Below are 102,253 nucleotides of genomic sequence, written 5' to 3'. Positions count from 1 at the left end.
CGCCCCGCTTGGCGAGGAACTGCCCGCTTGCTGGCTCGCCACCGCCCTGCTGCGCGTCTTGCGTCGCAGCGGCAAACCGCTGGCACGGCAGTTGCGGGACTGGTTGAACCGCGAGCTGCTACCCGCGTTGGCGCAGTTGCCACCCGCAGCCCCACGTTGGGAGCAGGCTCTGGCACTGGCGACGGAGGCCGGGGTACAGGTGAGCCATGCGGTGTTGCAAGCAGTGCTGAACCAAGGCATGCGTTGGCAGCATTCGCACTGGTTGCTGACGCTGGATTACACGCCTGACCACCCCTTGCGCCATGCGCATGGACGTTTGTTGGGGCTGAACAGTTCCGCTACGCCCTTGCAGGCGCTGGCGCAGCAGATTGCCACTGCGCAGGGTATTGCCGCGGATAATGGTGAATTGCTGGTGCTGGCGTCAGCGTGTCATCAGCAACTGCGTGGCCGTTTGCAGCGGCAGGCCCGGCGAATGATGCGGACAGGTTGAGCAGGGACTGGGAATCCGCAGTGCGGATGATGATTTACCTGCCGCTTCCGCGCGGTAAACGGGAAAGAGGGCTTGCCTGGCCAAGCCCTCCTTCACCTCCAAGGCCACCCTAGCAAGCATGGCCTGCGGCTGCCCTCCTGGACCCGACCAGGGCGAGGCGGGCCTGAACTCGCGATTTGCTAGCGTCAAATCGCTCAGACATTGCAGGCGCTTAACACCTCGCCCCGGCCACCCGTCGGCATGCTTGACGGGGCCGGTGGCTGCGTTGGTACGGTGGTTCTCTTATCAGGAACACTTGTCGGAGCTGCCCCAATCCCGTCAGCGCGAGCCGACGCAGACGTGCCGCTCAGGGTCTTAAGCGGTCGGCTGTCCGCAGCGGCGCGACGGTAGCGCGCCGCAAGTTCCGGCCGCGCCCTGAGTGGTGCGGCTGGGGCGGGAATTCGATGCGCTGCGGGTCGCCTTTTCTTTGGGTACTTTCTTTTGGCGAAGCAAAAGTAAAGTACCTCGCCTGCGGGGCGAGACCCGCGAAGTTGTCTTTTCCTTTGATTTTAAAAGGGAAATATGTGAAGAAAATCCGCTCACGCGGATGATGTTTTGCATTGCCGCTTCCGCTAGGCCCACGGAAAAGTGATCTTTGCTTGGCCCCCAACAAAAAAGGCCCCTCCCGGAGCCGTTGCGCGCTGAACAATACCGGCGCTACTGCGTCTGGAACGGCAGGCTGTAAGCCTTGTCGCCCAGATGCAGGGTAGCAATCCAGTGACGGCTACCGGTCGCACACACCGGCAGGGTGATGTGCGCCTGCCAATTGGCGCCATCCGCGACAAAGCGGTAGCGGTTGAACCCCATGTCCATGTCTGCCATGGCAAATTCTACGCTGGGCTCGCTGGCAGTCACTCCCTCCAGCCGCATGACAAAAGGCTTGCCGTTTTGCGGGGGAGTGGCAAAACGCAGGCTGCCACCATCCGGCAGGCTGCATGGTCCCTGAGCCATATTGCAGACCAAGGGCTGCGTGGCAGCCGGCTGGTTCTTGTGCTGGAAATACCACCAGATCAGGCCACCCTTGAGCGCTGCCAGCAATATCAGGGCCACGCCGATCAACAGCAGTTTTTTCTGTTTGAGATTCATCGTCATTGCCATGCCCCTCGCATCAGCGCCACCCCGTGCGCACCATGCTGGCGGGCTCGTGGCAGCTCCTGCTGCTGCAAACCACCCAGCGCATACACCGGCAGCGGGATGCCATCTGCCAATACCGCCGTAAAGCCTTGCCAGCCCAGCGGGAGGACACCGGGGTGGCTGGCCGTGGGCTGGACGTGTCCAAGCAAGGCGTAATCCAGGCCGAGCGCTGCCGCCTGTTGTAATTCCTCAGCCGAATGCACTGAAGCCCCCACCCAGTCAAAATCCGGCCGCAGTGCCAGATGCCGCAGACGGGTGCCATTCAGATGCACACCATCCACCGGCCAGCCGGCCAGCCAGTCCGGCTCGGCATTCACCACCACCTTGCCGCCGCGCGCATGTACGATGGCAGCCACGTCGGAGACAAAGGCCTGCAACTGCTGCCGGTTCATGTCCGGTTCACGCACCTGTACCAGCCCGTATGCAGGGCCAGCGGCCAAGGCTTGCAACTGGGCGGCCACGCCAATTTCATGCGCGCATGTGATGGCATAGACGGCAGGCAATTGCAGGGATTTGAGGATAGGCCCGTTGGCTGGCAGCATGGGCTCGACACTGGTCTGGTCTGGCGCTTGCCAGGCAAACTGCTGGCCTTCCTGTGGCTGCGGCTCGCCCTGCCAGTCCCATACCCGGAAAAAGTGCAAGCGCACCGATGCATGTTCGTAGTGATGCACCCGGGTCAGCCAGGGCGTGGCATGGGTCACCGTGATGGCCATTTCTTCTTGCAGCTCGCGCACCAGCGCCTGCATGGCGTTTTCGCCCGGCTCCACCTTGCCGCCGGGGAACTCCCAGTAACCGGCATAGGGCTTGCCTTCCGGCCGGCTACCCAGCATGAAACTGCCATCCGGGCGCATCAGCGCACCAGCTACCACATCGATGATTTTCTTGTCGGAATGCATGATTGTTGTTTGTCTGCCTTAATGTTTCTCGCGGGCGACCACCACACCGCTGGCAATAATGAGCGCTCCGCCCAGCCAAGTGGTGATGCCGGGCATTTCACCAAAAAACAGATAGCCCAGCGCCGCTGCCCACAGCAGGATGCTGTATTCCAGCGGTGCCACCGCCGACAGTTGCACATAGTGCAGTGACAGGGCATTGACGAAATTGGCCAGCCCGCCGCTCAGGCCCAGTAACAGCAGTACCAGCCAGTCGCCCCAGCCGGGCAGCTGCCAGTCGCTACCGGCGGTCAGCGCACTGACACCCAGCATGATCAGCGTTCCCAGCATGGCAATGGTGGCTGGGCTGTCGGTGGCCGACAGCTGGCGCGTCAGCAGCGAGGCCAGGGCATAAGACAATGCAGAACCCACCGCCAGCAGGCTGTAGACATTGAATTGCAGGCCGGACCAGCCACACACCACCAGCACACCCAGCAGGCCCAGTACCACCGCCAGCCATTGCCGCCGCCCAACGCGCTCGCCCAGCCATACCAGGCTGAGCAAGAGCATGAACACCGGGTTGGACAGGGTGATCACCGTTACCGTGGCCAGGGGCAGATGGCGCAAGGCAATGAAGAAAGTGACGATGGTGACCAGCACCACCATGCCGCGTAGCAGATGCCGCCACGGATGGGCGGTGGCCAGCAGCCGGGCCGGTGCACTGCTGTGGCGCAAGCCCAGCACCAGCAGGATGGGCAGGGCAAACAGCGAGCGGAAGAAGATGATCTCCCCCACCGGATAGCCATGGGTCAGCCATTTGGCGCTGGCATCCATCACCGCCAGCAAAAAGATGGCCAGGCTGTACAGCAGGATGCCACGCGCCTTGTGCTGCGGCGGCATGCTGGCGACAGCCACGCTCACTTGCCCAGCTCCGCCTTGCGTTCCTTGGCGCTACGCCCGGCCCAGTCATTGGCAAACTGCCAGGCTACCCGGCCGGAACGGCTGGCACGCAGCTGGCTCCATTGCAGGGCGGCGCGTTCGGCCTCTTTGTCCATAGGCAGGGCAAAGTGTTCCAGCCAGGTTTTGACGGCAGCAAGGTAAGCGTCCTGATCAAACGGATAAAACGACAGCCACAGGCCGAAGCGGTCAGACAGCGAGACCTTCTCCTCGATGGCTTCGCCGGGATGGATTTCGCCATCGCTCACCCAGCCTTCGCGGTTCTCGCTGTGCTTTTCCGGCATCAGGTGACGGCGGTTGGAGGTGGCATACACCAGCATGTTTTCCGCCCGGCGCGCCAGGCCACCATCCAGTGCTGTTTTCAGTGCCTTGTAGGCGTCATCGCCATCCTCAAACGACAGGTCGTCACAGAACAGGATGTAACGCTCCTTGCGACCGGCCACCAGCGCCATGATCTGGGCCAGATCGGACAGATGCTCCTTGTCCACCTCGATGATGCGCAGGCCCTTGTCGGCAAATTCCGGCAGCAAGGCCTTCACCAGCGAGGATTTGCCGGTGCCGCGCGCACCGGTCAGCAGCACATTGTTGGCCGGTTTGCCTTTGACGAACTGGCGGGTGTTACGCACCAGCAGCTTGAGCTGGTTGTCGATATGGGTCAGCCGTGCCAGCGGCAGGGTGTGCGGCTCGTTAACACTCTCCAGCCAGCCGGCCATGCCCTGACGCCGCCAGCGGTAAGCCGCTGCACTCCAGTCCGGCTCGGGTCGGGCCGGTGGCAGCAAGGGTTCGAGACGGGCCAGCAGGGCTTCGGCGCGGGCCAGAAAGGCTTCAAGTTGCTGCATGTCGTTCTCCGGGCAAAAAAACAGGCTGGCACTGCGGCCAACCTGTACGGACTGGATGATGGCGGACTTAGCCGCGCAGGCTGATCACTGGCCAGCCCTGCTCCTTGGCATGCTGGCGCAGGGTGTCGTCCGGATCGACTGCCACCGGGTTGCTGACGATGGACAAGAGCGGCAGGTCGTTGTGCGAATCGCTGTAGAAGAAGCTGCGGCCATAGCTGGCCAGCGTCTGACCGCGTTCGGCCAGCCACATTTCCAGACGGGTGATCTTGCCGGCCTGGAAGCTGGGCACGCCGGTGTGCTTGCCGGTGTAACGGCCATCGGCGGTGCGTTCCAGGTCGATGGCGATCAGGTGTTCGTCATCCACGCCCAGTTCGGCCGCGATGGGGCCGGTGATGAAGCGGTTGGTGGCGGTGATGATGAGGATTTCATCGCCCTGCTGGCGGTGCAGGTTGAGCAGGTCGCGCGCGGCTTGCGGGATGATGGGGCGGATATGCTCGTCCATATAGGCAGCATGCAGCGCGGCCAATTCCGCATTGTCGTAACGGGTGAGCGGTTCCAGCGCAAATTCCAGATACTCGCCAATGTTCAGCGTGCCTGCTTTGTACTGTTCGTAGAAATGATTGTTGCGGTGGTCGTAATAGGCCTGGTCGACTATGCCGCGCTTGATCAGGAAGCGCGGCCATTCGAAATCGGAGTCACCGATCAGCAGGGTGTTATCCAGGTCAAACAGGGCCAGATTGCGTGCTTGGGTCATGTGTCGGAAGAACTCGCGGTTTGCAAAACGTTTTTCACCAAGGGCACGGTGATGGGGCGGCGCAGCGCCAGCGAATAGCGGTCCAGCATGTCCAGCATGCCGATCAGGCTGGACAGGTCGCGCCGCCAGTGGGTAAGCAGATAACGGAACACATCGTCGGCAATGGCCAGCTGGCGGTTGGCCGCATGGGTACGCAACGCGGCCAGCTTGTCGTCGTCGGACAGGGCTTTTACCTCCAGCACCAGTCCCCAGCCCAGGCGGGTACGCAGGTCGTCGCGCACCGCCGCGGCCATCGGCGGCTTGCGCCCGGCCATCAGCAGGCGGCCCTCGCCACTCTCCTTCAGGGAGTTATAAAAGGAGAACAGGGTGATCTGGTCGTCCGGTGCCAGGTCGTCGACATGGTCCACGGCAATGAAGCTGGCTTCGCGAGCAAAGTCCGGCAGATGTTCTTTCTGGCCATCCAGATAAATGGAAGCACGCCCCAGCCGCTCGGCATGGGCAATCCAGGCTTGCAACAGGTGCGTTTTGCCACTGCCGGGCTCGCCCCACAGATAGATGAAACGCTCGCCATCCTCCGCCGTGAGGGCGGTAATCACCTCGCGGTTGCGCTGGGCCAGGAAATTGTCGAAAGCCGGCAGCGGCGTGGGGGTCAGGTCTAGTACTAGCTGGTCCAAGAGTAAGGTCGTGTGGGCCGGTTGAAGTCAGGCTGCAATTTTACGCTGAGATGCCCGCTTGGCGAAACCGCTGCATGGCATTTGTTTAGTGCTTGTTGTTGTATAAAATCGCCAGTTTGCACAGCTCTGCCGTGCTTGTGTCCCCCGCCATCAGCCTGCCCACCACCTTGCCCGACGCACATCCGGGCAACACATTGCAAACTTAGCGCAGCTTTCCCAAGGAAATTCAGTTAAAATACAGTGCTTTCGCATCAGCGAAAGCTTGACGTGAAAATACTTCAAGTTAGCAGAAAGCGAGTTTACCTTGAGCACCCAGTCCCTCAGTTACCGTGATGCAGGCGTGGATATCGACGCCGGCGACGCGCTCGTCGAAAACATCAAGCCCTATGCCAAGCGCACCATGCGCCCGGAAGTTCTCGGTGGTATCGGCGGTTTCGGCGCACTGGTGGAAATTTCCAAAAAGTACAAAGAGCCCGTCCTGGTTTCCGGCACCGATGGCGTGGGCACCAAGCTGAAACTCGCCTTTGACTGGAACCGCCACGACACCGTCGGCATCGATCTGGTCGCCATGAGCGTGAACGACATCCTGGTACAGGGCGCCGAGCCGCTGTTCTTCCTGGATTACTTCGCCTGCGGCAAGCTGGACGTACCGCAAGCCACCGACGTGATCAAGGGTATTGCCGCCGGTTGCGAACAAGCCGGTTGTGCACTGATCGGCGGCGAAACCGCTGAAATGCCGGGCATGTACCCGGTGGGCGAATACGATCTGGCCGGCTTTGCCGTCGGCGTGGTGGAAAAAAGCCAGGTGATCACCGGCCGCACCATCGTACCGGGCGACGTTGTCCTGGGCCTAGGTTCCAACGGTGTGCATTCCAATGGCTACAGCCTGGTACGCAAGATCATCGACCGCGCCCAGCCGGACCTGGATGCAGCCTTTGATGGCGACAAGAGCCTGCGTGACGCCGTGATTGCGCCGACCCGCATTTACGTGAAACCGCTGCTCAAGCTGATGCAGACCCTGCCGGTCAAAGGCATGGCCCACATCACCGGCGGTGGCATCACCGAAAACACCCCGCGCGTGCTGCCGGACAATGTCGTTGCCCAACTGGATGCCAACAGCTGGGAGCTGCCCAAGCTGTTCCAGTGGCTGCAGAAGGAAGGCAATGTGGACAGCCAGGAAATGTACCGCACCTTCAATTGTGGCATCGGCATGGTGGTGATTGTGGCCGAAGAGCATGTGGCAGCCGCCACCGCCCTGCTGCAGCAGGAAGGCGAAACCGTACATCGCCTGGGCACGGTGCGCGCCCGCAACGGTGACGAACACCAGACCCAGATTTCCTGAGTCCGGCAGTGACACCGAACGGCGCCGCTAGCACTGCTGGCGGCGCTTGTTTTTTTACTGGCAAGCAGCATCGCACCTGCTGCAAAAATATGTATCCATGAAGAATATCGTCATCCTGATTTCCGGCCGCGGCTCCAATATGCAGGCCATTGTCGACGCCAATATCGCGGGCGCACGCATTGCCGCCGTGATATCCAATCGCCCTGATGCCGCTGGCCTCGCCTGGGCAGCCGAACGTGGCATTGCCACGGCCGTGGTGGACCACAAGGCCTATGCCAGCCGCGAGGACTTCGATGCTGCACTGGCCCAGGTCATTGATGGCTTCCAGCCGCAGCTGGTGGTGCTGGCCGGTTTCATGCGCATCCTGACCGCCGGTTTTACCCGTCGCTACGAAGGCCGCATGCTCAACATCCATCCGTCCTTGCTGCCCGCTTTCCCCGGCTTGCACACCCATGCACGGGCACTGGAAATGGGCTGCAAGGTAGCTGGTTGCACCGTGCACTTTGTCACGGCGGAACTGGATCACGGGCCCATCGTGTCGCAAGGGGTGGTCAGCCTGCTGGAAAATGACACACCGGACAGCGTGGCCGCGCGGGTATTGCAGCTGGAACACCAGCTCTACCCCGATGCTGTGCGCCGCTTTGTGGCTGATGAGCTGAACATTATTGATGGCCGGGTTGCCTCGCCAGACCAGCCGCCCGGCAGCCTGATGGCCCCGGCGCCGTAATTCCGGCATCAGCATGAAGACACCACTGCGGGTCTTTGCCCTTGCCCTGCTGGCTTCCGTGCTGCTGCACCTGGCCATGCTGGGTTCCGGCCTGCTGCCGGATGCCGTCATCGAACTGCCACCCGATCAGGCACTGCGCAAGATTGACGTCAAGATGCAGGCACTGGCGCTGGACACTCCGGCACCACCCGCAGTACCCACTGCCCGGCTGCTGCCTGTCGGCCCGGCGGTCGTCTCCGCCCCGTATCCGCCATCGGCCAGAAAGCACAAGCCCAAACACGATGCTTCCGCCGCGCGAGCCAAAGCAGACTCGGTAGCGGACAAGTCGGTGGAGCAAGCGACCGCGCAGGCAGATGCCAGTCAGCCCGCCGCAGAAAACAGCAAGACCGCCGACGCCAGCATGCCGGTGGCAGAACACCCGGCATCAAAGCCGGAAAAGCACGCCAAGGCGGAAGAAGCCAGTGCACCGGTAGACAGCAACAAGGACAGACCCGCCGGTTATCTGACCCCGGCCAGCCCCTTACACCGCTTTCCACGGCAAGCAAAACTGGGCTATCAGACCTTCTATAATGGTGCGATGGTGGGCAGCGGCGGTCTGGATTGGCAACACGATGGCCACACCTACAAGCTGGAGATTCGCTTCAACCCGGTTATCGGCGGGAACCGACGCTATCTTTCGCAAGGGCAGTTAAATCAGCACGGCCTGCTGCCTGACAGCCTGCAAGCCTGGGTAGGCCAGGAAGCCAAGGAGTCCGCCCGCTTTGACTGGTCTGCCGGCATGCTGCATTTTGGCGACCAGGCCGACAAGGAAGTCGCCTTGCGCAGCGGGGCGCAGGATGTATTCAGCCTGGCTTTCCAGCTCGGCCTGAAGGGTGGCCAGCTTGGCACGGCCCCGCTACAAATCACCACCGGGAAAAAGGTTTATGAATACCCGATGACCCCCAGTGGTGAAACCGATTACGACACCGGCTCCGGCAAGATCCGGGTGATTGTGTTCCGCGCCAAGGGCGAGGACGACATCACCGAATTCTGGCTGGCTCCGGATTTCTCCAACCTGCCGGTGCGCATCTCACGCATCGACAAAAGCAAGCGGGTGGAACTGCGCGCCGTGCTGATCAATGTTGACGGCACCGAGCAATGGCGCCTGCCCGCTCGCCCCATGACCCGGAATAACCGTTAATGAATATCAGCCATAGCCAACTGAAACATATCGAAACCGTCATCGGCCAGATGACCCGCTTTGACCGTCCGGCCGATGCCGTGCTGTCCGCCTACTTCCGCGAAAACGTGAAGCTGGGTTCCAACGACCGTCACCTGATTGCGGAAACCGCCTTTGGCTGCCTGCGCCGCCTGATCCAGTTCCGCGCCCTCATCGCCCCGGAAAAAGCCACGCCGCGCCGCCTTGCCATGGTGGCCCTGATGCGTCTGCAAAAGCTCAACATCAAGGAAATGGCTGACTGCACCAGCGCGGGCGAGCGCGAATGGTTGGGTAGCGTCAAGGGCAAGACACTGGACGACAGCTTGTCCGTGGCAGCCGAACTGCCGGAATGGGTGATCGAGCGCCTGGCGGAGAAAGACCCGAAAGACGTGCTGGCACTGGGCCTGAGCCTGATGGAACCCGCCCCGCTCGACCTGCGCGTCAACACCCTGAAAATGAAGCGCGATGAAGTGATGGACCGTTTGCGCGCCGATGGCATGCCGTGCGAACCCACGCCTTATTCTCCGGTCGGTATCCGTCTGCAAGGCAAGCCCTCGCTGAGCAAGTACGAGCTGTTCAAGTCCGGTGCCATCGAAGTACAGGACGAAGGCAGCCAGCTCTTGGGCCTGATTACCGGCGCGCGCCGTGGTGAAATGGTGGTGGACTTCTGTGCCGGTGCCGGTGGCAAAACCCTGCTGCTGGGTGCGCAAATGGCCTCCAGCGGCCGACTGTACGCCTTTGACGTGTCGGAAAAGCGTCTGGCCAACCTCAAGCCGCGCCTGGCCCGCTCCGGTCTGTCCAATGTTCACCCGCAGCTGCTGGCACACGAAAACGACAGCAAGGTGAAGCGTCTGGCCGGCAAGGCCGACCGCGTGCTGGTGGATGCGCCTTGTTCTGGCCTGGGCACGCTGCGCCGCAATCCGGACCTGAAATTCCGCCAAAGCCCGGAAAGCGTGGCCGAGCTGAACGTCAAGCAAACCGCCATCCTGGCCTCGGCAGCGCGTCTGGTCAAAGTGGGCGGCCGTCTGGTGTACGCCACCTGCAGCCTGCTGCCACAGGAAAACCGCGACATCGTGGAAGCCTTCCTGGCCGCGCACCCGGACTTCAGCCTGCTGCCGATGGATGCCGCGCTGGCCGAGCAGAAAATCCCGCTGCAAATTGGCGATTATCTGGAACTGAAACCACATTTACATAATTCTGACGGTTTCTTTGCCGCGGTTCTGGTCAGAAAAGCAGATTGACCTTATCATTAGAGTATTAGCAGAATCGAAAATACTGTTCAATCCAGAATGATTTGCGTTTCGGCTCTGCTACTCTCTTGATAAACCGATGGAGTTCCCACCCCCATGTCCGACTCCAGAGTCGCCCGGCGCCTGGGCCAGCACGGCCTGCGCGCCAGCCGCCGCCTGAGATATCTGTATTTGTCCGTGGCACTATGGCGACGCCGGGCACCTATCTGGATTGCCGCCATCCTCATCGGCCTGGTGGCCGCCGTATTTGCCAATGGCAGCCATCTGTCACACGCGCTGTTCTACCAGATTTACGACCAATCGCCGTTTTGGGCGCTGTTGATCACTCCGGCCGGCCTCGGGATGTCGGTCTGGCTGTTGCGCACCTGTTTTGAAGGGGCTGGCGGCGGCGGCATTCCACAAACCATCATTGCCATGCAGCCGGGCATGCATGCGCTGCGCGCGCGCATCCTGACCATGCGCGCTGCCGTGGGCAAAATGGTACTGACGCTGATCGGCGTGGGCTGTGGTTCCACCATGGGTTATGAAGGCCCCATCGTGCAGGTGGGTGCCGCCATCAAGTATTCCCTTAATCGCGAGGCCGCCTTGCGCCATGAGGGCGTGGCACGCAGCTTTATCCTGGCCGGTGCAGCCGCTGGCGTAGCGGCGGCCTTCAACACCCCGCTGGCCGGCATTGTGTTCGCCATCGAGGAAATGGGCCGCACCTTCGACCAGCGCGCCAGCTCCACCATCTTGCTGTCGGTGATTCTGGCCGGTATCACTGCCATTGCCGTATTGGGCGATTACAACTATTTCGGCGTGGTGTCCGTCGCGCTGGAACTGCGCTCGGGCTGGATGGCCATTCCGGTGTGCGGCCTTATCGGCGGCATCATCGGCGGGCTGACTTCACGCGCTATTCTGGCGCTGGCCGACCGCCTGCCTGGCCCCTTGCATGACTGGCGCAGCCACTACCCCATCCTGTTTGCCATTGCCTGTGGCTTGCTGCTGGCCTTGATCGGTATTGGCAGCGATGGCATCACTTTTGGCACCGGCTATTTTCGTGCCAAGGAAATCATTGAAGGTGGCGGCAGCAGCATGCAGGAATACGGCATTCTCAAGCTGCTGTCGCTGATCATCACCTATATCAGCGGCGCACCCGGCGGCATGTTTGCCCCCTCCTTGGCGGTGGGCGCAGGCTTTGGTCTGAACATATCATTGCTGCTGCCGTTTTTGCCCCAGGCTGCCATGGTGCTGTTGGGTATGGTGGCGTTTTTCTCCGGCATGACCCGCGCACCGATGACCGGCTTTGTCATAGTGATGGAAATGACTTCATCCTCGTCCACCATGATCATCCCGCTGATGGCCACAGCCCTGATGGCAGCCAATGTGTCGCGCTTCATGAACCGGCATGCCTTGTATGATGGCCAGGCGGAGATATTCCTGCGCCAGCTGCGCGCACGTCATCAGGCAAATTGACCGGGACGGCCCGCTTACGTACAATAACCCATTGATTCAGTCAAGTATTCAGGGTCAGCCCGGCGCCGGCCCTTTCACAGCAAGGAATTCCCCATGGATACCCAGGAAATCATCAAGCAGACCGTTACCGAAAACCCGGTTGTGTTGTTCATGAAAGGTTCGGCCCAGTTTCCGCAGTGCGGCTTTTCCTCGCGCGCAGTGCAAATCCTGAAAGCCTGTGGCGTAGAAACCATCAAGACCGTTGACGTGCTGCAAGACCCGGAAATCCGCCAGGGCATCAAGGAATTCTCCAACTGGCCGACCATTCCGCAGCTGTACGTGAAGGGTGAATTCATTGGCGGTTCGGACATCATGTACGAGATGTATCAGTCCGGCGAACTGCAACAAGTGCTCGAAGGCCTGTAAACCCGGTCACACGTATGCTCCAAAACCCGGCCATGCCGGGTTTTTTTGCGTCATTTTCAAGATGCACATATCCACCCGGAATTCCCTGTCTTACAATTCAGCCATAACAGACAGGCAAGGCAGCGCCCTTTTCGTAGCGGATACCTGACAGACATGACCTCCTCCCAAGCTGACGGCTTCTATGCCGCTCCGGACCAAAGTGCCAGCCCGTTGACTGCCAACGGTGGCACGGCCATGCCGATTGATGAAATCTGGAAAGCCCTGGTCAACGACCAGCTGGTACCGTATTTCCAGCCGATTGTGAACATCCAGACCCGCCGCGTGATCGGTGCCGAAGCGCTGGCGCGCTGGCGTCACCCGGCGCTGGGCGTGCTGTCCCCCATCACCTTTGTGCCGGTGATGGAAGAGCGTGGCATGATTCGCGAACTGACCGAACTGATTCTGGAAAAGTCCCTGTATGCCTGCCGCGACTGGCTGGATCAGGGTTTCGACCTGAATGTATCGATCAACCTCTCGGCCCAGTTGCTGGCCGACCCGCAACTGAGCTCCCACCTTACCCAGAAAACACGTCTGGCCGGATTGACCGCTGCCAACCTGACTCTGGAGTTTTCCGAGAGCACCTTACGCCAGCACTGGACGGTAGCCGACACCCAGCTGGCTACACTGCGCCAGGCCGGTTTTGGCGTGATGGTGGATGAGTTCGGCATTGGCGTGGGGCTGACCGACAAACTCAAGTCCAGTCACTTCAGCGGCCTGAAAACCGATCGTGCCTTTGTCCATGGCGCAGGGGATAACCAGCACTTGCGTGCCATCCTGCAAGAAGCCCTGGAGCTGGGGCAACGTGAAGGCCTGCAGACCATTGGCATGGGCGTGGAAGATGCCGGAGACCTCTCTGTCCTGACAGAACTGGGTTGCAATGCAGTACAAGGTTATATCTGCTCGGCGCCATTGCCTGCATCAGGGTTAATCCCGTGGATTTCCAGCTGGGAAAAGCGGTAGAATATCGCCCCATACCTCATTCAAAGACCGGCCGCGGCAACAAGGCCGGTTTCGCATATCTGAAACAAGCTGCCATTGCGGTTCACAAGACCGGCATCGGCAGCTTTTTCGCAAGGTTGGGAACAAAAACATGAATATCCACGTAGTCAACCATCCGCTGGTACAGCATAAACTTGGCCTGCTGCGCGAAGGCGATATCAGCACCATGAAATTCCGCCAGCTCACCCAGGAACTGGCACGTCTGCTGGCCTACGAAGCCACGCGTGACTTCGAACTGGAAGCCACCACCATCGACGGCTGGTGCGGCAAGATCGACGTGCAGCAAATCAAGGGCAAGAAAGTCACGGTCGTTCCCATCCTGCGCGCCGGTATCGGCATGCTGGACGGCGTGCTGGATCTGGTGCCTTCCGCCAAGATCAGCGTGGTGGGCCTGGCCCGCAACGAAGAAACGCTGGAGCCGGTGTCCTACTTCGAAAAATTCGTCGACAGCCTGGACGAGCGCATCGCCATCATCATCGACCCGATGCTGGCAACCGGCGGCTCCATGGTGGCCACCATCGAACTGCTCAAGCGCAAAGGCTGCAAGCAGATCAAGGCCGTGGTGATGGTAGCAGCCCCGGAAGGCGTGAAGGTGGTCAACGATGCCCATCCGGACGTGCAACTGTACGCGGCATCGCTGGACAGCCATCTGAATGAAAACGGCTACATCATTCCGGGCCTGGGTGATGCCGGTGACAAGATTTTCGGCACCAAGCACGTTTGAGTCCTGCCCATGCCAGCAACACGCCGCTCATCTTCAACCGAAGTAGCGGCGTTTTTTGCAGGCCATGCCGCCCCTGCCCCGTATACAAGGAAGGCCTACCGTGTTGAGTCCCCATCAGGCGATTGATCAGGATTTTCTGCTGCGCTTTCCCGACGGCTTGCAGGATGCCGCATGGCAGGCACTGGCCAAAAAACACCGCAGCGTGGACAGCGTCATCACGCTTTGTCAGCAAGGTTTGAGTGAGAAAACCATGCAGCAGGCGCTGAATGACGGCAATCTGGCCGCCATCAGCGAAACCTGCCGCCAGATCATAGGCCGCAGCACCACGGTAAGCACTTTCGAGAAGATGGCGTTTCGCAATTACCTGGGCTTTCGCGATGTGCACCTGCCGTTTGCCCAGGTCTTGTATCGCCTGTTACACCAGTTTGGCCCGGACAGTTTTTCTGACTTTGTCGAAGTGCTGCAGCTGTGCCGCAACGACGGCAATGCCAATCCGGCCAAGTGGCCGGTAGTGACCTGCTTTCTGGCCTACAGCCAGCCGGATGTGCATGTGTGCATCAAGCCCACCACCATCAAGAAGGTGGCGGCGCGGCTGGGCGTGGACATTGCCTATCGTCCCTTGCCCAACTTCGATACCTATTCACGGGTACAGGCCATGGTGCAGGACTTCCGGCAACACAGCGTGCTGGCCAGCGAGCAGAGCAACATCATTGCCCAGGCCATCATGTATTGCACGGTCTGAGTCAGCGTCAGACCAAGCCCATTTCAATTTCAACAAAAACAGGGAAATCCCATTATGTTCCAACACGTGAAGGTGGCCATCTCCGGCGCCCAGATCCTGTTCGTCGCTTTTGGCGCACTGGTTCTGGTTCCGCTGCTGACCGGCCTCAACCCGGCCATGGCCTTGCTCGGTGCCGGCATCGGCACCTTGCTGTTCCAGCTGTGTACCGGTCGTCAGGTACCCATTTTCCTGGGCAGCTCCTTTGCCTTTATCGGCCCCATCATCTACTCCATGCATACCTGGGGCCAGGGTGCCACCATGTTCGGCCTGTTTGCCGCAGGTTTCATGTACTTCGTGTTTGCCGCCATCGTGCGTTGGCGTGGCATGGCCATGGTCAACAAGCTGCTGCCGCCGGTGGTGATCGGCCCGGTCATCATGATCATCGGTCTGTCGGTCGCTACCGCAGCCTCCGGCATGGCCATGGGCCAGGCTGGCGGCAAGCAGATCATGCCGTATGAAACCTCCATGCTGCTGGCCGCGATTTCGCTGGCCACCACCATCATCGTGTCCATCTACGCCCGTGGCATGTTCAAGCTGGTGCCCATCCTGGCCGGCGTCACCGTGGGTTATATCGCCGCCGCCTTCCTGGGCGTGGTGGATTTTGCCAAGCTGGCCAATGCCCCGTGGTTTGCCGCACCGGTATTCCACAGCCCGGAGGTCAACTGGTCTGCCGCGCTGTTCATGCTGCCGGTGGCCATTGCCCCGTCCATTGAACATATCGGTGGTGTAATGGCCATTGGCGGCGTCACCGGCAAGGACTTCACCAAGACGCCGGGCCTGCATCGCACCCTGATGGGTGATGGCCTGGGTGTGTGCGTGGCCGGCCTGATCGGCGGTCCTCCGGTGACCACCTATGCCGAAGTGACCGGCGCGGTGATGATTACCCGCAACTTCAACCCGGTCACCATGACCTGGGCCGCCGTATTTGCCATCTGCATGGCCTTCTTCGGCAAGTTCAATGCCCTGCTGCAATCCATCCCCATGCCGGTGATGGGCGGCATCATGGTGCTGCTGTTCGGTACCATCGCCTCCATCGGCCTGAAAACGCTGATTGAAGCCAAGGTGGACCTGATGCAGCCGCGCAATCTGGTGATCATTTCGGTCGTGCTGACTGCCGGTATCGGTGGCCTGACGCTGAAACTGGGCGGGCTGGAACTGGCCGGCGTGGGTCTGTGCTCGATTCTGGCCATGGCGCTGAACCTGATTCTGCCCAAATCCTCCGCCAGCCATGACGGCATTGTCGAAGGGCAGGACATCTGAACACCTGAGCAGGCTGCAATACAGACAACCCCTTCTCGCTTTCTGAGAGGAAAGCGAGGCGCCCTTCTTCAATTAGCAAGGCAAGGGTGGGGGATAGGGAATAGATGGGAAGGCTGCGGAAGCAATAGCTTAATCGAAAGGCCCGGCTTTGCCGGGTCCAGTACAATCGCATCAAATAACTTTGTCAGCAGCCTGAAGCGCGGACTATCCGCGCTTTTTCTTTATATAAATCAGATACGTCGCAATATTACCGCTTCATGTCCGGATGATGAACGACAGCTTGCCGGGCAGATTGGATAATGTTGAAACTCTGTTGAAGTTTCTTCAGGGCTTGCTGTGCATCAGCAAGCCACTGCCGTCAGGGGCAGACAGCAAACTCCTTTATTGTGACATTGAAAACGCCATCTGTCGATGGCGTTATTTTTTTGTTCTGATTCTAGACCGGTCCATGCAAGGGTATGGGGCGTAGTCTGGCCATTTTCAACACATCTTCATAACGCCCATTACGCAGGGCATACGCGCGCAAACAGGCCTCTTCGACAAAGCCATGTTTGCGGTACAAGCCCAACGCAGCGGCATTGTCGGTGAATACCGTCAGTTCCACCCGGTGCAGGCCCAGCCAGTTATCGGCCAAGTCCAGCATGGCCTGCAGCAAGGCGGAACCCACCCCCTGCCCTTGCCATTCGCGCTGCACCGCCATGCCCAGGCTGGCGCCATGCGCGAGTCTTGGTGCACATTCCCGCCACAGTGAACCATGGGCAATCACCTGGCCTTCGGCCGTTTCCAGCAATAGCGCATGATGCAGCGGATCGCTAGCCGCCAGCCGCTGTTGCCACAGCTGGATGGAGGGATAAGGGAGCTGCAGGGTATTGCCGTAACAGAGCGGATCGCTCATCAGCGCGCGCAGTGCTGCGGCATCTGCCGGACCCGGTTTGCGAATGTGGTACGAGCTCATGCCTGTCCCCCTGCTGGCCAGTGCAGCCGTGCCATCACCACGCTGTCCACATAACGGCCATCTTGCAGGATGTCCTGCCGCACCACGCCCTCATGCTGGAAGCCAAAGCGCTCATACAGCGCAATGGCGCGCTGATTGTCCTGCTGGGCCATCAGTTGCAGCCGGATCAGCCCCAGCCAGTTATCGGACAGCTCCAGCAAGGCCTGCATCAGTGCGCGCCCCACACCCTTGCCCTGCCATTCATCACGGACCAGCAGGAACAGGTCGGCCACATGGCGGCAACGCGCCTGCGGCAGGATGGTGAGCCCGGCGCTGGCGATCACTTCGTCAGCAGCATCACAGGCCACCAGCCAGTGACAGGATGGAGACAGCTGTTGCAGCTTGTGCTGCCAGTCGGCGGCCGACTGGTAGGGCTGCTGTGAAGTATGGCGTACCACGCCGGGGGCGGATTGCAGCCGCGCCATGGCGGCGGCGTCTTCCGGCTCGATGCGGCGGATATGAAATGACATGCGGCAATGCTCCCGTAAGGCAGGTTCCAGCCAGATAGCATGACATCATTAGCAACAGAATGGCGAGTAAACAAGCGGTTTTAACAAGCAACAGCCCCGTTTCATTACTGAAAACGGGGCTGCATCGCTCAGCAAGTGAACCAGAGCGCTCAGCGGCTGCGGCAGGCCTTGTCCACCAGATACATCAGGTTCTGGTAGGGAATGCCGCCATTGGCCGACAGGCCGATCTCACAAGTCACGCTGTTGGAGAAGCCGCTGCCGCAGTCTTTCACCTGTGCTTTGAGGCCGGTGAGTGCACTGCTGTTGAGCTCAGGATGGCTAAAGCCCTTGTCTCCGGCAAAGCCGCAGCAGGTGATGCCCTGTGGTTCTACCACCGTGCTGGCGCAACGTTTGGCCAGCGCATTCAGCATGGCGGCCTGACCGGTCTTGCGCATGGAGCACACCACATGCAAGGCCACGCTTTCTTGCTGCGGGGTGAAGGCCAGATGTTCGGCAGCCACTTCCTGTACAAAGCGGGTGACGTCATACACTTGCAGACGCGTGTCCTGCAGCCCTTCGAGCATGCTGGCGGTACACACGCCATTGTCGACAATCACCGGCCAGCGGCCATTGTCACTGGCCTGCAGCAAGGCTGTTTCCAGTTCGGACAGCTTACTGGCGGCAGCATCGGCTGCGCCCTTGGACTTGAATGGTGTGCCGCAGCACAGGCCGTCCATCTGCTGCGGGTAGACAATCTCATAACCCGCCTTGCCCAGTACCGAGGCCACCACCTCGTTCAACGGGCGCAGGTCCGGCTGCGCCTTGGCCGGAGCAAAGGTGCGCGTGAGACAGGATGGCAGGTACACCACCTTGCGCTCACCCGGTTTGCCAGCATCCAGCCGCAACTTGCTGGCAGCACGCGGGAAGTATGGTGTCCAGTACGGAATACGCCGGCCCACCACGCGGCGCAAGCTACGCATCAGCACCCCGGTGGCGGCATTACCGGCCACACTTTGCACGGTTTGCAGTGCGCGCAAGCCAAGGCGTGCACCGGCGGTGGCGGTGCCATAGTGGCTGGCCAGGGTGTTGGCCAGCGCCCAGCCGGTATCGCTCAGATTCTGCTGGCGCAGCTGACTGGTGAGCGCGCCGGTGTTGATACCCACCGGACAGGCGGATTCGCACAGCCCACAGGTAGTACAGGTTTCATCACCGGCAAACTGGTAGCTTTCACGCAATGCCTCCAGCCGGGATGGGTCCTTGCCGCTTTGTTCCAGCGAGGCCATTTCGCGGTTGGCGACAATGCGCTGGCGCGGCGTCAGGGTAATGGCGCGGCTGGGGCACATCACTTCGCAGAAACCACACTCAATGCACTTGTCGATCAGCGTATTGGCCGAGGGAATCGGCTTCAGGTTGCGGATATGCAGCAGCTTATCGTGGGTGATGATCACGTCCGGATTCAGAATGCCATCCGGGTCGAACAGGGCTTTAAGCTCCTGCATGATGCGATACGCCGCCGGGCCCCATTCCATCTCGACAAACGGTGCCATATTGCGGCCGGTGCCGTGCTCGGCCTTGACTGCCCCTTCGTATTCCACTGCCACCAGCTTGCACACGTCCTCGATAAAGGCTTCGTAGCGCTTGATTTCGGCTTCGCCGGAGAAATTGGGCGTGAACACGAAGTGCAGGTTACCCTCCAGCGCATGGCCGAAGATGATGGCTTCGTCGTAATGGTACTGGCGGAACAAGGCCTGCAGCTTGAGCGTGCCTTCGGCCAGATGTTCGATGGGGAACACCACGTCTTCGATGATGACCGTAGTTTCCGCCGCACGCATGGCGCCTACACTGGGGAACATACCCTTGCGGATATTCCACAAGCGGGTGTATTCCTCGGCCACATCGGTAAAACGAATACCGGACAGATTGGGAATACCCGCAACATAAGCACAGATGGCCTCGATCTGCGCGCTGAGTGCGACTGCATCGCGGGCACGGGTTTCGATCAGGATGGCGGCAGCCTCGTCGCCCAGCGTCTTGAGCTCCGCCGGCACCCCGGCCTTGTTTTCCACCGAGCGCAAGCTGGCGCGGTCCAACAGTTCGGCCGAGGACACCACATCCTTGTGCTGTGCCAGCAACTGGATGGCGTCACAGGCATCCTTGATGGTGGGGTACAACACCAGCGCCGAGGCCTTATTGGGCAGCTCTTCCACCGTGTGGTAAGTCGCCTCGGACACAAACGCCAGCGTGCCTTCGCTGCCGACGATCAGGTGCAGCAGCATGTCCAGCGGATCGGCAAAATCCACCAGCGCATTCAGGCTGTAGCCGGTGGTGTTCTTCATCTTGTACTTGCGGCGGATACGCGCTTCCAGCTCGCCGTCGGCACGGATACGGCCTGCCAGTGCATCCAGCCCGGCCAGCAGGCCGGCATGGGATTGGCGGAAGGCTGCCACACTGGCAGCATCGCCGGTGTCCAGCACCGTGCCGTCGGCCAGCACCAGTCGCAGACTCTTGATGGTCTGGTAGGTGTTTTGCGCAGTACCGCAGCACATGCCGCTGGAGTTGTTGCTGACAATGCCGCCTATCATCGCCGAATTGATGGTGGCCGGGTCGGGGCCGATCTTGCGGCCAAACGGCAGCAAGGCGGCATTGGCCGCCGCGCCGATCACCCCCGGTTGCAGGCGGATGGCCCGCCCCTCATCCAGCACTTGCAGGTCTTTCCAACCGTGATTGGCCACCACCAGAATGGAATCACTCACCGCCTGGCCGGATAGCGAAGTCCCGGCGGCGCGGAAGGTGACCGGCAATTTCAATGCCGCGGCCTGGGCCAGCACCGCCTGCACTTCGGCCTCGGAATGGGTCTGGATGACAATTTTCGGCACCAGCCGGTAACAGGACGCATCCGTCCCGTAAGCCAGGGTGGACAGTGGATCGGTAAAGACCCGTTTGGCGTCGATCACATCGACAATGGCTTGATGAAACAGCCGGTAAGCACCTTGCAGCATGAACTCTCTCCGCGGCGCGGGCAGCTGTTCTGTGTCGGCTTGCCACGCCAGGTTGCGCACACCTCCCGCAGAACTACAGCAACGGGCAGATGGTCCCAAGAATGTTGAAGCGGCATAGTGCCACATCTGGCATTTCTGCCCATCAAGGGATTACCCTGTCAGCCTGAAGGATTACCGATGAAACAGCACAGAAAAGGACCGCGACATGCTGATGCAGATTGATCAAGCCACATTGCTGGTAGTGGATATCCAGGACAAGCTGTTACCGGCGGTGGACCAGGCCGACGCCATGCTGGCAGCCAGCCTGTGGCTGGTGGGCGTGGCCCACGATACCGGCTTGCCCATCGTGTTTTCCGAACAATATCCGCGTGGCCTGGGCCACACCGAAGCCAGCCTGCTGGCACTGGCTCCCCAAGCCAGCGTGGTGGAAAAACTGCACTTCTCCTGCGTGGCGGCCGACTGTCTGCCCGACAGCCTGCTGGCACGCAAACAGGTGATTGTCTGCGGCATGGAAACCCATGTCTGTGTCTTGCAGACGGTGCTGCAATTACTGGCACAGGGCAAGCAGGTGTTTGTGGTGGCCGATGCGGTGGCCAGCCGTCGTGACAGCGACAAGCAACTGGGCTTGCAACGCATGCAGGCGGCAGGGGCGGTATTGGTCAGTAGGGAAATGGTGCTGTTTGAAATGCTTGGCGTCGCTGGCAGTGAACTGTTCAAGGCCATGAGCAAGAAGTATCTGATGGGTGTGCAGCCGGACTGAACCAGATGGACAGCTGCCGGGATGGACGTCTGGCCGAAGAGTGGTCTCTTCGGCCAGACTGCCCGATGGCGGCTATGCCGCTCTGTTTTCTCCTTTGCAGACTGGCGCAGGACGGTGATTGCAAGGAGGAGGGAGCAATCACCCGTCGCCAGCTACTGCCCAAAATATAGCAAATGGCGTGCCAGAAACTCCAAGCATTTGATTTTATTGCTTATAAAAAATTTCAAGCCACGTCCGTCAGCCATTCCCCATCCTATACAAGCAGCGATGGCACCACGATGGTGCACTCACTTTTCCACACGCACCAGCCTGCGCCCGGCTCTCCCTGTAGCGCAGCGGACGGACTGTGCTAGCATCGGCACTCATTCCGACAACCACCACCCCATGCAGGACACACACTTCATGACCACCAGCTTCAAGGATATTCTGGAAACCTTGCCCGCCACCGATGGCATCGCCGCTATTGTGCTACTGGATGCCGCCGGTGAAACCCTCACCCGTCTGGAAAACAAGCCGGGCACCGCCGGTTCGGTACGGGTTTACCATGCCCTGATCAAGAAACACAGCCACATCAACCGCGCAGCAGCCCAGGAAGGCCTGCAGTTGTACGCGGAACATACTGCCGACGCGCGTCTGAATCCGGGTAAACATCCGAATATCGATCGCCTGCTGGCCATTGCCGAAGAAAATGCCCCCGGCCTGCGCGCCCGCATCGTACTGGAAAACGACTAAGAGCCGCTAACAAAAACCTGCTGCTGCGTTGCGCTTCCTTGCCGTACCCTTGTACTGTCGGCCTCGGCGCGCCTTGCCCCAGGGACGCTACGCTATTTTGTCAGCCGCGCTAAGCCACCAGCCTTCGCCTGACTGACCCGGCCTGTGCCAGGTCGGTCAAGGCTTACTTGCGCTAGCAGGTGCAGGCGTTTTAGCTTGTTACCAGCTCTCCGGCAGCACACCAAACAGCGATATCACCGCATACACCCCACTGAAGAAGAAGGTGGCGACAATCAGCCACTGCACACTGCGGTGGGCATACCAGCCACAAACGAACTCGCTACTCACATCGCCTCGTCGCCGTGCCGCATTCAGCAGCAGCACCGGAATGATGCCCATCAGCACACCACCAAATGTGCCGGCGAAGTACAGCGCATTGACGAAGCTGGCAATACCCGAATACGCCAGCAGGAATGGCGGCAGGGCAACCACAACCAGTACCAGCAGGCGTTTGCCTGTTTGCTGTTCGCTCCCCAGACGGAAGTGGTCGAAGATATTGGTGAACAGGCAGCCACCCAGGCCCCAGTAGGAAGTCAGCATGGCCAGCAAGGCGAAGATATTGGCGGTGTAGTAAGCCCATTGCCCCAGCTTAGTGTGGCTACCTGGGTCAGGTTGTCGCTGCCAACCAGGGCAATCACCGACGCCGGAATAAGCGCGACAAAGACAAAGGTCAGCGCCATGCCGGCCACAATGAGACCGGGCAGCTTGCGCGGTGCAGTCAGGTTGCCGCGCACCAGTTCCGGTACCAGAAACTGCGCGCCAAACACAAACACGGCCAGATTGAATACCGGCACCACATACTGCCAGTGACTGAGCCACAGATTACTCAGCCGCGCATCCTGACTGACGATGGAGGCCATAATCAATGCCAGGATGATGACAATCATGCTGATGCTGATCAGCTTGTTACCGGCACCCAGTACCTTCAGCCCCAGATACAACACCGCGACCGACGGCACGATGAACAGGATGCTACCCAGCTCCCTGCTCATGCCATAAGCACCGAGCAAGTCCAACATGATGCTGCCACTACCGGCCATGTAAGCCGTCAACGCGCCAAAGCTGTTGGCCGCCACCGCCAGAAACAGCAACCAGCCGCCCGCACCACCCAGATAGCGCCGTGCCAGACCGCTAAGCTGATGATTGCCACGGGTACGCAGTGCTACTTCCGTCAGGTAGAGCATGGTGATGGTGCACAACACACAGGTCAGTGCCAGACATAGCAACAGTGGGACATATCCGGTCTTGCGCGCTGCAAAAGCGATGCCCAGCACACCAGCCCCGATATTGGTGCCAAAAATGATGCCGATGGTTTCCAGCCTGCTGATGGGCTGCACCAGAAGGCCAGAGTCTGCATGGGACGGCTCAGCCGCCAGTTCACTTGAATGCATGAAAGCTCCGGGGATGTATGACATGCAGCCGGTCAGCGTGGAAACCACACCGACGCAGCCGGCAACAGGTTTCACTGCGTATGGGAGTACAGTTTGAAGGCGATACGCCAACGCCCCTGGCGCTTGCACAGCGAGACGTAATCGGTGAACACCTTCCCGGCCAATGGCGTTTGCAGCTCGGCCATGGCGGCATTGCCGCACAGGCGGATTTCACCGATCTGCAAGCCATAAGGCTCACCCTGTGCATGCGGCGAAACGCGTGTTTGCAGCAGATTGCGGTATTGGGTCTGGTCCAGCCGTGACTCGTTACCGTCAATGTCGCCAAGCAGCATGGCATCGGGACGGAAGGCCTCAGCCAGTTTTTCCGGGCGGCCGTAATACAGGGCCTGGTAATAGGCAGTGAGTGCCTGGCGGATCTGTTCGATATCAGACGAGCAAGACATGCGGTTCTCCAGTTCGGTCTAGCGGGAAGATGGCCCGGTATTCTTGGTTGGCGACAGGCCGGCAGGTGCCAGCTTGCTCAACAGCTGCATCAGCCAGGACGGCTGACGGTTTTCATCGGCGGCCAGATCGACCTGCCCCACCGCATGGCGCACCAGACGGCCACCGATATAGCGTATGGGTTCGGGAGGGAAGTCGCGCTGCAAGCCCTGCACCAGACCACAGCGCGCCCATTCGTTGTCTTGCCCGAGTGCCAGCGCCGCCAGGATACGGCCTCCCAGCATGGAGGGGCCGACGCCATTACCGGAATAGCCGATGGCGTAGAGCACATTCGGCTGCTGCGGCAGCGCACCGAAATGCGGCAAGCCGTTAAAAGTGCGGTCGATGGGGCCGGTCCAGTTGCTGACGACATCGGCGGCCTGCACGCCCGGATAGGCACGGCGCAAATGGACAGCCACCGTGTCTGCAATGTCTGATGGCCCATTCAGCTTTTCGGCCAGCCGGCCCCCATACACCAGCTGCTCACTGCCACCGCCTTTGCCAAATACGATGCAGCCATCCGGCGTGGTGCGGTAGTAATGCACCAGCATGCGGCTATCGGAGATGGTCATACCATTGACCCAGCCGATAGACTGCAGCAAGTCCGGCAAGGGGCGTGTCATCACCACATCACTGGATACCACGACAAAGGCCTTGCGGATGTCGGCAAACTGCGCGGCCCAGGCATTCATGGCCAGAATCACCTTGCTGGCACGCACGCTGCCCTGCGCACATTGCACCCGGGCCGGGAAGCCTGCTTCCAGCCGCTGCATCGGTGAAGACTCATACACCTTGACCCCAAGCTTGCGGGCATGACGCAACAGGCCACGTGCCAGCATGGCCGGCTGGATCGAGGCCGACACCGGCTCGAACACACCATCCAGATGCAGGCTGGAACCACCCAGTTGCGCCGCCTGTCCGGCAGCCAGACGCAGAAAAGGTGATTGACCCAGGCGCTCCAGTTGGCTGGCCGTGCTTTCCCAACTGCCTAGCTGGGCAGTAGTGGTGGCAGCCCACAGCCAGCCGTCCAGCCGCAGCTGGGCAGCAATGTCGTGCTGCTGGCAAAAGGTCTCCAGCTCGAAAATGGCCTGTGACGACAGCTGGCACAGGCGCAGGGCTTCGGCCTCGCCACACATCTTGGCCAATGACTGGTATTTGGCCCACAGACTGAGCACGAAACCGCCATTACGGCCACTGGCACCACTGCCACACAGACGGGCTTCGACCATCACGACTTCGGTATCCGGGCTGGCTTCCTTGATACGGATGGCACTCCACAGGCCGGTGAATCCACCACCGACAATGCAGACATCTGCATTGACATCCTGCATCAAAGGAACGGGGACTTCCGGGTTTTCCTGCGCTAGCACAGCACTCAGCCAAGGGCTGAACTGGCTGCAGCGGGTGATGAGAGATGACATGCGGCAATGCTCCTGACTGCGAATACCGGGCCGATGGTATGCCAGGCCCGGGGAAGGACAGCAGGGAGCTTATTTGAATTAGCCGGTCAAATTGATGGGAAAAAACTGAAACAGCAAATGGAAAACAGAAGGAAGCAAAGAGCATGCTTCTTGATCCTGCAAGTACACAACAGGCTTGGGGCCGGGTGGAAATTACCGTCAACCCATGAAAAAAGCCCGCATAAGCGGGCTTTTTTCTTGCAGCACAATTCCGGATAAGGGAATCAGGCCTGGCCGACCACAACAACCTTGATCGGAGCAACCACGTCGTGGTGCAGGGCGATTTCGATGTCGTACTCACCGATAGCCTTGAACGGGCCGTTCGGCAGACGAACTTCGAAACGCTTGATTTCCACGCCGAATGCGGTCACGGCTTCAGCCACGTCCACATTGGTCACGGAACCGAACAGACGGCCATCAACACCGGCTTTTTGCGCGATGGTGATAACAGCTTCAGCCAGCTTTTCAGCACGAACCTTGGCATCGGCCAGGATTTCAGCTTGCTTGGCTTCCAGTTCGGCGCGACGAGCTTCGAACTCTTTCAGGTTGTTTTCGGTAGCGCGCTTGGCTTTGCCTTGCGGGATCAGGAAGTTACGGGCGTAACCGTTCTTAACCTTGACCACGTCACCCAGTTGACCCAGGTTGGCAACTTTTTCGAGCAGAATGATTTGCATCTTAAGTCCTTTCCCGGCTTAGTGTTGATCGGTGTAAGGCAGGAAAGCCAGGAAGCGAGCACGCTTGATAGCAGTGGTCAGCTGACGCTGGTAGCGAGCCTTGGTACCGGTAATGCGAGCCGGGATGATTTTGCCGTTTTCGGCGATGAAGTCTTTCAGGAGATCAACGGATTTGTAGTCGATTTCCTTGATGCCTTCTGCCGTGAAGCGGCAGAACTTCTTGCGCTTGAAGAGTTGACGAGCCATTTTGACTAACCTTTTACAAATTCAACATATTCGATATTGAGTACCAACCGCGGATTCCTCAGACTGCGCTGGGACAGAAAGCCGGTAAGCGTTACCGTGTTTCCTGCCAGTTTGCCAGCATGTCGCCGGGCGTCTTCACCAATCAGCACGGCCTGGATTTCACAGGCCACATCCCGTTCGAACCCGCCGGCAGTCTGTCTAGACTGATGCCGGACCCACATTTCCACTACCGGAATTCCGGCAGGGGTGTAACGCAGGTCTTCTTCGCGTTCGACCGTCGCGGTCAATACCAGACGGTTCTGCAAGTCCTTCACTCCTGCCTATCAGGCAGCAGCTTCGGCCTCGGCTGCCGGCTGGGAATCCAGCAGGTTTTTAGCCTTTTCGTCCTTCATCATCGGGGACGCTTCGGTAATGGCGCGGTCCAGCTTGATGGTCAGGTGACGCAGAACAGCGTCGTTGAACTTGAAGGCGTGCTCGATCTCGGCCAGGGTTTCGGACTGGCACTCAACGTTCATCAGAACGTAGTGGGCTTTGTGCAGCTTCTGGATCGGGTAAGCCAGTTGACGACGGCCCCAGTCTTCCAGACGGTGGATCTTGCCTTCAGCGGCCAGAACCATGCCCTTGTAGCGCTCGATCATGGCCGGAACCTGTTCGCTCTGGTCCGGATGGACGATGAACACGATTTCGTAATGACGCATGTTAACTCCTTATGGCTATTTAGCTTTTTGCCATGCGGTTGCAAAAAGCAAGGTAGTGAAACCGCAGCATTCTACGCACTTACGCAGGCCGGGGCAAACTAAATCGTCCGTAAGTGCAAGCCCGATGGCCTGCCACGCAGTCAAACTGCAACAGCTACAGGCGCTTATTGCGTTGAATATCGCTGATGACGCCCTGATGCAGGGTAATCACCGTGGTGTAGGGCAGGTCGATGTCGCCCAGCCAGAACAACTGGCTATCGCCACTGCCGGCCGGGTCGGTGCGCACGTAATCCGGCTTGCCGGCCAGTTGTTGCAGTTCACTGGCAGGCATGCCACGGTGCAGGCGCATGAATTGTTCGAAGGGTAGAGGGTCGGCCAGTATGCAGGACGACAGCAGCAGGCCAGCCAGCGCTGGCAAAAGGGTTTTCATGGCGGTGGGTTTCCATGGGCCGGTGGGGAAACCCGAGTATTCCACAAGGCGGATCAATCGTTGATGAAGCCTGCGTTGATTGGGGCGCTCCGCGCCCTAGCGCACCTTTTTCACCACATCGATCAACTCGGTCACCATGCCGGTTGCATCACCTTGTTGCAATGCCCGGCTGACACAACCCTTCATGTGGTTTTCCAGCAACTGCATGGCCACGGCGTCCAGTGCCGACTTGACCGCCGCCACCTGGGTCAGCACGTCCACGCAGTAACGGTCGGACTCCACCATGCCGCTGATGCCGCGTACCTGCCCCTCAATTCTGGCCAGCCGCTTGAGCAGGGCCGCCTTGTTGGGCTGGGTCACACTCTTGCCACTGGATTCCGGCTGCCCATGGCAGCAGTCGTCGTTTTTGGGGGCAAGGCTCATGCAGACTCCGCATTCTGGATTGAAAACAGGGCTGCCAGTGTAACACCGGCAGCCCCGGGCTTGCGCAGGCTGCCGTTCAGGCTTTGACGTCCAGCATGGCCATCATGCCCGCGTCCTCGTGCTCCAGGATGTGACAGTGGAACATACGCAGGCCGGGCATGGTCTGCACAAAGCGCAGGCGCACGGTTTCGCCGGCAGGAATATTCACCACATCGCGCCAGGCCAGGAAGGGCTCGGTTTGCCACACGCCGTCATCGGTGCGGGCCATCACTTGGAACTGGGTGCCGTGGAGATGGAAGGGGTGGTCCATGTGCGCCTGACTGACGATGTCCCATTCTTCGATCTGCCCCACCTTGCCGGTGAAATCAGCCCGGTTCATATCGAATTTCTTGCCATTGATCAGGAACATCGCCGCCGGATTGGCCATGTTTTCGCTGAAGTTGACCACCCGTTTGACCGCAGGCTCGCCTAGCGCGGTGATGTCGCGCAGTGTGTCCGGCAGCGTGGCGGTGGCTTTGCTGCCTGCCTGCCTGATGGTGGCAAGGGTAAGGGTTTCCGCCTGTTCCGGGCTCATGGCTTTGCCACGGTTGTAAGGCAAAGACTGCAAGGCGGATGGCTGGCCTGCAGTAAAGCGTCCGGTCACGACAATTTCCGCCCGCTCACCGGGCGACAACAACAGCGTATCAATGTGGCGCGGCGCGCCGATCAGCCCGCCATCCGTCCCCACCAGTTGTACTTCGTGCACGGGCAAGGCCAGCTTGAGGATGCGGGCGCTGCTGGCATTCCAGATGCGCCAGCGCTGCCGCTCGCCCTGCGCCAGCGTAATCACCGGCTGCCAGCCGCCATTCACCAGCACGAACTGGCCTTCACGGCCATCATGCCGGTCGGCAGCGCTGCTATCCGCAATCTGGCCATGGGCATCCAGTTTGAGGTCGGACAGCACCAGCCACTGCTCCGGCAGATGCGCCAGCGGGTCGTTGCGGCTTTTCACCACGAATACCCCGGCCAGCCCCATATAAGCCTGCTGCGCGGTATGGCCATGCGGATGCGGGTGATACCAGTAGCTGGCTGCGCTGCCCGGCGGCAAACGGAAGCGGTAGGCATGCTGCTGCCCCGGCAAAACCGGGTTGTGCGGATTGCCGTCCTGCTCTGCCGGCACCGGCATGCCATGCCAATGGATGGTGCTGGGCTGCAGCAGCTTATTGGCAAAAGCAATGTCCACTTCATCCCCTTCCCAGGCCACGATGGCCGGGCCGGGAATCTGGCCGTTATACGCCCAGAAAGTAGTAGCGGGCTTACCCGGCAACAGCGGCAGGCTGACCGGCGCTGCCTGCAACTGGCCGACAAACTGGCCGCTGCCCCCCTGATTGGCCAGCATGGACAGCGCAGCCAAAGGCAGGCCGCGTGGCAGACCCAGGCTGTCGGCAGCGGGCATGCTGGCGCTTGCACCGTGGTCCATGGCCGCATGATCCATGCCCGGCATGTCGGCCATGCCTTCTGCCCATGCCTGGCGTTGCAGCAGCGGAGTGAATACCAAGGTAGCAGCGTAAGATAGAAAGTGGCGGCGTTGCATGATCTGGGCCTTAATTTGAATGGCTACAACTCATACCCCCCAAGGGTATGTCGAACGTAGAGTAACAAATACCATTCAAGTTCCATTGTGCCAGATCAAATCTGGCCAACGGTGCAACCAACCCTTATCAGTAACTCGCTGGTGGAACACGGCTACCGAGGCACGAGCCGGGTTATGTCTTAGTACTCCAGCAAACAGATCATCCAAACCAAACGGGGCAATCAGTTCCAGGCTGCAGCCACTACGGCGTACTGCAACAGCCGTAGCCGTCTCGGGCCAACTCTCCAACGCCGCAAGCAAGGATATGAAAGGCGGCCAATGTTTCCCGGTTGCTTCTGCAATCCAGCGATGCACGGTGGCCTGATTCACAATGTCCCACGCGCTAACCTGAGAAAATCTGCCACGTAAACTGTGCTCAAGCTCTGCCTCAAAATCAGCAGCATCCAACGCCGTCGCATGGTAGACGATATCAATCTCGGCCGGCAGCGACGGTGAATAGCCATGCAGATGATCCCAGACTGCCGCACGCACAGCACCGGCAGCCAGCCAACAATCCGGTGCAACATCCTCTAGATAAGTAAGCAAGGGGGATAGCAGCGGATGAGCGGACAAGATAGCGTCCAGCCTATCAAGCAAAACGCCCTGTTCTGCTGTGAGAGACAGGGCGTTGGACTGCAATGGTACAGCCTTAGGCTTTGGCATCAGCAGCTAGCACACGCTGGCGGCGGCTTTCGGCCAGCACCATGCCGGAGGACACCGACACATTGAGGCTTTCCACCGTGCCACACATCGGAATGGACACCAGCACATCACAGTGCTCACGCGTCAGGCGACGCATGCCCTCGCCTTCCGAGCCCATCACCCAGGCCAGCGGGCCTGCGGCATCCACATGGAACAGGTCGGTATCGGCTTCCATGGTGGTGCCGGCAATCCACACCCCGGCGTCTTTCAGGTCGCGCAGGGTGCGCGCCAGATTGGTGACGGTGATGTAGGGAATCACTTCCGCCGCGCCGCAGGCCACTTTGGATACGGTAGCGTTCAGCCCGGCAGAACGGTCTTTCGGGGCAATCACCGCATGGGCGCCCATGGCGTCGGCCACCCGCAGGCAGGCCCCCAGGTTATGCGGGTCGGTCACGCCGTCCAGAATCAGCAGCAGCGGCGGTTCGCTGAGGTTTTCCAGCACGTCGTCCAGGTCGACATGGTTGCGGCTGGCATCAATCATGGCCACCACGCCTTGATGGCGGGCATTGCCGCTCATGCTGTCCAGCCTTGCCTTGTCGACAATGTGCAGCTTGATGCTTTCTTCTGCGGCCTTGTCCAGCACGGCCTTGGCGCGCTCATCGTGGCGGCCGCCGGCCAGCCAGATTTCAATCAGGCTTTTCGGGTTCTGCCACAAGCGGGCGTTGATGGCATGAAAGCCGTGAATGAGTCGCTTGTTGCTCATGCGCTTGAAGCCTTGTAAACGGGAATGGGCGCTATTGTAGCTGCAAAGGACGGGGCTTGCTGCCAAACCGCAGCCCGGTGCCCATCACAGACCGCCCTGCCAGTCGGCCAGTACGGCCAGACGCGCCGACTTGGCCAGTTGTTCGGCCAGTTGCGGAAACTCCGTCGCCGGCACCGGCTTGCCAAAGTGATAGCCCTGCAACAAGGTGCAGCCTTTCAGTTCCAGGAAGTCTGCCTGGGCAGCATTCTCCACCCCTTCGGCCACCACCTTGAACTTGAGCTTCTTGGCCATGGCCAGGATAGCTTCGGCAATGGCGGCATTGTCTTCGTCGCCGGGCAGGCCGTCGACAAAGGAGCGGTCGATTTTCAGCGTATCCAGCGGGAAACGCTTGAGATGGGACAGTGAGGAGTAACCAGTGCCAAAGTCGTCAATCGACAGCCACACACCCAGCGCTTTCAGTTCGGCCAGTTGGTGCACGGCTTCCACCGGGTTTTGCATGATCATGCTTTCGGTGATTTCCAGCTCCAGCCTGCTGGCGTCCAGACCGGTACTTTGCAAGGCTCGCGCTACGTTTTCCACCAGCGTGGTCTGCTCAAACTGGCGCGCCGACAGGTTGACGGCCACGCGCGGCACGAACAGTCCGGCATCGTCCCAGGCCTTGATCTGGCGACAGGCTTCTTGCAGCACCCAGTCGCCAATGGGCTTGATCAGGCCGGTTTCTTCGGCCAGCGGAATGAAGCGCAGCGGCGGAATCAGCCCCAGTTGCGGGTGACGCCAGCGAATCAGCACTTCCACCCCGGACATGTCGCGGCTGGCGGCATTGAGTTGCGGCTGGTAGTGCAGTTCGAATTCGCCCCGCTCCAGCGCCTGGCGCATGCCGTTTTCCAGCAGCAGGCGCTCGAAGGTCTGGGTGTTCATCTCCGCGTCAAAGAACTGGTAGGTGTTCTTGCCGGCGTCCTTGGCGCGGTACATGGCGACATCGGCGTTTTTCAGCAGGCTGCGTGCATCGGTCCCGTCATTGGGGAACACGCTGATGCCGATACTGCCGGTGACAAACACTTCGTGTTCTTCCAGTCGCAAACCACGGCCCAGCACGGTGAGGATGTCCTCGGCCAGCGCCGCCAGTTCGGCCTGATCGGCAAATTCGGTCAGCAGCAGGGTGAATTCGTCGCCACCTTGCCGCGCCAGCAGGCCGCGCTCGCCCACCGAATTGGACAGACGAATGGCAATTTCGCGCAGCAGTTCATCACCGGACTGGTGACCGAAGGAGTCGTTGATCAGCTTGAAACGGTCCAGGTCGATGAACATCACCGCCAGCGGGGTTGGCTCGCCGCTCATGTCGACAATGGCCTGTTCCAGCCGGCTGATCAGGCTGCTGCGGTTGGGCAGGCGAGTGAGCGGGTCGTGATTGGCCAGAAACTGCAGGCGCTCTTCGGCCTGCTTGCGCACGGTGATGTCGGAAAACACCGCCACGTAGTTGCTGAGGAAGCCGCCGTCATCGCGCACCAGTGAAATGGACAGTTCAGCCGGATACCAGTCGCCATTCTTGCGCCGGTCGCGCATTTCGCCTTGCCAGTGTCCGTGCTGCGCCAGCGCCTCCAGCATTTGCTGACTGACTGCGTCGTCATTTTCACTGAAGATGCGCGACAGCTTGCCCAGCGCCTCGCTCTCCTGATAGCCGGTAATGCGGGTGAAGGCGTGGTTGACCGCGATGATGCGGGTATCGGCATCCAGAATCAGGATGCCTTCCGCCGAATTTTCGAACACCTTGCCTGCCAGTTTCAGATTGGTATCGGCGGCAATGCGGTCTGAAATGTCCACCACCACGCCAATCAACGCGGGCTTGCCGTCGTACTCCACCAAGCGGCTGTGCACTTCCAGGTCCACCAGATGGCCGTCACGAGTGATGGCGCGGGTGGTGTAGTGCATCACCTGGATGTTGTCGCGCAGGCGGCGCTTGATCTGCAGCCGGATGCGGCTGGCCTCGCTGGGCGGCAGCAGGCTTTCCAGGGGCATGTCCTGCATGTCTTCCGGCCGGTAGCCGACGATATCGGCCAGCTTGGGGTTGACGTACACCAGCCGCTCGTCCTGCAGGATGTAGATGCCGACCAGGGTTTGTTCCACCAACGCCCAGTATTTTTCCTCGGCTTCCTTCTTGGCTTTTTGCTCTTCGCGGGTACGGGTGATGTCGGTATCCACGCTGCCTACCCCGGCCGGGCGGCCCTGGCTGTCGAACAGCGGAAACTTGGTCACCAGCATGGTGAAGGTGCTGCCGCCGGTGGTGAAGCTTTCTTCAAACTGGCGCGGCTCCAGGCAATTGAGTACCACTTCGTCCTGCTGCTGGATGCGCCGGGCATCTTCAGAAGCAAAATAATCGCTCACCAGGCGGCCCACCATGGCGTACTCGGTAACGCCCAGCATGCGGCTGTAAGCGCGGTTGGCCAGCAGGAAGCGGCCATCCAGCCCCTTGAGCGACATCATGTTGGGGCTGTTGTTGACCAGAGACTCCACCCGCGAGCGGAACTCGTTCAGCTCGTCTTCCTTGCGGCGGTGCACATCACTCAGCGTTGCCACCAGCAAGGAAGCCACAATGAAAGTCAGACACAGCGCCGTTTCGGTCATCAGCTCGGTGCTGCCGGCATACAGGTAAAGTCCGGGGAAAAACCCGGGCAGGGACAATAACAGGCACAGCAAGGCACCGGACAGGCAGGCACCCAGCAAGCGGCCACGGAAGGCCGCCCAAATCATCAAGGGGAAAAACAGTACCGGGCGCGGAATGGGCAGGTCTTGCGCATTGCTCACCATGGATGCCCACACCGCCAGCATCACCAGCAAAATCACCAGCAATTCCAGCAAGCGACGACGATCTGGCAGGCTGCTCAGCCGCAGCAGCGGCAGGCAAGAGGTCATGGCCAGCATGCAGCAGGCACCGGCCTGCGCCATCCACTGCAATACCTCGGGCAAACTGCCATGCCAGAACGAATACACGCCCAGCAAGGCAATGGGCGGGGCGGTGAAATAGGCACACACTTCCAGCAGGTTCAGCAGCAAGCGGGAAATGGCCGAACCATCGGTGGCCGTGGCTGGAGAGGCACGCAGCAAATGCGCGCCTGGCAATAGCAGCAGCAAAGACAGGCTTAGCGCTGCGGCCCATGGCCATGGCAAATACTGGCCGGTCAGCAGCAGGGCTGCCGGGGGCCAGAACCACACCCGGCGCAGGCCGCGCCATAGCAGGCAGCCGGCAAACAGGCCGTGCGGCAGGAAACCGTACAAAGGAACCTCACCCAGGGCATCCCTGGGCCATAGCAACAAGCTGGCGGCAAACAAGGCAAAAGCCAGCCAGCCGGCAAATATCCCCTTAGCTTTCACTCTCCCAATCCTTTACAGCCACAGTCCGCCCATGCACGACTGTTTCCGGTCGGTGCTTATTGGTATGAGGTACGGATATGTGGCGGGTCGCGGGCCTTGTGGCCTCTTGTAAATGGCTGGCAAACACACCGATGGCGTGAAATGCCCGCTGGTATAATACCCGCAGATCCACGAATGTGAAGAAGAATGTTGGACACACTGCCCCGCATTGCCCCAGCCGGTCAGAAGACCCGCTGCCCCGCCCTGCCTGATGGCCTCGACGCTGCCGTGCTGGCTGGCCTGGCCCAGGCCGGCCACACCCTGCTGGTGCTGACCGCCGACGCCCAGGCAGCACAACGGCTGAAAGCCGAGTTGCCCTGGTTTGCCCCCGACATCAAGGCCGCCTTGCTGCCTGACTGGGAGACGCTGCCCTACGACCATTTCTCCCCGCACGGCGAGCTGGTAAGCGAACGGCTGGCCACGCTGTGGCAGATTCACCGCGGTGAATGTCAGGTAGTGATTGCCCCGGTCAGCACCGCCATGACGCGGCTCTCGCCGGTGAGCTACCTGCTGGGCCGTACCTTTTTGTTGCAAAGCAAGCAACAACTGGATGTGGAGCAACTGCGCGCCGACATGGTGATGGCTGGCTACAGCCACGTCACCCAGGTGATGGCGCCGGGCGAGTTTTCCATTCGTGGCGGCCTGGTGGACCTGTTCCCCATGGGCAGCACCCTGCCCTACCGCATCGACCTGTTCGACAAGGAAATCGACAGCCTGCGCACCTTCGACCCGGACAGCCAGCGCACACTGTACCCGGTACCGGAAATCCGCATGCTGCCGGCGCGCGAATATCCGGCGGACGAAAGTGGCGTCACCGCCTTCCGCCAGCACTACCGCGAGCGCGTGGAAGGCGACCCGTCCAAGAGCCGCATTTATAAAGACGTATCGGCCAATCTGTTCCCCGCCGGTATCGAGTACTACCTGCCGCTGTTCTTCGACGAAACCGCCACCCTGTTCGACTACGTGGGCGAATCCGCCCTGGTGGTGCTGCACCGCGACGTGGCCGGTGCCGCCGACACCTTCTGGAAAGACGTACAGAACCGCTACCACATGGCGCAGGGCGACCCGGAACGTCCGGTACTGCCGCCTGCCGATGTGTTCTTGCGTCAGGACGAATTCCTCGGCCGCATCAAGCCTTATTCCCGCATCGAGATTCCCGCTGCCGATGCAGACAGCACCGTGTTGCAATTGCCCGACCTGGCCGTGGAACGCCGTGCCGACAACCCCTTGCACAAGCTGGCGCATTATCTGCAACACAGCGGCCAGCGCGTGCTGCTGACAGCCGAAAGCCTGGGGCGGCGCGAAACCATGGTGCAGTTCCTGCAAGAGCACGGCATCAAGCCGCAGCTGATCGACAACTGGCAGGACTTTGCCAACGGCAACATGCCGCTGGCGCTGGTGGTGGCCCCGCTGTATTCCGGCTTTGCCCAGCAGCAACCGCCGCTGTCCATCATCACCGAGAGCGAGCTGTACCAGCACATCGCGCGCAGTCATACCCGCCGCCGCCATGTGAAGATGAGTTCGGACTCCATGCTGCGCGACCTGGCCGAGGTAAAATCCGGCGACCCGGTGGTGCACGAGCAGCACGGCATCGGCCGCTATATCGGTCTGGTGTCGATGGACCTGGGCGAAGGCGAAACCGAGCTGATGCAGCTGGAATACGCGGACAACGCCACCCTGTACGTGCCGGTCAGCCAGCTGCACCTGATCTCGCGTTATGCCGGCGGCCCGTCCGAGCAGGCCCCGCTGCACAAGCTGGGCAACCCCGCCTGGGAAAAGGCCAAGAAGAAAGCCGCCGAAAAGGCGCGCGATACTGCCGCCGAACTGCTTAATCTGTACGCCCAGCGCGCCGCGCGCGAAGGTCACAGCTTCAGCCTGTCGCACCACGATTACGATGCCTTTGCCGCCGGTTTCGGCTTTGAAGAAACCATAGACCAGGCCAATGCCATCGAAGCCGTCATCCACGATATGTGCAGCGGCAAACCGATGGACCGGCTGGTCTGCGGCGACGTGGGCTTCGGCAAGACCGAAGTCGCGCTGCGCGCGGCTTTTGTCGCGGTGATGGGCGGCAAGCAAGTAGCGCTGCTGGTGCCCACCACCCTGCTGGCCGAACAGCATTTCCAGAACTTCTCCGACCGCTTCAACGATTGGCCGGTGAAGATTGCCGAGCTGTCACGCTTTCGCAGCGCCAAGGAAAGCAAGGCCGCGCTGGCAGGGCTTGCCGAAGGCACGGTAGACATCGTCATCGGCACCCACAAGCTGGTGCAGCCGGACGTACAGTTCAAGAACCTGGGGCTGGTGATCATCGACGAAGAGCACCGCTTTGGCGTGCGCCAGAAAGAGCAGCTCAAGCGCCTGCGCGCCAATGTCGATGTGCTTACCCTCACCGCCACGCCGATTCCGCGCACGCTGTCGATGGCGCTGGAAGGCCTGCGCGACTTCTCGGTCATCGCCACTGCGCCCAATCGCCGGCTGGCAGTGAAAACCTTCATCAGCCCGGCCAGCAACGGCGTGATCCGCGAGGCCATCCTGCGTGAACTCAAGCGCGGCGGTCAGGTGTTCTTCCTGCACAACGAAGTGGACACCATTGCCAACATGCAGGAAAAACTGGCCGAACTGGTGCCGGAAGCCCGCATCGGCGTGGCCCACGGCCAGTTGCGCGAACGCGAGCTGGAACAGGTGATGCGCGACTTCCTGCAACAGCGCTTCAATGTGCTGCTGTGCTCCACCATCATCGAAACCGGCATCGACATTCCCAATGCCAATACCATCCTGATCAATCGTGCCGACAAGTTCGGCCTGGCCCAGCTACACCAGCTGCGTGGCCGGGTGGGGCGCAGCCATCATCAGGCCTATGCCTATCTGCTGACCCCGGACGGCATGACCAAGGACGCCGGCAAGCGGCTGGAAGCCATTCAGTTGTCCGGCGAGCTGGGTGCCGGTTTCTATCTGGCCATGCACGATATGGAAATCCGTGGTGCGGGTGAGGTACTGGGCGAAGGCCAGTCGGGTGAAATGCAGGAAGTGGGCTTCTCGCTGTTTACCGAGATGCTCAAACAAGCGGTGCGCGACCTGAAAAAAGGCCGCGAGCCCGACCTGGACGCACCGCTGGGCGTCACCACCGAAATCAATCTGCACAGCCCGGCGCTGTTGCCGGATGCCTACTGCCCGGACGTGCATGAACGGCTGGTGCTGTACAAGCGCCTGGCCACCTGCGACACGGAGCAGGACATCGACGCCATCCACGAGGAGCTGATCGACCGCTTCGGCCTGCCGCCGCAAACGGTGAAAACGCTGATCGAAAGCCACCGCCTGCGCCTGCTGGCCAAGCCGCTGGGCGTAGCCAAGCTGGACGCCAGCGAAGTGGCCATCCAGTTGCAATTCATCAAGAACCCGCCGATCGACCCGATGAAGATCATCCAGCTGATCCAGAGCAAGAAGAATTACAAGCTGGCCGGTCAGGACAAGCTGCGGGTGGAATCAAAAATAGAAGAAGTGGGCCTGCGCGTGGTGCGGGTGAAGGAGCTGTTGAAAGAGCTGAGCTAGCTTCGGCCAGAGCCCGCTCCACAACGCCTGCCGCCCGGTGCCGCAGGCGTTTTTTCTGTTTCCTGCATTGCCACATCGCAAAACAGGCAGGAAACAGGCTGGTCGCTCTTGTGGTGGCAGGGCTACACTGAAAGGGCAACACGCAGTCTTCCTCATCCTTACAACAACAGGAAAATGCGATGACCCACTCCCGCTACCACGCCCCGCTGCAAGACCGCAGCACTGACGACGACGAAGACGACGATGTGAAACTGCCCGCCTTCCGCCGTTACGAATCACAAGGTGTGATCCGCCAGATTTCCTACTATCTGTCCGGCGAAATTGTCGACCCCATCCAGTACACCGACCTGCTGTACACCCTGCGCACCGCCAGTGCCACCGACCTGATCTTCCTGCACCTCAACACTCCCGGCGGCAATTTCGATACCGGCTTGCAGATCATCAACAACATCGCCGCCAGCGAGGCGCACGTCATCACCATTCTGGAGGCGCGCGCCTTTTCCATGGGCGCGCTGATCTTTCTGGCCGGGGACGAGCTGATCGTGCATGACACCTGCCAGCTAATGTTCCACAACTACTCGTCCGCATCCGTGGGCAAGGGTAACGAACAGGCAGCGCAAGTGATGGCCAGCCGCAAATGGTTCGACAAGGTGATGCGCAATGTCTGCCGCCCCTTCCTGAGTGATCAGGAACTGGAACGCATCAGCAAGGGCGAGGATATCTGGCTGGATACCGACGACATCCGCCGCCGCTTGCTGCATCTGCAAAAAGGAGAACCCGCTGTCAAGCCCAAAGGCACGCGGGCCAAGGTGAAACCGGTACCGGTCAGCGCCAGCGAAACCGACGCCGCCAAACCGGCACGCAGCAGCCGCAAGAGCAAGCCCGCCTGAGGCCACGGCCGCGACCGCACGTACTGGTAAATGCGACAAACGGGCGGCAAGGGCTTACAAGCGGAACTTCGCCACGCTTTGCTGCAAGGTTTGCGAGGTAGCCGCCATGCGGTTGGCCGCCGTGGCGACAGAGCTGATGGCGGCGGCGTTCTCTTCCGACATTTGGGCAATGGCCTCCACGCTGCGCGACAGGCTGCTGGCAGCCGTGCGCTGCTCGCTCAGCGCATCGGATATTTCATTCATGGCCACGGTCACTTCGGCCGAACGGTCGCAGATGGCATGCATGGACTGCCGGGCCTGGCTGGCGGTATCGGCTACCTTGGCCACATCCTGACTGGCCTGCTGCATGCGCTCGGCCGCCATGGTTGTTTCATGGTCGATGCTGCTGGTCATGCTGGCAATTTCCTGTACCGAACGCGAGGTCCGCTCTGCCAGCTTGCGCACCTCGTCGGCCACCACGGCAAAGCCACGCCCTTGCTCACCGGCACGTGCCGCCTCGATGGCTGCATTCAGCGCCAAAAGATTGGTCTGGTCCGCCACATCCTTGATCACGGTGGCGATATTGCCGATGCCCTTCACCTGCTCGGACAGATTGATGATGTCACTGGCAGCCTCGCGGATATCTCCGGCGGCAGTCTGGATGTCCTGAGTGGCTGCGGCAACATGGGTACCACCGGTATCGGAGGCAGTACCCGCATCACTGGCCTTGCCAGCTGCGCTGCGTGCATTGGCGGATACATGCTCGATACTGACCGTCAGCTGTTCTACTGCCGAGGCCGCCGATGAAGTGGATGCCGACTGGTTATACACACTGGAGGAAACCTGGCTGCTGGCGGTGGATACCTGCTGTGCAGTCTGTGCCACCTCCTGTGCACCCTGCACCACCTGGCGGATGATGCCGGCCAGCTCCTGCCGCATTTGCAACAGCGAGCGCATCAGCTTGCCCAGTTCATCCTGCGGACCGGCCGAGGTCTGGTCCGGCTGCAGATTCCCGGCGGCCACCTGCTCGGCCAGTTGCTGGGCCATACCGATGCGCCGGGCAAAATTACCCGACATGATGACGGCCAGGCCCATGCCCAGCAGCATGGCCACGCTGACCACAATCAGCACGATAGTGCCGGTATGGTGGGCTTGTTCACGGATATTGCCGACCGACACATTCATTTTCTGGTCTTGATGGCGCGACAATTCATTCACCGCTTCCTGAAAGCCTTTCAGCGACGGACTGAATTCCTTGTGGACAAAATCAAGCGACTTGCTGCTGTTATTCTGCTTGAGCAAGGCAAACAGGGTGTCATATTTGCTGCGAATGGCGGCACGCGCATTCTGGATATTTTCAAACATGCGTTTGCCTTCAGCCGATTGCACCAGCCGCGATAATCTTTCCATATCATCGCTATTTGCCTTGGCATTGCTTTTCATACTGTCAATCAGCTTATCAATCTGGTCGGAATTGGTTTCCAGTGCCGCCTGATAACACAAGTCCTCAGCAATGACTGCCCGCTTGACCAGATTGCCCGACAACTGGGCCTTGGGATAAATATCGTATTCAATCAGACTGGCTTGATCGGCCAGTGAGGAAACACCCAGTCCGGCATTAATGCCAATTAACAGCATCAGGGCCAGAATCAAACCGAATCCTGCAAAAAACTTGCTGCGGATACTCATATTACTGATATGCATTACCTGTGTTCTCTCTGTGATCCTGCTGACAACAAACCGGATAAATAATTGATATTATTATATTTATTGTCTGCCCATCATTAATCTCGGCACAATCAATTTATTACAAAAGCATAATAATACATATTCATGTCGGTTTTATAATGCGCAAAATCAAACTTTTATTTAAAAGTCCATCACCTGCAAAATTCAACCTGCTGGATAACTTGCTGGAAGCACCAAGCATGGCAAGAAAGACGGGAACAAGGGCAAAGCAATACCAGCAGCGTGATCAGCCTGAGAGCCAGGCGTGGGGGAACGAAATCGGACAACGCATCCGTGCTGCCGAAAAGAAAATGGCCCGGTGTGTACCGGGCCATCAGCACTGGTAAAACATCAATCGACGATAAACAGCCGCGCCCCGGTACGGGTGGACGAGCGGTGCGGCTCGCCCTCATCGCTTACCTGATAGCTCAGGCCGGGAGTCAGCATGAAGCGGCGGCCATCGGCCAGTTCGGTCAGCAGCTCGCCCTCCAGACACAGCAGGATGTGGCCCTTGCGACACCAGTGGTCAGCCACATAGCCGGCGCTGTACTCCACCATGCGTACACGGATATTGCCGAACTGGCAGGTGCGCCACAGCGCCATGCCGCTTTCGCCGGGATGCTCGCTGGGCGCAATGGCCGACCAGTCGGTCACGCCAAACGGAATGTTGTCGATTTGCATGCTGCGCTCCATCTTAGGCTGAACAAGCAGACAGCTTAACCCAGCGTCGATGGTGTCAAGACTGTCGCTGGACAAAAAAGCCCGGAGCATGCTCCGGGCTGGTCTGGCGTTGACGGGTTTGCTTGCCCGCCATCATACAGTCTTGAGTTTACCCTTGGCCTTGCGTGGCACGGCAACATCCCTGGCCGCATCGCGCAAATGGGCTTCGCACCAGGCACGGCCATAATAGCTGTCCAGCAATAGTTGCTTGAGTTCGCTGATCAGCGGATAGCGCGGATTGGCCCCGGTGCATTGGTCATCAAAGGCAGCTTCGGCCAACTGGTCGACCCGGGCCAGAAAGTCTGCCTCTTCCACGCCTGCCGCCTGAATCGACATCGGGATATTGAGTGTCTGTTTCAGTTCGTCCACCCACTGCACCAGCTTTTCCACCCGTTCGTGATCGCGTTCGCCTTCCAGCCCCAGATGACGGGCGATTTCGGCATAGCGCGCCACGCTCTTGGGCCGGTCGTACTGGCTGAACGCGGTTTGCTTGGTGGGAATATCAGCCGCGTTGTAGCGGATGACATTGCTGATCAGCAAGGCATTCGCCAGGCCATGCGCCAGGCCGAATTCAGCCCCCAGCTTGTGCGCCATGGAGTGGCACACGCCCAGGAAGGCATTGGCAAAGGCAATACCGGCAATGCTGGCGGCGTTATGTACTTGCTCGCGGGCTTTCGGGTCGCGTGCGCCGTTCAGATAGGCCGATGGCAGGTAGTCCTTCAGCAGTTTCAGCGCTTGCAGGGCTTGCGGGTCGGAGTATTCGTTGGCCATCACCGACACATAGGCTTCCAGCGCATGGGTCACCGCGTCGATACCACCAAAGGCGGTAAGCGACTTGGGCATGTCCATCACCAGGTTGGCATCCACAATCGCCATGTGTGGCGTCAATTCGTAATCGGCAATCGGGTATTTCACTCCGGTCACTTCATCGGTCACCACGGCAAACGGCGTGACTTCCGAACCGGTGCCGGAGGTGGTGGGCACCGCCACCAGCATGGCTTTGCCACCCAGACGCGGGAACTGGTAAATGCGTTTGCGAATGTCCATGAAGCGCAGCGCCAGATCGGCAAAATGCACTTCCGGGTGTTCGTACATCACCCAGATGATCTTGGCGGCATCCATGGGCGAGCCGCCGCCCAGCGCCATGATCACATCCGGCTGGAAAGACTGCGCCAGTTCGGCCCCCTTGCGTACCACCGCCAGCGTCGGGTCGGCAGGCACATCAAAAAACACTTCCACTTCCAGGCCCATTTTTTTCAGCAGGCGTACCGGCTCATCCACGAAGCCATGTTCCAGCAGATAATGCCCGGTCACGATCAGGCAACGCTTTTTACCCGCCAGGTCTTCCAGTGCCACCGGCAGGCAGCCACGGCGGAAGTAAATGGACTTGGGCAGTTTGTGCCACAGCATGTTTTCCGCCCTCTTGGCCACGGTTTTCTTGTTGATCAGGTGTTTGGGGCCGACGTTTTCCGAAATGGAATTGCCCCCCCAGGAGCCGCAACCCAGCGTCAGCGACGGGGCCAGGCTGAAGTTGTACAAGTCGCCAATACCACCATGCGAGGACGGGGTGTTGATCAGGATGCGGGCGGTTTTCATCTTGTCGCCAAAATAGCGGATGCGCTCGCCTTGCAAATCCTGGTCGGTATACAGCGCCGAGGTATGGCCGATACCACCCAGCGCCACCAGCGCTGCCGCCTTGTCGCAGGCATCGGCAAAATCGCGGGCGCGGTACATGGCCAGCGTGGGCGACAGTTTTTCGTGGGCGAAGGCTTCGTCATTGCTCAGATCGCTCACTTCGCCAATCAGCACCTTGGTATCAGCCGGTACGGTAATGCCGGCCATGGCGGCAATCTTTACCGCGCTCTGGCCGACAATCGCCGCATTCAGATTGCCGCGATTGAGGATGACCCCGGCCACGGCGGCGGTTTCCTGTGCGCTGAGAATGTAACCGCCATGGCGCGAAAAGCGTTCGCGCACCGCCTCGTAAATGCTGTCCACCACGATGACCGACTGCTCGGAGGCACACACCACGCCGTTATCGAAAGTCTTGGACATCAGGATGGAGGCTACGGCGCGTTTGATGTCGGCCGTTTCGTCGATCACCGCCGGGGTATTACCCGCGCCCACACCGATGGCCGGCTTGCCCGAGGAGTACGCCGCTTTCACCATGCCGGGGCCGCCGGTAGCCAGAATCAGGTTGATGTCGGGGTGCTGCATCAGCGCGTTGGACAGCTCCACGCTGGGCTCGTCTATCCAGCCGATGATGTCCTGCGGTGCACCGGCGGCCACGGCGGCCTCCAATACCAGTCGTGCCGCTGCGCAGGTGGAACGACGCGCGCGCGGATGCGGTGAAAAGATGATGGCATTGCGGGTTTTCAACGCAATCAAGGCCTTGAAAATGGCCGTAGAGGTAGGGTTGGTGGTGGGCACGATGCCACACAGGATGCCAATGGGCTCGGCAATGGTGATGGTGCCAAAGCTGTCATCTTCGGACAGCACGCCGCAGGTCTTTTCATCCTTGTACTTGTTGTAGATGTATTCAGAGGCAAAGTGATTCTTGATCACCTTGTCTTCCATCACACCCATGCCGGTTTCCTCCACCGCCATGCGTGCCAGCGGAAGGCGCGCATCCGCTGCGGCCAGCGCCGCGCTACGGAAAATGACATCAACTTGCTGTTGGGAGAATTCGGCAAAAGCCGCCTGGGCCTGTTTGACGCGCGCTACCAGCGCATCGAGTTGTTCCAATGAAGATACCGACATGACACGACTCCAATGACAAAAAAAGAAATCTGCCCGGGCTGCATGCATTCAGTTGCTTACCATATCCATCTGGTAGGCATTGCCAAATTCAAACTGAATATACAGCCCCGCACGCTGTAATTAACTCACTACAACCGTGCTAATAAAATTGTCAGACAAACAAGGTCATCGCCTTTGTTTTACTGGAAAAATGATTATTGAAGGCAGATTACTCTTTTTAACTGTCCATCGTTTTGCGCCAGGCCAAGTAAATAAGTTGTCAGCAGATAAAAACAGCATGCAACAACACCGCAGTTAATACTTGATTCAGCCCAGCTGTAGTCTGTCACTTACAAAACCAGGCATGAGAAAAGGAAAAACCGCCAGCGCGGGTCAACGCGGTGGCGGTTCTGGTACAGAAAAAGTGCTGCGCTCAGCGCATGAAGCTGTATTTGAAGAACTGGCCCTGCTTCATCAGTTCGCGAATCTTGCCCGGATCGGTCTCACCGTTCAGATTGGTGATGATCAACTTGCCGGCACCCTGGCGCAGGTCGTTACGGAAATCGTAGAACGCCCCCAGGATAGCCAGATGCCCGCCTTCCACCTCGCCGGAGAACTTCAGGATAGCGCTTTCCACCTGGTTATTCACATTCAGCAGCGCGCCATCGGTGGGGTCTATGCCCTGCGGAATATTGATGGTGGCCAACTCCTTGCGGATAGCCGGTTCCAGCTTGCTGTAATCGGTGGAAGCAGCCTTGATGGCTCCGCAAGCGGCATGGCCGACAAAAATCAGCAGCGGGGTGTGCAGATGGCGCACGCCGTATTCCACCGAGCCTTCGGCAGTGGCCAGCTGGTTGCCGATATCGCGCACCATGAACAGGTCATTGACCGCGCTCTTGTCCATCACCTCGCTTTGCACGCGCGAATCGGAACAGGTGACCACCGTAGCACGGGGCGTTTGCTTGTCGGCAAAGGTCTTGAAGTAGCCGGCATTATGGTGAGCCATGTAATCAGTATTGTCGTGCAGGATGGTGCTGACGGCCGCACGTACCTGTTGTACCTCGGAGCCATGGCCATGTTCGTCATGGCTGCTCTCCTCCGGTTTGCGCAGCATTGACTTGGGCTTGGCACGGCGTGGCTTGGCCGCGCGCTTCGCCTCATGCCCGCTACCGCCGGGGGCATGCACTTCCGGACTGGGGCCAAGTGGCGTTTTCAGTTGTGGAGCAGCGCCCTGCTTTACTTCAGGCTGCAGGGTTTCCGGTTCCTTGGGCTTGGCCCGTGCCGCCGCCATGGATGCCGCCAGCTTACCCGGCAACACAATGGTCTTGGTCGTTGCTTCCGCCGCAGCCGATGCCGCCGGTTTGCCCGGCAAGACAATCGGTTTGCCGTGTTCGGCAGGAGCTGCCGCCTTTTCTTCGGCCTGCACCACGGATACCAGCAAACCACACCCGAGTAGGATTGCCGCCGCCTGCTGCGCACGGATCTGCCATGTTTTGTTCATCACGCCTTGCATCCTGTTATTGATTTAGAGAAGCCATTCCCCTGGAACCGCCCCCAGTCAGAGAAAATGGTCGAGCGACGGTCTTGGCCGGCAAACCCAGTGCTATTTATAGTGTCAGGCTGCTGGCAACGCCGCTTTTCCCCTTGCGCAGGCGATGGTACAGCACTTTGTTATCTGTCATATCGACCAGTTTTTACCAAACTTAACATTCAGACTGCTTGGCTGAAATCTTGTCTTGTCCCAGCAACACGCCACCCAATACCAGCAAACAGGCCAGCCATTGTGCCGGAGCCAGGGTTTCATCCAGCAGCCACCACGCCAGCAACACGGTAAACAAGGGAATCAGATTAATGAAGGGCGATGCCCGCGACACCGGCATCTTGCTGACCGCCCAGGTATACAGGCCATATGCCCCCAGGGTGACGAACACCCCCAGGTACACCACCATCAGGCTGGGCCAGAGCGGAAAATGACTGGGCCAATGCCCCCAGGGAGTGAGCAACGCCAAGCCAAACCAGACGCTGCCCAGCACGGTTTGCATACTGGTGATGGCCAGTGCCGAATAGCGGAGTGACAAGCGTTTGGCAATCAGCACATAGCCGGTGGCACACAACATGGCGCAAAACTCCAGCACATTGCCCAATACCGGGTTGGGAGCCTGCGCGGACACCTGATTGTCCATGGTCAGCCACAGCACCCCGGCAAAGGAAACAACCAGCCCCAGCCAGCCACGCGGGCTCATTTTTTCATGCAGGAACAGCATGGCCCCCACCCCGGTAAGCAGGGGCAGAGTGGCAGTAATCACCGATGCCTGTGCCGCACTGGTATTCACCAGCGCCTGAGCTTCAAACAGAAAATACAGACAGGGCTCGGCCAGGCCCATAGCCAGCATCCAGCGCCAGTCGCCACGCTGGTAACGCCAGCGCCCTGCCCGCTGCCACAACAAGGGCAGAATGCAGCAGCTGGCCAGTACCATGCGGGCAAACAGTACCGCCAGCGGGTCGAATACGGCGAAGACGATTTTCAGCGCGATAAAGGCACTGGCCCAGAGCAGCATGGCGGCGCTGAGCGCAAAAGTGGGCAACATGAGCAATCCATGGCAAAAGAAAAACCGCCGGTGCCTATCACCGGCGGCGCTCATTTTCCCATATCCGGCCTTAGCGCGTGACTTCAGGAAAAACTTCCAGCACCTTGCCACTCAAAGGCTGGGTCAGGGCACGCAGATAGCTCTGGGCAATCTGCTCACGGCTCACCGGCATGAAACCGGCAAAGGCATCGGCACCGCGCGCATCCCCCGCCACTACACCGGGGCTGACCAGATTCACCCGCGCCTGTCCCCACAGCTCCTGTGCCGCCGAGCGCACAAAGGCCGCCAGCCCGGCATTCACCACACTGGCGCAACTGCCACCATGGATATGCTCGCGTTCCAGCAGGCCAGAAGTCAGCACGAATACCGCCCCCGCGTGCAGATGGCGTGCACCGATCTGCACTAGCCGTACCTGCCCCAGTAGCTTGTCGTGCAGGCCCGACTGCCAATCGTCCTCGCTCAGCTGTTGCAAGGGCTTGAACGGTACATGGCCGGCGGTCACCACCACCGCGTCCAGGTCTGGATGCGCCTGATACATGGCCTCGATGCTGGCCGGGTCGGTCATGTCCACCCGCACTTCAGCATCATGACGCCCGCCCACCAGCACCTCATGCTGCGCGGACAACAATGCCACCACGGCACGACCGATCACACCACGTCCACCAATCACCAGTACTTTCATTGCCTTGCCTTTCTTGATTGCACATCGTTCTGAAAATCATGCCAATCAATCATACACAGGACAATTTTCCAGAATAATCCCAATAAAAAAACTTAACCGTTCAAAATTAGAAACAATATGGTGCAAATCTGCCTGGGCGACGGCCTGCCAAGAAAATTCCTGGCACTGTTCAGGAAACTGGGCATCACTATGCTAATATCGTGAAAAACGCCGCCAAATACATTGCCCTTACCCACGCACTGTTCTGTCATGAAAACAAATCCCACTCCATCACCCGATGCCCTGCTGGCGTTTGATGCCCTGGCGCGCAAAGGCAGTTTTACCGCCGCAGCCGATGACATTGGCTGCGCCAAAAGCCGCATCAGCCAGTTGGTGAAAGAGCTGGAGCAGCAACTGGGCACCGTGCTGGTGCTGCGTAACACCCGCCGCGTGGCACTGACCGAAACCGGCCGCCGCCTGGCCGAGCACGCCCGCCAGTTGCGCGAGATGCTGGAAAAAGTGGGGCCGGATATCGAAGAAGCACAAGGCCTGATTGAAGGCCCGCTGCGCATCAGCGCCACCGCATCGTTTGCCCAATACCTGCTGGCCCCCATGCTGTCCGAGCTGGCCGCCTGCCATCCCGATCTGGAACTGGAACTGCGCGCAGAAAACCGCCTGCAAGACCCGATCAACGACGGCGTGGACTTCTGCATCCGCTCGCGCAATGTGCACGACGACCGCCTCGTGGCCAAGCCGTTGGGCTTTGTCTGGGAAGCGCCCTATGCCTCGCCCGACTACCTGGCCAAGGCCCCGCCGCTTAACAGCCCGGACGACCTGTGCCGCCACCGCATCCTGCTCAACAGCCATCATGTTTATGGCCGGGAATGGCGGCTGGAAAAAGACGGCGAACTCAAATCCATCACCACCCGTCCCATGCTGGTATGCGACCAGTACGCCTCGCTCATCTCCGGCCTGATCGCCGGTCACGGTGTGGCCCTGCTGCCGCACTATGTGGCCAGCCATTATCTGGAAAGCGGTCATCTGGTACGCGTACTGCCAGGCTGGCAAGGCGGCAGTTGGCCGGTGTATCTGGTGTTTCCCTACCGCCAGCCCCTGCCGAAAAAATACGAAGCCTTCATCCAGCACGTCACCCCACGCCTGCGCGCCGTGCTGGAAGAACGCCCGCTCTACTCTGGTGATTGAAACCGGGCAGCAGCCCCACGCTTGATCCAGACCAAAGCTGGCCGCAGCCGCCTTTGGCACAATCGCGCGCAATACTGCAACGAGAATCAGGCGCAATGCGCCACATGAGGGCTGTAATGGAACATCTGGATATCTTGATCGTCGGCGGGGGCATGGTGGGCAGCGCCCTGGCCTCTGCACTCAGTGGCAAGGGCCTGAAGCTGGCCGTACTGGAGCAAACCGCTCCCCCGGCGTTTGACCCCGCACAAGCACCCGACCTGCGCGTCTCTGCCATCAGCCCGGCATCCGCCCGCTTGCTGGAACGCCTGGGTGCCTGGCCACGCATCCTGGCCATGCGCGCCGCACCTTACCGCCGCATGCAGGTATGGGAGGACCAGGAAAGCAACGGCACCCTGTTTGATGCCGCCGAAGCCGGTGTGGATGCGCTGGGCCACATTGTGGAAAACCGCATCGTACAACTGGCCACCACCGCCTGCCTGCAAGAAAAAGACGACATCCGTTATATCTGCCCGGCGCGCATTGCCAGCATTGTCTACTCACCCAAGGCATCCCGCGTCACGCTGGAAGACGGCACCGTGCTGGTGGCCCGCCTGCTGGTGGCCGCCGATGGTGCCCGCTCGCAAGTACGTGATGCAGCCGGTATCGGCATCACCAGCTGGGACTACCCCATGCATGCGCTGGTGGCCAGCTGCGAAATGGAATACGGCCAGCAAGACATCACCTGGCAACGCTTTACCGCCAGTGGCCCACAAGCCTTCCTGCCGCTCACCGGCCCGCATGCCTCCCTGGTGTGGTACAACACGCCCACCGAGGTGAAGCGCCTGCTGGCGCTCAGCGACGAAGAACTGGTTTCCGCCTTCAGCGCCACCTTCCCGCAAAAACTCGGCGGCATCCGCCAGCTGCTGGCGCGCGGCTCCTTCGCCCTCACCCGTCGCCATGCCGCCTGCTACGCCAAAGACGGTGTGGTCCTGGCTGGCGATGCCGCCCACACCATTCACCCGCTGGCCGGGCAAGGCGTCAACCTTGGCTTTCAGGATGTGGCCGAACTGGCCGACATCATCAGCCGCGCCGTCAGCGAAGGCCGCGACTTTGCCGATATCAGTGTGCTCAAAGCCTACGAACGACGTCGCAAACCGGCCAATCTGGCCATGCAGACCGGCATGGACGCCTTCTGCTTCGGCTTTAGCAACAACATTCCGCCGCTCAAGGCCGCCCGCAAGCTGGGGCTGAAACTGGCCGACAAGGCCGGCCCGCTCAAACGCGAAGTCATCCGCTACGCATTGGGCCTGCCGCGCTAAGGCAGCTCATCCGGCACAGCAGAGCCGAAAGGCCCTGTTGTGCCTATTCTTGCCGCAATACCCCCCAACCAGCCCCCCCCATACCCACCCTTTGGCGGCCAGCAAGCCTTCTGCAATACACACCGAAACCACTCAGTGACACACACTCGGCGGCAACCACCAAACACTACTTTTGCCTTAACACCCTGCCTGCATTCAATCCCTCCTCATACCAGCTGCACCATGGCCCGGGAGAGAGAAATTGCACACACATTGAGCCCCCCCTACCAAACACACCACCGCCCATTTCACAGCATCAAACTTATTAAGTACAGGCAAATTGCATGCGTAACAAATAGCCTGCAATCGGCGTGCTTCAGCTTTATACCACCACCCTTGCTCGAGCAAGCATGATTCATTCATTTCAATAATACTTGATGAAACATTCAGTTACGCCAATGAGACTTCAACCAAATAAATTTAGAAAATCAATCTTGTTTGTGTGAAATGGTAACACAAGCGATAACAAGAAAATTCCAGAAAAATTTCAGCCATAATCAGCACCTCGACTGCTTATTTTCTTAATTCAGTTCACCTTGCCTGTTCTTTATACAGGTATACCCATTATCTCGTTTCACTATACCTTCACATGACAAAGTGAATGGCATCCTTATTCATCGCTCATCCCAACTCAAATGGATCACCCCCTTAATGACAGACATAGCTACCCTTGGCATGCCTTACCTTTTGGGCTGTCATTGGCTTTATCGCCTTGCACTATGAACACTACTCTGCCTGGCCTTGCCTGCTTGCTCAGGAGAAAAACCGGAAGTCTGCGGACCCGGCGTTCCACGACATGCCAGGCATCCCTATACCGAATTGACCTGCCCTATTGCCGGACGTATGGGAGATATCAAGCTGGCCATTCCAAAGCAATACCAATTTACCGAAGTCGGCTACAAGGGCTTTGATTTATGGCGTAAAGAAACCTATCAGAACGTCCCACCCATTCCCACGCTGGAGAGCGAACTCAGCTATTTCACCATCATGGTACGGCGTAATAATTTCAAACCCATCGAATCCTGGTCCGACTGGGAGGACGTGCGCCTTTTTGAAAACAATCAAAAAACCACTCCACTGGAAAACGCTGGATTTGGGTAACCTTTCGTTATCGCGGCAAGCTGGGACAACCTAGTCTTGATTGTCCGGCGGATAGAAAACCCTGCCCACCGGAAGATGCAAAATTTGGCTCACCGATTAAATGGTGGGACGATTTTTATGAGTCAAGATATGGCAAGCTTCTGCGCGATCCCAATCTGGCTTGGGGGTTACAACATTACATTTCTGCCAATCCACCAAGCTCTGATTACGGGAAATTTCAAAGAGAGTATTTTATTGATAAGAAATTATCTACATATATTAGATGCAAAAATGGATTGCAATCCCCCCCCACCCTAACCCAACGAGCAGTTGTACAATGTCATTTTTTTACCCGCAAAGAAAAATAGTGATTTGATTGAAGTAGAGATAACTTTGCTATTGCAATCCAAAGTCGACGTTTCCGACTGGCCAGACCTCATTAAAGGCATCACTAATCTTTTTAATTCATTCATTATTCGCTAACCCGAACGCAGGAGCCTACCATGCCCAATAGCCTGACACTGCAACAATTGAACAATGCCCAAGCCATGATAGATCGTGGTGATTTAAAGAGCTTTTATGATTACAGCCATAGTTAGTAAATTGATTATATCGTTGCTCAGATAAGAAAATTCCAAATCAAATTCAGTACACTCAGCCCGATTCAGTTTCTTTTTCTGCCTGACTCCGTACCACCCATCCCTTCTATAGATTTATCTTTCTACGCTGCGCCAGCCTATTGGCTGGTATTGAATCATCTCACTGCACATTAACCAAAGCAACGCAACAGCCCGCTAGATCACCTCGAACATATAACCATACTGACCTAACAGACAATTTACACCAGCAAGACAACTCTATTTAATGTACTAACTCCTCATCATAAAAAACTAGCGTTCATTACATTGACTTAATTCATCATAATTCGAACAGCTGTTTTTGTGAATTATAAAACTTATCGCTGCATATATTGAGAATTTCAAAATCAATGATGTAGCCACTCATGATACGGAGTAATTTTCAAACACCACCAGAAGCCACCCTTATTACGATTCCTTTTCCTGACCATTCGCCGTACATTCCCATACGCACATAATTTTCCATAGCAGTGGAAATAAAGAGTTTTGTAGTCAGGGTACAAATTCAGCACGAATATTAAACCGACACTGTACGTTTACTAAGTATGATGCGGCAAAGTACCAAATTAAGACACATATTAATAGGTCATACCAATGGCAAAAAGCAAATACACACACATCGTACGCTTTCTTGCAATAACTATCACTTTCTTCACAAGCATTAGCTCTCCAAAGATATTTGCAGAAGCATTCCTCCCCAATAAGTGCAAAAGCATTTCATCATCACAAAAAAAGATTTTAATAAATGCCAGCATAAAAATAGTTACCAAAAGTAATGTGTTTCGCGATCTAGCTTCAAAGCTTCCAAAAACGACACGCTTCGCATTTTTACTACAAAATATAGTTTTCCAACAAAGCAGCACATGTACACTACAAGTAACTGTCTATATTGATGAAATAAGCTATTTACACCTATGGAAAAACTTTGAAGTCGATGCAAACCGCCAAGTCTCAATCATCGAACCGGAGGATTAAAAATGAGCACACAAACTGATTTTATTACTTCAATATATGAAGCTGCAAAGAAAGCATCTGAGAAAACTGGACTTTCTCTTGAACTCATGCTAGCACAAGCCGCTCAAGAAACTGGCTGGGGGAAAAAAGTAATAAAAGATTCAAACAATTTATTTAACATAAAGGCAGATGCATCATGGAAAGGTGAAACTGTCACAGCCACAACCAATGAATTCCTGAATGGAAAATATGTTCTAGTAACAGCCAAATTCAGAGTCTACGATTCGTACGATCAATCCTTTGAAGACAGAGTTACATTTCTCAAATCGAATCCACGATATAAAGATATGTTCAAGCCTGGCATTCTTGGCAACCTAGAAGCTGAGGCTAAAGCATTGCAAGCTGCAGGTTATGCCACAGATCCTAACTACGCTAAGAATCTAATCAATGTTTTCAACGGGAAAACAATGAAAGCTGGCATCCTGCAGGCTCAAAAACAAAAAACCGGAATATTTCTTGAAGACAAACTACTTTTCTCTGATGAATACATCATCACTTTCAATAATGGCGCCAGCTACGATTTGCAGGATGTAAACCAAGCCATTTTAGCTGAAAAAATCATTATTGATTACCAAAAAAAGGGAATACTACCAAGTTCTTACTCTAGCGACTTCAGTTGTTTAATTACCGAACAATTACTAGGATTTTCTAGTTATAGTTATATCGACACTGGCAACCAGTGCATTCCCTACTACCCCATCGGCGCTTTCTACGAAAGCAAAGCCATCGCCACCGATAATGCCCCCTCTATTGCCAAACAAACCTTCCGCGTGCTGGACAGCAATGGCAAGGCCGTTTCAGCAGCGCAATTGCTGGCACGCGATACTAATAAAGATGGCAAGCTGAGCGGGACGGAGCTGGATGGGCTGACTGCCTGGCAGGATGGCAATGAGGATGGGGTGGTACAGGCCGGTGAAAACATCAGCCTGGCCAGTGCGCTGAGTGGGCTTGGTTTGCAGGCCATGCGTGCCCGCGATGTGGGCTTTTATACGGCGGGTCAGGCAGTCGGGCAAACCCTGGCGCAGAGTACGGCGGTCATCGCCGATCGCAAATCCCCGCCTACCCTGCCCGCTGCATCAGGCAGCAACTATGCCACGCTGCGTAATACTGACAATCGTTTCTGGATAAAAATAGTTCCTTTTGGATGGATTGATTGGGCCTCGAATCAAATCAAGATTTCCAGCGACCAGCGCAATTTGGTTGGTACCGAAGGCGATGACCGTTTCGATATCAATTATTATGCCCAATACCATGGCAAGTATTTCAATTTGGATTTGATCCAGAACTTTTATGCCGGTGGTGGCAACGACCTGATGGGCGGGTCGGATCGCAACGACAATTTGTGGGGTGGCACCGGTAATGATGTGTTATTGGGCTATGCCGGGGATGACCGCCTCTATGGCGAAGAAGGTGATGATGAGCTGGATGGCGGTGCGGGCAATGACTGGCTGGATGGGGGCAGTGGTGATGATCTTCTATTGGGGCAGGAAGGGAACGACACCCTGATAGGCGGGGCTGGCCATGATGAGTTGAATGGGGGGAGTGGCCATGATGTGCTGGACGGGGGGAGCGGCAATGACAGACTGTTTGGCGGGGTGGGTAATGATGTGCTGAATGGCGGTGATGGCGATGACCTGCTTTTGGGCTTCACCCCGGGGAATGACAGCAAACAAACCCTGGACCCTGGTGAAAGCGATGATGATGTGTTGTTTGGCGGGGCGGGTAATGACATTCTGCTAGGCGGTTGGGGCCAGGATTATCTGGATGGTGGCAGCGGTGACGATGAGCTCAATGGTGGCTATGGCGATGATGTGATGGATGGTGGCAGCGGTGCCGACAAGATGTTTGGTGGCGTGGGTAATGACCGCATGTGGGGGGGTGATGGCGATGACATCATGCTGGGGTTCACACCAAGTAATGATGGCAAGCAGGCCTTGGCGGCAGGCGAAACCGATGATGATGTGATGTATGGCGGGGCGGGTAATGATTTGATGCTAGGCGGCCTGGGCAATGACCAGTTATGGGGCGGTACCGGCAACGATGAGTTGCAAGGGGATGAGGGAGATGACTGGCTGTACGGCGAGGCCGGTGACGACCGGCTGTTTGGCGGTGCGGGCGATGATGTGATTTATGGTGGTGATGGCGATGACTTTATTGTCGGCGGCATGGCTGATAATGAAACGCCCCTGCCTGCTGGTGCGCGTGACAATAATTTCCTGTATGGCGGGGCCGGCAACGACACCATTATTGGCGGCATCGGCAATGATTATATTGATGGCGGGGCCGGAGCTGACCGCATGGAAGGCGGCAAGGGCAACGATACCTATATCGTCAACAGTGTGAATGATGTGGTGCTGGAACAGCGGGATGAGGGCTACGATACCGTCATCAGCAGTGTCAATTACATTCTGAATGCCAATATCGAGGAATTACGCCTGCTGGAAGGCTATACCATCAATGGCACCGGCAATAGCCTGGACAACCTGATGATTGGGAACAGCCAGAATAATATCCTGGACGGTGTCACCGGAGCCGACACCATGATAGGCGGCCTGGGCGATGATATTTATTATGTCGACAATGCCGGTGACCAGGTGATTGAACTGGCTGGCGAGGGCGTGGATACCGTCTACGCCAGCATCAGCTATACCCTGGGCGAGCATGTCGAGAACCTCACCCTGCTGGATTTTGCCAAACCGGAAAAGGGCCTGGCCGACGGGGTGGAGATTCTGGTGTATGGCTATCCCAAGGCCAACGAACTGGATTATATGCAAGGCAATGCCGTTCCCGGTTTCCGCGGCACTTGCGCGCTGACCAGCATTGCCAACCTGGCCACCCAGGCCAATCTCGCCCTGAGCGAAGGCCAGGTGGTGCAGCGCGCGATAGACAATCAATGGTGTGTGACCGACCCGGTCAAAACCGACTACCAGCGCGGAGGCAGCAATTACCGTGACCAACAAGCCTTGCTGGATAGTTATGGCATTCGTAATGGCCTCATCGCAGGCTATAACGAACAGGCCATTGCCAACCTGATCAAGGGAGGCCGCGGCGTGATCATGGCCATCAATAGTGGCAAGCTGTGGGACGACGCGGCTTATCTGGGCGATGGCAGCACCAATCATGTGGTGACCGTCACAGGCGTGGCCTGCGATGCCAGGAGCGGCGACATCAATGGCTTTTATATTGCCGACTCGGGCCGTGGCCTGGTGAGCGACATGACCCGTTATATCCCGCTGGCTGATTTCCGCCGCGATGCCAACGTCAGCAACGCATACGCCATTTACACCATCGAACCCATCAAGCTATGGGAAGAAAACATCAACGCCACCGGCAATGCGCTGGATAACCAGATTATCGGCAACCGTGGCGATAATGTGCTGACTGGTGGCAAAGGCAATGACACACTGATTGGTCAGGCCGGGAACGACCGCTATGTATTTGACCGTGGCGATGGCCAGGACCTGATCATCGATCAGGACGCCACGCTGGGCAATACCGACACCCTGCAATTGAATGGCATCAATCAGACTGATTTGTGGTTCTCCAAACAAGGTATGGATTTGCAAATCCAGGTGCTGGGTAGTACCGACAGGCTCACCATCAAGGACTGGTACATCCCGGGCAGCAGCGGCACGGATAACCAGATAGAACGCATTCAAACCGCCGATGGCCGCACGCTGTACAACAGCGACGTCGCCCAATTTGTACAGGCCATGAGCGCGTTTGCGCCGCCACCCGCGAGCCAGACCCATTGGGTGAGTGGTCAGCAGAGCAATGGCCAGGTGCTGCTGGCGGTGAGTCATTAATCCAGTCAGCTCTCTTTGTTGAACAGTCAGGTGGCAAGCCATGCTTGCTGCCTGTATTGCGCTCATTCTGGATGGTGATTCAGCACCATCATACCCTGTTTGTTATGGTGTTTTTTTCATGTCTACGCCCTCTTCCACGCAATCTGACTCTACCTACACCGGCCAGCCCGACAGCGGCCTGCACTGTTTGATTCTGATGGCCCAATTACACGGCATCGCAGCGGATGCAGCACAGTTGAACCACCAATTTGGCAGTGCGCCGTTTTCAGTACAAACCCTGTTGCTGGCAGCACGCAAGTTGGGGCTGACTGCCAAATGTATTCAACAAGACATGGCGCGGCTGGAACGTGCGCCCTTGCCAGCCATGGGAATATGGCGGGATGGCGGCTTTTTTATCATGGGTAAGGTGGATACCACCCATGAGCCCTGGCGGGTGCTGATTCAACAACCCGGCCAGCCGCCGCAAGTATTGAGCTTGCCGGATTTACTGACACGCTGGACTGGCGAATTGATTTTATTTACCAGCCGCGCCAGCTTTGCCGGGGCCATGGCGAAATTTGATTTCACCTGGTTTATCCCGGCCGTGGTGAAGTATCGCAAGTCCTTGGGCGAGGTGTTGCTGATTTCACTGGCGCTGCAGGTGATTGGCCTGATCACCCCCTTGTTCTTTCAAGTGGTGATGGACAAGGTGCTGGTAAACCATGCCATGACCACGCTGAACGTGATTGCCATCGGCCTGATTGTGGCCACCTTGTTTGATGCCTTGCTCAGCGGTATTCGCACTGCAGTATTTGCCAATACCAGCAGCAAGATTGATGTGGAACTGGGTGCCCGGCTATTTGACCATTTGTTGTCCTTGCCTGTGGCCTACTTTCAGGCAAGACGCACTGGGGATTCGGTGGCGCGTATTCGAGAACTGGAAAATATCCGCTCCTTTCTCACCGGCAATGCCATGACTCTGGTGCTGGATATGGTGTTCTCTTTTGTGTTTTTACTGGTGATGCTGTGGTACAGCGTGCCACTCACCATGATTGTTCTGGCGTCGATTCCGGTCTATCTGCTGCTGTCCTTTGTTTTTACCCCTATCCTGCGTGCCAAGCTGAATGACAAATTCAATAAGAGTGCCGAGAACCAGTCATTTCTGGTGGAAACCCTCACCGGCATAGACACCATCAAATCCATGGCGGTGGAGCCGCGCTGGCGGCAGAAGTGGGACAAGCAGCTGGCAGCTTATGTGGCAGCAGGGCTATCCACCACCAATGTGGGTCTGGTGGCCAGTGGCGGTGTCAGCCTGGTCAGCAAGCTGGTGACAGCCGGCATCATGTGGCTGGGGGCCTTACAAGTGCTGGATAGCAAAATGACGGTGGGCGAGCTGGTGGCATTCAATATGCTGGCCGGCCAGGTATCTGCACCTATTCTGCGCCTGGCGCAATTATGGAATGACTTCCAGCAAGTGGGCATTTCCATGCAGCGGCTGGGCGATATTCTGAATACCCATACCGAAGTGGAGGGCCATAAAACCCGCATTCCGCGCATTGCCGGTGCCATTGGTTTTGATCAGGTGTCCTTTCGCTACCGCCCCGATGCCAGCGATGTATTGCGTGGCGTATCTCTGGAAATCAAGCCGGGTGAGGTGATTGGCATTGTCGGTCGCTCCGGGTCAGGTAAAAGCACCTTGAGCAAACTGGTACAGCGGCTGTATGTACCGGACCGGGGCCGGGTGACGGTGGATGGTCAGGATATTGCGATTGTGGACACGGCCTCCTTGCGTCAACAAATCGGGGTGGTTTTACAAGAGAACACCTTATTTTCCCGTTCAATTCGCGACAATATTGCGCTGACCGACCCTGCCGCTCCAATTGAGAAAATTATTCAGGTAGCCAAACTGGCTGGCGCGCACGATTTTATCTGTGAATTGCCGGAGGCCTATGACACCCTGGTTGGCGAACAGGGTGCCGGCTTGTCTGGCGGACAGCGGCAACGCATTGCCATTGCACGGGCTTTATTACTTGACCCACGCATTCTGATTTTTGACGAAGCGACCAGTGCACTGGATTACGAATCGGAAAAAATCATTCAGGACAATATGAGACGGATTGCCGCCGGTCGTACCGTATTGATTATTGCGCATCGCTTGTCGGCAGTGCGGGATGCAACCCGGATCGTCGTGATGGAAAAGGGGCAGATTGCCGAATCCGGCAGTCACACCCAATTGATGCAACGGCCCAATGGCATTTATCGCCATTTGCAAACGCTGCAAGGACAAGCGGCAGTCAGCCCAATCGCACATGGCAAGCTTGATCCTCTGGAGCAGGCATGAGCTTGCGTCACCGGCTACAGGCCGGGTTTGACCTGTTGCGCCGTTATGCTGTGGTTTTCCGGCATTTCTGGCGTATCCGCAATACTCTGAAAACCGACTTCTTCAACAAGCAAGAGGCGGAGTTTTTGCCCGCCGGACTGGCATTACGGGAGACTCCCGACTCGGCCAGCTTGCGGCTGAGTGCCAGAGTACTGATGGGTTTGCTACTGGTGGCGATAGTATGGGCCTGCTTTGGTCGTATCGACATTATCGTCACCGCCACGGGCAAGATCATTCCGTCAGCACGCATCAAAACGATTGCCTCGGTCGATGTGGCCAGCGTCAAAGCCTTGCATGTGAAAGAAGGACAAAGCGTACGGGCAGGCGAGGTCCTGGTCGAGCTGGATGCCACCGGCAGTGATGCCGAATACGACAAAGCTGCAGACGCCCTGCTACAGGCACGCCTCCAAGTGGCCCGTGCACAAGCCCTGATTGAGGCTCTGGACCAGCATCGTCCTCCACGCCTGCCAGATAACAATGACATCCCAGCACAGCAATGGCGCACAGCCCGGCAACAACTGGACAGTCAATACCAGGACTTCCGCGCCAAGCTTCAGCGCCTGGAGAGTGATATCGCCCGCTTTGCCGCCGCCCTACCGTTGGCGACACAGCGCGAACAGGATTACAAGATCCTGGCACAGGACAACACCGTCTCCCGCCATGCCTGGATGGAAAAGGAGCAGGCGCGGATTGATCTGGCAGGGCAGCTGGCAGATGCGCGCAATCAGCGTACCGCCTTGATTGCCCAAACCCGTAAAGAGGCCTACGACGCCATCACCGAAGGCAACAAGATCGTGATTGCTTCCGGGCAGGATGCCCGCCGTGCCGGTTCGCGCAGTCAGTTACTAAAATTGACCGCCCCTGTTGATGGCACGGTCCAACAACTCACTGTGCATACGGTAGGGGGCGTCGTCCCGGCCGCGCAGCCCCTGATGCAGATTGTCCCCCGGCATTCTGCCGTGGAAGTGGAAGCATTTATCGAGAACAAGGATATTGGCTTTGTGCGTGTCGGCCAGATGGCCGCCGTCAAGATTGATGCTTTTGAATACACCAAATATGGGACCATTCCGGCACAAGTCAGTCATGTCTCCCACGATGCCATTCAGGATGAAAAGCGTGGGCTGCTCTACTCCAGCAAAATCACGCTGGACCGGGATAGCCTGTTCGTTGACGACAGAAAACAGGCGCTCACCCCCGGCATGGCAGTCAACGTGGATATCAAAACCGGCAACCGCCGCGTGATTGAATATCTGCTATCTCCCCTGCTTCGCCACCAGCAGGAGTCCTTGCGTGAACGCTAATATCCGTACGCATGTACTGCTTGCTTTGAGCTGCCTTGTCTTAGCGATGGCATCTGCCATGGCAGACATCAGCAGGCCAAGCTGGCTGTCAGACCCGTTATTGGCCAGCCCGCCCCTGCTGGAGACTGTCGGTGAAAATGGCCCGCCTTGCCAGCTCGCGCAGGACAACACTGCAACAATCATCAGCCTGGCCACGGCACTGGATATGGCACTGTGTTTTAATCCGCAATCGCAGGATGCATGGGCCTCTATCCGCCAATACAGTGCACAACGGGGGGAAGCACGTGCCGCCTACTTGCCGAACATCAGCGCAGGCATCAGCCGTCAGCAACAGCAATCCCGCTATCCTGCCTCAAGCCGCCAGATGGATACCAGTATTACCACCGATAGTCGTTACGCCAGCCTGACCTGGCGACTGCTGGATTTTGGTGGCAGGGAAGCCAGGCTGCAGGCGGCCGACCATATGCTGAGCGCAGCTCTTGCCAGCCGGGATGCCATCGTTCAAAAAATCATGCGGGATGTGATTGCACTGTTCTTTTCCGCCCAATCCGCTCAAGCCGAACGCGAGGCGCGTGCGGAAGGCAAAAATATTGCACAAGAGATTCTGACCATGACCAAACGGCGCGAAGCGCAAGGGCTGGCGGCGCATACCGATAGCTTGCAAGCGGCAACAGCCTTGGCCAAGGCTGAGCTGGAACTGGCGCGCGCCACTGCCCATGCAGACAAGACAAGCCTGGCGCTAGCCTTGCAATTGGGTTTGCCACAACACCGGATGCAAATACCACGCATACAGGCTGCTGATGTCAGTCGTTATCAGTTGATCCAGAAAGACCTGAACACCTGGCTGGCACTCGCCAGCGAACAGCACCCGGCCATTGTGGCGGCCTATGCGCAGTGGCAGGCCGCGAAGGAACAATACAAGGCCACGCGCGCAGATGGCCTGCCGGTACTGGACTTCAGCCATAGCCGCTACCTGAATGGACGGCCCAATCAGGAACTGAGCGCCAGGCAGTCCCGCGAATCGGTCACCGGCCTGACATTGAGCATCCCGCTGTTTGAAGGCTTTGGCCGACACTACAAGCAACAAGGGGCACTGGCACAGATCGCCCAGAAAGAAGCGCAATGGCAGGAAACCCGGAATCAGGTGCTGCATGACATCAGTCAAACCTACAGTGAAGCCACGGCCTCCTTGCACACCCTGGAAGCCTCGGGCCGACTGCTGCGTATTGCAGAGGAAACCATGCAGGCCATGCAGCGCAAATACGCCATGGGTCTGGCTGACACACAGGAAATTCTCAATGCGCAGGCTGGTTTGGCCGATGCACGACAGGAGCGGGTACGGACCTTGGCAGAATGGCGTTCGGCACAGTTACGCTTGTTGGCTGAGGCAGGGAAATTACGGCTGCATGATGTGAAATCAATACCAATGAATATACGGTCAGGAAAAACCGGACCATCGTCCGGTTTTTCCTGACCTACACAGCCTCAGTCGAGCTATTTGAGGATTTCTACCTGTTTGACATCAATCTTGCTGCCGGTAAATTCCTTGTCTACCTTGCCTTGCAAACGAACTTTGCTTTGCGCGGTAAACTTTTCAGCCGGGAGATACTTGCTGTCAATTTCTACTTTTGCCGAACCACTGGCATCCTTAAACTCGTAATGCTTGTGATCAATCTGGCGGACGATATTGCCCTCCAGCATGACACGGCTGTCGTCAGCGGCCTGCAGTGCCTTGGCAACGGTAGTAATGGCCGGAGTGCTTCCGTCACCGATAAATTCGGCATGAGCGCTCAGTGGCAGGAGAGCAGCGATACTCAGCATGGAGAGAGTTTTTTTCATGATTAGGTCCTTTTGTAATGGGGAAGTGCCCCACCATTTAAGTCTGATGAGCTTAAGCCATGCTTAAAGCAGCCATCAGCTTACCTAGCCTTTAGATCAATCCCCCGCAACCTGATCACCCATAAAAAAACCGCCCTCGAAAGGGCGGTTTTTGCTTAACCGGCAGATGCCGGTTTAGGCATTCAGTTCGCGTGCCAGGTACAGCCAGGTTTCCACCACGGTGTCCGGGTTGAGGGAGACGGTTTCGATACCCTCTTCCACCAGCCACTTGGCGAAGTCCGGATGATCGGACGGGCCCTGACCGCAAATGCCGACATACTTGCCAGCCTTGCGACATGCCTGGATGGCCATGTGCAGCATGGCTTTCACGGCTTCGTTACGCTCGTCGAAGGTAGCGGCAATCGGGCCACCGGAGTCGCGGTCCACGCCCAGGGTAAGCTGGGTCATGTCGTTGGAGCCAATGGAGAAGCCGTCGAAGAACTGCAGGAACTTGTCGGCCAGCACAGCGTTGGTCGGCAGTTCGCACATCATGATCAGACGCAGGCCGTTTTCGCCACGCTTCAGACCATTGGCAGCCAGGATTTCCACAACCTTCTCGGCTTCAGCCAGGGTACGGACGAAGGGGATCATCACTTCCACGTTGACCAGACCCATCTCGTCGCGCACTTTCTTGATGGCGCGGCATTCCAGGTCGAAACAGTCACGGAAGGATTCAGCCACGTAGCGCGCTGCGCCACGGAAACCGATCATCGGGTTTTCTTCGTGCGGTTCGTACAGCTGACCGCCGATCAGGTTGGCGTACTCGTTCGACTTGAAGTCGGACATGCGCACGATGACCTTTTTCGGGGTGAAGGCTGCGGCCAGGGTGGCAACACCCTCGGCAATCTTGTCCACGTAGAAGTCAACCGGGCTGGCGTAACCGGAGATGCGATCGCTGATGGTCGCCTTCAGGTCGGCCGGCAGGGTGTCGAATTCCAGCAGGGCTTTGGGGTGAATACCGATCTGACGGTTGATCACGAATTCCATGCGGGCCAGACCCACACCTTCGTTCGGCAGCTGCGCGAAGTCGAAGGCCAGTTCCGGGTTACCCACGTTCATCATGATCTTGACCGGAGCAGCCGGCATCTTGTCCAGCTCGAGGTCGATGACTTCAACGTCCAGCAGGCCATCGTAGATGTTGCCGGTATCGCCTTCGGCGCAGGACACAGTCACCTGCATGCCTTCGGACAGTACATCGGTGGCATCGCCACAACCCACCACGGCCGGGATACCCAGTTCGCGGGCGATAATCGCCGCGTGACAGGTACGGCCACCACGGTTGGTGACAATGGCAGCGGCACGCTTCATCACCGGTTCCCAGTCCGGGTCGGTCATGTCAGTTACCAGCACGTCGCCCGGCTTCACGCGGTCCATTTCGGACGCGTCCTTGATGGTGCGCACGGTGCCCTGGCCAATCTTCTGACCAATGGCGCGGCCTTCGCACAGCACGGCGGACTTGCTGTTCAGGCGGTAGCGGCGCAGGGTGTCCTTGCGGTCTTCCTGCGATTTCACGGTTTCCGGACGGGCTTGCAGGATGTACAGCTTGCCATCGCCACCATCACGGCCCCACTCGATGTCCATCGGGCGGCCATAATGTTTTTCGATGATCAGCGCGTATTCAGCCAGCTCGGCCACTTCAGCGTCGGTGATGGAGAATTGCTTGCGCAGTTCTACCGGTACATCCACGGTCTTGACCGAACGGCCAGCCTGGGAAGCATCGGTGAATTCCATCTTGATCAGCTTGGAACCCATGTTCTTGCGCAGCACAGCCGGACGACCTGCCTTCAGGGTCGGCTTGTGTACGTAGAATTCGTCAGGGTTAACGGCACCTTGCACCACGGTTTCGCCCAAGCCGTAGGAAGCGGTGATGAACACCACGTCTTCAAAGCCGGATTCGGTGTCGATGGTGAACATCACACCAGCAGCGCCCGTGTCGGAACGCACCATGCGCTGTACACCGGCGGACAGGGCCACAACGTCGTGGGCAAAGCCTTTGTGTACGCGGTAGGAAATGGCGCGGTCGTTATACAGGGAAGCAAAAACATGCTTCATGGCATCCTTGACGTTTTCAAGGCCACGAATGTTCAGGAAGGTTTCTTGCTGGCCTGCGAACGAGGCATCGGGAAGGTCTTCTGCGGTTGCGGAAGAACGGACTGCTACGGAAATATCTGCACCACCGGAATCGGCGACCATCTTGTCCCAGGCAGTCTTGATATCTTCATCAAGCTTGGCCGGGAAAGGGGTATCGATAATCCACTGGCGGATTTCCTTGCCAACGCGGGCCAACTCGGTCACGTCGTCGATGTCCAGTTTGGACAGCGCGGCGCTGATCTTGTCAGCCAGGCCATTGTGCTGGAGGAAATCACGGTAGGCATCCGCAGTAGTCGCAAAACCACCGGGGACTCGGACGCCCGAGCCTGCCAATTGGCTGATCATTTCGCCCAGGGAGGCATTCTTGCCGCCTACCTGTTCAACGTCAGTCATGCGCAGCTTCTCGAACCAGATGACGTAGTTCTCTGCCATCACTTCACTTCCTGTATTGGATTGGACGGATAGAAAACCCGCATTCTAGCCGAATACCACCGCGTTTGCGTAGCCCATTTTGCGGCGCACAACACAAGGGTTTGCCCCATATCAATGCAAACAAGGCTGATGAATGGTCAATCCGGGGGCAATTCTTTGCAGATTTGTGACCGCCATGTAGTGTGGCGACTACAACAAAAACCATGATGGGGGCGGTTCATGGCCAGATCATGGCAAAAACACCTGCAACGTCGACCCGCTGCCGTTGCGGGCGCGGCGAGGGGTATAATCTGTCTGAACTTTTTTCCCATTGCTTCCGAAACAGGTGCATCCATGCCACACCGTCGCTCCGCCTTTTTCATTTCTGACCGCACCGGCATCACCGCCGAATCGCTGGGCAACACCCTGCTGACCCAGTTTGATACGCTGGATTTCAAGCGTGAAGCCATCCCCTTCATCGACACGGTGGAAAAAGCCCAGGTGGTGGCCCACCACATTCGCGCCGTGGCTGAAGCGGACGACCTCAAGCCTCTGGTGTTCACCAGCATCGTCAACCCGGAAGTGCGCGAGGTGCTGCACATCGACAATGCGCTGGTGGTGGATTTCTTCGACACCTTCATTGGCGAACTGGAAGCCGAGCTGGGCCAGAAGGCCTCGCTCACCCTTGGCAAGGCGCATGGCGTGGGCAGCGAAGAGAAATACGACCACCGTATCGAGGCGGTGAACTTCTCGCTCAATCACGACGACGGCGTGAAGCTGAAAGACCTGGCCGAGGCCGATGTGATTCTGGTTGGTGTGTCCCGCTCCGGCAAAACCCCGACCTGCCTGTACCTGGCACTGCAATACGGCATCAAGGCAGCTAACTACCCGCTCACCCCGGAAGACCTGGACAGCCCCACCCTGCCCAAGATGTTGCTGCCTTACCGCAACAAGATGTTTGGCCTTTCCATCGACCCGGCCCGCCTGCATCACATCCGCCAGGAACGTCGCCCGGATTCCAAGTACGCCAGCCTGGATAACTGCCACTTCGAAGTGAACGAGGCCGAATCCATGTTCCGCTTCCACGGTGTGCCCTTCATCAGCACCACGCACAAGTCGATTGAGGAAATTGCCACCACCATCATGCACAAGGCTACCCTCACCCGTCGCTTCTAAGCGCGAAGCGGCTCACAAAACCCCTGTTGCTGCGTTGCGCCTCCTTGTGACAAGGCGCAACGCATAGCACTTGACGCCCGTGGTCGCCACGTGTTGTGATAGAAAACATGAACTCCCGCATCGCATTCGCATCCTTCAACTGGTGGTGGCGCCTCTCCTGAGGTGGCACCGGCGACTGCGCACGCATACAACCCGGAGGCTGCCGACAAGGCGGATCCGGGTTTTGTTTTGTCTACGTTCCGCCTTGTCGATGGTTTCCCTTACTTGATCAGCAACAGGAACCCGACATGAAACCGAGCGACATCACTTCCCAGGACATCATTCTCACCGGCGACCGCACCACCGGCTCGCTGCACCTTGGCCATTACGTTGGCTCCTTGCGCAACCGTGTGCTGCTGCAAGAGCGCTGTCAGCAATTCCTGCTGCTGGCCGACGCCCAGGCGCTGACCGACAATATGGGCAATTACCTGAAAGTGCGTGACAACGTGCTGCAGGTGGCGCTGGATTACCTGGCGGTGGGCATAGACCCGGCCAAGAGCACCATTTTCATCCAGAGCCTGGTGCCGGAGCTGACCGAGCTGGCGTCTTACTACCTCAATCTGGTGACGGTATCGCGGCTGGAACGCAACCCCACCATCAAGGATGAAATAAAACAACGCGGCTACGAGCGCGACATCCCGGCTGGTTTCCTCACCTACCCCGCCGCCCAGGCTGCTGACATCACCGCCTTCAAGGCCACCATCGTGCCGGTGGGTGAAGACCAGATTCCGATGATCGAACAGACCAACGAAATCGTGCGTCGCTTCAACGCCAGCGTGGAACACCCGGTACTGGTGGAGGCCAAGGCCATGGTGCCGGAAGTAGGCGCGCGCCTGCCCGGCATCGACGGCAAGGCCAAGATGTCCAAATCACTGGGCAACACCCTTACCCTGTCCGCCAGCGCCGATGAAATCCGCCAGGCGGTGAAGATGATGTATACCGACCCCAATCACCTGCGCGTGTCCGACCCGGGCCAGGTGGAGGGCAATGTGGTGTTCAGCTATCTGGATGCCTTCCACCCCAATATCGAACTGGTCAAGCGCCTGAAGGAGCACTACCGCCTGGGCGGGCTGGGCGACACCGTCATCAAGCAGCATCTGGAAGAATGCCTGCAGGAACTGCTGGCTCCCATCCGCCAGCGCCGTGAGGAATACGCCCGCGACCCGGCCGCCGTACTGGCCATGCTCAAAGAGGGTACTGCACGTGCCCGTCAGGTGGCCGCCGTCACCCTGAGTGAAGTGAAGGCCGCCATGGGGCTGAATTACTACTGATCGATGCGTATGCGTCATGGCAACACGGCCACCCGGCAGCGGGTGGCCGCCAACTGGAGGAATGCCCGTGGAATTCGTCTATCAATGTCAGAATCTGGATGAAGTGCGCACGCAAATCGACCGTATCGACCGTGCGCTGGTCTCCCTGCTGGCCGAGCGCGGCCTGTATGTGAAACAGGCAGCCCGCTTCAAGCACAGTAACGAGGAAGTGGAAGGTGGCAAGCGGGTGGATCAGGTGATGCGCCGGGTGGAAAAGCTGGCGGGCGAACTGGGAGCAGACCCCAGGCTAACCGCCGAGGTGTACCGCACCATGATCAGCCATTTCATTGCCAGCGAGCTGCAGGAATTCGTCAGCATGGGCAAAGCACTGCCCACGGCTTAGACTGTCAGCCTGTCTTCATCCTTCAGGAAACAACCATGACGCTGCTACGCCCCCTGCTGCTGGCTGTGAGCCTCTTCAGCCTGCTTCCGCAGGCTCATGCCGAAGAAATCGGCAAGGTTTCCACCACCTTCCGCCTGCTCAGCCCTAACGACAAGGTGGTGGTAGAGGCTTTCGATGACCCGTCGGTAGCCGGCGTGGCCTGTTATGTGTCACGCGCCCAAACCGGCGGCTACAGCGGTGCGGTAGGACTGGCCAAGGACCCGTCGCGCTTTTCCGTCGCCTGCCGTCAGATTGGCAGCATCAGCTTTGCCAAACCGCTGCCGAAACAGGAAGAAGTGTTCAAGGAAAGCGCGTCCTTCATCTTCAAGCATGTGCGGGTGGTGCGCATTGTCGATGCCAAGCGCAATACCCTGGTGTATCTGACTTATTCCGACAAGCTGGTAGACGGCAGCCCGGACAATGCAGTCACCGCCGTACCGGTGAGCGGCCAGAACATTCCGCAGAAGTAAGTGGCGGTGTCGATGAATCACACACCGGACCACCCCACCCTCACCTTGCAATTGGCTGGCCGGCTTTGGGACTTCCTGTCAGCCGGTCGCAGACATCAAGCCTGCGATGTGCTGGTGGTATGCGGTTCTTATGACCTGAGAGTGGCAGAGCATGCAGCAGACTTGCTGCAACAGGGCATTGCCCCGTACATGCTGATCAGCGGCAATACCGGCAACTGGACCCGTGATTTGTGGAACAGGCCGGAGGCCGAAGTGTTTGCCGAGCGCGTGCTATCCCTCGGCATCAAGCAACAGCAAATAGTACTGGAACCGCAGGCACGCAGCTTTGCCGAGAATCTGGCCTTTGCCCGCGCCCTCTGCCCGGATGCACGGCGCGTCACCTTTGTCACCAAGCCCAACTCCATCCGCCGCGTCACCCAGACCCAGCCGATACACTGGCCGGACATCGACTTCTCCGTCGATGCGCCGGACTTTGCCTTTCCCTGGGACGTATCCAATATGGTCGGGGTGTTCGGCCTGATCGAAGAAATGGTGGGCGATATCCACCGCCTACTGCGCTATCCGCGTCTGGGTTATCAGCAGGCGTTGCCCATTCCGGACGCGGTGCTGGATGCCTGGCAACAACTGATTGCACTGGGTTACAACCGCCACCTGCTGAGCGGCAGTGCGCTGGATGACCTGCCTGGCACATATGCAAGCCAGTAAGGTGGCTGACGCTTACACCCGCACCTTCAAGCCGTCATAGCCCACTTCCACGCCCGGCGGGCAGAGTGCTGACAGCGCGTGGTATTCCAGCCGGTGAATCATGTGGATCAACACGGTGCGGCGGGCGCCAATGCGGGCTGCCCATTCCATTGACTGATGGAAACCCAGGTGTGAGGGGTAGCCATCCATGTTCAGGCAATCCAGAAACAGCACATCCAGCCCTTGCAGCAGCGCCAGGCTTTCATCCGGGATGGACGACAGGTCGGTCAGCCAGGCGACATTGCCGATACGCCAGCCCAGGCAGGGCCAGCTGCCGTGTTGCAAGGGAATGGGGGTAATGGACAAGCCATCATGCTCGAACGGCCCCTCCACCACTTCCGGCAGCAACACCGGCTTGTCCCACACTTTGGAAGGGGGTTGCAACGCATAGCCAAAACGGCTGGTGATGTTGTTCATGGTAAAGGCATTGCCGTACAGCACTACCGCGCCTTGTTTGACGTAGCAGAAGGCACGCAGGTCGTCGATGCCGTTGAGATGATCAGCATGCGGATGGGTGTACAGCACGGCGTCCACCCGGCTGATTCCTTCACGCAGTGCCTGCTGGCGCAGGTCCGGCCCGGTGTCGATCAGCAGGCCCTGTTCGCCGCAGCGGATATAAGCCGAGCAGCGGGTGCGGTGATTGCGCGGGTCGGTGGAGCGGCAGGTGTCACACTGGCAGCCAATGGCCGGGGTGCCGGAACTGGAACCGCACCCCAGGATGGTGATTTCCATTTCGCCAACACGCGGGGCCGTCATGGGGTCAGCCTGCCTGCCCGGCTTGCGGGCGCTGGATCTTGCTGAACAGGCGATAGAAGTTGTCGCTGGTGGCGGCGGCCACTTCTTCGAAGCTGATGCCACGTAGTTCGGCAATATGCTCGGCCACATGCCGCACATAGGCAGGCTCGTTCAGCTTGCCACGGTAAGGCACCGGAGCCAGATAGGGGGAATCGGTTTCCACCAGCATGCGTTCCAGCGGCATCTTTTGCGCCACTTCCTTGATCTGGGCGGCGTTCTTGAAGGTCACGATGCCGGAGAAGGAAATATAAAAGCCGATTTCCAGCGCAGCCTGTGCCACCTCCCAGTTTTCGGTAAAGCAGTGCATCACCCCGCCACACTGCTCGGCCCCCTCCTCACGCAGGATGCGGATGGTATCGGCAGCGGATTCACGGGTGTGGATGATCAGCGGCAAACCTGCGCGCTTTGCCGCGCGGATGTGGGTACGGAAACGCTGGTGCTGCCATTCCAGATCGCCCTTGCACCAGTGATAGTCCAGCCCGGTTTCGCCAATGCCCACCACGCGCGGGTGTGCTGCATGGGCCAGCAGTTCTTCCTCGCTGAATTCTTCCGCTTCCGGGTCATCCGGATGAATGCCAACGGTGGCGTACAGATTGACGTGATTTTCCGCCAGCGCCAGCACCTCGGGATACTTGGGACGCGACACACCGATCACCAGCGCCAGCTCGACACCGTTGTGCTGCATATTGCCCAGCACCTCGGGCAGACGGCTGGAGAGATCGGGGAAATTGATATGGCAGTGTGAATCAACAAGCATGGTGTGTGTTCTGGCTGGCAGCGCCGCCGGCAACAGCCGGGCGGCAGGGTTTACATGGTATGGGTGGGGCGGCTGGAGTTGAGCACACCGCCCAGCAGGGTTTCAATCTTGGCTTTGGCCTGGTTGCCGGCATCACCGTAGGCAAACTCCACGCCTATGCCCTGCACGCGGCTGTTATTGGCACCGGCCGGGGTAATCCACACCACCTTGGCCTGCACGGCAATTTTCTGTGGTTCGTCCATCAGCGTCAGCAACAGGAATACCTCTTCACCCAGTTTCATTTCCTTGTTGGTCGGAATGAAAATCCCCCCGGTTTTGAGGAAGGGCATGTAGGCCGCAAACAGCGCACTGCGCTCCTTGATGTGCAGCGACAGCACGCCTGGGCGTGCGGGATCGGGGCGAGGCGTATTGTCCATTGCGCATATCCGCTATTGATGATTGAAGCGCCGAGTTGTTCGGCAGCCTGTTGCATGGCAAGTACTTCCGGGGCAGCGCGTATCAGCCTTGGCGGCCACCGGCAAAAATCTTCAGGTAATCCATCAGCAAGGCTTCCAGCTGCAGCCGGGTATTGAGCGTGTGCTGACCAAACGGAGCCAGCTGCTGCAAGGCATCCTGGCAGCGCATCAGGGCCACCGGGTCGCAACGCTGTACCAGCGCCTGCAACACCTGCTGCTTGTCTGGATGATAGCGGACAATCCCCGCCAGACTCAAACCAGCCAGATCATGCAGCCATTTCATCAGCCAGCCCAGCGGTATGGCCAAGGGCAGCTTTTGCTTGTCCACCAATTCGGCCAGGTTGAGGATGCTGGCGAATGTCGGTTGTCCCAGCCCGTCAATAAACTGGCTGCGCAGCTTGGCCAGCGCCGGGTCGTGGTCAAACAAGGGCGCGCCGCCGTTATGCGCCAGTTCGTTCGCCGCATTCTCCACGCCTTGTTGCTGCAACCAGGCTAGTGCCTGCGCCGGGCTGGGGGCAGAAAGCGGAAACTGGCGGCAACGGCTGCGTATGGTGGGCAACAGGCGCTGGGCAGCCTGCGCCACCAGCAGGAACAGTACATCCTGTGGCGGTTCTTCCAGGATTTTCAGCAAGGCATTGGCCGCTGCCGGGTTCAGGTTTTCTGCCGGCTCCACCACGATGATGCGCCGTCCGGCACGGTGGGCGGTGAGGTGGGCGAACTCGATGACTTCGCGCACCGCTTCAATCTTGATCAAGGGCAGCTTGCGGCCGGGTTTGGCTTCCTTGCCCTCTTCTTCGTCATCGGTTTGCGGGGACAGGCGACGGAAGTCCGGATGCGTGCCGTGGGCAAACCAGCGGCAAGCCTCGCACTGGCCGCAGGGCTGATGGTCGGCTTCCAGTTGTTCGCACAGCAGCGACTGGGCCAGATGCAGGGCAAACTCCAGCTTGCCGGTGCCGGCCGGGCCGATGAACAGCCAGGCATTGGGCAGGCGTGTACGTTCACTGTTCAGTCGCTGCCAGTCCTGCTCTTGCCAGGGAAACAGCATCAGCGTTGCTCCAGCAGGGCGGTCAGATGGCCGGCAATATCCTGTTGCAACTGGGCAATGCTGCGGGTGGCATCCAGCACCCGGAAACGCGGGTCTGCCGCAGCGCGCTGCAAATAAGCCTGGCGGACGCGCTGGTGGAAGTCGGCCTTTTCCTGCTCGAAACGGTCCAGCTGGCGGCTACCGGCCATGCGCTGGCTGGCCACATCCAGCGGCACATCGAACAACAGCGTCAACGTCGGCTGCAAACCTTGCTGCACCCAGTCTTCCAGCGCGGCAATGCGCTGGGTCGGCACACCGCGTCCACCACCTTGAAAAGCAAAGGTGGAGTCGGTAAAGCGGTCGGACACCACCCAGCGTCCGGCCTGCAGCGCGGGGCGAATCACGCTGGACAGCAGTTGCTGGCGCGAGGCGAACATCAGCAGGGTTTCGGCATCCAGTGACACTTCGGTGTCCACCGCCAGCAGCAAGGTGCGGATTTGCTCTCCCAGCGGTGTACCGCCGGGTTCGCGGGTAAATTCGGCCTCAATGCCATGTGTACTCAGCCAGTCGCGGATAAAGCCCAGATGGGTGCTTTTGCCGGCACCGTCTATGCCTTCCAGCGTGATGAAGCAGCCAGTCTGACTAGTCATTGGAGCCTTTCTTCAGAATATATTTGCGCACCGCCTGATTGTGCTCGTCCAGCGTAGCCGAGAAATAGGAGCTGCCATCGCCCTTCGCCACAAAATACAGGGCCGTGGAATTGGCAGGATTGGCCGCTGCTTCCAGCGCGGCCTTGCCGGGCATGGCGATGGGCGTGGGCGTCAGGCCGTTGCGGGTATAGGTATTGTAGGGGGTGTCACGACGCAAGTCGGCCTTGCTGATATTGCCATGATAGGCGCTGCCCATGCCGTAGATGACCGAAGGGTCGGTCTGCAGGCGCATGCCCTTGTGCAGCCGGTTGACAAACACTGCCGCGACCAGCGGTCGATCGGCGTCCAGCGAGGTTTCTTTTTCCACCAGGCTGGCCATGATCAGCAATTCATACGGCGTGTGATACGGCAGATCAGCCTTGCGCGCAGTCCAGGCAGCATCCAGCTTTTGCTGCATGGTGTTGTAGGCGCGGCGATAGAGTTCCAGATCGCTACTACCCGGGGTGAACAGATAGGTGCTGGGGAAGAACAAGCCCTCGGCCGCGACACCCTCCAGCCCCAGTTGTTGCAACAGCTGGGTATCGCTCAAATCACGTGCGTCGTGCTTGATGTCCGGATTGCGGTCAATCGCCTGGCGGAACTGGCGGAAATTCCAGCCTTCAATGAGCGTCAGGCTGGCTTCATCCGGGTGGCCATCAGCTAGGCGCTGCAGGATGTCCCACATCGAGGCGCTATCGCTGAACTGGTACAGCCCGGCCTTGATCTTGCGATCCATGCCTTGCATGCGGCCCAGCAACATCATGATGTTGCGGTTACGGATCACCCCTTCGTCCGCCAGGCTACGCGCCACCTGACCCAGGGTGCGATTGGGGCCGATGGTGAGTTTGTAGGGGGATTGCGGCAGCTCGACCGGAATGACCACCACCCAGCTCAGCCAGGCAACAGCGGTCAGCACGGCCAGCAGCAGGATGCGTGGCCACAAGGCAGGGGATTTTCGTCTGGGTTTGGCAGGCACGGCAGATATTGACGACAAGGTGATTGGGCAAGGCTGTGATGATACCAGCTAGGGCCGCCGCTGGCATGCCGCATGGACCGGCGTGCGGTATGCCAGCCATTGGCCGGGTTTGCATGCGAGCAAGCAGTACAATGTCATAACAGCTATAGTAAGCGCTGTGCCTGGCGGTCAATATGCGGGAACTCCCGGCCCGCCGCCTTCTCCCATGCAGCACACCTCATACCGGAGACATCTGCAATGAAACCGTTTTTCCGCCTTGCCTGCGCCATCGTCGCCCTAAGCCTCGGCCATTACGCCATGGCCGAGGAAAATCAGCAGCATTTGTTCAATCTGCCGCCGGAGGCCTTCCAGCCCAATCCCAAAGTGCCCGGCCAGATGATTTATCTCAAACCCGGCGTAGATCTGAAACAGTATCACGCAGTCATTCTGGAGCCGCTGTCCTTTCTGGAGCGGCAGAACGACGGCAATTGGCAGCTATTGGTTGCCGCGGAAAGAAACAAGATCGACAGCTACTACCGCATGAGCATGGAAACCGCACTGCGCAAGGAGAAAATCCGGGTGGTAACCGAACCGGGGCCGGGGGTGGCACGCCTGCGCCTGGCAGTCACCGGTTTTCAGCAGGACAAGCCCGGCCTGGCGGTCAGCGACATCCTGCCCATCAAGGCGGCTTTCAATCTGGCACGCTTCGCCACCGGCACCGACCCCTATCTGCTGAAAGTGTCCACCATGGGCCAACTTGAAGACGCGCAGGATCACACCTTGCTGGCAGGTGGCGTCAATCTGATCGAGAACCCGGGCAGCAAAACCAAGGATGAAGCGATCACTGCAGATTTGCTGAAGAAGATGATTAAAAACTGGACGGCCAAGAACGCCAGCCAGCTGGCCCGTGCGTTGTCGCCAGCCCAGTGATTGCATCAGGAACAAACACTGACAAGCGCTGTAACAATCCGTAATGGATAAAGCCGTAAAATCCGTTTATGTTACGCTGCACAAGCAGCAGAATATTCTGCTTGATAACCGGGATGCTTCCCACTCAACCAAAAGGAAACTGCAATGCGCAAATTCGTGATGATGGCACTGTTGACCCTGGCCACTGCCAATGTTGCTCTGGCAGCCGACGCCAGCTGTGATGCCAAGGCGGCCGAGAAGAAACTGGCGGGTGCCGCCAAGACCAGCTTCCTGAAAAAGTGTGAGAAGGACAGCAAGGCTGCTGCACCGCAAGCCATGTGCGAAGGCAAGGCTGCCGACAAGAAACTGGCCGGTGCCGCCAAGAACAGCTTTGTGAAGAAGTGCGTGAAAGACGCAGCTTCCGCACCCAAGTAAGCATGCCGGCGGGCCATCACGGCCCGCCACTCCCCACTCCCCACTCCCCACTCCCCACTCCCCACTCCCCACTCCCCACTCCCCACTCCCAGTAAAACTTGCCTCATCCCCCCTGCTCACGTCAAAATACATCGGATGATTGGATGAATAGAGACAAAACATGCCGCTACTGCATCAAGCCAGACGCTCGCTGGTAGACCTGGCCGTCGAGGATATCGGCCAACGACTGGCCGCCGGTCAATGGCCGGTGGACAGCCGCATTCCCACCGAACCGGAACTGGCAGCCCTGCTGGGCATCAGCCGCAACACCGTGCGCGAGGCCGTGCGGGTATTGCTGTATGCCGGTTTGCTGGAGGTACGGCAGGGGGACGGCACTTATGTCCGGGCCACCACCAGCCCCGCCGAGGCCATGCGGGCCATCAGCCGGGCCAGCCTGCGCGAGCAGCTGGAAGTCCGCGCCCTGCTGGAAGAACACACCGCCCGTCTGGCAGCACTACGCGCCAGCCCGCAGGACGTGGCACGCATAGCCCGCCTGCTGACGCTACGCGGTGAGCAACAGCAGTATCCGGACCCCGCCGACTTCATCAACCGCGACCTGGACTTTCACCTGGCCATTGCCGAGGCCAGTGGCAATGCGGCACTGGCCGAGCTGTACCGCTATTTCACTCTGACGGTACAGGACAGCATCCTGCGCACCATGCATGACGAAGCCCTGCCCGACCCGGACCTGGCCTCGCATCAGGCCATCGTCGATGCCATTGCCCATGGTGATGGCAAGGCCGCTGGCGAAGCTGCCGCTGCAGTCACCCAGCCGCTATTGCAAGTACTGGACAGCCTGTTGCCCCCCAGCCCGGCCAGCATCACCCCACCGACAACTACACGAGATTGAGCATGCCCCCTCCATTACCCGACACCAGCAAGCTGCTGGCAGAAGAATTACTGATTGATGCCGAAATCGACGACGAAGGCGTGCAACAACAGCCTCCTCCGGTCCGCACACGTGCCATGCTGGTGCTGGGTATGGTGCTGATCGGCATCAATCTGCGACCTGCACTTTCCAGCCTGGCCCCAGTGCTGGACCAGGTAAAGCACGACCTGGGTCTGACGGCCACCATGGCCAGCCTGCTCACCACCCTGCCGGTGTTGTGTCTGGGGCTGTTCGGCCCGTTGGCACCACAGCTGGCGCGCCGCTATGGCAGTGAACGCAGCATTGCCGGTGCACTGTTGCTGCTGAGCATCGGCATCCTGCTGCGCAGCCAGCTTGGGTATGTCGGCCTGTTGCTGGGTGCCTTGCTATCCGGGGCGGCCATCGGCATTTGCGGTGTGCTGCTGCCGGGTATTGTCAAACGGGATTTTGCCGACCGGGCCGGGCTGATGACCGGGGTGTACACCATGGCCTTGTGTCTGGGTGCCGCGCTGGCAGCCGGTGCCACCGTGCCGCTGGATCAGCTGTTTGGCCACAGCTGGCAAGCGGCACTGGCGTTCTGGGCCACAACGGCCTTGCTGGCTTTCATCGCCTGGTGGCCGCAGCTGTCAGCGCGACAAGCACAGCATGCCGGCCACTGGCAGGTCAGCGGCTTGTGGCGCGATGCATTGGCCTGGCAAGTGACCGCCTATATGGGTTTGCAATCTTCGCTGTCTTACATCGTGTTTGGCTGGATGCCGTCCATGCTGATCGAACGGGGCCTCACGCCCTTGCAAGCCGGACTGCTGATGTCGCTGTCCATCATGACGCAGGTGCTGTCCTCGCTGGGCGTACCCTTGCTGGCTCAGCGCGGAAGGGACCAACGCTTGCCCATTGCCTGCGTGATGCTTCTCACCCTGGCCGGGCTGCTGGGCATGTTGTATGCGCCGGTCGGCCAGCTGTGGGCATGGGCGGTATTGCTGGGTATCGGGCAGGGTGGCGCTTTCAGCATGGCCTTGAGCCTGCTGGTGCTTCGCGCGCCGGATGCCCATGTGGCCGCCCATCTGTCGGGCATGGCACAGGGGGTGGGTTATACCTTGGCCGCATGCGGCCCGCTGGCCGCCGGCATCATCCACGACATGGCAGGCAACTGGGCACCAGTGGGCTGGTTGTTTGGCGGCATTGCCATAACAGCGCTATGTGCAGGTGTACTGGCCGGCAGAAAGAAAACGGTAAATGCAAGGGCCCGGCGGCTGGATTGAATCCGGGTGCACCACTTGCGCTTCAGGCGTGCGGCCGGGCCACCACCCCATAACGCTGCCACAATTCAGCCAGACTGTGGCGGCTCAAGGGCAAGGGGTGCGCGGCCAGTTGCAAGCTGCCCGGCAGACGGGAGATGTCACCATCCCAGCCAGCCATGCCTGCGGCGGCGATGTCCGGCAAGTCGCGGTCATCCACCACGGCCAGTTCTCCGGCGATTTCGATGAAGAGCTGTCCGTCATCGGTCATGAAGGCCTCGCGGGCCTGCACATCGTCGTCACACGGCAGGGTTTCCCAACGGCCATCCTGCCAGCGTGCCACCAACGGAGCGGCATCCAGGCTGACAAACACTTTTTGCGGCCCGTTCTGTACGTAATAACGCCCCTGGGCATCACGGCTGTAATTGCGGTTAAAGAACGCCACCATGCCATCGTGATGCAGCCTTTCCTCTCGTATCCACCACTGACCGCGGGCATCCAGCCGCAGCCAGCCGAATACCGCCGGGACATTGGGCCACTTGGCCATGGCAGCCAATACCTGGGAATCCATCTCCAAACTCCTTGCAGGCTTCCTTGCCTGCTTTATCATGGGGCGGCGTCGCCTGACACCGCTCATACCGAACGCAATACCGCCAGTGGCGAGGTGCGTGTCACCCGGCCCACCAGGGGCCACCCCGCCAGCATCACCACCAGCATGCCACAGCCCATGCCCAATGGCAGCAAACTGGCATTGATGTTCCACGGCAGGTTGAACAGCTTGCTGGCGGCAATACCGCCAACGCCCATCGCCCCCAGTGCCGCCAGCAGGCCGGTGAAAGCCCCCAGCCAGGCCAGCTCGGTCAGAATCACCGCGCGAACCTGACGGTCCGACGCACCGAGTGCCCGCATCAGGGCAATATCAAACAGGCGCTCGTCGCGCGTGGCGGCCAGTGCCGCCCACAACACCAGCACACCAGCTGCCAGCGCCAGCACAAACATGGCCTCGATGGCGCGGGTCAGCTTGTCTACCATGGCACGCACTTCAGCCAGAATAGCGCTGACATCAATGATGGTGATATTGGGGAAGGCCGCAACCAGCCGGTTGGCAAAGTCTTCCTGAGCGGCATCCAGATGGAAGCTGCTGATCCAGCTGGCTGGCTGTTGCTGCAACAAGGACGGCGGGGCCAGCACGAAGAAATTCACCCGGAAACTATCCCAGGCCACGCTGCGCAGGCTGGTCACTTTGGCACGATAAGTGCTGCCGCCGATATCAAAGGCCAGGGTATCCCCCAGACGGATGCCCAGCGTCCGGGCCAGGCCCTGCTCTACGGAAAACTGCGGCTTCGCTTTTGCCTGCCACCATTGCCCGGCCACCAAGTGGTTGCCTTCCGGCAGCGCATCGCGCCAGGACAGATTGAATTCCCGTTCGGCCAGCCGCCTGGCCTGCTCATCCTGCAGCGCAGAAGGTCGTACCGGCTTTTCGTTGATGGCCAGCAGACGACCACGAATCATCGGCGACAATTCCGGCGGTGGCAGACCCGCTGCAGCAAACTGCTGTTGCAGCCCGGCACGCTGGCCTTGCTGGATATTGATGACAAACTTGTTGGGCGCATCCGTAGGCACACTTTGTTGCCAGGCGGTAATCAGGTCGTCACGCACCACAGTCAGGGTGAGCAAGGCCATGATGCCCACCGCCAATGCCACGATCTGCACGATGGCCAGCCAGGGACGGCGCGCCAGGTTCGCCACCCCGTAACGCCAACCTACCTGCCGCCCTGCCGGCAAGCGACGCAACAAGGACAGCATGCCCCAGGCCAGCAGCCCGACCCCGGCAAAAAATGCCAGCATGCCGCCCAGCAACCAGGCGGCCAGTGCCAGATCATCCATCTGCCATGCTGCCAGCAGCAGCAACACCAGCACGGCCAGCAAGGGGGCCACCAGACTGCTGCGCAGCAGCGGAACATCATTGCGCAGCACGGCCAGCGGCGGTACCTGACGAATCGCCAGCAGTGGCGGTAAGGCGAGGCCCGCCAGTAACAGCAGCGATGCCGCAGGCCCCAGCAACCAGCTTTGCCAGCCAGGGTTGGGTAGCACCTCGCCGACAAAACGGCTGCTCAGCTGCATCAGCCCCAGCTGCACGGCAAAGCCTGCCAGCGCACCGAGCACGCCACTGAGCAAGCCCAATAACAGGAACAGGCAGACAAACAGGCCCAGCACCTCGGATGAAGTCAGCCCCATGCAACGCAAAACCGCCACCGACTGCCAGTGCCGCGCCAGATAACGTCGCACGGCCAGGGCCACCGCAGCGGCAGACAAGGCGACAGTCAGCATGGCAGTGAGGCCCAGGAAGCGGCGGGCCCGTTCCAGCGCAGTGCGGATTTCCGGCCGCGCTTCTTCCACGTTTTCCAACCGGCTGCCCGGCGGTAAGCGTGCCGCCAGCCATTGCCGCAGGTCGCTGATTTGCCGGTCATCCCCGGCCAGCATCAGCCGCCAGCGCGCACGGCTGCCTTCCTGAATCAGCCCGGTGGCGGCCAGGTCGGCGCTATTGAACATCAGTCGTGGCACAAAATTGTACAAATCCATAGCGCCGTCCGGCTCGCGCAGGATTTCACCATCCAGTTGCAAGGAGATATTGCCGACATTGATATGCTCACCCAACTTCACTCCCAGCTTGCGCAGCAGACGCGCATCGGCCCATACCATGCCGGCTGCCGGATGCAGGCGGCCCGTCTGCAACTGGCCGTCCACCCGGCGCACGGTGACTTCACCGCGCAGGGGGTAGCTGTTGCTGACTGCCTTGTAGGTGGCCAGCGTGGCCTGCCCCTGGGCAAACACCATGGAAGGGAAGCTGATGTTATCGGTCACTTGCAAGCCGCGGCGTTGTGCCTCCTGACGGATGGCGACCGGTGCCGGCTGATTGCCGTTGAGCACCAGGTCAGCTGCCAGCAGCTGGGTGGCCTGGGTGGTGAGCGCCCGCGCCACCCGGTCGGAAAAGAAGCTGACACTGGTGAGCGCCGTCACCGCCACCAATAGCGCCAGCGCCAGTATGCTCAGTTCGCCGGAAACGATTTCGCGCCGCACAAAGCGGGCGGCCAGCAACAAGCGGCTCCACCAGCTCATGCGCGTGCTCCGTTCAGACGGCCATCCACCAGACGGTAGATGGCATCGCAGCGGCTGGCCAGTTCATTGTCGTGAGTCACCAGCACCAGCGAGGTATGCTGTTCGCTATTGAGCTGGAACAAGAGGTCGATGATCTGGCGGCCGGTAGCGGCATCCAGATTCCCGGTCGGCTCATCGGCAAACAGGATGCCCGGATGGATGGCAAACGCCCGCGCCAGCGCCACGCGTTGCTGCTCGCCCCCGGACAGATGCTTGGGATAATGACGCAGCCGGTGTGCCAGGCCGACATGGCCCAGCATCTGGCTGGCGGTATCACGGGCATCTTTGCGCCCGGCCAGTTCCAGCGGCAGCATCACGTTTTCCAGTGCCGTCAGTTGCGGCATCAACTGGAAATTCTGGAACACGAACCCCACCTTGTCCCTGCGCAGCAGAGCACGGCCATCCTCGCTCAGGCCGGACAGTGACTGACCAAACAGGGAGACTTCGCCCTGGCTGGGCTGGTCCAGTCCGGCCAGCAAGGACAGCAAGGTGGATTTGCCAGAACCGGAGGCGCCGACAATGGCTACGCTCTCCCCTGGTTGTACGCTCAGGCTGGCTGCGTGCAGGATGTCCAGCGGTGCCCCGTTGAAAACAACTTGTTTGGCCAGATCCCGCGCCGACAATACCGCCTTGTCATGTATTGGAGTCATATGCTTTCTGCAAAATTGAAGCTGTGGTGCACGCTGTGCATCAGCCTGCTGGCCTTGCCGGTCAGCGCCGCCACCATTCTGGTGATGGGCGACAGCCTGTCGGCCGGTTACGGCCTGACACCGGGGCAAGGCTGGGTCAGCCTGTTACAACAGGATCTGGAGCCAAAGCACCGGATTATCAATGCCAGCATCTCAGGCGAAACCAGCGACGGGGGCCTCGCGCGGCTGCCCGATGCCCTGCGCCGTCACAAGCCCGACATCGTGGTGCTGGAACTGGGTGCCAACGATGGCCTGCGTGGCTTGCCGCTGAACCGCATGGAAAACAACCTGCAGCAGATGGTAGACCTGTCGCGCAAGGCGGCAGCCCGGGTGGTGCTGGTGGGCATGGCCTTGCCAAGCAACTATGGCCCGCAATACACCACAGAGTTCCGCGCGGTGTACGACCGTGTTGCCAAGCGCAACCAGCTGGCCTACGTTCCGCTGCTGGTGGCAGGCTTTGCCACTGACATCAGCAAATTCCAGCCGGACGGGCTACATCCGGTGGCCAGCGTACAAGCTACCATGATGCACACCGTCAAGGCCAAGCTGCCGTTGAAATAAGGCCTCAGGAGGAATGGGAGAACCCCTGCAGCACAGGGGTGGCCAGCTCGCTGGCCATGCAGATGCGATTGCGGCCGCGATGCTTGGCAGCATAGAGCGCCATGTCAGCCTGCTGCAGGCTGTGATTGACCGGGTGGCCTGGCTCACAGGCCACCACACCGGCAGAGATGGTTTGTTGCCAGGAGGCCGGTAGCGCATCCCAGCGCGAGGTCGACAGTTGCTGGCGAATGGCATCCAGCACCGCGGCCAATGCAGCTGCAGACTGCCGGGGGGCCAGCACGACAAACTCTTCACCGCCATAGCGGTACAATTGCATGTCTTCTGGCAGTAATTCGCATACTTTGTGCACCAGCTGCTCCAGAACCGCATCGCCAGCCTGATGACCAAAGGTATCGTTCACCTGTTTGAAGTGGTCCAGGTCCAGAATAGACAAGGACCAGCCCTGGCCGTTTTCCAGACTGTCAGCAGCATATTGATCCAGTTGGCGACGCAATGCCCGCTGATTGAAACAGCCAGTCAGGGCATCACACTCCAGCAGACGTTCTCCCTCGGCCAGTGCAGTTTGCAGTGCCAGACGATTCTGTTCCAGGCTTTCGCGTTTCATGCTGGCTTGCACATGCATCTCCACCAGCTGTTCCATCATGCTTTGATTGGCATGCTTGAGTTGCACCGTCTCGAACAGGGTCTGGCGGAAACCACGTACAAAACGCCATTGCGACAGCAGGTACAACACCACCCCCAGCAGTGCCACCAGCTCCAGCCGCTGTCCGTCATTGAGCAAGGAAAACACCGGGAAGGCCCAGAAGGCGGCAAAAAACAGCACATGAATATCCCGGCAGGCGGCCATCATGATGCACAACAAGGCGAAAATGCCTGACACCCACAGCAATAGCAGCATTTCATAAGGCCGGTCCGGCTGGATGGGTGCCATGAACCAGATACAGCTGCCCCACAGCAGGCTGCTGGCTAACAGGCAATCCCTCACCGCCGGGTAGTACTGATAGACCACCAGCGGATGGGTATCGTGCTGACGAAAGTGACGGACCACCAGAATCAGCCGCCACTCCACCAGCCAGAACAGCGCCATCCAGCACAACATGCGCCATAACGAGGCGTGTCCGTAAGCAATCCAGGCCAACAAGGGGGTACTGCACACGGCAGGGCCAATGGACTGGTAGGCCGCATCGACAAAATAACGGGTCAGGTCGGCCTCTTCACGCCAGTGGGGGCTTTCCTGTTGCAGATACGCCAGCCGTTTCATGCATTCCCCCCGACCAGTTGCCGAGCCAGCGCCTCGGTCAGCACCTGATTGCGCCCTGCGCGTTTGGCGGCATACAGCAAGTCGTCCGCCCGCTTGATCAGCTGTGGCAAATCCAGCCCCGGCTGCCAGTGCAGCAAGCCCATCGACACGGTCACCCCGCGCTTGTCCAGCAAGCCGGACCAATCATGCCGGGCAATCTCCTCCCGGATATTCTCCAGCCGCAGCATGGCAGCCTCAAGGCTCATGCCCTCCAGTAGCAGCATGAATTCCTCGCCGCCATAGCGGCCCAGGCTATCGTTACAGCGCATTTGCGCGCCGACCAGACGACAAACCTGACGCAGCACTTCATCTCCCACCAGATGCCCATAACCGTCGTTGATGGATTTGAAATGGTCCAGGTCCAGCATGGCCAAACAAAAGGGCTTGCCGGCCACCGCTTCCACCAGCAGGTGGTCGGCCTGAATCATGATGGCACGCCGGCTCAACACCCCGGTCAGCGGATCATGTGCCACCAGGGTTTCCACACGCGCCAGTGCGGCATCCAGTTCGCGACCGCGTTGTTCCAGTTGCTGGTTGTACTGGTCCAGTGTGTCTTGCTGAGCCGTCATGTCTTGCAGCAAGCGATTATTCTCTTCGCGTGCAGCGTAGTTTTCCCGCAAATAACGATGCAAGGGCCAGGTCATGGTGATCAGTACTACGGTAAACAACAGCACGGACAAGCCAGCCAGGTGTAGTACCGGGGAGTCCGCCATCCACAGGCGGGGCTGTACTGTCAGCAACATCAGGCCCAGCACCAGCAAGGGCAAGGCACGAATGCCAGTCAGGTAAGCGGCATAAGAAGCAGCAACGGCCGCCAGCCACAGCATCACCACAATCAGGTAGAGCGGGTCGCCATCCGGCACCAGCCACCAGACAGCACTGCCCCACCAGATGGCAGCCAGGGTGGTCATCAGGACAAAACCGTGAAACTGGCGCGGCGACAGTCCAGTATCAGTCGCAGCATTCAGCCAATGCTTGACGCATTGGGCATAAAGGCCCTGCCAGATAATCAGCACGCCCCACCAGAGCAAGACATTGCGCAAGGGCGCGTGCCAGGACATGGCAACCGCCAGCAAGGCCCCGCCCACAGTCGAATAAGGCAATGCGGCGCGAAAGCGCCTGATGATGTGCAACTGGACTGCCGCGTCCTCTCCGGCTGGAGACGTGCTCAAATTAGCCTCCGCTATCTGCTTGGTCTGTTAATAAGATATAGCAGATCACATGAAAAACCCCGCGCGATGGCGGGGTTTCACACAACATGGCAGACCGGCAGTGCCGATCAGCAAGGTCGATTACAGCTGGGCAGCGTTTTCAGCCAGGTAGGAAGCCACGCCCTCGGCGCTCGGCTTCATGCCCTTCTTGCCTTTGTTCCAGCCAGCCGGGCACACTTCACCGTGCTCTTCGGTGAATTGCAGTGCGTCCACCATGCGGATCATTTCATCCACATTGCGGCCCAGCGGCAGGTTGTTGACAACCTGATGCTGTACCACGCCAGCCTTGTCGATCAGGAAGGAACCACGGAAGGCCACACCACCCTCGGCTTCTACATCAAAGGCCTTGCACAGCTCGTGCTGGATGTCAGCCACCAGGGTGTAGCCAACTTCGCCGATGCCACCCTTTTCCACCGGGGTATTGCGCCATGCAGCGTGGGTGAACTGGCTGTCGATGGACACGCCGATCACTTCTACATTGCGAGCCTTGAATTCAGCCAGGCGGTGATCGAAAGCGATCAGCTCGGACGGGCAAACAAAGGTGAAGTCCAGCGGGTAGAAGAACACCACGGCGTATTTACCGGCAGTGGCTTCTTGGAAGGAGTAGTTGTCAACAATCTGACCATCGCCCAGAACGGCGGAGAAGGTTTTTTCACCTGCGAAGAACGGTGCTTGCTTACCAACGAGTACGGCCATGCGGATCTCCTTGTGTTGTTGATGTGGCAGCGTTTGCGGTATCGGGCAATACGAAAACGCTGCGGAATGCGGGAGCTTTATAAATCAGGCGGCAGAGGACGAGCAAATTGTAAATCCATATCGTGTCGATAAAGTTTCACAATAGCCAACTCGCCCAGCTGGCCATCTTTAGCAAATGCGGGCAGCCCGCTTTGGTTTCAAGCCTCGCTTTCCGAACAGCTTATGCCTGCTGACTTGCAGCATGAAAAAACGGACACCTGGGTGTCCGTTCTTGTTTGCTGCCACCGCCATCAGGCTCAGGCGGCCGGTTCGGCTTTCTGGCGCAGACGCAGGTTCAGTTCGCGCAGCTGCTTGTCGTCCACCGCATTCGGGGCATTGGTCAGCAGACACTGGGCGCGCTGGGTCTTGGGGAAGGCAATCACGTCGCGGATGGACTCGGCACCGGCCATCAGGGTCACCAGACGGTCCAGACCAAAGGCCAGGCCACCATGCGGCGGCGCGCCGAACTTCAGGTTGTCCAGCAGGAAGCCGAACTTGTTCTGCTGCTCTTCCGGGGTAATCTTCAGCGCCGCGAATACCTTTTCCTGTACATCGGCACGGTGAATACGCACCGAACCACCGCCGATTTCCCAACCATTCAGCACCATGTCGTAGGCACGCGCCAGGCAAGCACCCGGATCGGTATCCATCAGGTCTTCGTGACCCGGTTTCGGGCTGGTGAACGGATGGTGGCAAGCAGTCCAGCGGTCAGCTTCTTCGTCGTGCTCGAACATCGGGAAGTCCACCACCCACAGCGGACGCCATTCGCGTACGAAGTAACCACCCTTCTCGCCATGCTCGTGGCCAATCTTGATACGCAGCGCGCCAATGGCTTCGTTCACCACCTTGGCCTTGTCGGCACCGAAGAAGATGATGTCGCCGTTGTCAGCACCGGTACGGGCGATGATTTCTTCCAGCGCAGCCACCGACAGGAACTTGACGATCGGGGATTGCAGGCCGCTGGTTTCGTCGTTGGTGATCTTGCTCTTGTCGTTGACCTTGATGTAAGCCAGACCCTTGGCACCATAGATACCGACAAACTGGGTGTATTCGTCGATTTCCTTGCGCGACAGGGCAGCACCACCCGGTACACGCAGGGCCACCACGCGGCCGTTCGGCAGATCAGCGGCACCGCGGAATACCTTGAATTCCTCGGTCTTCATCAGGTCGGTTAGCTCGGTGAACTTGAGCGACACGCGCAGGTCCGGCTTGTCCGAGCCGTAGTAGAACATGGCATCGTTGTAAGTCATGCGCGGGAACTTGCCCAGCTCGACATTCATCACGTCGCGGAAGATTTCCTGCGCCATGTTTTCGGTGATGTCCATGATCTCGTCCTCGTTCAGGAACGAGGTTTCGATATCGATCTGGGTGAATTCGGGCTGACGGTCAGCACGCAGGTCTTCGTCGCGGAAGCACTTGGTGATCTGGTAGTAGCGGTCGAAGCCGGCCACCATCAGCAGCTGCTTGAACAGCTGCGGCGATTGCGGCAGGGCAAAGAACTCGCCCGGATGCACGCGGGACGGCACCAGGTAGTCACGCGCACCTTCCGGTGTGGAGCGGGTCAGCATCGGGGTTTCGATGTCGATGAAGCCCTGCTTGTCCAGATGGTTGCGCACGCCCATGGCCACGCGGTAGCGCAGGCGCAGGTTTTTTTGCATCGGTGCGCGGCGCAGGTCGATCACGCGGTTCAACAGACGTACGTTTTCCGAGATGTTCTCGTCGTCGATCTGGAAGGGCGGGGTGGCGGCGCTATTGAGGATTTCGATTTCCTTGGCCAGGATTTCGATTTCGCCGGAAATCATCTTGCTGTTGGCAGTGCCGGCCGGACGCTCGCGCACGACGCCGGTGATGGCCAGTACGTACTCGTTACGGCTGCTGTCAGCCAGCTTGAAGGCTTCCGGGGTATCCGGGTCAATCACCACCTGTACCAGGCCTTCGCGGTCGCGCAGGTCGATGAAGATCACACCACCGTGGTCGCGGCGACGATGTGCCCAACCTTTCACGGTGACGGTCTGGCCGAGGTATTTCTTGTCAATTAGTCCGCAGTAGTCGGTACGCATCGGGTAACCCTTAGTATTGAATTCTGTATTGGTCATGCTGAATCAAATGAGCATCTGCCGGACAAGGCCGGCAGACGGCTTAAGCTTGCTGGTTTTTGTTGCTGCCCTGGGCATCCGGTGCCGGTGCGGGGACGACCACACCCATGGAAATCACGTACTTGAGGGCATCATCCACACTCATGGCCAATTCGCGCGTGTCGCGCTTGGGCACCATGATGAAATAGCCGGAAGTCGGGTTCGGTGTGGTCGGTACATAAACGCTGACATGTTCTTCCTCACCCATTTGCGCCACCACCTGGGGTGCCGGCGAACCGGTCTGGAAAGCCACTGTCCAGCTATCCTGGTGCGGCCAGCGCACCAGCAGGGCTTTTTTGAAGGCCTGGCCGGAATCAGACAGCAGCGTATCGCTCACCTGCTTGACGCTGCTGTAGATGGACTTGACGAAGGGCGTGCGCGACATCAGGCCATGCCAGAAGTCCACCAGTCTTTGCCCCAGCACATTGGCCGCCAGCATGCCGGTGCCCAATAGCATCAGGAAGGCAAACACTACACCCAGGCCAGGAATGCTGAAACCGAACAGCTGCTCGGGCTGCCATTCATGCGGCAGCAGGTTCAGCGTCTGGTCCAAAGAGCCGATGATCAGGCTCAGCACCCACAGGGTAATGCCCAGCGGCAGCCAGATCAGCAGGCCGGCAACCAGATAGCCCCGTACGGTCATTTTGATGTGTGTCATGGAGGCTTAAGCGCACCCGCCGCCGCAAGAACCGTTACCACAGCTATGACCACCACCGGAGCTGCCGTTCTTGAAATCGGTTTCATACCAGCCAGAACCCTTCAGCTGGAAGCCGGCAGCAGACAGCTGCTTGTGGTAGTCGGCACTGCCACAAGCCGGGCACTGGGCGATCGGATCGTCGCTCATCTTCTGCAAATGTTCCTTGGCTGCGCCACAGGCGGTGCAGCGGTATTCGTAGATCGGCATATTCCTTGCTCCAACCACTATCTAAATGGCATAAATGGCATATTCTTGCTACAGTGCAACATAAATTTGCTACGGTGCACAATAAAGTGGGCCATGTGACTTATGATGCAAAATGCGGTCAAGGTCAGGCAAATGCAAGTCGCCAGCCCGCAAACGGATGATTATATCCGACTGACGCCGCAATACAAAAATGCTGTTTTTCACGCACTCGCAATATCGCGCTGCCAGGATGCATCAAACCCGTCATCCACCCGCCAAACCCAAGAGGATTCCATGGACAGCATTCGCAACATCATCAGTGGCAAAAAAGGCCTGATTGTCGGCATCGCCAACGAAAACAGCATTGCTTATGGCTGCGCCAGCGTGCTGCGTGAACTGGGTGCCGAAGTGGCCGTCACCTACCTCAACGCCAAGGCGGAAAAGTATGTCCGCCCGCTGGCCGAAAAACTGGAAGCTCCACTGGTACTGCCGCTGGACGTGGAACAGCCCAGCCAGATGCAACAGGTATTTGCCGATATCGAACAACACTGGGGCAAGCTGGACTTTGTCATCCACTCCATTGCCTTTTGCCCGATGGAAGACCTGCATGGCCGCGTGGTGGATTGCTCGCTAGCCGGGTTCCAGCAGGCCATGCACGTTTCCTGCTATTCATTCGTGGAAATGGCACGCCATGCCGAACCGCTGATGAAAGACGGTGGCACGCTGATCACCATGAGCTACTACGGCGCGGACAAAGTGGTGGAAAACTACAACATGATGGGCCCGGTGAAGGCGGCGCTGGAGAGCGTATCGCGGTACATGGCCAGCGAACTGGGCCCCAAGGGCATACGTGTGCATGCCGTATCGCCCGGCCCGCTCAAGACCCGCGCGGCATCCGGCATTGCCCATTTCGATCAACTGATCGACGACGCCATTGCCCGCGCCCCGCAAAACAAGCTGGTGGACATCGAAGACGTGGGCATGACCTGCGCCTTCCTGATTTCCAATGCTGCCCGCAGCCTGACCGGCCAAACCATCTATGTCGATGGCGGCCACCACATCATGGCCTGATGACAGCACGGCCGGCGCGAGCCGGCCCCCTCCCCTTTAGCGTTCGCGACCCGGAGACTATCCATGACCCGCGATGACAAAGCATTTGACGACATCCTGCAACAAGCCACCGCACAAGGCCCGCTGCCCATGGCCGTGGCCCACCCCTGCAGCCGTGAAGCCCTGCTGGGTGCGGTAGAGGCCGCGGATCACGGCATTGCCACCCCCATCCTGATTGGCCCGCGCAGCAAAATGCTGAAGCTGGCGGAAGAGCTGGATGTGGACATCAGCCGCTTTGAACTCATTGACACTCCGCACAGCCATGCCTCGGCCGAACAAGCGGTGAAGCTGGTGCGCGATGGCTATGCCGACATCCTGATGAAGGGCAGCCTGCATACCGACGAATTCATGAGCGAAGTACTGGCGCGCGACACCGGCATCCGCACCGACCGCCGCATCAGCCACGTGTTCATCATGAAAGTGGAAAGCTATCCGCGCTACCTGTTCATTACCGACGCTGCCATCAGCATCGAACCGGACCTGATGACCAAGCGCGACATCTGCCAGAACGCCATCGACCTCACCCATGCACTGGGTATTGCCCGCCCCAAGGTGGCCATTCTGGCGGCAGTGGAAACCATCAACCCGGCCATGCGCGCCACGCTGGATGCCGCCGCGCTGTGCAAAATGGCCGATCGCGGCCAGATTACAGGCGCAGTGCTGGATGGCCCGCTGGCTTTTGACAATGCCATCTCGCATGAAGCGGCCGACACCAAGGGCATTGTCTCCCCGGTGGCGGGTGATCCGGACATCCTGCTGGTGCCGGAGCTGGAGTCCGGCAATATGCTAGCCAAACAGCTGACCTACCTGGCAGCAGCGGCATCTGCCGGCATCGTGATGGGTGCGCGCGTGCCGATTGTGCTGACCAGCCGCGCCGAAGACGCCACCGGCCGCCTGGCCTCTGCCGCTGTCGCCAATGTACTGGCACACCGTCGCCGTGGAGCCAACCTGTGATCAAGGCCCTGATTGCTGTCAATGCCGGTTCTTCCACGCTCAAGTTCCGCGCCTACGCCATGGAAGGCGGCGCGTTGCTGATGCGCGGCCTGATCGACCACTTCGGCCAGCCGCATACCAGCCTCAGCCTGCACGACACCCTGCATCAGCAACTGGAAGAGCGCGAGCTGGGCGATGACAGCCGCGAAGCTGCCGTGGCCGCCATGATCAACACCCTGGCCGATCACGGCATTGCCGTCACCGCCGTGGTGCACCGCGTGGTACACGGCGGCAGTCGTTTCCATCAGATCACCCGGCTGGATGAAGCTGTCTGTCAGGCGCTGGATGACTATGTCCCGCTGGCCCCGCTACACCAGCCGGTCAGCCTGCAAGTGATTGAAGCCTTCCGCACCGTGGATGCCGGGCTCGTACAACTGGCCTGCTTTGATACCGCCTTCCATGCCACTCAGCCGGAAGTCGCCACCCGCTTTGGCATTGCCCGGCACTGGCATGAGGAAGGCGTGCGGCGTTACGGCTTTCATGGCTTGTCCTATGCCTCCATCAGCCGCCGCCTGCCGGAACTGAACCTGGCCGAGTGTAAAGTGGTGGTGTGCCATCTGGGCAGCGGCAGCAGTGCCTGCGCCATCGAGCACGGACAAAGTGTGGCCTCCAGCATGGGTTTTTCTGCGGTGGACGGACTGATGATGGGAACGCGCCCCGGCTATCTGGACCCGGAAGTGGTGCTGTACTGGATGGAGCATGAAGGCATGGGGGTGCGCGAGGTGCGGCGCGAGCTGTACAAGAACTCCGGCCTGCTGGGTGTGTCCGGCGGACTGTCGGCCGATATGCGCGAACTGCTGGCCAACAAGCTGCCCGCTGCGCGTGAAGCAGTAGAGCTGTACTGCTACCGCATCGTACGGGAAATTGCTTCGCTGGCCGCCGCCATGAAGGGGCTGGATGCCATCATCTTCACTGCGGGCATTGGCGAGCATTCGGCAGAAGTGCGTGGCCGGGTGTTGAGCCAGCTGGGCTGGCTGGGCTTTGCTGTCGACCATGCGGCCAATCTGGCACATGCCCGCCAGCTGACCACGGCAGACAGCCAGCACCACGCTTATGCGCTGGATACCGACGAAGAAGGCGAGATGGCCAGACAGGCGTTTTCCCTGCTAAACCAGTAGAAAATATTGCGTGGCAAAAGCACAACAAGCCGCGCCATGCAGACAAACAAAAAGCCCCGCCAATGCGGGGCTTTTATGCATTTCTTGCAGCGCTGGGCTGGAATCAGGCCATGGCCTTGATCTGAGCGGACAGACGGCTCTTGTGACGAGCTGCCTTGTTCTTGTGGAACACGCCCTTGTCAGCGATACGGTCGATTACTTTGGTGGAAGCGTGGAACACTACCTTAGCAGCAGCCTTGTCACCACCTTCAATTGCCTTAAGCACTTTCTTTACTGCAGTACGGAACGCAGTACGCAGGCTGGCGTTGTGCGCGCGCTGCTTAAGGGCTGTGCGTGCACGCTTGCGAGCTTGTGCGCTGTTAGCCATGAATCTTTCTCCTGATGAGCGGAATCTGAAACCCGCGATTCTAAGCCTTAACAGCAGGTTTTGCAACAATAAACCCGCCAGCGTAAACTAGCCGGCTTGCTCAACCCGCCCTCCCTCTATCAATGAACCTGCTCAAGGCGCTGGCTGCAGTCAGCAGCATGACCATGGTGTCGCGCATTCTCGGCCTGGTCCGCGACACGCTTATCGCCCGCGTATTTGGTGCCGGCATGTCGGCAGATGCCTTCAATGCCGCCTTCAAGATTCCCAATATGTTGCGCCGCCTGTTTGCCGAGGGCGCGTTCTCGCAAGCCTTCGTCCCCATCCTGGGCGAATACAAGAACCAGAAAACCGAAGAAGAAACCCGCGAATTCGTTGCCAAAGTAACCGGCGTGCTCGGTTCGGTGCTACTGCTGGTGACAGCCATCGGCATGCTGGCCGCCCCGGCCATCATGTGGATTTCCGCGCCCGGCTTTTATCGCGAACCGGCCAAGGCCGCGCTGTTTGCCGACATCCTGCGCGTGTCGTTTCCTTATATCTTTTTCATTTCGCTGTCGTCGATGACCGGCAGCATTCTGAATAGCTGGGGCAGGTTCTCGATTCCGGCCTTCACCCCCACCTTTCTGAACCTCAGCTTCATCGTGTTTGCGCTGTTTTTCACCCACAGTTTTCATCCGCCCATCATGGCCATGGCCTGGGCGGTGTTTGTTGGCGGGCTGATCCAGCTGGTTTGGCAACTGCCCTTTCTCAAGCAGATCGGCATGCTTACCATGCCCATCTTCGACTTCAAGGATGCGGCCGTCTGGCGGGTGATCCGCCAGATGGGCCCGGCCATTTTCGGCGTATCGGTGGCGCAGATCTCGCTGTTGATCAACTCCACCTTTGCCTCCTTCCTGCCCACTGGCAGCGTGTCGTGGATGTATTACGCCGACCGGCTGATGGAATTCCCTTCCGGGGTACTGGGCGTGGCACTGGGGACCATCCTGCTGCCCTCGCTGTCCAAGCACGCGGCCAGCAAGTCCGATAGCGAATTCAGCGTGCTGCTGGACTGGGGCATCCGCCTGTCGCTGTTGCTGGCCGTACCCGCCACCGTGGGCCTGGGTTTGCTGTCCGGCCCCTTGCTGTCCACCCTGTTCATGTATGGCCGCTTTACCGCCCACGATGCGCTGATGTCGCAGCAGGCGGTGATTGCCTACTCCTTCGGCCTCTTGGGGCTGATTCTGGTCAAGGTACTGGCACCAGGCTTTTATGCGCGGCAGGACATCAAGACGCCAGTACGCATTGCACTGATCACCCTGTGCTGCACCCAGCTGATGAATCTGGCCTTTGTCTTCCCGCTCAAGCATGCCGGGCTGGCGCTGTCGATTGGCCTGGCTTCCTGCCTGAATGCCGGCCTGCTGCTGTCCACCCTGCTCAAACGCAAAATCTACCAGCCGCAAGCGGGCTGGAGCAGCTTCCTTGGCAAGATGGCACTGGCCATCCTGGCCATGGCCGCCGTATTGCTGGCGCTGCAATGGCTGCTACCCATCCACTGGGACGGCCACGCCTGGCAACGGGTGTGCTGGCTGACGCTGCTGGTGGTGGCCGGGGCCATTACTTACTTTGCCATGCTGTTTGCGCTGGGTTTCCGCCCGCGCCAGTTCATGCGCCGTGAACATTGATCCGTATTGCAAGGAAACACCATGAAACCCCAAGCCATGTCACCGGAACAGTCCCCGCTGGGCAAGACTGTCAGCTATCAGGACCAGTACGACGCCAGCCTGCTGTTTCCCATTCCACGCAAGATGAAACGCGATGAAATCGGTATCAGCGAACAGGCGCTGCCGTTTGCCGGTGTGGATATCTGGACCGGTTTCGAGCTGTCCTGGCTGAATGCACGCGGCAAGCCGCAAGTGGGTATTGCCACTTTCCGTATTCCGGCTGACAGCCCCAACCTGATCGAATCCAAGTCGTTCAAGCTGTATCTGAACAGCTATAACCAGACCCGGATTGCCAGCCTGGCCGAGTTGCAGGCCCAGCTGGCGCTGGACCTGTCCAATGCAGCCGGTGGAGCGGTCTCGGTCAGCGTATTACTGCCGCAGGACTTTGCCGTGGAGCGCATTACCGAACTGGCTGGCGACTACATCGACGAGCAGGACATCGCCGTGGACAACTATGCACCCTGCCCGGACATCCTGCGTGCCGACACCGGCAACATCGTGAGCGAAACCCTGTGCAGCAATCTGCTGAAGTCCAACTGCCTGGTGACCGGCCAGCCGGACTGGGGCAGCGTGCAAATCCGCTATACCGGCCCCAAGCTGGACCGTGAGGCCTTGCTGCGCTACCTGATCGGCTTCCGCCAGCACAATGAATTCCACGAGCAATGCGTGGAGCGCATCTTTACCGACATCCTGCGTGCCTGCGCACCGGAACAGCTGACGGTTTACGCCCGCTACACCCGCCGTGGCGGCCTGGATATCAACCCCTGGCGCAGCAATGCCGAGCAAGCCCCGGAGGATAATATCCGGACGGCACGGCAATAACCCGGACACCACACCAAACAAAAAAGGATGCCACCTGGCATCCTTTTTTCATTTGCTCGCCACTCCTCGTTCAAAACGGTGTCGGCGCGTCGAATTCCATTTCTTCCTGCGTCACCGGGTGGCGCAACACCAGCCGCGACGCGTGCAGCAATAACCGATCGGCCTTGGCCAACACCTCCGGCGGGGCGTAGATGTCATCGCCCAGAATCGGGTGGCCGCTTTCCAGATGCAGCATATGCATGCGCAACTGGTGCGCACGGCCGGTTTGCGGGTCCAGCTCCATGCGCGAGAGCTGACGCGTGGTATCGCGCGACAGTACACGGTAATGGGTAATGGCCTGTTTGCCTTCTACATGGTCGACTTTCTGGCGCGGGCGATTGGGCCAGTCGATGATCAGCGGCAGGTCGATGGTGCCGCTATTGCTTTGGACAATGCCATCCACCACCGCGATATAGCGCTTCTTGACCTTGCGGTCCATGAAGGCGATGGACAGTGCCCGCTGCATGGCCGCACCACGGCCAAACACCACCAGGCCGGAGGTGGCCATGTCCAGCCGGTGTACGGTCAGCGCATCCGGATACACTTTTTGCACCCGGCTGATCAGGCAGTCGTCCTTGCCCTCGCCACGACCCGGCACCGACAGCAGGCCGGAGGGCTTGTCCACCACCAGCAGGCAGTCATCCACGTAAATGACCGACAGGCCGGTATCCGGCGGCGGGGTGTAGTTTTCCAGATTATGGGCTTGGCTCATGGCGGCAACAGGGGAACAGAATAAGTAATGAGCGGCGATTATCTTACCCCCGACGCGGCTTCACAAGCTGTCACCCTGAATTTGCCGGGGAATTGCCACTTGAAATGGCAGCGCAACGCCATCACCCTGTCATGATCAGATCATTCCCCATGCTAGGAGCCGTCATGCCGGAGCGTTTTTACCTCGACCCATACCAAACCACCCTGGAAACCACGGTCATCCGTCATGATGATGCCGGCCTGGTACTGGCAGACACCCTGTGTTACCCGCTGGGCGGCGGCCAGCCCGGCGACACCGCCACGCTGACCCTGGCAGATGGCCGCACGCTGGCCATCTGCGATACCCGCCGCAACCGTGAAACCCGCGAGATTACCCACATCACCGCGGCCGATGCGCCGCGACTGGACGCAGGCAGCCCGGTCACCCTGACACTGGACTGGGCGCGCCGTCATCGTCACATGCGGGTACATACCGGCCTGCATCTGCTGTCGGTGGTGATCAAGGCCGGCGTGACCGGCGGCAATCTGACCGCAGAAGGCGGTCGACTGGATTTTGATTTGCCTGAGGGGATGGAACTGGACAAGGACGAGATCGAGGCTGGCCTGAATGCACTGGTAGCACAGGACCTGGCAGTGAGCATCCAGATGACCAGCGGCGAAGCGCTGAAAGCCCGCCCGGAGCTGATCAAGACCATGTCGGTCACCCCGCCGCTGGAGCTACCGGAAATCCGCCTGATCGAAATCGACGGCGTCGACCTGCAACCCTGTGGCGGTACCCATGTGCGCCGCACCGGCGAAATCGGCCGCCTGCTGGTGAAAAAGATTGAAAGCAAGGGCGCGCGCAACAAGCGGGTGGTGGTGACGCTGGCCGACTGAGGCCTGTTTGCCATCCAGCACAAAGGGGACCCGCAGGTCCCCTTTTGCATTGCCCTTCAACGCCACACAGCAGCTGGCTCAGATATCGGCTTCCACCTCATTACCCTTGGCTTCCATCCAGCTACGGCGGCTGGAGGCCTCGCCCTTGCCCATCAGCATGACAAAGGTGGACAGGGTTTGCGCCATTTCACCCGGACGCACCTGCACCCGCGACAGGCGGCGGGTATCCGGATTCATGGTGGTGTCCTTCAGTTGCTCGGGGTTCATTTCACCCAAGCCTTTGAAGCGGGAAATCCCCCAGCTGCCTTCGCGCACATTCTCGCTGCGCAAACGGTCCAGAATGGCATTCAGTTCACCCTCATCCAGCGCGTAAATCTTGCGCGGCGGGCGGTTCTTGCCCGAGCCCGGCACATCCACACGGAACAGCGGTGGCTGGGCGATGTAGATGTTGCCGTTTTCGATCAGTCGCGGGAAATGGCGGAAGAACAAGGTGAGCAACAGCACCTGGATGTGCGAGCCATCCACGTCGGCATCGGACAGGATGGCAATCTTGCCATAACGCTGGCTGGACAAATCCGGGTGATCATCCGGCCCGTGCGGGTCCACGCCGATGGCAACAGAAATATCGTGGATTTCGGCATTGGAAAACAGCTGATCCTTGTCGGTTTCCCAGCTATTGAGCACCTTGCCGCGCAAAGGCAGGATGGCCTGGTATTCCTTGTCGCGCGCCAGCTTGGCCGAGCCACCGGCCGAGTCACCCTCCACCAGGAACAGCTCGTTGCGCTCCAGATCTTCACTCTCGCAGTCGGTCAACTTGCCCGGCAAGACAGCAACACCCGAGCCTTTTTTCTTTTCCACCTTCTTGACGGATTTCAAACGGGACTGCGCCTGACGGATGGCCAGCTCGGCAATCTTCTTGCCCGCCTCCACATTCTGGTTCAGCCACAGTTCCACCGGGTCGCGCGACAGGCTGGAAATCAGCTTGAGCGCGTCACGGCTGGTGAGCTTGTCCTTGGTCTGCCCCTGGAATTGCGGATCCAGCACACGGGCCGATAGCACAAAGCGCACCCGGCTCCACACATCTTCTGCCATCAGTTTGACGCCGCGCGGCAGCAGGTTGTGGTGATCGATGAAGGTCTTCACCGCATCAAACACCCCGGCGCGCAGGCCTGCCTCATGAGTACCGCCGGAAGGAGTGGGAATCAGGTTGACATAGCTCTCGCCACTGGCCCCGTCCTCGAACCAGGCCATCGCCCACTGCACGCCCTCACCCTTGGCAAACTGCTCGTGATCGTCACCGATATAGGCTTCCGCGGCAAACAACGGCGCAATCGGCTCATCGCCGTTGCACAGCTCGGCCAGATAACTTTTCAGGCCCTGCGGATACTGCCAAACCTTGACCTCATCGCCACTGGGCTTCTCCACGGTAAGCGACACGGCAACGCCCGGCAGCAACACCGCCTTGGCACGTAGCAGGCGCTCCAGCTCCGGCAGCGAATAACGCGGGCTTTCAAAATACTTGCCATCCGGCCATACCCGCACCCGGGTGCCGCTGGTGCGCGGGCCACAGTCGCCAACGCGCGCCAAGGGTTCAATCACGTCACCGCCGGAAAATACCAGCCGGTGCACACCGCCCTCGCGCTTCACCTCTACGTCCAGCCGGGTAGACAGTGCATTGGTCACCGACACGCCTACACCATGCAAACCGCCGGAGAAGGCATAAGCGCCGCCATCTTTCTTGTTGAACTTGCCACCGGCATGCAGGCGGGTGAATACCAGTTCCACCACCGGCACGCCTTCTTGCGGATGCAGGCCGACCGGAATACCGCGGCCATCATCTTCCACCGACAATGAACCATCCTGGTGCACGGTGACGGCAATCTTGCGGGCATAACCGCCCAGCGCCTCGTCCGCCGCGTTATCAATCACTTCCTGACAGATATGGGTGGGGTCGGTGGTGCGGGTATACATACCCGGCCTTTCCTTGACCGGCTCCAGCCCTTTGAGCACCCGTACCGAAGATTCGTCGTACTGTTGAGTCATAAATATATCGTCGCCTGTAGCAGCCCTGTACGCAGGGCCAGCCTGGTGATGTCACCACCCCCGCAGGGATGGCCATGATGCTCAAACGGCAGCCCAGGGCCGCCGCTTGCTTGATGGGTGAGGCAAACCGCCAGGCGGTTCAGTGATCCTGCTGCGGGCCCGGCAGACCCTCAGCCAGCGGTGCCGCCTTTGCCGACTCACGCATGCGCTGTACAAAACCGTCGTAGCTTTCCATCCCCTTGAGGAAACGGGATAGCTCGGTCAGCGCGCGGATATACACGTCGCGCTTGAACTCGATGACAGCATCCACCGGAGCCCAGTAATCATTCCAGCGCCAACCGTCAAATTCCGGATGACTGCTGGCACGCAGGCAGACATCGCAATCGCGCCCCGTCAGCCGCAACAGGAACCAGATTTGCTTCTGCCCCTTGTAGCTGCCACGCCATTCGCGCCGCACCCAGTTGCTGGGCACTTCGTAACGCAGCCAATCGCGGGTTCGCCCCACAATCTTGACATGTTGCGGCAACAGCCCGACCTCCTCCAGAAGCTCGCGGTACATCGCCGCCTCCGGACTTTCGCCCGGCTTGATGCCTCCTTGCGGAAATTGCCAGGAATGTTCGCGTACCCGCTTGCCCCAGAACACCTCATTTTTACCGTTGATGAGGATGATTCCGACATTGGGGCGATATCCGTCCCGGTCCAGCATGAAAAAAACCTGCAATTCGTCTAGTTGACCGAATTTTTGCACATTTCGACAGCTCTTGCCATGCACCTGACACGAGAGCCAAGCGGCGATTCCACCACACTGGCTTTACCAGGGCATGAAATAAATTGACGCTGCAGGGCAAAGGCGTTTAAAAATCCAGCACAACAACTGTTTCACTCCACACGGAAAACCAAGCGACCATGCCCGTCCATTCACCCTTGGCCATACACCTTGCACTGCCTGCGGCAGTGTCGGTGCCGTGCGCCTGGGTCAATCCGACAGCCCTGTCGCTGGGCTTTTTCATCCAGCCATTCACTGCAGTCGGTCACCGCTAGCGTTTTGCCGTTTTACCCGCTCCCAAGGCGGCTCTCGACAAATCAACGCACTAAGGACCCCTTCATGCACACTTCTGCAGAATGGCTGCATCAGTACGGCATTCGTCAGGTCGAATGCCTGTTTTCCGACATTACCGGTACTGCACGCGGCAAGATTCTTCCCAGTAGCAGCGTTGCCAGCGGCAGCGAATTGCGCTTCTCCCAGGTAGGCCTGATGCAAAGCATTACCGGCGACTGCCTGCAAGAACTGGTTCCGGAACTGGACCCGGACATGGTGCTATCCCCCGACTACAGCACACTGCGCCGCCTGCCCTGGTGCCGCGAACCCACCGCCATGCTGATTCACGATTGCCACCACGAAGACGGCAGCCTGGTGGAATTTGCACCGCGCAATGTGCTGCGGCGCGTACTGGCACGCTATCAGCAACTTGGACTGCAACCGGTGGTCGCACCGGAAATGGAGTTCTATCTGTTTGCCCAGCGCCAGGGGCTGGACGATGCCCCGCAAGCCCCGGCCTGCTACGGCAAAGCAGCCGACAGCCTGCGTCAGCCCTATGCGCTGGACCGGCTGCATGACCTGGAAGCCGTACTGGAAGACATCCACCATGGCTGTGAGCTGTTGGGCATAGGAGCCGACACCCTGCTGCAGGAAGTAGGCTGCGGTCAGCTGGAGATCAATCTGCAACATGGTGATGCACTGGCACTGGCCGACCAGGCCTTTCTGTTCAAGCGCATGGTGCGGCAAGCTGCAGCACGCCATGGCCTGGAGGCTTGCTTCATGGCCAAACCGCTGGCCCATGATGCCGGCAGCGCCATGCATATCCATCAGAGCCTGATTCATACCGACAGCCAGCGTAATGCATTCTCGCTGGATAATGGCCAGCCTAGCCCGCGCTTTGCCCACTACATCGGCGGCCTGCAACGCTATCTGCCGGATGCCCTGCTATTGCTCGCCCCTTATGTAAACTCCTATCGCCGCCTGGCTCCATTCACCGCAGCACCCATCAATGTGGAATGGGGTCACGACAACCGCACCTGCGGCCTGCGTGTACCACACAGCGGCCCACAGGCCCGCCGGGTGGAAAACCGCTTGCCGGGCGTGGATGCCAACCCCTACCTGGCCCTGGCCACCACGCTGGCCTGCGGTTTGCTTGGCATGCAACAGGAACAGGAACCCAGCGCGCCGCTCGATTGCAGCGCCTATGGCCGGCCTTATGCTTTTGCCCGCACGCAGCTGGAAGCTATCGAAGGTCTGGCTGGCAATCAGGCACTGGCCGAACTACTGGGTCCTCACTTCGTTGCAAGCTATTGTCAACTCAAGCTGAGCGAATGGCAGGCATTCAACCAGACCGTCACCGCCTGGGAATACCGCCATTTGCTTGCCCAGGTATGAAAGAGGCCAGATGAAACGCGAACACGCACCTCACCTCAGTCAATTTGACGGCCATCACGTCAACTCCTGGTACGCCGCCAGTGCCCCCTTGCGCGAGCGCTACCCGGTACTGGGCGAGGTGGTGCGCTGCGATGTTTGCGTGGTGGGGGCAGGCCTGACCGGACTGTCGGCCGCCCTGACCCTGGCGGAGAAAGGCTTATCGGTGGCCGTACTGGAAGGCGCACTGGTGGGCTTTGGCGCATCCGGACGCAATGGCGGGCAGATCCTGCACGGCTTTGCCGCCCCATTCCGGGCCTTCGAACAGCAATTGGGTACACGCGCCGCCCGGCAATGCTGGGAGGCCTCGCTGGACGGACTGGCGCTGATTGCCAATCGTATTCACCAGCACCAGATTGACTGTGATTTGCGTTGGGGCTTTCTTACCACCGCCAGCAACCGCCACCAGCAACAACAGTTACGCAAGCAACTATCGACACTGCAAAGCTGTGGCTACCACGATGCCCAATGGCTGGAAGGTGAGGCACTGGCCGAGCAGATCAACTCACCGGCCTATACTGCGGCACTGCACGACAGTAGCTGCGGCCACCTGCATCCGCTGAAATATGCCCAGGGGCTGGCACGGGCAGCATCCCGCGCCGGGGTCAGGCTGTTCGAACACAGCCCGGTCAGCTCCATCGACGAGGACAGGCTGGGACTACAAATCGGCACGTCCGGTGGCTGGATACGGGCGGACAAGATGGTCCTGGCCTGCAATGTCGATATTGGCGCCCTGCAACCGCAGTTGCGCCGCAGCATCCTGCCGGTTGAGTCGCACATCCTTGCCACCGCCCCGCTCACGGCCGAACACGCCGCCAGCTTGCTACCCGCAGGCGCTGCCGTTTGCAGCAGTGACAAGCTGCTGGACTACTTCCGCCTGACGCCAGACCACCGCCTGCTATTTGGTGGACGCTCAAGCAGACCCTATGCACAACGACAGGCTCTGATTGCCGATCGGTATGCTCGCATGGTCAGCATTTTCCCCAGCCTCAACAACAGCCAGATCGACTTCGCATGGAGTGGGCATGTCGATATCGGCCCGGCACGCCTGCCCCAAATTGGTCGCCAGGGACAGCGCGTTTATCATGCTCAGGGCTTTGCCGGACATGGACTGGCTTTCACCGGCATTGCCGGACAGATGATTGCCGAAGCCATCGCCGGGGATCTGGGTCGCTTTGACATTTTCAATAAACTGTATGCTCACCCGCTACCGCTACCGGCCTCCATGGAGGAAAGCCTGATCCGGCTTGGCAGCATGTATTACCGCCTGCGTGATGCTCTAGGCTTCTAGACAAAATGTACACTGGGCTTGCGCAAGGACAGCCCTCAGGCAGCTGCATCACCCAAAACAGGCAAACGATGCTAGGATGCCCCGATCAACTGTTTTACGTGTAATTTACATGGCATTTCTACTCCCACGTCCCTCTCCAGAGCGTCTGCCACGCTTTGCACTGACGGCCAGCAATTTTGCTTCCCTGCCATCTGCCGCCGACTTCCGCCAGACACTGCTGAGCAAACTGGATTCAGCGCAACAGCGCATTTATATCGCGGCACTCTATCTGGAACAGGACGAAGCCGGGCAGGAGATACTGGCCGCCATCTTTGCGGCCAAACAACGCAATCCGGCACTGGATGTACGTATTCTGGTCGACTGGCACCGTGCGCAACGCGGACGCATCGGCGAGAGCAATGTCAGCTGCAATGCCGCCTGGTATCGAAAAGAGGCCAGCCTGCATGCTGTTGAGGTACCCATCTATGGTGTCCCCACCCAGACCAGAGAGCTGTTCGGCGTACTGCATCTGAAAGGCTTCATCATTGATGACCTGGTGATATACAGCGGAGCCAGCCTCAACAACGTCTACCTGCACAAGCAGGACAAGTATCGTTTTGATCGTTACCACCTGATTCAAAGCATGGCACTGGCTGACTGTATGGCCAGTTTCATGCTGCAACACATCTGCAATGACGAAGCCGTATTCCGGCTCGACAAACCCGTCCCGGGCACGCGTAGCATTCGCAAGGAAATCCGCGCATTTCGTGGCCGGCTGGAGCAAGCCCACTACCACCTGCCGCGACAGCAGATCAGTCAGCAAGGTATGGGTGTCACACCGATTGTCGGACTGGGCAAGGGCAATCCGCTCAATCGTCTCATCCTGCAATTGATCGGTCATGCCCAGCACCGGCTGGTGATTTGCACACCTTACTTCAACTTCCCCATGGCGGTGCTGCGCGCCATCAACCGTGCCCTACGCCGTGGCGTTGAAGTCACCATCATCGTCGGCGACAAGACTGCCAATGATTTTTTCATTCCCGAGACAGAGCCATTCAAGCTGATTGGTGCCCTGCCCTATCTGTACGAAATGAACCTGCGTCGCTTCGCCAAGCGCCGCCAGGCCCAGATCGAAAACGGCAAACTCAATCTGTGCCTGTGGAAAGATGGCGACAACAGTTACCACCTCAAAGGCATGTGGTGCGATGCACAGCACATTCTGCTGACCGGCAACAACATGAATCCGCGAGCCTTCCGCCTGGATCTGGAAAATGCCTTGCTGATTCATGATCCGGCGCAGCAGCTGCAAGCACAAAGCCATGCTGAACAACAGCATATCCTGCAGCACACCACCCGCATTCATCACTACCGCCAACTGGAAAGTGTGCGCAACTACCCGCTCAAGGTACGCACCATCCTCACCCGGCTAAGCCGGGTACGTATCGATCGCATGCTCAACCTGATGCTGTAAGAAAAACAAATGGCCTGACCAATGCAAAAAGCCACCCGAAGGTGGCTTTTTGCATTGGTTTTATTATTTGCTTCCATCCGGAAGCCGGATATCAGATTCGCTGGATAAGCGCTGCATGCATCGTCCAGGCAGGGAATCACGCACAAAGCACAAAGCCCAGCTCGTGTGAGCTGGGCTTCTAAACGGGAGTCTGGCAGTGTCCT

94 protein-coding genes are annotated in these 102,253 nt (G+C 59.0%); 43 read left to right on the top strand and 51 right to left on the bottom strand.

Annotated features, from left to right (window positions below; genetic code table 11):
* Positions 1–490, top strand: a 490-nt coding sequence (locus HWX34_RS11345) for a hypothetical protein (RefSeq protein ID WP_178972333.1), incomplete at its 5' end; no start/stop codon positions are given.
* 354 nt (positions 491–844) lie between these two features.
* On the opposite strand, the gene HWX34_RS11340 is transcribed toward HWX34_RS11345, so the two are convergent.
* From HWX34_RS11340 to hda, 7 genes are all read right to left on the bottom strand, one after another.
* On the bottom strand, positions 845–1,090 hold the full coding sequence (locus tag HWX34_RS11340; protein WP_178972332.1) for a hypothetical protein: 246 nt from the start codon (positions 1,088–1,090) through the stop codon (positions 845–847).
* Positions 1,091–1,186: 96 nt separating this feature from the next.
* Positions 1,187–1,615, bottom strand: coding sequence for a hypothetical protein (locus tag HWX34_RS11335; RefSeq protein WP_178972331.1), 429 nt, complete (start codon positions 1,613–1,615; stop codon positions 1,187–1,189).
* 2 nt (positions 1,616–1,617) lie between these two features.
* On the bottom strand, positions 1,618–2,559 hold the full coding sequence (locus tag HWX34_RS11330) for a Nudix family hydrolase (protein WP_178972330.1): 942 nt from the start codon (positions 2,557–2,559) through the stop codon (positions 1,618–1,620).
* An 18-nt stretch (positions 2,560–2,577) separates the two neighbouring features.
* The gene (locus tag HWX34_RS11325; RefSeq protein ID WP_178972329.1) at positions 2,578–3,456 is read right to left on the bottom strand and encodes a DMT family transporter; all 879 of its coding nucleotides are present in this window, start codon (positions 3,454–3,456) and stop codon (positions 2,578–2,580) included.
* Positions 3,453–4,331, bottom strand: a complete 879-nt coding sequence (locus HWX34_RS11320; protein ID WP_178972328.1) for an ATP-binding protein — start codon at positions 4,329–4,331, stop codon at positions 3,453–3,455. Before HWX34_RS11320 ends, HWX34_RS11325 begins: the two co-directional genes overlap by 4 nt.
* A gap of 67 nt (positions 4,332–4,398) precedes the next feature.
* Positions 4,399–5,085 (bottom strand): HAD family phosphatase, encoded by a 687-nt coding sequence (locus tag HWX34_RS11315; RefSeq protein WP_178972327.1) that lies wholly within the window; start codon positions 5,083–5,085, stop codon positions 4,399–4,401.
* Positions 5,082–5,759, bottom strand: a complete 678-nt coding sequence (hda, locus tag HWX34_RS11310) for a DnaA regulatory inactivator Hda (RefSeq protein ID WP_045847287.1) — start codon at positions 5,757–5,759, stop codon at positions 5,082–5,084. The genes HWX34_RS11315 and hda overlap by 4 nt, the downstream gene beginning before the upstream one ends.
* A gap of 304 nt (positions 5,760–6,063) precedes the next feature.
* On the opposite strand from hda, the gene purM reads away from it, so the two are divergent.
* The 10 genes from purM to HWX34_RS11260 all read left to right on the top strand — a co-directional run bounded on the left by purM (position 6,064) and on the right by HWX34_RS11260 (position 15,939).
* On the top strand, positions 6,064–7,101 hold the full coding sequence (gene purM / locus HWX34_RS11305; protein WP_062788176.1) for a phosphoribosylformylglycinamidine cyclo-ligase: 1,038 nt from the start codon (positions 6,064–6,066) through the stop codon (positions 7,099–7,101).
* 97 nt (positions 7,102–7,198) lie between these two features.
* Positions 7,199–7,828: a phosphoribosylglycinamide formyltransferase gene (purN, locus tag HWX34_RS11300; protein ID WP_178972326.1), complete on the top strand. Its 630-nt coding sequence runs from the start codon at positions 7,199–7,201 to the stop codon at positions 7,826–7,828.
* Between the two features lie 13 nt (positions 7,829–7,841).
* Positions 7,842–9,008, top strand: coding sequence for a DUF3108 domain-containing protein (locus tag HWX34_RS11295; RefSeq protein ID WP_178972325.1), 1,167 nt, complete (start codon positions 7,842–7,844; stop codon positions 9,006–9,008).
* A 5-nt stretch (positions 9,009–9,013) separates the two neighbouring features.
* Positions 9,014–10,267 (top strand): RsmB/NOP family class I SAM-dependent RNA methyltransferase, encoded by a 1,254-nt coding sequence (locus tag HWX34_RS11290; RefSeq protein ID WP_370459729.1) that lies wholly within the window; start codon positions 9,014–9,016, stop codon positions 10,265–10,267.
* 105 nt (positions 10,268–10,372) lie between these two features.
* Positions 10,373–11,731 (top strand): chloride channel protein, encoded by a 1,359-nt coding sequence (locus HWX34_RS11285; protein WP_178972323.1) that lies wholly within the window; start codon positions 10,373–10,375, stop codon positions 11,729–11,731.
* Positions 11,732–11,824: 93 nt separating this feature from the next.
* Complete coding sequence (gene grxD / locus HWX34_RS11280; RefSeq protein WP_045847283.1) at positions 11,825–12,136, top strand: Grx4 family monothiol glutaredoxin; 312 nt, start codon at positions 11,825–11,827, stop codon at positions 12,134–12,136.
* Between the two features lie 153 nt (positions 12,137–12,289).
* Positions 12,290–13,135, top strand: coding sequence for an EAL domain-containing protein (locus HWX34_RS11275; RefSeq protein WP_178972322.1), 846 nt, complete (start codon positions 12,290–12,292; stop codon positions 13,133–13,135).
* A 130-nt stretch (positions 13,136–13,265) separates the two neighbouring features.
* Positions 13,266–13,898 (top strand): uracil phosphoribosyltransferase, encoded by a 633-nt coding sequence (gene upp, locus HWX34_RS11270; RefSeq protein WP_178972321.1) that lies wholly within the window; start codon positions 13,266–13,268, stop codon positions 13,896–13,898.
* Positions 13,899–13,998: 100 nt separating this feature from the next.
* Positions 13,999–14,640: a hypothetical protein gene (locus HWX34_RS11265; RefSeq protein ID WP_370459725.1), complete on the top strand. Its 642-nt coding sequence runs from the start codon at positions 13,999–14,001 to the stop codon at positions 14,638–14,640.
* A 54-nt stretch (positions 14,641–14,694) separates the two neighbouring features.
* Positions 14,695–15,939, top strand: a complete 1,245-nt coding sequence (locus HWX34_RS11260) for a uracil-xanthine permease family protein (RefSeq protein WP_178972320.1) — start codon at positions 14,695–14,697, stop codon at positions 15,937–15,939.
* Between the two features lie 436 nt (positions 15,940–16,375).
* On the opposite strand, the gene HWX34_RS11255 is transcribed toward HWX34_RS11260, so the two are convergent.
* From HWX34_RS11255 to HWX34_RS11245, 3 genes are all read right to left on the bottom strand, one after another.
* Positions 16,376–16,894, bottom strand: a complete 519-nt coding sequence (locus HWX34_RS11255; RefSeq protein ID WP_178972319.1) for a GNAT family N-acetyltransferase — start codon at positions 16,892–16,894, stop codon at positions 16,376–16,378.
* On the bottom strand, positions 16,891–17,403 hold the full coding sequence (locus tag HWX34_RS11250) for a GNAT family N-acetyltransferase (protein WP_089085569.1): 513 nt from the start codon (positions 17,401–17,403) through the stop codon (positions 16,891–16,893). The genes HWX34_RS11255 and HWX34_RS11250 overlap by 4 nt, the downstream gene beginning before the upstream one ends.
* Before the next feature lie 149 nt (positions 17,404–17,552).
* Positions 17,553–20,381: an FAD-binding and (Fe-S)-binding domain-containing protein gene (locus HWX34_RS11245; RefSeq protein ID WP_178972318.1), complete on the bottom strand. Its 2,829-nt coding sequence runs from the start codon at positions 20,379–20,381 to the stop codon at positions 17,553–17,555.
* A gap of 205 nt (positions 20,382–20,586) precedes the next feature.
* Here HWX34_RS11245 and HWX34_RS11240 point away from each other — a divergent pair, with 205 nt between their 5' ends.
* On the top strand, positions 20,587–21,141 hold the full coding sequence (locus HWX34_RS11240; protein ID WP_178972317.1) for a hydrolase: 555 nt from the start codon (positions 20,587–20,589) through the stop codon (positions 21,139–21,141).
* Positions 21,142–21,543: 402 nt separating this feature from the next.
* On the top strand, positions 21,544–21,873 hold the full coding sequence (locus tag HWX34_RS11235) for a DUF2322 family protein (protein ID WP_178972316.1): 330 nt from the start codon (positions 21,544–21,546) through the stop codon (positions 21,871–21,873).
* A gap of 198 nt (positions 21,874–22,071) precedes the next feature.
* On the opposite strand, the gene HWX34_RS21105 is transcribed toward HWX34_RS11235, so the two are convergent.
* The 14 genes from HWX34_RS21105 to HWX34_RS11170 all read right to left on the bottom strand — a co-directional run bounded on the left by HWX34_RS21105 (position 22,072) and on the right by HWX34_RS11170 (position 34,100).
* Positions 22,072–22,452, bottom strand: a complete 381-nt coding sequence (locus HWX34_RS21105) for an aromatic amino acid transport family protein (protein ID WP_218645149.1) — start codon at positions 22,450–22,452, stop codon at positions 22,072–22,074.
* Complete coding sequence (locus HWX34_RS11230) at positions 22,446–23,303, bottom strand: aromatic amino acid transport family protein (protein ID WP_218645148.1); 858 nt, start codon at positions 23,301–23,303, stop codon at positions 22,446–22,448. The genes HWX34_RS21105 and HWX34_RS11230 overlap by 7 nt, the downstream gene beginning before the upstream one ends.
* A 71-nt stretch (positions 23,304–23,374) precedes the next feature.
* Positions 23,375–23,746, bottom strand: coding sequence for a nuclear transport factor 2 family protein (locus HWX34_RS11225; RefSeq protein ID WP_178972315.1), 372 nt, complete (start codon positions 23,744–23,746; stop codon positions 23,375–23,377).
* A gap of 18 nt (positions 23,747–23,764) precedes the next feature.
* A complete protein-coding gene (locus tag HWX34_RS11220) occupies positions 23,765–25,204 on the bottom strand; it encodes an FAD-dependent oxidoreductase (protein WP_178972314.1) in 1,440 nt (479 codons plus the stop codon).
* 263 nt (positions 25,205–25,467) lie between these two features.
* Positions 25,468–25,917, bottom strand: a complete 450-nt coding sequence (gene rplI / locus HWX34_RS11215; protein WP_045847268.1) for a 50S ribosomal protein L9 — start codon at positions 25,915–25,917, stop codon at positions 25,468–25,470.
* An 18-nt stretch (positions 25,918–25,935) separates the two neighbouring features.
* A complete protein-coding gene (gene rpsR / locus HWX34_RS11210; RefSeq protein ID WP_011137185.1) occupies positions 25,936–26,163 on the bottom strand; it encodes a 30S ribosomal protein S18 in 228 nt (75 codons plus the stop codon).
* A gap of 5 nt (positions 26,164–26,168) precedes the next feature.
* Positions 26,169–26,477 (bottom strand): primosomal replication protein N, encoded by a 309-nt coding sequence (priB, locus tag HWX34_RS11205; RefSeq protein ID WP_370459724.1) that lies wholly within the window; start codon positions 26,475–26,477, stop codon positions 26,169–26,171.
* A 9-nt stretch (positions 26,478–26,486) separates the two neighbouring features.
* On the bottom strand, positions 26,487–26,861 hold the full coding sequence (rpsF, locus tag HWX34_RS11200; protein WP_045847266.1) for a 30S ribosomal protein S6: 375 nt from the start codon (positions 26,859–26,861) through the stop codon (positions 26,487–26,489).
* Between the two features lie 154 nt (positions 26,862–27,015).
* Positions 27,016–27,291, bottom strand: a complete 276-nt coding sequence (locus HWX34_RS11195; RefSeq protein WP_178972312.1) for a hypothetical protein — start codon at positions 27,289–27,291, stop codon at positions 27,016–27,018.
* Between the two features lie 96 nt (positions 27,292–27,387).
* Positions 27,388–27,714: a metal-sensitive transcriptional regulator gene (locus HWX34_RS11190; RefSeq protein ID WP_045847264.1), complete on the bottom strand. Its 327-nt coding sequence runs from the start codon at positions 27,712–27,714 to the stop codon at positions 27,388–27,390.
* Between the two features lie 76 nt (positions 27,715–27,790).
* Positions 27,791–29,287 (bottom strand): multicopper oxidase family protein, encoded by a 1,497-nt coding sequence (locus HWX34_RS11185; protein WP_178972311.1) that lies wholly within the window; start codon positions 29,285–29,287, stop codon positions 27,791–27,793.
* Between the two features lie 75 nt (positions 29,288–29,362).
* The gene (locus HWX34_RS11180; RefSeq protein WP_178972310.1) at positions 29,363–29,965 is read right to left on the bottom strand and encodes a nucleotidyltransferase family protein; all 603 of its coding nucleotides are present in this window, start codon (positions 29,963–29,965) and stop codon (positions 29,363–29,365) included.
* A 10-nt stretch (positions 29,966–29,975) separates the two neighbouring features.
* Complete coding sequence (rlmB, locus tag HWX34_RS11175; protein WP_178972309.1) at positions 29,976–30,731, bottom strand: 23S rRNA (guanosine(2251)-2'-O)-methyltransferase RlmB; 756 nt, start codon at positions 30,729–30,731, stop codon at positions 29,976–29,978.
* 84 nt (positions 30,732–30,815) lie between these two features.
* Positions 30,816–34,100 (bottom strand): EAL domain-containing protein, encoded by a 3,285-nt coding sequence (locus HWX34_RS11170; RefSeq protein ID WP_370459723.1) that lies wholly within the window; start codon positions 34,098–34,100, stop codon positions 30,816–30,818.
* A gap of 186 nt (positions 34,101–34,286) precedes the next feature.
* Here HWX34_RS11170 and mfd point away from each other — a divergent pair, with 186 nt between their 5' ends.
* Together mfd and HWX34_RS11160 are read left to right on the top strand one after the other, a co-directional pair.
* On the top strand, positions 34,287–37,685 hold the full coding sequence (gene mfd / locus HWX34_RS11165) for a transcription-repair coupling factor (RefSeq protein WP_178972308.1): 3,399 nt from the start codon (positions 34,287–34,289) through the stop codon (positions 37,683–37,685).
* Between the two features lie 179 nt (positions 37,686–37,864).
* Complete coding sequence (locus HWX34_RS11160; protein ID WP_082695979.1) at positions 37,865–38,575, top strand: ATP-dependent Clp protease proteolytic subunit; 711 nt, start codon at positions 37,865–37,867, stop codon at positions 38,573–38,575.
* Between the two features lie 54 nt (positions 38,576–38,629).
* Here the strand turns inward: HWX34_RS11160 and HWX34_RS11155 are convergent, their stop codons facing one another.
* Positions 38,630–40,258: a methyl-accepting chemotaxis protein gene (locus HWX34_RS11155; protein WP_178972307.1), complete on the bottom strand. Its 1,629-nt coding sequence runs from the start codon at positions 40,256–40,258 to the stop codon at positions 38,630–38,632.
* Between the two features lie 143 nt (positions 40,259–40,401).
* Here HWX34_RS11155 and HWX34_RS11150 point away from each other — a divergent pair, with 143 nt between their 5' ends.
* Positions 40,402–40,629, top strand: coding sequence for a hypothetical protein (locus HWX34_RS11150; RefSeq protein WP_178972306.1), 228 nt, complete (start codon positions 40,402–40,404; stop codon positions 40,627–40,629).
* A 4-nt stretch (positions 40,630–40,633) separates the two neighbouring features.
* Here the strand turns inward: HWX34_RS11150 and HWX34_RS11145 are convergent, their stop codons facing one another.
* From HWX34_RS11145 to HWX34_RS11125, 5 genes are all read right to left on the bottom strand, one after another.
* Positions 40,634–40,963: a DHCW motif cupin fold protein gene (locus HWX34_RS11145; RefSeq protein ID WP_178972305.1), complete on the bottom strand. Its 330-nt coding sequence runs from the start codon at positions 40,961–40,963 to the stop codon at positions 40,634–40,636.
* 132 nt (positions 40,964–41,095) lie between these two features.
* Positions 41,096–43,762: a bifunctional acetaldehyde-CoA/alcohol dehydrogenase gene (gene adhE, locus HWX34_RS11140; protein WP_178972304.1), complete on the bottom strand. Its 2,667-nt coding sequence runs from the start codon at positions 43,760–43,762 to the stop codon at positions 41,096–41,098.
* A gap of 412 nt (positions 43,763–44,174) precedes the next feature.
* On the bottom strand, positions 44,175–45,242 hold the full coding sequence (locus HWX34_RS21310; RefSeq protein WP_255496679.1) for a carbonic anhydrase: 1,068 nt from the start codon (positions 45,240–45,242) through the stop codon (positions 44,175–44,177).
* A gap of 202 nt (positions 45,243–45,444) precedes the next feature.
* Positions 45,445–46,329 (bottom strand): DMT family transporter, encoded by an 885-nt coding sequence (locus HWX34_RS11130; RefSeq protein WP_178972303.1) that lies wholly within the window; start codon positions 46,327–46,329, stop codon positions 45,445–45,447.
* A 70-nt stretch (positions 46,330–46,399) separates the two neighbouring features.
* A complete protein-coding gene (locus HWX34_RS11125; RefSeq protein WP_178972302.1) occupies positions 46,400–47,011 on the bottom strand; it encodes a short chain dehydrogenase in 612 nt (203 codons plus the stop codon).
* A gap of 249 nt (positions 47,012–47,260) precedes the next feature.
* On the opposite strand from HWX34_RS11125, the gene HWX34_RS11120 reads away from it, so the two are divergent.
* The 8 genes from HWX34_RS11120 (at position 47,261) to HWX34_RS11080 (ending at position 61,202) form a co-directional block, all read left to right on the top strand.
* Positions 47,261–48,193 carry a LysR family transcriptional regulator gene (locus HWX34_RS11120; protein ID WP_178972301.1) on the top strand — a complete coding sequence of 311 codons (933 nt, stop codon included), beginning with the start codon at positions 47,261–47,263 and terminating at the stop codon, positions 48,191–48,193.
* A 116-nt stretch (positions 48,194–48,309) separates the two neighbouring features.
* Complete coding sequence (locus HWX34_RS11115; protein WP_178972300.1) at positions 48,310–49,491, top strand: FAD-dependent monooxygenase; 1,182 nt, start codon at positions 48,310–48,312, stop codon at positions 49,489–49,491.
* A gap of 882 nt (positions 49,492–50,373) precedes the next feature.
* Complete coding sequence (locus HWX34_RS11110; protein ID WP_178972299.1) at positions 50,374–50,631, top strand: hypothetical protein; 258 nt, start codon at positions 50,374–50,376, stop codon at positions 50,629–50,631.
* A gap of 1,211 nt (positions 50,632–51,842) precedes the next feature.
* A complete protein-coding gene (locus HWX34_RS11105) occupies positions 51,843–52,223 on the top strand; it encodes a hypothetical protein (protein WP_178972298.1) in 381 nt (126 codons plus the stop codon).
* Positions 52,224–52,225: 2 nt separating this feature from the next.
* Positions 52,226–56,068, top strand: a complete 3,843-nt coding sequence (locus tag HWX34_RS21305; RefSeq protein ID WP_304506137.1) for a glucosaminidase domain-containing protein — start codon at positions 52,226–52,228, stop codon at positions 56,066–56,068.
* 118 nt (positions 56,069–56,186) lie between these two features.
* Entirely contained in the window at positions 56,187–58,388 is a 2,202-nt protein-coding gene (locus HWX34_RS11090; protein WP_178972297.1) for a type I secretion system permease/ATPase, read from the top strand.
* Complete coding sequence (locus HWX34_RS11085; RefSeq protein ID WP_178972296.1) at positions 58,385–59,728, top strand: HlyD family type I secretion periplasmic adaptor subunit; 1,344 nt, start codon at positions 58,385–58,387, stop codon at positions 59,726–59,728. The genes HWX34_RS11090 and HWX34_RS11085 overlap by 4 nt, the downstream gene beginning before the upstream one ends.
* A gap of 58 nt (positions 59,729–59,786) precedes the next feature.
* Positions 59,787–61,202 (top strand): TolC family protein, encoded by a 1,416-nt coding sequence (locus HWX34_RS11080; protein WP_178972295.1) that lies wholly within the window; start codon positions 59,787–59,789, stop codon positions 61,200–61,202.
* A gap of 20 nt (positions 61,203–61,222) precedes the next feature.
* On the opposite strand, the gene HWX34_RS11075 is transcribed toward HWX34_RS11080, so the two are convergent.
* Together HWX34_RS11075 and ppsA are read right to left on the bottom strand one after the other, a co-directional pair.
* Positions 61,223–61,567, bottom strand: coding sequence for a YgiW/YdeI family stress tolerance OB fold protein (locus HWX34_RS11075; RefSeq protein ID WP_178972294.1), 345 nt, complete (start codon positions 61,565–61,567; stop codon positions 61,223–61,225).
* Between the two features lie 174 nt (positions 61,568–61,741).
* Complete coding sequence (gene ppsA / locus HWX34_RS11070; RefSeq protein WP_178972293.1) at positions 61,742–64,129, bottom strand: phosphoenolpyruvate synthase; 2,388 nt, start codon at positions 64,127–64,129, stop codon at positions 61,742–61,744.
* Between the two features lie 333 nt (positions 64,130–64,462).
* Here ppsA and HWX34_RS11065 point away from each other — a divergent pair, with 333 nt between their 5' ends.
* From HWX34_RS11065 to HWX34_RS11045, 5 genes are all read left to right on the top strand, one after another.
* Entirely contained in the window at positions 64,463–65,284 is an 822-nt protein-coding gene (locus tag HWX34_RS11065; RefSeq protein WP_178972292.1) for a pyruvate, water dikinase regulatory protein, read from the top strand.
* A gap of 287 nt (positions 65,285–65,571) precedes the next feature.
* A complete protein-coding gene (gene trpS / locus HWX34_RS11060; RefSeq protein WP_178972291.1) occupies positions 65,572–66,594 on the top strand; it encodes a tryptophan--tRNA ligase in 1,023 nt (340 codons plus the stop codon).
* A gap of 67 nt (positions 66,595–66,661) precedes the next feature.
* The gene (locus HWX34_RS11055) at positions 66,662–66,976 is read left to right on the top strand and encodes a chorismate mutase (RefSeq protein WP_178972290.1); all 315 of its coding nucleotides are present in this window, start codon (positions 66,662–66,664) and stop codon (positions 66,974–66,976) included.
* Between the two features lie 35 nt (positions 66,977–67,011).
* Positions 67,012–67,485, top strand: coding sequence for a CreA family protein (locus tag HWX34_RS11050; protein WP_178972289.1), 474 nt, complete (start codon positions 67,012–67,014; stop codon positions 67,483–67,485).
* 12 nt (positions 67,486–67,497) lie between these two features.
* Positions 67,498–68,190 (top strand): YdcF family protein, encoded by a 693-nt coding sequence (locus HWX34_RS11045; RefSeq protein WP_178972288.1) that lies wholly within the window; start codon positions 67,498–67,500, stop codon positions 68,188–68,190.
* A 12-nt stretch (positions 68,191–68,202) separates the two neighbouring features.
* Here HWX34_RS11045 and HWX34_RS11040 read toward each other — a convergent pair whose 3' ends face one another.
* The 6 genes from HWX34_RS11040 to mltG all read right to left on the bottom strand — a co-directional run bounded on the left by HWX34_RS11040 (position 68,203) and on the right by mltG (position 72,892).
* Positions 68,203–68,985 carry an MBL fold metallo-hydrolase gene (locus HWX34_RS11040; protein ID WP_218645146.1) on the bottom strand — a complete coding sequence of 261 codons (783 nt, stop codon included), beginning with the start codon at positions 68,983–68,985 and terminating at the stop codon, positions 68,203–68,205.
* Positions 68,986–68,989: 4 nt separating this feature from the next.
* The gene (locus HWX34_RS11035) at positions 68,990–69,781 is read right to left on the bottom strand and encodes a TatD family hydrolase (RefSeq protein ID WP_178972287.1); all 792 of its coding nucleotides are present in this window, start codon (positions 69,779–69,781) and stop codon (positions 68,990–68,992) included.
* A 50-nt stretch (positions 69,782–69,831) separates the two neighbouring features.
* Positions 69,832–70,197, bottom strand: coding sequence for a PilZ domain-containing protein (locus HWX34_RS11030; protein ID WP_178972286.1), 366 nt, complete (start codon positions 70,195–70,197; stop codon positions 69,832–69,834).
* Between the two features lie 82 nt (positions 70,198–70,279).
* The gene (locus tag HWX34_RS11025; protein WP_178972285.1) at positions 70,280–71,281 is read right to left on the bottom strand and encodes a DNA polymerase III subunit delta'; all 1,002 of its coding nucleotides are present in this window, start codon (positions 71,279–71,281) and stop codon (positions 70,280–70,282) included.
* Positions 71,281–71,910, bottom strand: a complete 630-nt coding sequence (tmk, locus tag HWX34_RS11020) for a dTMP kinase (protein ID WP_178972284.1) — start codon at positions 71,908–71,910, stop codon at positions 71,281–71,283. The genes HWX34_RS11025 and tmk overlap by 1 nt, the downstream gene beginning before the upstream one ends.
* A complete protein-coding gene (gene mltG / locus HWX34_RS11015) occupies positions 71,903–72,892 on the bottom strand; it encodes an endolytic transglycosylase MltG (protein ID WP_218645145.1) in 990 nt (329 codons plus the stop codon). The genes tmk and mltG overlap by 8 nt, the downstream gene beginning before the upstream one ends.
* Positions 72,893–73,162: 270 nt before the next feature.
* Here mltG and HWX34_RS11010 point away from each other — a divergent pair, with 270 nt between their 5' ends.
* From HWX34_RS11010 to HWX34_RS10995, 4 genes are all read left to right on the top strand, one after another.
* Positions 73,163–73,834 carry a DUF3313 domain-containing protein gene (locus HWX34_RS11010; protein WP_178972283.1) on the top strand — a complete coding sequence of 224 codons (672 nt, stop codon included), beginning with the start codon at positions 73,163–73,165 and terminating at the stop codon, positions 73,832–73,834.
* 144 nt (positions 73,835–73,978) lie between these two features.
* Positions 73,979–74,248 carry a hypothetical protein gene (locus tag HWX34_RS11005; protein ID WP_178972282.1) on the top strand — a complete coding sequence of 90 codons (270 nt, stop codon included), beginning with the start codon at positions 73,979–73,981 and terminating at the stop codon, positions 74,246–74,248.
* A 160-nt stretch (positions 74,249–74,408) separates the two neighbouring features.
* On the top strand, positions 74,409–75,137 hold the full coding sequence (locus HWX34_RS11000; RefSeq protein ID WP_178972281.1) for a FadR/GntR family transcriptional regulator: 729 nt from the start codon (positions 74,409–74,411) through the stop codon (positions 75,135–75,137).
* A 2-nt stretch (positions 75,138–75,139) separates the two neighbouring features.
* Positions 75,140–76,414 (top strand): MFS transporter, encoded by a 1,275-nt coding sequence (locus HWX34_RS10995; protein ID WP_178972280.1) that lies wholly within the window; start codon positions 75,140–75,142, stop codon positions 76,412–76,414.
* A 22-nt stretch (positions 76,415–76,436) separates the two neighbouring features.
* On the opposite strand, the gene HWX34_RS10990 is transcribed toward HWX34_RS10995, so the two are convergent.
* The 3 genes from HWX34_RS10990 to HWX34_RS10980 form a co-directional block, all read right to left on the bottom strand.
* Positions 76,437–76,961, bottom strand: a complete 525-nt coding sequence (locus HWX34_RS10990) for a DUF2946 family protein (RefSeq protein ID WP_178972279.1) — start codon at positions 76,959–76,961, stop codon at positions 76,437–76,439.
* A gap of 62 nt (positions 76,962–77,023) precedes the next feature.
* Complete coding sequence (locus HWX34_RS10985) at positions 77,024–79,510, bottom strand: ABC transporter permease (protein WP_178972278.1); 2,487 nt, start codon at positions 79,508–79,510, stop codon at positions 77,024–77,026.
* Complete coding sequence (locus HWX34_RS10980) at positions 79,507–80,199, bottom strand: ABC transporter ATP-binding protein (RefSeq protein WP_178972277.1); 693 nt, start codon at positions 80,197–80,199, stop codon at positions 79,507–79,509. The genes HWX34_RS10985 and HWX34_RS10980 overlap by 4 nt, the downstream gene beginning before the upstream one ends.
* Here HWX34_RS10980 and HWX34_RS10975 point away from each other — a divergent pair, their 5' ends adjacent.
* Positions 80,200–80,799: an arylesterase gene (locus HWX34_RS10975; protein ID WP_178972276.1), complete on the top strand. Its 600-nt coding sequence runs from the start codon at positions 80,200–80,202 to the stop codon at positions 80,797–80,799. It begins immediately after the preceding gene.
* Positions 80,800–80,803: 4 nt separating this feature from the next.
* Here the strand turns inward: HWX34_RS10975 and HWX34_RS10970 are convergent, their stop codons facing one another.
* From HWX34_RS10970 to HWX34_RS10945, 6 genes are all read right to left on the bottom strand, one after another.
* Positions 80,804–82,060, bottom strand: coding sequence for a GGDEF domain-containing protein (locus tag HWX34_RS10970; RefSeq protein ID WP_178972275.1), 1,257 nt, complete (start codon positions 82,058–82,060; stop codon positions 80,804–80,806).
* Positions 82,057–83,271 carry a diguanylate cyclase gene (locus HWX34_RS10965; RefSeq protein ID WP_178972274.1) on the bottom strand — a complete coding sequence of 405 codons (1,215 nt, stop codon included), beginning with the start codon at positions 83,269–83,271 and terminating at the stop codon, positions 82,057–82,059. The genes HWX34_RS10970 and HWX34_RS10965 overlap by 4 nt, the downstream gene beginning before the upstream one ends.
* A 120-nt stretch (positions 83,272–83,391) precedes the next feature.
* The gene (locus HWX34_RS10960) at positions 83,392–84,006 is read right to left on the bottom strand and encodes a peroxiredoxin (protein ID WP_178972273.1); all 615 of its coding nucleotides are present in this window, start codon (positions 84,004–84,006) and stop codon (positions 83,392–83,394) included.
* A 296-nt stretch (positions 84,007–84,302) separates the two neighbouring features.
* Complete coding sequence (aspS, locus tag HWX34_RS10955; protein ID WP_178972335.1) at positions 84,303–86,105, bottom strand: aspartate--tRNA ligase; 1,803 nt, start codon at positions 86,103–86,105, stop codon at positions 84,303–84,305.
* 79 nt (positions 86,106–86,184) lie between these two features.
* A complete protein-coding gene (locus HWX34_RS10950) occupies positions 86,185–86,838 on the bottom strand; it encodes a DUF502 domain-containing protein (RefSeq protein WP_178972272.1) in 654 nt (217 codons plus the stop codon).
* 6 nt (positions 86,839–86,844) lie between these two features.
* The gene (locus HWX34_RS10945) at positions 86,845–87,084 is read right to left on the bottom strand and encodes an FmdB family zinc ribbon protein (RefSeq protein ID WP_178972271.1); all 240 of its coding nucleotides are present in this window, start codon (positions 87,082–87,084) and stop codon (positions 86,845–86,847) included.
* Positions 87,085–87,357: 273 nt separating this feature from the next.
* On the opposite strand from HWX34_RS10945, the gene fabI reads away from it, so the two are divergent.
* The 3 genes from fabI to HWX34_RS10930 all read left to right on the top strand — a co-directional run bounded on the left by fabI (position 87,358) and on the right by HWX34_RS10930 (position 90,284).
* Positions 87,358–88,134: an enoyl-ACP reductase FabI gene (gene fabI, locus HWX34_RS10940; protein WP_178972270.1), complete on the top strand. Its 777-nt coding sequence runs from the start codon at positions 87,358–87,360 to the stop codon at positions 88,132–88,134.
* Positions 88,135–88,197: 63 nt separating this feature from the next.
* Positions 88,198–89,127: a phosphate acetyltransferase gene (locus HWX34_RS10935; RefSeq protein ID WP_178972269.1), complete on the top strand. Its 930-nt coding sequence runs from the start codon at positions 88,198–88,200 to the stop codon at positions 89,125–89,127.
* A complete protein-coding gene (locus tag HWX34_RS10930; protein ID WP_178972268.1) occupies positions 89,124–90,284 on the top strand; it encodes an acetate/propionate family kinase in 1,161 nt (386 codons plus the stop codon). The genes HWX34_RS10935 and HWX34_RS10930 overlap by 4 nt, the downstream gene beginning before the upstream one ends.
* Positions 90,285–90,387: 103 nt before the next feature.
* On the opposite strand, the gene rpsT is transcribed toward HWX34_RS10930, so the two are convergent.
* A complete protein-coding gene (gene rpsT, locus HWX34_RS10925) occupies positions 90,388–90,651 on the bottom strand; it encodes a 30S ribosomal protein S20 (RefSeq protein ID WP_045847229.1) in 264 nt (87 codons plus the stop codon).
* 122 nt (positions 90,652–90,773) lie between these two features.
* Between rpsT and murJ the strand changes: the two genes are divergently transcribed.
* Positions 90,774–92,309 (top strand): murein biosynthesis integral membrane protein MurJ, encoded by a 1,536-nt coding sequence (murJ, locus tag HWX34_RS10920; RefSeq protein ID WP_178972267.1) that lies wholly within the window; start codon positions 90,774–90,776, stop codon positions 92,307–92,309.
* A 21-nt stretch (positions 92,310–92,330) separates the two neighbouring features.
* Positions 92,331–93,170 carry an NADPH-dependent 7-cyano-7-deazaguanine reductase QueF gene (queF, locus tag HWX34_RS10915; RefSeq protein ID WP_218645144.1) on the top strand — a complete coding sequence of 280 codons (840 nt, stop codon included), beginning with the start codon at positions 92,331–92,333 and terminating at the stop codon, positions 93,168–93,170.
* A gap of 70 nt (positions 93,171–93,240) precedes the next feature.
* On the opposite strand, the gene HWX34_RS10910 is transcribed toward queF, so the two are convergent.
* The gene (locus HWX34_RS10910; protein ID WP_178972266.1) at positions 93,241–93,921 is read right to left on the bottom strand and encodes a pseudouridine synthase; all 681 of its coding nucleotides are present in this window, start codon (positions 93,919–93,921) and stop codon (positions 93,241–93,243) included.
* Positions 93,922–94,085: 164 nt separating this feature from the next.
* Here HWX34_RS10910 and HWX34_RS10905 point away from each other — a divergent pair, with 164 nt between their 5' ends.
* Positions 94,086–94,796 carry an alanyl-tRNA editing protein gene (locus tag HWX34_RS10905; RefSeq protein WP_178972265.1) on the top strand — a complete coding sequence of 237 codons (711 nt, stop codon included), beginning with the start codon at positions 94,086–94,088 and terminating at the stop codon, positions 94,794–94,796.
* Between the two features lie 78 nt (positions 94,797–94,874).
* On the opposite strand, the gene parE is transcribed toward HWX34_RS10905, so the two are convergent.
* Both parE and HWX34_RS10895 read right to left on the bottom strand, forming a co-directional pair.
* Complete coding sequence (parE, locus tag HWX34_RS10900; protein ID WP_370459728.1) at positions 94,875–96,845, bottom strand: DNA topoisomerase IV subunit B; 1,971 nt, start codon at positions 96,843–96,845, stop codon at positions 94,875–94,877.
* Positions 96,846–96,978: 133 nt separating this feature from the next.
* Positions 96,979–97,545: an RNA pyrophosphohydrolase gene (locus HWX34_RS10895; protein ID WP_255496677.1), complete on the bottom strand. Its 567-nt coding sequence runs from the start codon at positions 97,543–97,545 to the stop codon at positions 96,979–96,981.
* Between the two features lie 399 nt (positions 97,546–97,944).
* Here HWX34_RS10895 and HWX34_RS10890 point away from each other — a divergent pair, with 399 nt between their 5' ends.
* The 3 genes from HWX34_RS10890 (at position 97,945) to pssA (ending at position 102,050) form a co-directional block, all read left to right on the top strand.
* Positions 97,945–99,273, top strand: coding sequence for a glutamine synthetase family protein (locus tag HWX34_RS10890; RefSeq protein WP_178972263.1), 1,329 nt, complete (start codon positions 97,945–97,947; stop codon positions 99,271–99,273).
* 10 nt (positions 99,274–99,283) lie between these two features.
* A complete protein-coding gene (locus HWX34_RS10885) occupies positions 99,284–100,600 on the top strand; it encodes an FAD-binding oxidoreductase (RefSeq protein ID WP_178972262.1) in 1,317 nt (438 codons plus the stop codon).
* Positions 100,601–100,709: 109 nt separating this feature from the next.
* Positions 100,710–102,050, top strand: coding sequence for a CDP-diacylglycerol--serine O-phosphatidyltransferase (gene pssA, locus HWX34_RS10880; protein ID WP_178972261.1), 1,341 nt, complete (start codon positions 100,710–100,712; stop codon positions 102,048–102,050).
* The last annotated feature ends 203 nt before the right edge of the window (positions 102,051–102,253 follow it).

The sequence above is a fragment of the Aquitalea sp. LB_tupeE genome (assembly GCF_013391415.1).
GTDB lineage: Bacteria > Pseudomonadota > Gammaproteobacteria > Burkholderiales > Chromobacteriaceae > Aquitalea.
The sequence above is the reverse complement of the archived record's forward strand: the minus strand, read 5'-3'. Positions and strand labels throughout refer to the sequence as shown.

Coding starts and splice junctions, on each gene's coding strand:
- HWX34_RS11340 (WP_178972332.1), bottom strand. CDS start 1,090: ATGCAAAACATCATCCGCGTGAGCGGATTTTCTTCACATATTTCCCTT.
- HWX34_RS11335 (WP_178972331.1), bottom strand. CDS start 1,615: ATGAATCTCAAACAGAAAAAACTGCTGTTGATCGGCGTGGCCCTGATA.
- HWX34_RS11330 (WP_178972330.1), bottom strand. CDS start 2,559: ATGCATTCCGACAAGAAAATCATCGATGTGGTAGCTGGTGCGCTGATG.
- HWX34_RS11320 (WP_178972328.1), bottom strand. CDS start 4,331: ATGCAGCAACTTGAAGCCTTTCTGGCCCGCGCCGAAGCCCTGCTGGCC.
- HWX34_RS11315 (WP_178972327.1), bottom strand. CDS start 5,085: ATGACCCAAGCACGCAATCTGGCCCTGTTTGACCTGGATAACACCCTG.
- purN (WP_178972326.1), top strand. CDS start 7,199: ATGAAGAATATCGTCATCCTGATTTCCGGCCGCGGCTCCAATATGCAG.
- HWX34_RS11295 (WP_178972325.1), top strand. CDS start 7,842: ATGAAGACACCACTGCGGGTCTTTGCCCTTGCCCTGCTGGCTTCCGTG.
- HWX34_RS11285 (WP_178972323.1), top strand. CDS start 10,373: ATGTCCGACTCCAGAGTCGCCCGGCGCCTGGGCCAGCACGGCCTGCGC.
- grxD (WP_045847283.1), top strand. CDS start 11,825: ATGGATACCCAGGAAATCATCAAGCAGACCGTTACCGAAAACCCGGTT.
- HWX34_RS11275 (WP_178972322.1), top strand. CDS start 12,290: ATGACCTCCTCCCAAGCTGACGGCTTCTATGCCGCTCCGGACCAAAGT.
- upp (WP_178972321.1), top strand. CDS start 13,266: ATGAATATCCACGTAGTCAACCATCCGCTGGTACAGCATAAACTTGGC.
- HWX34_RS11260 (WP_178972320.1), top strand. CDS start 14,695: ATGTTCCAACACGTGAAGGTGGCCATCTCCGGCGCCCAGATCCTGTTC.
- HWX34_RS11255 (WP_178972319.1), bottom strand. CDS start 16,894: ATGAGCTCGTACCACATTCGCAAACCGGGTCCGGCAGATGCCGCAGCA.
- HWX34_RS11250 (WP_089085569.1), bottom strand. CDS start 17,403: ATGTCATTTCATATCCGCCGCATCGAGCCGGAAGACGCCGCCGCCATG.
- HWX34_RS11245 (WP_178972318.1), bottom strand. CDS start 20,381: ATGCTGCAAGGTGCTTACCGGCTGTTTCATCAAGCCATTGTCGATGTG.
- HWX34_RS11240 (WP_178972317.1), top strand. CDS start 20,587: ATGCTGATGCAGATTGATCAAGCCACATTGCTGGTAGTGGATATCCAG.
- HWX34_RS11235 (WP_178972316.1), top strand. CDS start 21,544: ATGACCACCAGCTTCAAGGATATTCTGGAAACCTTGCCCGCCACCGAT.
- HWX34_RS21105 (WP_218645149.1), bottom strand. CDS start 22,452: ATGCTGACTTCCTACTGGGGCCTGGGTGGCTGCCTGTTCACCAATATC.
- HWX34_RS11230 (WP_218645148.1), bottom strand. CDS start 23,303: ATGCATTCAAGTGAACTGGCGGCTGAGCCGTCCCATGCAGACTCTGGC.
- HWX34_RS11225 (WP_178972315.1), bottom strand. CDS start 23,746: ATGTCTTGCTCGTCTGATATCGAACAGATCCGCCAGGCACTCACTGCC.
- HWX34_RS11220 (WP_178972314.1), bottom strand. CDS start 25,204: ATGTCATCTCTCATCACCCGCTGCAGCCAGTTCAGCCCTTGGCTGAGT.
- rplI (WP_045847268.1), bottom strand. CDS start 25,917: ATGCAAATCATTCTGCTCGAAAAAGTTGCCAACCTGGGTCAACTGGGT.
- rpsR (WP_011137185.1), bottom strand. CDS start 26,163: ATGGCTCGTCAACTCTTCAAGCGCAAGAAGTTCTGCCGCTTCACGGCA.
- rpsF (WP_045847266.1), bottom strand. CDS start 26,861: ATGCGTCATTACGAAATCGTGTTCATCGTCCATCCGGACCAGAGCGAA.
- HWX34_RS11195 (WP_178972312.1), bottom strand. CDS start 27,291: ATGAAAACCCTTTTGCCAGCGCTGGCTGGCCTGCTGCTGTCGTCCTGC.
- HWX34_RS11190 (WP_045847264.1), bottom strand. CDS start 27,714: ATGAGCCTTGCCCCCAAAAACGACGACTGCTGCCATGGGCAGCCGGAA.
- HWX34_RS11185 (WP_178972311.1), bottom strand. CDS start 29,287: ATGCAACGCCGCCACTTTCTATCTTACGCTGCTACCTTGGTATTCACT.
- rlmB (WP_178972309.1), bottom strand. CDS start 30,731: ATGAGCAACAAGCGACTCATTCACGGCTTTCATGCCATCAACGCCCGC.
- mfd (WP_178972308.1), top strand. CDS start 34,287: ATGTTGGACACACTGCCCCGCATTGCCCCAGCCGGTCAGAAGACCCGC.
- HWX34_RS11160 (WP_082695979.1), top strand. CDS start 37,865: ATGACCCACTCCCGCTACCACGCCCCGCTGCAAGACCGCAGCACTGAC.
- HWX34_RS11155 (WP_178972307.1), bottom strand. CDS start 40,258: ATGCATATCAGTAATATGAGTATCCGCAGCAAGTTTTTTGCAGGATTC.
- HWX34_RS11150 (WP_178972306.1), top strand. CDS start 40,402: ATGCGCAAAATCAAACTTTTATTTAAAAGTCCATCACCTGCAAAATTC.
- HWX34_RS11145 (WP_178972305.1), bottom strand. CDS start 40,963: ATGCAAATCGACAACATTCCGTTTGGCGTGACCGACTGGTCGGCCATT.
- adhE (WP_178972304.1), bottom strand. CDS start 43,762: ATGTCGGTATCTTCATTGGAACAACTCGATGCGCTGGTAGCGCGCGTC.
- HWX34_RS21310 (WP_255496679.1), bottom strand. CDS start 45,242: ATGAACAAAACATGGCAGATCCGTGCGCAGCAGGCGGCGGCAATCCTA.
- HWX34_RS11130 (WP_178972303.1), bottom strand. CDS start 46,329: ATGTTGCCCACTTTTGCGCTCAGCGCCGCCATGCTGCTCTGGGCCAGT.
- HWX34_RS11125 (WP_178972302.1), bottom strand. CDS start 47,011: ATGAAAGTACTGGTGATTGGTGGACGTGGTGTGATCGGTCGTGCCGTG.
- HWX34_RS11120 (WP_178972301.1), top strand. CDS start 47,261: ATGAAAACAAATCCCACTCCATCACCCGATGCCCTGCTGGCGTTTGAT.
- HWX34_RS11115 (WP_178972300.1), top strand. CDS start 48,310: ATGGAACATCTGGATATCTTGATCGTCGGCGGGGGCATGGTGGGCAGC.
- HWX34_RS11110 (WP_178972299.1), top strand. CDS start 50,374: ATGGGAGATATCAAGCTGGCCATTCCAAAGCAATACCAATTTACCGAA.
- HWX34_RS11105 (WP_178972298.1), top strand. CDS start 51,843: ATGGCAAAAAGCAAATACACACACATCGTACGCTTTCTTGCAATAACT.
- HWX34_RS21305 (WP_304506137.1), top strand. CDS start 52,226: ATGAGCACACAAACTGATTTTATTACTTCAATATATGAAGCTGCAAAG.
- HWX34_RS11090 (WP_178972297.1), top strand. CDS start 56,187: ATGTCTACGCCCTCTTCCACGCAATCTGACTCTACCTACACCGGCCAG.
- HWX34_RS11085 (WP_178972296.1), top strand. CDS start 58,385: ATGAGCTTGCGTCACCGGCTACAGGCCGGGTTTGACCTGTTGCGCCGT.
- HWX34_RS11080 (WP_178972295.1), top strand. CDS start 59,787: ATGGCAGACATCAGCAGGCCAAGCTGGCTGTCAGACCCGTTATTGGCC.
- HWX34_RS11075 (WP_178972294.1), bottom strand. CDS start 61,567: ATGAAAAAAACTCTCTCCATGCTGAGTATCGCTGCTCTCCTGCCACTG.
- ppsA (WP_178972293.1), bottom strand. CDS start 64,129: ATGGCAGAGAACTACGTCATCTGGTTCGAGAAGCTGCGCATGACTGAC.
- HWX34_RS11065 (WP_178972292.1), top strand. CDS start 64,463: ATGCCACACCGTCGCTCCGCCTTTTTCATTTCTGACCGCACCGGCATC.
- trpS (WP_178972291.1), top strand. CDS start 65,572: ATGAAACCGAGCGACATCACTTCCCAGGACATCATTCTCACCGGCGAC.
- HWX34_RS11050 (WP_178972289.1), top strand. CDS start 67,012: ATGACGCTGCTACGCCCCCTGCTGCTGGCTGTGAGCCTCTTCAGCCTG.
- HWX34_RS11045 (WP_178972288.1), top strand. CDS start 67,498: ATGAATCACACACCGGACCACCCCACCCTCACCTTGCAATTGGCTGGC.
- HWX34_RS11040 (WP_218645146.1), bottom strand. CDS start 68,985: ATGACGGCCCCGCGTGTTGGCGAAATGGAAATCACCATCCTGGGGTGC.
- HWX34_RS11035 (WP_178972287.1), bottom strand. CDS start 69,781: ATGCTTGTTGATTCACACTGCCATATCAATTTCCCCGATCTCTCCAGC.
- HWX34_RS11030 (WP_178972286.1), bottom strand. CDS start 70,197: ATGGACAATACGCCTCGCCCCGATCCCGCACGCCCAGGCGTGCTGTCG.
- HWX34_RS11025 (WP_178972285.1), bottom strand. CDS start 71,281: ATGCTGTTTCCCTGGCAAGAGCAGGACTGGCAGCGACTGAACAGTGAA.
- tmk (WP_178972284.1), bottom strand. CDS start 71,910: ATGACTAGTCAGACTGGCTGCTTCATCACGCTGGAAGGCATAGACGGT.
- HWX34_RS11010 (WP_178972283.1), top strand. CDS start 73,163: ATGAAACCGTTTTTCCGCCTTGCCTGCGCCATCGTCGCCCTAAGCCTC.
- HWX34_RS11005 (WP_178972282.1), top strand. CDS start 73,979: ATGCGCAAATTCGTGATGATGGCACTGTTGACCCTGGCCACTGCCAAT.
- HWX34_RS11000 (WP_178972281.1), top strand. CDS start 74,409: ATGCCGCTACTGCATCAAGCCAGACGCTCGCTGGTAGACCTGGCCGTC.
- HWX34_RS10995 (WP_178972280.1), top strand. CDS start 75,140: ATGCCCCCTCCATTACCCGACACCAGCAAGCTGCTGGCAGAAGAATTA.
- HWX34_RS10990 (WP_178972279.1), bottom strand. CDS start 76,961: ATGGATTCCCAGGTATTGGCTGCCATGGCCAAGTGGCCCAATGTCCCG.
- HWX34_RS10985 (WP_178972278.1), bottom strand. CDS start 79,510: ATGAGCTGGTGGAGCCGCTTGTTGCTGGCCGCCCGCTTTGTGCGGCGC.
- HWX34_RS10980 (WP_178972277.1), bottom strand. CDS start 80,199: ATGACTCCAATACATGACAAGGCGGTATTGTCGGCGCGGGATCTGGCC.
- HWX34_RS10975 (WP_178972276.1), top strand. CDS start 80,200: ATGCTTTCTGCAAAATTGAAGCTGTGGTGCACGCTGTGCATCAGCCTG.
- HWX34_RS10970 (WP_178972275.1), bottom strand. CDS start 82,060: ATGAAACGGCTGGCGTATCTGCAACAGGAAAGCCCCCACTGGCGTGAA.
- HWX34_RS10960 (WP_178972273.1), bottom strand. CDS start 84,006: ATGGCCGTACTCGTTGGTAAGCAAGCACCGTTCTTCGCAGGTGAAAAA.
- aspS (WP_178972335.1), bottom strand. CDS start 86,105: ATGCGTACCGACTACTGCGGACTAATTGACAAGAAATACCTCGGCCAG.
- HWX34_RS10950 (WP_178972272.1), bottom strand. CDS start 86,838: ATGACACACATCAAAATGACCGTACGGGGCTATCTGGTTGCCGGCCTG.
- HWX34_RS10945 (WP_178972271.1), bottom strand. CDS start 87,084: ATGCCGATCTACGAATACCGCTGCACCGCCTGTGGCGCAGCCAAGGAA.
- fabI (WP_178972270.1), top strand. CDS start 87,358: ATGGACAGCATTCGCAACATCATCAGTGGCAAAAAAGGCCTGATTGTC.
- HWX34_RS10935 (WP_178972269.1), top strand. CDS start 88,198: ATGACCCGCGATGACAAAGCATTTGACGACATCCTGCAACAAGCCACC.
- rpsT (WP_045847229.1), bottom strand. CDS start 90,651: ATGGCTAACAGCGCACAAGCTCGCAAGCGTGCACGCACAGCCCTTAAG.
- murJ (WP_178972267.1), top strand. CDS start 90,774: ATGAACCTGCTCAAGGCGCTGGCTGCAGTCAGCAGCATGACCATGGTG.
- queF (WP_218645144.1), top strand. CDS start 92,331: ATGAAACCCCAAGCCATGTCACCGGAACAGTCCCCGCTGGGCAAGACT.
- HWX34_RS10910 (WP_178972266.1), bottom strand. CDS start 93,921: ATGAGCCAAGCCCATAATCTGGAAAACTACACCCCGCCGCCGGATACC.
- HWX34_RS10905 (WP_178972265.1), top strand. CDS start 94,086: ATGCCGGAGCGTTTTTACCTCGACCCATACCAAACCACCCTGGAAACC.
- HWX34_RS10895 (WP_255496677.1), bottom strand. CDS start 97,545: ATGCTGGACCGGGACGGATATCGCCCCAATGTCGGAATCATCCTCATC.
- HWX34_RS10890 (WP_178972263.1), top strand. CDS start 97,945: ATGCACACTTCTGCAGAATGGCTGCATCAGTACGGCATTCGTCAGGTC.
- HWX34_RS10885 (WP_178972262.1), top strand. CDS start 99,284: ATGAAACGCGAACACGCACCTCACCTCAGTCAATTTGACGGCCATCAC.
- pssA (WP_178972261.1), top strand. CDS start 100,710: ATGGCATTTCTACTCCCACGTCCCTCTCCAGAGCGTCTGCCACGCTTT.